General features: G+C 69.4%; 111 protein-coding genes and 1 tRNA gene (2 of these 112 only partly in view). 42 read left to right on the plus strand and 70 right to left on the minus strand.

Going from position 1 to position 112,753, the window contains the following annotated elements:
* From MTES_RS19680 to MTES_RS00825, 3 genes are all read left to right on the plus strand, one after another.
* Positions 1–1,268, plus strand: the 3' portion of a protein-coding gene (locus MTES_RS19680; RefSeq protein WP_013583257.1) for a S8 family serine peptidase. 976 nt of this gene lie to the left of the window's left edge; only the last 1,268 of its 2,244 coding nucleotides appear in the window; its start codon lies off the left edge, out of view; the stop codon is at positions 1,266–1,268.
* A gap of 156 nt (positions 1,269–1,424) precedes the next feature.
* Positions 1,425–3,185, plus strand: a complete 1,761-nt coding sequence (locus MTES_RS00820) for a Na+/H+ antiporter (RefSeq protein WP_013583258.1) — start codon at positions 1,425–1,427, stop codon at positions 3,183–3,185.
* A gap of 171 nt (positions 3,186–3,356) precedes the next feature.
* Positions 3,357–3,968 (plus strand): alpha/beta hydrolase, encoded by a 612-nt coding sequence (locus MTES_RS00825; protein WP_013583259.1) that lies wholly within the window; start codon positions 3,357–3,359, stop codon positions 3,966–3,968.
* Between the two features lie 159 nt (positions 3,969–4,127).
* On the opposite strand, the gene MTES_RS00830 is transcribed toward MTES_RS00825, so the two are convergent.
* The 3 genes from MTES_RS00830 to MTES_RS18685 form a co-directional block, all read right to left on the minus strand.
* Positions 4,128–4,439 (minus strand): hypothetical protein, encoded by a 312-nt coding sequence (locus MTES_RS00830; protein WP_013583260.1) that lies wholly within the window; start codon positions 4,437–4,439, stop codon positions 4,128–4,130.
* Positions 4,440–4,450: 11 nt separating this feature from the next.
* Positions 4,451–5,188, minus strand: a complete 738-nt coding sequence (locus MTES_RS00835; RefSeq protein ID WP_013583261.1) for a hypothetical protein — start codon at positions 5,186–5,188, stop codon at positions 4,451–4,453.
* 653 nt (positions 5,189–5,841) lie between these two features.
* A complete protein-coding gene (locus MTES_RS18685) occupies positions 5,842–6,102 on the minus strand; it encodes a hypothetical protein (protein WP_013583262.1) in 261 nt (86 codons plus the stop codon).
* Between the two features lie 63 nt (positions 6,103–6,165).
* Between MTES_RS18685 and MTES_RS00840 the strand changes: the two genes are divergently transcribed.
* Complete coding sequence (locus MTES_RS00840) at positions 6,166–6,456, plus strand: hypothetical protein (RefSeq protein ID WP_197535499.1); 291 nt, start codon at positions 6,166–6,168, stop codon at positions 6,454–6,456.
* A gap of 22 nt (positions 6,457–6,478) precedes the next feature.
* Here the strand turns inward: MTES_RS00840 and MTES_RS00845 are convergent, their stop codons facing one another.
* Entirely contained in the window at positions 6,479–7,027 is a 549-nt protein-coding gene (locus MTES_RS00845) for a hypothetical protein (RefSeq protein ID WP_013583264.1), read from the minus strand.
* 116 nt (positions 7,028–7,143) lie between these two features.
* On the opposite strand from MTES_RS00845, the gene MTES_RS19945 reads away from it, so the two are divergent.
* The 3 genes from MTES_RS19945 (at position 7,144) to MTES_RS00855 (ending at position 9,031) form a co-directional block, all read left to right on the plus strand.
* Complete coding sequence (locus tag MTES_RS19945) at positions 7,144–7,266, plus strand: hypothetical protein (RefSeq protein WP_269453418.1); 123 nt, start codon at positions 7,144–7,146, stop codon at positions 7,264–7,266.
* A 141-nt stretch (positions 7,267–7,407) separates the two neighbouring features.
* Complete coding sequence (locus MTES_RS00850) at positions 7,408–7,797, plus strand: alpha/beta hydrolase (RefSeq protein WP_013583266.1); 390 nt, start codon at positions 7,408–7,410, stop codon at positions 7,795–7,797.
* Positions 7,798–8,065: 268 nt separating this feature from the next.
* A complete protein-coding gene (locus MTES_RS00855) occupies positions 8,066–9,031 on the plus strand; it encodes a polyketide synthase (protein WP_013583267.1) in 966 nt (321 codons plus the stop codon).
* A gap of 133 nt (positions 9,032–9,164) precedes the next feature.
* Here MTES_RS00855 and MTES_RS00860 read toward each other — a convergent pair whose 3' ends face one another.
* The 5 genes from MTES_RS00860 to MTES_RS00880 form a co-directional block, all read right to left on the minus strand.
* Positions 9,165–10,142: a branched-chain amino acid ABC transporter permease gene (locus MTES_RS00860; protein ID WP_013583268.1), complete on the minus strand. Its 978-nt coding sequence runs from the start codon at positions 10,140–10,142 to the stop codon at positions 9,165–9,167.
* Positions 10,139–10,993, minus strand: coding sequence for a branched-chain amino acid ABC transporter permease (locus tag MTES_RS00865; protein ID WP_013583269.1), 855 nt, complete (start codon positions 10,991–10,993; stop codon positions 10,139–10,141). Before MTES_RS00865 ends, MTES_RS00860 begins: the two co-directional genes overlap by 4 nt.
* A gap of 88 nt (positions 10,994–11,081) precedes the next feature.
* The gene (locus MTES_RS00870) at positions 11,082–11,759 is read right to left on the minus strand and encodes an ABC transporter ATP-binding protein (RefSeq protein WP_013583270.1); all 678 of its coding nucleotides are present in this window, start codon (positions 11,757–11,759) and stop codon (positions 11,082–11,084) included.
* Entirely contained in the window at positions 11,756–12,553 is a 798-nt protein-coding gene (locus tag MTES_RS00875) for an ABC transporter ATP-binding protein (protein WP_013583271.1), read from the minus strand. The genes MTES_RS00870 and MTES_RS00875 overlap by 4 nt, the downstream gene beginning before the upstream one ends.
* Positions 12,550–13,746 carry an ABC transporter substrate-binding protein gene (locus MTES_RS00880; RefSeq protein ID WP_013583272.1) on the minus strand — a complete coding sequence of 399 codons (1,197 nt, stop codon included), beginning with the start codon at positions 13,744–13,746 and terminating at the stop codon, positions 12,550–12,552. The genes MTES_RS00875 and MTES_RS00880 overlap by 4 nt, the downstream gene beginning before the upstream one ends.
* Before the next feature lie 157 nt (positions 13,747–13,903).
* Between MTES_RS00880 and MTES_RS00885 the strand changes: the two genes are divergently transcribed.
* The 5 genes from MTES_RS00885 (at position 13,904) to MTES_RS00905 (ending at position 20,512) form a co-directional block, all read left to right on the plus strand.
* Positions 13,904–16,138, plus strand: coding sequence for an ATP-binding protein (locus tag MTES_RS00885; protein WP_013583273.1), 2,235 nt, complete (start codon positions 13,904–13,906; stop codon positions 16,136–16,138).
* Between the two features lie 276 nt (positions 16,139–16,414).
* A complete protein-coding gene (locus tag MTES_RS18270; RefSeq protein ID WP_013583274.1) occupies positions 16,415–17,131 on the plus strand; it encodes an alpha/beta hydrolase in 717 nt (238 codons plus the stop codon).
* Positions 17,128–18,594 carry an aldehyde dehydrogenase family protein gene (locus tag MTES_RS19770; protein ID WP_013583275.1) on the plus strand — a complete coding sequence of 489 codons (1,467 nt, stop codon included), beginning with the start codon at positions 17,128–17,130 and terminating at the stop codon, positions 18,592–18,594. The genes MTES_RS18270 and MTES_RS19770 overlap by 4 nt, the downstream gene beginning before the upstream one ends.
* Entirely contained in the window at positions 18,591–19,715 is a 1,125-nt protein-coding gene (locus tag MTES_RS00900; protein ID WP_013583276.1) for an NAD(P)-dependent alcohol dehydrogenase, read from the plus strand. The genes MTES_RS19770 and MTES_RS00900 overlap by 4 nt, the downstream gene beginning before the upstream one ends.
* A gap of 77 nt (positions 19,716–19,792) precedes the next feature.
* A complete protein-coding gene (locus MTES_RS00905) occupies positions 19,793–20,512 on the plus strand; it encodes a potassium channel family protein (protein ID WP_043360836.1) in 720 nt (239 codons plus the stop codon).
* Between the two features lie 123 nt (positions 20,513–20,635).
* On the opposite strand, the gene MTES_RS00910 is transcribed toward MTES_RS00905, so the two are convergent.
* Entirely contained in the window at positions 20,636–21,379 is a 744-nt protein-coding gene (locus MTES_RS00910) for a hypothetical protein (protein WP_148272778.1), read from the minus strand.
* A 199-nt stretch (positions 21,380–21,578) separates the two neighbouring features.
* Here MTES_RS00910 and MTES_RS00915 point away from each other — a divergent pair, with 199 nt between their 5' ends.
* The 5 genes from MTES_RS00915 to MTES_RS00935 are packed head-to-tail and all read left to right on the plus strand — an operon-like array spanning position 21,579 to position 26,241.
* Entirely contained in the window at positions 21,579–22,508 is a 930-nt protein-coding gene (locus tag MTES_RS00915) for an ABC transporter substrate-binding protein (RefSeq protein ID WP_013583279.1), read from the plus strand.
* Positions 22,505–23,551 carry a FecCD family ABC transporter permease gene (locus MTES_RS00920; protein WP_013583280.1) on the plus strand — a complete coding sequence of 349 codons (1,047 nt, stop codon included), beginning with the start codon at positions 22,505–22,507 and terminating at the stop codon, positions 23,549–23,551. The genes MTES_RS00915 and MTES_RS00920 overlap by 4 nt, the downstream gene beginning before the upstream one ends.
* A complete protein-coding gene (locus MTES_RS00925; protein WP_013583281.1) occupies positions 23,548–24,582 on the plus strand; it encodes a FecCD family ABC transporter permease in 1,035 nt (344 codons plus the stop codon). Before MTES_RS00920 ends, MTES_RS00925 begins: the two co-directional genes overlap by 4 nt.
* On the plus strand, positions 24,575–25,408 hold the full coding sequence (locus MTES_RS00930; protein ID WP_013583282.1) for an ABC transporter ATP-binding protein: 834 nt from the start codon (positions 24,575–24,577) through the stop codon (positions 25,406–25,408). Before MTES_RS00925 ends, MTES_RS00930 begins: the two co-directional genes overlap by 8 nt.
* Positions 25,409–25,419: 11 nt before the next feature.
* Entirely contained in the window at positions 25,420–26,241 is an 822-nt protein-coding gene (locus MTES_RS00935) for a siderophore-interacting protein (RefSeq protein WP_043360840.1), read from the plus strand.
* Positions 26,242–26,473: 232 nt separating this feature from the next.
* Here MTES_RS00935 and MTES_RS00940 read toward each other — a convergent pair whose 3' ends face one another.
* The 7 genes from MTES_RS00940 to poxB all read right to left on the minus strand — a co-directional run bounded on the left by MTES_RS00940 (position 26,474) and on the right by poxB (position 34,544).
* Positions 26,474–26,968, minus strand: a complete 495-nt coding sequence (locus MTES_RS00940) for a hypothetical protein (protein ID WP_043360843.1) — start codon at positions 26,966–26,968, stop codon at positions 26,474–26,476.
* A 197-nt stretch (positions 26,969–27,165) separates the two neighbouring features.
* The gene (locus tag MTES_RS00945) at positions 27,166–28,980 is read right to left on the minus strand and encodes an amidase family protein (RefSeq protein WP_148272779.1); all 1,815 of its coding nucleotides are present in this window, start codon (positions 28,978–28,980) and stop codon (positions 27,166–27,168) included.
* A gap of 47 nt (positions 28,981–29,027) precedes the next feature.
* Positions 29,028–30,161 carry a cohesin domain-containing protein gene (locus MTES_RS00950; protein ID WP_013583286.1) on the minus strand — a complete coding sequence of 378 codons (1,134 nt, stop codon included), beginning with the start codon at positions 30,159–30,161 and terminating at the stop codon, positions 29,028–29,030.
* Between the two features lie 308 nt (positions 30,162–30,469).
* Positions 30,470–31,057 (minus strand): hypothetical protein, encoded by a 588-nt coding sequence (locus tag MTES_RS00955; protein WP_013583287.1) that lies wholly within the window; start codon positions 31,055–31,057, stop codon positions 30,470–30,472.
* 12 nt (positions 31,058–31,069) lie between these two features.
* The gene (locus tag MTES_RS18690; RefSeq protein WP_158309735.1) at positions 31,070–31,600 is read right to left on the minus strand and encodes a matrixin family metalloprotease; all 531 of its coding nucleotides are present in this window, start codon (positions 31,598–31,600) and stop codon (positions 31,070–31,072) included.
* A gap of 387 nt (positions 31,601–31,987) precedes the next feature.
* A complete protein-coding gene (locus MTES_RS00965; protein WP_013583289.1) occupies positions 31,988–32,641 on the minus strand; it encodes a hypothetical protein in 654 nt (217 codons plus the stop codon).
* 178 nt (positions 32,642–32,819) lie between these two features.
* A complete protein-coding gene (poxB, locus tag MTES_RS00970; RefSeq protein ID WP_013583290.1) occupies positions 32,820–34,544 on the minus strand; it encodes a ubiquinone-dependent pyruvate dehydrogenase in 1,725 nt (574 codons plus the stop codon).
* Positions 34,545–34,647: 103 nt separating this feature from the next.
* Between poxB and MTES_RS00975 the strand changes: the two genes are divergently transcribed.
* Entirely contained in the window at positions 34,648–35,547 is a 900-nt protein-coding gene (locus tag MTES_RS00975; RefSeq protein ID WP_013583291.1) for a hypothetical protein, read from the plus strand.
* On the opposite strand, the gene MTES_RS00980 is transcribed toward MTES_RS00975, so the two are convergent.
* Entirely contained in the window at positions 35,544–36,320 is a 777-nt protein-coding gene (locus tag MTES_RS00980) for a helix-turn-helix transcriptional regulator (protein ID WP_043360850.1), read from the minus strand. The genes MTES_RS00975 and MTES_RS00980 overlap by 4 nt on opposite strands.
* A gap of 49 nt (positions 36,321–36,369) precedes the next feature.
* On the opposite strand from MTES_RS00980, the gene MTES_RS00985 reads away from it, so the two are divergent.
* Positions 36,370–36,804 (plus strand): DUF2000 family protein, encoded by a 435-nt coding sequence (locus MTES_RS00985; protein ID WP_013583293.1) that lies wholly within the window; start codon positions 36,370–36,372, stop codon positions 36,802–36,804.
* 35 nt (positions 36,805–36,839) lie between these two features.
* Here MTES_RS00985 and MTES_RS00990 read toward each other — a convergent pair whose 3' ends face one another.
* Together MTES_RS00990 and MTES_RS18695 are read right to left on the minus strand one after the other, a co-directional pair.
* Positions 36,840–37,505 carry a response regulator transcription factor gene (locus MTES_RS00990; protein WP_013583294.1) on the minus strand — a complete coding sequence of 222 codons (666 nt, stop codon included), beginning with the start codon at positions 37,503–37,505 and terminating at the stop codon, positions 36,840–36,842.
* Positions 37,502–38,800 (minus strand): sensor histidine kinase, encoded by a 1,299-nt coding sequence (locus tag MTES_RS18695; protein ID WP_013583295.1) that lies wholly within the window; start codon positions 38,798–38,800, stop codon positions 37,502–37,504. Before MTES_RS18695 ends, MTES_RS00990 begins: the two co-directional genes overlap by 4 nt.
* A gap of 132 nt (positions 38,801–38,932) precedes the next feature.
* On the opposite strand from MTES_RS18695, the gene MTES_RS19155 reads away from it, so the two are divergent.
* Both MTES_RS19155 and MTES_RS01005 read left to right on the plus strand, forming a co-directional pair.
* Entirely contained in the window at positions 38,933–39,640 is a 708-nt protein-coding gene (locus MTES_RS19155; RefSeq protein WP_013583296.1) for an ABC transporter ATP-binding protein, read from the plus strand.
* A complete protein-coding gene (locus MTES_RS01005; protein WP_013583297.1) occupies positions 39,637–40,935 on the plus strand; it encodes an ABC transporter permease in 1,299 nt (432 codons plus the stop codon). Before MTES_RS19155 ends, MTES_RS01005 begins: the two co-directional genes overlap by 4 nt.
* A 70-nt stretch (positions 40,936–41,005) precedes the next feature.
* On the opposite strand, the gene MTES_RS01010 is transcribed toward MTES_RS01005, so the two are convergent.
* Genes MTES_RS01010 through MTES_RS01020 form a run of 3 tightly spaced genes read right to left on the minus strand, consistent with a single transcriptional unit; the run spans position 41,006 to position 43,069 of the window.
* Complete coding sequence (locus MTES_RS01010; protein ID WP_013583298.1) at positions 41,006–41,359, minus strand: YnfA family protein; 354 nt, start codon at positions 41,357–41,359, stop codon at positions 41,006–41,008.
* 7 nt (positions 41,360–41,366) lie between these two features.
* A complete protein-coding gene (locus MTES_RS01015; protein ID WP_148272782.1) occupies positions 41,367–42,059 on the minus strand; it encodes a Pr6Pr family membrane protein in 693 nt (230 codons plus the stop codon).
* A 32-nt stretch (positions 42,060–42,091) separates the two neighbouring features.
* Positions 42,092–43,069 carry a hypothetical protein gene (locus tag MTES_RS01020; protein ID WP_013583300.1) on the minus strand — a complete coding sequence of 326 codons (978 nt, stop codon included), beginning with the start codon at positions 43,067–43,069 and terminating at the stop codon, positions 42,092–42,094.
* Positions 43,070–43,268: 199 nt separating this feature from the next.
* Here MTES_RS01020 and MTES_RS01025 point away from each other — a divergent pair, with 199 nt between their 5' ends.
* On the plus strand, positions 43,269–44,294 hold the full coding sequence (locus tag MTES_RS01025; RefSeq protein ID WP_013583301.1) for a zinc-binding metallopeptidase family protein: 1,026 nt from the start codon (positions 43,269–43,271) through the stop codon (positions 44,292–44,294).
* A gap of 31 nt (positions 44,295–44,325) precedes the next feature.
* Here the strand turns inward: MTES_RS01025 and MTES_RS01030 are convergent, their stop codons facing one another.
* The 4 genes from MTES_RS01030 to MTES_RS01045 all read right to left on the minus strand — a co-directional run bounded on the left by MTES_RS01030 (position 44,326) and on the right by MTES_RS01045 (position 47,408).
* Positions 44,326–44,982, minus strand: coding sequence for a response regulator transcription factor (locus tag MTES_RS01030; protein ID WP_013583302.1), 657 nt, complete (start codon positions 44,980–44,982; stop codon positions 44,326–44,328).
* Positions 44,979–46,130 (minus strand): sensor histidine kinase, encoded by a 1,152-nt coding sequence (locus MTES_RS01035; RefSeq protein WP_013583303.1) that lies wholly within the window; start codon positions 46,128–46,130, stop codon positions 44,979–44,981. Before MTES_RS01035 ends, MTES_RS01030 begins: the two co-directional genes overlap by 4 nt.
* Positions 46,131–46,137: 7 nt before the next feature.
* Positions 46,138–46,668: a hypothetical protein gene (locus MTES_RS01040; protein WP_013583304.1), complete on the minus strand. Its 531-nt coding sequence runs from the start codon at positions 46,666–46,668 to the stop codon at positions 46,138–46,140.
* Positions 46,669–46,739: 71 nt separating this feature from the next.
* Positions 46,740–47,408 (minus strand): FadR/GntR family transcriptional regulator, encoded by a 669-nt coding sequence (locus tag MTES_RS01045; RefSeq protein ID WP_013583305.1) that lies wholly within the window; start codon positions 47,406–47,408, stop codon positions 46,740–46,742.
* A gap of 163 nt (positions 47,409–47,571) precedes the next feature.
* Here MTES_RS01045 and MTES_RS01050 point away from each other — a divergent pair, with 163 nt between their 5' ends.
* Positions 47,572–49,293, plus strand: coding sequence for a 2-isopropylmalate synthase (locus MTES_RS01050; RefSeq protein WP_013583306.1), 1,722 nt, complete (start codon positions 47,572–47,574; stop codon positions 49,291–49,293).
* Positions 49,290–49,640, plus strand: coding sequence for a hypothetical protein (locus tag MTES_RS01055; protein WP_158309736.1), 351 nt, complete (start codon positions 49,290–49,292; stop codon positions 49,638–49,640). The genes MTES_RS01050 and MTES_RS01055 overlap by 4 nt, the downstream gene beginning before the upstream one ends.
* A gap of 28 nt (positions 49,641–49,668) precedes the next feature.
* On the opposite strand, the gene MTES_RS01060 is transcribed toward MTES_RS01055, so the two are convergent.
* Together MTES_RS01060 and MTES_RS18275 are read right to left on the minus strand one after the other, a co-directional pair.
* Positions 49,669–50,508 (minus strand): NAD-dependent epimerase/dehydratase family protein, encoded by an 840-nt coding sequence (locus MTES_RS01060; protein WP_013583308.1) that lies wholly within the window; start codon positions 50,506–50,508, stop codon positions 49,669–49,671.
* A 64-nt stretch (positions 50,509–50,572) separates the two neighbouring features.
* On the minus strand, positions 50,573–51,178 hold the full coding sequence (locus MTES_RS18275; RefSeq protein WP_013583309.1) for a TetR/AcrR family transcriptional regulator: 606 nt from the start codon (positions 51,176–51,178) through the stop codon (positions 50,573–50,575).
* A 98-nt stretch (positions 51,179–51,276) separates the two neighbouring features.
* Here MTES_RS18275 and pdhA point away from each other — a divergent pair, with 98 nt between their 5' ends.
* From pdhA to MTES_RS01085, 4 genes are all read left to right on the plus strand, one after another.
* Entirely contained in the window at positions 51,277–52,374 is a 1,098-nt protein-coding gene (gene pdhA, locus MTES_RS01070) for a pyruvate dehydrogenase (acetyl-transferring) E1 component subunit alpha (protein ID WP_013583310.1), read from the plus strand.
* The gene (locus MTES_RS01075; protein WP_013583311.1) at positions 52,371–53,363 is read left to right on the plus strand and encodes an alpha-ketoacid dehydrogenase subunit beta; all 993 of its coding nucleotides are present in this window, start codon (positions 52,371–52,373) and stop codon (positions 53,361–53,363) included. The genes pdhA and MTES_RS01075 overlap by 4 nt, the downstream gene beginning before the upstream one ends.
* Before the next feature lie 21 nt (positions 53,364–53,384).
* On the plus strand, positions 53,385–54,575 hold the full coding sequence (locus MTES_RS01080; protein WP_013583312.1) for a dihydrolipoamide acetyltransferase family protein: 1,191 nt from the start codon (positions 53,385–53,387) through the stop codon (positions 54,573–54,575).
* Positions 54,576–54,676: 101 nt separating this feature from the next.
* Positions 54,677–57,397 (plus strand): hypothetical protein, encoded by a 2,721-nt coding sequence (locus tag MTES_RS01085; RefSeq protein ID WP_148272783.1) that lies wholly within the window; start codon positions 54,677–54,679, stop codon positions 57,395–57,397.
* A 17-nt stretch (positions 57,398–57,414) separates the two neighbouring features.
* Here the strand turns inward: MTES_RS01085 and MTES_RS01090 are convergent, their stop codons facing one another.
* Positions 57,415–57,882 carry a MarR family winged helix-turn-helix transcriptional regulator gene (locus tag MTES_RS01090; RefSeq protein WP_080575334.1) on the minus strand — a complete coding sequence of 156 codons (468 nt, stop codon included), beginning with the start codon at positions 57,880–57,882 and terminating at the stop codon, positions 57,415–57,417.
* Positions 57,883–58,086: 204 nt separating this feature from the next.
* Here MTES_RS01090 and MTES_RS01095 point away from each other — a divergent pair, with 204 nt between their 5' ends.
* Together MTES_RS01095 and MTES_RS18280 are read left to right on the plus strand one after the other, a co-directional pair.
* Positions 58,087–58,701, plus strand: coding sequence for a hypothetical protein (locus MTES_RS01095; protein WP_013583315.1), 615 nt, complete (start codon positions 58,087–58,089; stop codon positions 58,699–58,701).
* An 88-nt stretch (positions 58,702–58,789) separates the two neighbouring features.
* Positions 58,790–59,755, plus strand: a complete 966-nt coding sequence (locus MTES_RS18280; protein WP_013583316.1) for a signal peptidase I — start codon at positions 58,790–58,792, stop codon at positions 59,753–59,755.
* A 27-nt stretch (positions 59,756–59,782) separates the two neighbouring features.
* On the opposite strand, the gene MTES_RS19020 is transcribed toward MTES_RS18280, so the two are convergent.
* The 3 genes from MTES_RS19020 to MTES_RS01110 all read right to left on the minus strand — a co-directional run bounded on the left by MTES_RS19020 (position 59,783) and on the right by MTES_RS01110 (position 63,448).
* Positions 59,783–60,844 (minus strand): hypothetical protein, encoded by a 1,062-nt coding sequence (locus MTES_RS19020; protein WP_013583317.1) that lies wholly within the window; start codon positions 60,842–60,844, stop codon positions 59,783–59,785.
* Between the two features lie 418 nt (positions 60,845–61,262).
* Positions 61,263–62,102, minus strand: coding sequence for a TIGR02391 family protein (locus MTES_RS18705; protein WP_013583318.1), 840 nt, complete (start codon positions 62,100–62,102; stop codon positions 61,263–61,265).
* A 344-nt stretch (positions 62,103–62,446) separates the two neighbouring features.
* Positions 62,447–63,448: a hypothetical protein gene (locus MTES_RS01110; protein WP_013583319.1), complete on the minus strand. Its 1,002-nt coding sequence runs from the start codon at positions 63,446–63,448 to the stop codon at positions 62,447–62,449.
* Between the two features lie 305 nt (positions 63,449–63,753).
* Here MTES_RS01110 and MTES_RS19435 point away from each other — a divergent pair, with 305 nt between their 5' ends.
* Positions 63,754–64,203 carry a tyrosine-type recombinase/integrase gene (locus MTES_RS19435; protein ID WP_013583320.1) on the plus strand — a complete coding sequence of 150 codons (450 nt, stop codon included), beginning with the start codon at positions 63,754–63,756 and terminating at the stop codon, positions 64,201–64,203.
* 228 nt (positions 64,204–64,431) lie between these two features.
* Here MTES_RS19435 and MTES_RS19160 read toward each other — a convergent pair whose 3' ends face one another.
* The 3 genes from MTES_RS19160 to MTES_RS01135 form a co-directional block, all read right to left on the minus strand.
* Positions 64,432–65,040, minus strand: a complete 609-nt coding sequence (locus tag MTES_RS19160) for a hypothetical protein (RefSeq protein WP_148272784.1) — start codon at positions 65,038–65,040, stop codon at positions 64,432–64,434.
* Between the two features lie 65 nt (positions 65,041–65,105).
* Entirely contained in the window at positions 65,106–66,248 is a 1,143-nt protein-coding gene (locus MTES_RS01125; protein ID WP_148272785.1) for a radical SAM protein, read from the minus strand.
* 265 nt (positions 66,249–66,513) lie between these two features.
* Complete coding sequence (locus MTES_RS01135; protein ID WP_013583324.1) at positions 66,514–67,854, minus strand: HEPN domain-containing protein; 1,341 nt, start codon at positions 67,852–67,854, stop codon at positions 66,514–66,516.
* 694 nt (positions 67,855–68,548) lie between these two features.
* On the opposite strand from MTES_RS01135, the gene MTES_RS18710 reads away from it, so the two are divergent.
* On the plus strand, positions 68,549–70,078 hold the full coding sequence (locus MTES_RS18710; protein WP_158309737.1) for a sigma factor-like helix-turn-helix DNA-binding protein: 1,530 nt from the start codon (positions 68,549–68,551) through the stop codon (positions 70,076–70,078).
* Positions 70,079–70,349: 271 nt separating this feature from the next.
* Here MTES_RS18710 and MTES_RS01155 read toward each other — a convergent pair whose 3' ends face one another.
* On the minus strand, positions 70,350–70,634 hold the full coding sequence (locus tag MTES_RS01155) for a DUF3892 domain-containing protein (RefSeq protein ID WP_013583327.1): 285 nt from the start codon (positions 70,632–70,634) through the stop codon (positions 70,350–70,352).
* Between the two features lie 343 nt (positions 70,635–70,977).
* Here MTES_RS01155 and MTES_RS18285 point away from each other — a divergent pair, with 343 nt between their 5' ends.
* From MTES_RS18285 to MTES_RS18715, 7 genes are all read left to right on the plus strand, one after another.
* The gene (locus MTES_RS18285) at positions 70,978–72,012 is read left to right on the plus strand and encodes a type IV toxin-antitoxin system AbiEi family antitoxin domain-containing protein (protein ID WP_013583328.1); all 1,035 of its coding nucleotides are present in this window, start codon (positions 70,978–70,980) and stop codon (positions 72,010–72,012) included.
* Complete coding sequence (locus tag MTES_RS01165; RefSeq protein WP_013583329.1) at positions 72,009–72,923, plus strand: nucleotidyl transferase AbiEii/AbiGii toxin family protein; 915 nt, start codon at positions 72,009–72,011, stop codon at positions 72,921–72,923. The genes MTES_RS18285 and MTES_RS01165 overlap by 4 nt, the downstream gene beginning before the upstream one ends.
* 213 nt (positions 72,924–73,136) lie before the next feature.
* Positions 73,137–73,895, plus strand: a complete 759-nt coding sequence (locus MTES_RS01170; RefSeq protein WP_013583330.1) for a hypothetical protein — start codon at positions 73,137–73,139, stop codon at positions 73,893–73,895.
* An 18-nt stretch (positions 73,896–73,913) separates the two neighbouring features.
* Positions 73,914–74,303: a hypothetical protein gene (locus tag MTES_RS19165; RefSeq protein ID WP_013583331.1), complete on the plus strand. Its 390-nt coding sequence runs from the start codon at positions 73,914–73,916 to the stop codon at positions 74,301–74,303.
* A gap of 1 nt (position 74,304) precedes the next feature.
* Positions 74,305–75,087, plus strand: a complete 783-nt coding sequence (locus MTES_RS01180; protein WP_013583332.1) for a hypothetical protein — start codon at positions 74,305–74,307, stop codon at positions 75,085–75,087.
* A gap of 198 nt (positions 75,088–75,285) precedes the next feature.
* On the plus strand, positions 75,286–75,441 hold the full coding sequence (locus MTES_RS19440) for a hypothetical protein (protein ID WP_013583333.1): 156 nt from the start codon (positions 75,286–75,288) through the stop codon (positions 75,439–75,441).
* A 487-nt stretch (positions 75,442–75,928) separates the two neighbouring features.
* Complete coding sequence (locus MTES_RS18715) at positions 75,929–76,528, plus strand: hypothetical protein (RefSeq protein ID WP_013583334.1); 600 nt, start codon at positions 75,929–75,931, stop codon at positions 76,526–76,528.
* On the opposite strand, the gene MTES_RS01185 is transcribed toward MTES_RS18715, so the two are convergent.
* The 8 genes from MTES_RS01185 to MTES_RS01220 all read right to left on the minus strand — a co-directional run bounded on the left by MTES_RS01185 (position 76,453) and on the right by MTES_RS01220 (position 84,135).
* A complete protein-coding gene (locus MTES_RS01185; RefSeq protein ID WP_013583335.1) occupies positions 76,453–78,600 on the minus strand; it encodes an ATP-binding protein in 2,148 nt (715 codons plus the stop codon). The two genes, MTES_RS18715 and MTES_RS01185, sit on opposite strands and share 76 nt — an antisense overlap.
* A 42-nt stretch (positions 78,601–78,642) precedes the next feature.
* Entirely contained in the window at positions 78,643–79,725 is a 1,083-nt protein-coding gene (locus MTES_RS01190; RefSeq protein WP_013583336.1) for a DNA cytosine methyltransferase, read from the minus strand.
* 95 nt (positions 79,726–79,820) lie between these two features.
* Complete coding sequence (locus tag MTES_RS01195; RefSeq protein WP_013583337.1) at positions 79,821–80,264, minus strand: very short patch repair endonuclease; 444 nt, start codon at positions 80,262–80,264, stop codon at positions 79,821–79,823.
* Positions 80,265–80,273: 9 nt separating this feature from the next.
* Positions 80,274–80,843 carry a hypothetical protein gene (locus tag MTES_RS01200; protein WP_013583338.1) on the minus strand — a complete coding sequence of 190 codons (570 nt, stop codon included), beginning with the start codon at positions 80,841–80,843 and terminating at the stop codon, positions 80,274–80,276.
* Between the two features lie 13 nt (positions 80,844–80,856).
* Positions 80,857–81,897, minus strand: coding sequence for an abortive infection family protein (locus MTES_RS18290; protein WP_013583339.1), 1,041 nt, complete (start codon positions 81,895–81,897; stop codon positions 80,857–80,859).
* Between the two features lie 47 nt (positions 81,898–81,944).
* Positions 81,945–82,265, minus strand: coding sequence for a sulfate permease (locus tag MTES_RS01210; RefSeq protein WP_331437361.1), 321 nt, complete (start codon positions 82,263–82,265; stop codon positions 81,945–81,947).
* Between the two features lie 211 nt (positions 82,266–82,476).
* Complete coding sequence (locus MTES_RS19170; RefSeq protein WP_013583341.1) at positions 82,477–83,085, minus strand: hypothetical protein; 609 nt, start codon at positions 83,083–83,085, stop codon at positions 82,477–82,479.
* 30 nt (positions 83,086–83,115) lie between these two features.
* Positions 83,116–84,135 (minus strand): helicase C-terminal domain-containing protein, encoded by a 1,020-nt coding sequence (locus MTES_RS01220; protein WP_013583342.1) that lies wholly within the window; start codon positions 84,133–84,135, stop codon positions 83,116–83,118.
* A gap of 729 nt (positions 84,136–84,864) precedes the next feature.
* On the opposite strand from MTES_RS01220, the gene MTES_RS19780 reads away from it, so the two are divergent.
* The gene (locus MTES_RS19780) at positions 84,865–85,176 is read left to right on the plus strand and encodes a tyrosine-type recombinase/integrase (RefSeq protein ID WP_013583343.1); all 312 of its coding nucleotides are present in this window, start codon (positions 84,865–84,867) and stop codon (positions 85,174–85,176) included.
* Positions 85,177–85,450: 274 nt separating this feature from the next.
* Here the strand turns inward: MTES_RS19780 and MTES_RS01230 are convergent.
* Positions 85,451–85,524 (minus strand) — tRNA-Pro (locus MTES_RS01230).
* Positions 85,525–85,657: 133 nt separating this feature from the next.
* Here MTES_RS01230 and MTES_RS01235 point away from each other — a divergent pair.
* Entirely contained in the window at positions 85,658–86,236 is a 579-nt protein-coding gene (locus tag MTES_RS01235; RefSeq protein ID WP_013583344.1) for a GNAT family N-acetyltransferase, read from the plus strand.
* Positions 86,237–86,278: 42 nt separating this feature from the next.
* Positions 86,279–86,662 (plus strand): RNA-binding S4 domain-containing protein, encoded by a 384-nt coding sequence (locus tag MTES_RS01240; protein WP_013583345.1) that lies wholly within the window; start codon positions 86,279–86,281, stop codon positions 86,660–86,662.
* Between the two features lie 242 nt (positions 86,663–86,904).
* On the opposite strand, the gene MTES_RS01245 is transcribed toward MTES_RS01240, so the two are convergent.
* The 24 genes from MTES_RS01245 to MTES_RS01360 form a co-directional block, all read right to left on the minus strand.
* The gene (locus tag MTES_RS01245) at positions 86,905–87,807 is read right to left on the minus strand and encodes an NUDIX hydrolase (protein WP_013583346.1); all 903 of its coding nucleotides are present in this window, start codon (positions 87,805–87,807) and stop codon (positions 86,905–86,907) included.
* 364 nt (positions 87,808–88,171) lie between these two features.
* Entirely contained in the window at positions 88,172–88,615 is a 444-nt protein-coding gene (locus MTES_RS01250) for a DUF805 domain-containing protein (RefSeq protein ID WP_013583347.1), read from the minus strand.
* A 175-nt stretch (positions 88,616–88,790) separates the two neighbouring features.
* Positions 88,791–90,314, minus strand: a complete 1,524-nt coding sequence (gene der / locus MTES_RS01255) for a ribosome biogenesis GTPase Der (RefSeq protein ID WP_013583348.1) — start codon at positions 90,312–90,314, stop codon at positions 88,791–88,793.
* The gene (gene cmk / locus MTES_RS01260; protein ID WP_013583349.1) at positions 90,304–91,077 is read right to left on the minus strand and encodes a (d)CMP kinase; all 774 of its coding nucleotides are present in this window, start codon (positions 91,075–91,077) and stop codon (positions 90,304–90,306) included. The genes der and cmk overlap by 11 nt, the downstream gene beginning before the upstream one ends.
* Positions 91,070–92,203: a prephenate dehydrogenase gene (locus tag MTES_RS01265; RefSeq protein ID WP_013583350.1), complete on the minus strand. Its 1,134-nt coding sequence runs from the start codon at positions 92,201–92,203 to the stop codon at positions 91,070–91,072. Before MTES_RS01265 ends, cmk begins: the two co-directional genes overlap by 8 nt.
* 52 nt (positions 92,204–92,255) lie before the next feature.
* A complete protein-coding gene (locus MTES_RS01270) occupies positions 92,256–93,032 on the minus strand; it encodes a pseudouridine synthase (protein WP_043360878.1) in 777 nt (258 codons plus the stop codon).
* Positions 93,029–93,634: an SMC-Scp complex subunit ScpB gene (scpB, locus tag MTES_RS01275; protein ID WP_013583352.1), complete on the minus strand. Its 606-nt coding sequence runs from the start codon at positions 93,632–93,634 to the stop codon at positions 93,029–93,031. Before scpB ends, MTES_RS01270 begins: the two co-directional genes overlap by 4 nt.
* Positions 93,624–94,661 carry a segregation and condensation protein A gene (locus tag MTES_RS01280; protein WP_013583353.1) on the minus strand — a complete coding sequence of 346 codons (1,038 nt, stop codon included), beginning with the start codon at positions 94,659–94,661 and terminating at the stop codon, positions 93,624–93,626. The genes scpB and MTES_RS01280 overlap by 11 nt, the downstream gene beginning before the upstream one ends.
* A complete protein-coding gene (locus MTES_RS01285) occupies positions 94,645–95,547 on the minus strand; it encodes a ParA family protein (protein ID WP_013583354.1) in 903 nt (300 codons plus the stop codon). Before MTES_RS01285 ends, MTES_RS01280 begins: the two co-directional genes overlap by 17 nt.
* Before the next feature lie 155 nt (positions 95,548–95,702).
* Positions 95,703–96,482 carry a DUF4184 family protein gene (locus MTES_RS01290; protein ID WP_013583355.1) on the minus strand — a complete coding sequence of 260 codons (780 nt, stop codon included), beginning with the start codon at positions 96,480–96,482 and terminating at the stop codon, positions 95,703–95,705.
* Position 96,483: 1 nt separating this feature from the next.
* Positions 96,484–97,797, minus strand: coding sequence for a tyrosine--tRNA ligase (tyrS, locus tag MTES_RS01295; RefSeq protein WP_013583356.1), 1,314 nt, complete (start codon positions 97,795–97,797; stop codon positions 96,484–96,486).
* A 94-nt stretch (positions 97,798–97,891) separates the two neighbouring features.
* Positions 97,892–98,797 carry a hypothetical protein gene (locus tag MTES_RS19785; RefSeq protein ID WP_043360879.1) on the minus strand — a complete coding sequence of 302 codons (906 nt, stop codon included), beginning with the start codon at positions 98,795–98,797 and terminating at the stop codon, positions 97,892–97,894.
* Positions 98,794–99,441 carry a SatD family protein gene (locus tag MTES_RS01305; RefSeq protein WP_013583358.1) on the minus strand — a complete coding sequence of 216 codons (648 nt, stop codon included), beginning with the start codon at positions 99,439–99,441 and terminating at the stop codon, positions 98,794–98,796. The genes MTES_RS19785 and MTES_RS01305 overlap by 4 nt, the downstream gene beginning before the upstream one ends.
* A 50-nt stretch (positions 99,442–99,491) precedes the next feature.
* A complete protein-coding gene (argH, locus tag MTES_RS01310) occupies positions 99,492–100,922 on the minus strand; it encodes an argininosuccinate lyase (RefSeq protein ID WP_043360881.1) in 1,431 nt (476 codons plus the stop codon).
* 277 nt (positions 100,923–101,199) lie between these two features.
* Positions 101,200–102,321 carry a heparan-alpha-glucosaminide N-acetyltransferase domain-containing protein gene (locus MTES_RS01315; RefSeq protein ID WP_013583360.1) on the minus strand — a complete coding sequence of 374 codons (1,122 nt, stop codon included), beginning with the start codon at positions 102,319–102,321 and terminating at the stop codon, positions 101,200–101,202.
* Positions 102,300–103,223, minus strand: coding sequence for an ornithine carbamoyltransferase (gene argF, locus MTES_RS01320; RefSeq protein ID WP_013583361.1), 924 nt, complete (start codon positions 103,221–103,223; stop codon positions 102,300–102,302). The genes MTES_RS01315 and argF overlap by 22 nt, the downstream gene beginning before the upstream one ends.
* Positions 103,220–104,440, minus strand: coding sequence for an acetylornithine transaminase (locus MTES_RS01325; protein WP_013583362.1), 1,221 nt, complete (start codon positions 104,438–104,440; stop codon positions 103,220–103,222). Before MTES_RS01325 ends, argF begins: the two co-directional genes overlap by 4 nt.
* Complete coding sequence (gene argB, locus MTES_RS01330; RefSeq protein WP_013583363.1) at positions 104,437–105,339, minus strand: acetylglutamate kinase; 903 nt, start codon at positions 105,337–105,339, stop codon at positions 104,437–104,439. Before argB ends, MTES_RS01325 begins: the two co-directional genes overlap by 4 nt.
* Positions 105,336–106,493 carry a bifunctional glutamate N-acetyltransferase/amino-acid acetyltransferase ArgJ gene (argJ, locus tag MTES_RS01335; protein ID WP_013583364.1) on the minus strand — a complete coding sequence of 386 codons (1,158 nt, stop codon included), beginning with the start codon at positions 106,491–106,493 and terminating at the stop codon, positions 105,336–105,338. The genes argB and argJ overlap by 4 nt, the downstream gene beginning before the upstream one ends.
* On the minus strand, positions 106,490–107,539 hold the full coding sequence (gene argC, locus MTES_RS01340) for an N-acetyl-gamma-glutamyl-phosphate reductase (protein ID WP_013583365.1): 1,050 nt from the start codon (positions 107,537–107,539) through the stop codon (positions 106,490–106,492). Before argC ends, argJ begins: the two co-directional genes overlap by 4 nt.
* Before the next feature lie 519 nt (positions 107,540–108,058).
* The gene (gene pheT / locus MTES_RS01345) at positions 108,059–110,569 is read right to left on the minus strand and encodes a phenylalanine--tRNA ligase subunit beta (RefSeq protein ID WP_013583367.1); all 2,511 of its coding nucleotides are present in this window, start codon (positions 110,567–110,569) and stop codon (positions 108,059–108,061) included.
* Complete coding sequence (gene pheS, locus MTES_RS01350; protein WP_013583368.1) at positions 110,569–111,609, minus strand: phenylalanine--tRNA ligase subunit alpha; 1,041 nt, start codon at positions 111,607–111,609, stop codon at positions 110,569–110,571. The genes pheT and pheS overlap by 1 nt, the downstream gene beginning before the upstream one ends.
* Positions 111,610–111,658: 49 nt before the next feature.
* The gene (locus MTES_RS01355) at positions 111,659–112,558 is read right to left on the minus strand and encodes an amino acid ABC transporter permease (RefSeq protein WP_013583369.1); all 900 of its coding nucleotides are present in this window, start codon (positions 112,556–112,558) and stop codon (positions 111,659–111,661) included.
* Positions 112,555–112,753 carry the end of an amino acid ABC transporter permease gene (locus MTES_RS01360; RefSeq protein WP_013583370.1) on the minus strand. 458 nt of this gene lie beyond the right edge of the window, so 199 of the gene's 657 nt are visible here — the last part of the coding sequence; its start codon lies beyond the right edge, outside the window — the gene reads right to left on this strand; the stop codon is at positions 112,555–112,557. The genes MTES_RS01355 and MTES_RS01360 overlap by 4 nt, the downstream gene beginning before the upstream one ends.

Raw genomic sequence — 112,753 nt, forward strand, 5'->3', positions numbered from 1 at the left:
TCGTCGGCGAGGGCGTCACGTACCTCAGCGCCGTCTTCAACTACGGTGCGATCGGGCGCAGCGGCCCGGCGGCGGGGCAGCAGACCGGCGCGTGGGAGTCGGACTCCTTCACGGGGATGCCGTGCCCGAAGGCCGTGATGGACACCCTGCCGCCGCAGACGACCGGGGTCGACTGCATGGACTTCGCCCCCGACGGCGACGCCAACGCGTTGCTCGAGGCGACGATCGTCGCCGGTCCGACCTTCCCGCTGTACACGCAGTGGTCGAACCCGGAGAACGGCATCGAGACGGGTGTCTTCGCCGTCGTGTTCGACGCGGAGGGGAACCACGTCAGCACGTTCGGTCTCGTCGATGAGAACACCGCGTTCTCGATGACGACCGTCTCGACCGGTGCCGCCAAGGGCGCGACCGTCACGGCCGACTACCGCATCGCGCTCGTACGCACGGTCGCCGGCGCCCCCGACATGCGCACGAAGCTCGTGTTCGCGCTCGACAGCGGGGGCGTGCTCGGTCTGCAGTACGGAAGCTGGCCCGCCGGAGTGACGGTGGGACCCGCCGCGTACGGTCACGCCGCCGACCCGTCCGCGATCGCCGTCGGCGCCTCGTCGGTGCTGACGCCCGAGAACCTCGAGCCGTACTCGAGCCCCGGACCGGCCACGTACCTGTTCGAGCCGGTGCGCACCGACGCCGTTCCCGCCGCGCGCTTGCCCGAGCCGCAGGTGATCTCCAAGCCCGACGTCGTCGCGGTGGACGCCGTGCGGACGTCGTTCTTCGTCCCGGACGGAAACCCCCCGGGGATCTTCCGGTTCAGTGGGACGTCGTCGGCCGCACCGAACGCCGCCGGCGTTGCGGCCCTGGCGGTGCAGCACGCCGGTAAGGGCACCTCGCCCGCGGTCATTCGCGCCGCACTGGTGGGCAGCGGTCGTCCGATCGATGGTCCGACCGGTTACACCGGTGTCGTCGATGAGAACCTCATCGGCAGCGGCCTCATCGACGCGGAGGCGACGCTGGCGGCTCTGCCCACCCCGACTCCGACGCCGACCCCGACGCCCACGCCGACCCCCGAGCCCACCCCGACCCCGACGCCCGACCCGACGGGCTCACCGGAGCCGACATCGAGCGCCTCCCCCGGGCCGAATGCCACGGGGCAGCTGCCGCGGACCGGGAGCGACGGCACGTCGGCGCTGACGCTCGCGCTTCTCGGCGGAGGGGTTCTCGCGGCCGGGTTCCTCGTCGTGCTTCGACGTCGCACACGCGCCACACGCTGACCCCGGGGCGGGCGGAGCCTTCGGGCCCGTCCGCCCCTCCTCTCCTGCACGAGCTGTACCCACGCGGCGCTCTCCACTGCTCGAAGAAAAGGTGACGGGAATGTCTGCACCCCTCCCTACGCTGTGTGCTGTGGGGCACGGAGGAAGGCGGTAGGCATGGAGGGACTCGAAGTCACGGTCCTGCTCGGACTGGCGATGCTGGTGGGCACCGTCCTCGCGCCGCGCTTGCGCGTCGCGACGCCGCTGGTGCTGCTCGTCATCGGCCTCGCCTTGGGGTTCATCCCGGAGCTTCGGGCGATCGAGCTTCCGCCCGAGACGGTGCTGCTGCTGTTCCTCCCGGTCATGCTTTTCCGCGAGGCGTGGACCACCTCGATGCGCTCCGTCCGCCGCTCACTGCGCTACATCGTGCCGATGAGCACGCTCTTGGTCGTGGCATCCGCCTTCGCCGTCGCCGGAGTCGCCACCTGGATGGGCGTGCCGTGGGAGGCCGCGCTCGTCATCGGAGCCGCGGTCGCCCCGCCCGACGCGACGGCGGTCGCCGCTTTAGGCCGGCTGCTCCCCGCCAAGACGTTCATGAAGCTCAAGGCCGAGAGCCTCACGAACGACGGAACGGCCCTCGTCCTGTACGCGATCGCGGTGTCCCTGCTGCTCGGCGGGCAGGTCACCCCCTGGTCGATCACCGGCATGGTGCTGCTGTCGTACCTCGGCGGCGCGGCCGCCGGCATCGCGGTCGCCGCGTTGGCGTACTTCGCCCTGCGCCGCATGCAGTCGACCCTCACCATCAACCTGACGATGCTGCTCGTGCCGTTCGTGTCGTTCCTGCTCGCCGAGGTGATCCATGCCTCCGGTGTGCTCGCGGTCGTCTTCGCGGGCCTCATCGTGGCCTGGGTGTCGCCTCGGATCACCACCGCGATGTCTCGTCGAGCCGCGGATGCCACCTGGCCCTTCGGCGTCTACCTGCTCAACGGTGCGCTGTTCGTGCTGATCGGCCTCGAGGTCCAGCTCGTGCTGCACGAGATCTCTCCGTCGGAGATCGGGATGCTGTCGCTGATCACCGTGGCGGCCTGGATCGCGCTCTTCCTCGTGCGCTACCTCTTCCAGTGGCTGTTCAGCCCGTTCTCCCGACCCCCGGCCGGGTCGACGCGGTCGCTCCGACACCGTTCTCGTCTGGTGAGCACGGTCGCGGGATTCCGCGGAGCGGTCTCTCTCGCGATCGCCCTGTCGGTGCCGATCACGACCGACAGCGGGGCGCCGGTCGCCGGACGCGACTCCGTGGTGTTCGTCACCGCGGGAGTCATCGTGCTGACACTCCTCGTGCAGGGGCCGCTGCTGCCCGTCGTCATCCGCTGGGCCAAGCTCCCGAACGACGACGCCGCGATCGAGGAGTACGAGCTCGCCGAGCGCGCCATCTCGGGTGCCGCTCTGGCTGCCCTCGACGACCTCGCCGTCGAGCACGGGATCAGCGACCGCGTGCGCGATCGCGCGCGCCGCGAGGGATACGAGCGTCTCGAACTCGCCAACGCGCGCGCCGTCGCGCGTCAGCGGGCGATCGAGGAGCGCGACCTCGCCGAACTCGATGCGTCGCTGGATTCGTCGCTCGACGACGAGAGCGACGGGTCCGCGTCGTCGACGATGGGCCCCGTGCCTCCGGCCGGCATCGATGACGAGGGACGGCAGAGCTCCGGCGGGCTCGAGATGATCGCGGTGAGCGACGACATCGACGTGACGCAGCGCTCCCCCCTCGTCCGGCACAAGGAAGCGACGCGGCTGCGCTTGGCGATCCTCGACCGCAAGAGAGAGGTCCTACTGCGCCTGCGCCGAGAGGGCACGATCGACGACCTCGTGGCGCGGAAGATCCTCGCGAACCTCGACCTCGAAGAGATCCGCACGCGCGGCATCGAGAAGGCGAGCGACTGAGCGCGAGACGGTGACAGGGGCACCTGCCGGGACCCCCTCAGACCCGTCGCGGAACCCGCCACCCGTCGGCCCGCGCCCGCGGTTCTTCCGCCGCCTGGCGGACGACGGCGCGGAGCTTCGCGCGCACAATCGAGGAGGACGCGACGACACGTCCCCGACGAAGGAGTCACCATGGCCGCCAGCGGCATCCCGAACCGTCCTCCCTTCGACCCCGAACTCGAGACGATGCTCGGCGTGATCAACGAGCTGGCGCCCCCGACCCTGACCGCCGAGATGCTGCCCCTCATGCGGATGGGCAGCCTTCCCGGGATGCCGACGCGCGACGAGATCCTCGAAACCGCCGACCTGCAATCCCGCGACGTGACGATCCTCGGCTACGAGGGAGCCGAGATCGTCGTCTCGATCGTCGAGGCGAAGGGGCGCACGGGGCGCGGCCCGGGGATCTTCCACACCCACGGCGGAGGTATGGTCTTCGGCGATCGCTTCATGGCCGTCGAGGGTTTCGGCGAGTGGCTCCATCGCTACAACGCCGTGCTCGTGACCGTCGAGTATCGGCTGGCGCCCGAGTTCCCCGACCCCTATCCGGTCGAGGACTGCTACGCGGGGCTCGTGTTGACGGCCGAGCACGCGGACGAGCTCGGCATCGAGCACGAGCGGCTCCTGATCGCCGGGGGCAGCGCCGGCGGCGGTCTCGCGGCGGGCGTCGCCCTGCTCGCGCGCGACCGGCGAGGACCGCACCTCCTCGGCCAGATGCGCCGGGATACTTCGAGCCTCGCTGACTGAGAGAGGGCGACGTCAGCCTGTGCTCCAGGGGCGGGAGAGGTCGAGGCCGATCGCGCCGGCTTCGAGGACGCGGCCGTGTCGGCGGTCTTCCCCTTCGCCCCAGGCGACGGTGCGCTCGCATCCGACGACGATCACCGCGTCGCCCTCGCCTCGCCGAGCTCAGTCAGCAGGGGTCACCGGTGTCCACCCAGGATGCTCTCCTGCCATCAAGATCTCGACGCGGTATGCGGACCCGATCTCGTCTGCAAGTCGCTGGGCGAGGAGTAGGCCGACCCGATAGTGCTCCGCTATCTCCTTCGGGTTTCCAGCCCGACCCTGACCTACGAGGTTCCAGTAGCGGAACTCTTCAACGAGGCCTGCTGATACCGGCATCATCGAAGCGTCGTCAAAGATCGGCGGGGGAAACCACACGGGAAGGTGGTCGCCGAACTCGTCGGCGACCACCTTTACGACCTGTGGCTCTTCGTGCATGAACGCGAACGTTAGCAGGAGGGGGTGCTACTTGGAATCGATGTGATGACCCGGTTCGTATCCGTGGAGAAGATTACCGATGGGTTGAAGGTGTACTCGTAGTTGCCTTGGAGGTCGTACATCAGGATGGGTGCGCTTACGCATCTGGTGTTGTTCGACCCCCGGGGAATGTCAATGAGGGGCGAACTGATGTTCGAGTCGTTCGCGAAGCTCATCAGGTCATCCCAACCTGCTCCGGTCGGATCTCCCGACGTGAGCTGCTTGATACGGTCTCGCCACTGAGACTCGTGACCTGCCGAGATGTGGTGCCATCCATGTCCCGTGTCGTTAGCCGTGCTGTGGTACCCGCACTGCAACTCGACGATCTTGGGATCAGACCCGCCCCAGTAGGTGTAGCTGGCGAGCGGGTAGTCCTCGTCGTGATTGACGAAGCACGCCGTCCAGGCGATCGGATCGTTGATCAGGAACGGAGTAACGGTGCCGTCGTCTGGTGCACTCGCGGGTTCCGGGATCAGGGGCTTGTCCTCTGATCCGAAAACAGTTCCATCGGAGACCGCGAACCACGTAGCACCGGGATGCTCGGACATCTGCTCAGCGGAGAGCGGAGGCGGAACGTCGTTCACTTCCTGGGGGGATGCCAGGGCAGCGGTCGGTACCGTCGCGGCGCCGATCGCGGAGGCGACTGCAAGAGCAGCGATTCCGCTAATCGTCCGCTTCTGCGTCTTGAAATGTTTGATCGTCTGCTGCATGTCTTACTCCTGCTCGGACGGGGGGCCCGCTGGTTGGGAGGACAACGTTATTTCCGGCTATCAGTGCCGTCGATGGGGTCAGTTCTCTTGCCTGGATGGTGCCGACGTGGGATCATCCGACCCGGCAGTAACCGCCGTGGGGTCGATATCCAGCACGGCGAAGACCCTCAGGAGAGTGTCGAGCGTGGGGTTCGCGAGGTCCCCTCCCCGCGAAAATCCTCGCTCGAGTGTGCAATACGTGATAACGGAGATCCCTGCTTCTCGGGCCACGCGCTCCTGTGACCAGGCCCTATCAGCTCGTGCGGCGTAGAGGGTGCTCCCAATCGCTACCAGCGCCCTGCGCCGCTGTTCATCGAATTGGGAATCCATAGTCATCAAAATCGCCGTGCGCCGCTGTTACGCGAATCGCGGTTAGCCAGCCAGGACGGTGAGGCCGTTTGCGTCCGCCCACGAACCACTCTGACAAAAAACCGTACATGACCCATTTGTCGTGATCACCCCCTCCCGGTCGCCGCGATCAGCCTTGCGCGGGTGCCACATCGCGACCCCGTCGGCGGATGTCGTGAGCTGATCGAGGGGAATGCGCGGACGACCTCGACGTCAGCGACCAGGCGAGGGCGGGTCGAGGTCTCGACCCGGCCGATCCCCCTGACTTAGCCGTACGAGCGATGCACGTGCCAGGCATCCCCGACACGGTAGACGTCGAATACGAAGCTCGCCCCCGCCGTGTCGGTGGCTTGGAGTCGCCAGCCCGCCGCCGGCTCATGGGGTTCAAGAGGTGCCGACCAGCCCGGCCCCTCGAGGTGCGTAGGGGTATCGGTGACGCGCCACCGCCGGCCCGCGTAGACGAGTCGCGTCGGAGTTCCGTCGACGAGCCACAGGGTGGCCGTGGGGTCGGTTGCCGTTGGCGCCATGGCAATGCGAGGGAGGCTGCGTTGGGCAGCAACCGGAGATACGCGCGCCACTACGACAGGCTGATGGACCAGCGCATCCTGGCGCAGACGGCCGCGACGGCGGGCCCGCTGCAGACGTTGTCGCCAGCGGAGCTCGAGCTGGACTCGGAGCCGGTGACGATCGACCCTCAGCCCAAGCCTGTGCGGGCGTGGGTGCGATTCGGGGCCACTCCCCTGCGCGTTGACGCCGAGGCGTGTAGGTGGACGTCGCGGGCGGTCGGGATTCGCTTCACCGTGGGGCAGGAGCAGCTGCAGGCGTGGGTCTGGAACTCGGCCGTCAGTGAGCGGTCGCCCTCGACGTCGACGACAGCCTGAGCCGGAACCACACCCGCAGCGCTCAGTCACCGAGGTCGGCGACTCTCTCGAAGCTGGGCGGCCACCCTGGGACTGGAAGGTGGTCCGCGACACCGGCGATCCGCCATTCGTCCGACGCGCGCTGGAGGAGGATGCTCACGCTGTCGACCACCTGGCCCGGTTGCCACATCGCGACGCCGTCGGCGGATGCCGTGAGCTGATCGAGAGGGATGACGTGGACGAGCTCGATGTCTGGGGCGATCGGGCGGGGGCGGGTCGAGGTCCCTATCGGCCGCTCCCCCAGCACTCCGAGAACGACCCCACGCACCTGCCGTTCGACCTCGCGGACGAGGTAGGGCCACAGTTCGTGCTCGGCGTGCTCTTGCGAGAGAGCACGGGCGAGGTCGTCGGGCTTGGGTTTACCCGGCCACATTCCGACGATGCCGCGATGCCCGGTGATCCACGCTTGCGCGTTGGCCAGGCGGAACGCGTCGGTCGTCAGCTGCCACGCGGCGGCGAAGTCACCGGCACGGAGGAGAGCGACCCACTCGCTCGCCGCGGCCCCCGGCTCGGGCCCTGAAAGATCCCCCATGTCACGCTCCGGGCCTATCCACTCACGCGCCGACCACCAGGAGTGGAACCCACGCCGCATCGATGGAAACCGCGCGCGCTGTTCACTCGCGCGCCGCGGCCGCACACGTGGTGGACATGAAGAGCAACGATCGCCCCCGCCCCTTCCTGGACACCGTTCGCGAGGCCGCGGTGGTGCTGGGCATGCTGAACGCCGCCGCGAAGCTGGTCGAGATCGTGAGTGGGATCTTCGGGCAGTGATATCTCGCGCGAATGCAACGACCCCCGAGAGGTGGGCCGAGGGATCGCCGTGTCGATGGGAGGAGGCGGCGGCAGGGTCGCGCGTCGAGTGCGGTGTCCGGTTCAGGAGCCGATCGGGCGGCCGGTGCGGAACTTGCCCTCATGTACCCGATGCTCGACGACCGCGACGCGACCGTGTCGACGCACCAGATCGAGGGCGTGGGCGTGTGGGATCGCGACAGCAACCTGCTGGGGTGGAACGCGCTCCTCGGTGCGCGACGCGGCACCGACGACGTGTCGATCTACGCCGCTCCCGCGCGCGCGACCGATCTGTCGGGCCTTCCTCCCGCGTTCATCGACTGCGGCAGCGCCGAGGTCTTCCGCGACGAGGACGTCGCCTATGCCTCGGCGATCTGGGCCGCCGGAGGACAGGCCGAGCTGCACGTGTGGCCCGGAGGTTTCCATGCGTTCGAGGGGTTCGCCCCGCAGGCGGCCCTCTCGCACGACGCCGTCGAGGCGCGGGACCGGTGGATCCGTCGGCTGCTCGGCTGAGCGGCGCCCCGGTTCGCTCCGCCGGGGGTGGTGCACGCCCGCGCCGGAGATCTGCCGCAGGCCCGCGCCGGGCATGCGCGACACACGCGCCGCGAGTCCACCGCACGCTCGCGCCGGGCATGAGCGACACGTGCGCCGCGGGTCCGCCGCACGCCCGCGCCGGGCATCCGCGACACGTGCGCCGCGGGTCCGCCGCCCGCCCGCGCCCGGGAAACACCCCGCCCTATGCTGTGTGCGACACGGCCGCGCGGGACGAAGGGGTGACGCCATGCAGGAACTCGCGGGACGCCTGAAAGTCCTCGACCCCGCCGCGAGCGAGTCGGTGAAGATCATCGAGTACTTCGACTCCCTGATCGCCGGCGGCGCGGGGGTCGAGGCGGTGGTGCGGGCGGCGGCGATCCTCGGCGGTACGACCGCGGGTGCCCGCGTGCGCGGTCGCCTCGTCGGTATCGACGCCGACGGGGCGCGTACCACGCCGACCCCGCCCCCGTCCCTCCCCGACACGGACGCCCCGAGCGTCTGGCTCCAGCGCGACACCGGAGCGGCCCTCAACGACGCCATGATCGTCGACCGCGCGCAGGTCGCCCTCGCGATCATCACCGCGCGCGCCGACCCGACCACCAGTGCGGTCGAGCGCGTCATCGATGCCGGCGTCTCGCGCGTCGACCGCGAGGCGGCCGCGCATCGCCTCCGCCTCGACGGGGAGGTCCGGGTGGTCGCCGCGCCGCCGCACTCGCGGCACGTGACGACGGCATCCACCGTCCTCGCCACCGCCGACGGCGCCGTCTGGATCGGGCTCGGCGAGGTCGTCCCACCCGACGGACCGGCCGGCACGAGCCTCGCGCGCGACCTCGACGACCTCCCCCGTGCCTGCGCCGATGCCCGCCTCGCCCTGCGGCTGGCCGACGAGCGGCACCGCGTGGTCGACGCGGGCGAGCTCGGCGTTCTCATCGAGCTGGCTCGCGCCGTCGATCCGTCGGGTCCGCGGCATCCGGATCTCGAAGTGCTCGACGCTCTCGACGCGCGGACGCTCGAAGCGCTCGACGTCGTCGTGGACTCCGAGAGCATCCGCGCGGCGGCGACGCGCCTCTCGCTGCACCACAGCAGCTTGCAGTCACGCCACGAGACCTGGACCCGACAGCTCGGCTACGACCCGCTCACCCCGCGCGGTCGCGCCCGGTTCCTCGCGGCACGGATGCTGCAGCGGCTGGGGTCAGGCACGCGCGAGTCCTGAACGAGAGGCTCAGCGCGCCACCTCCTGCACCACCCGCCGCCGTCGCCGCCCGAGCCATAGCCGCCGCCCCCAGCCGGAGCCGCCGCCGGAGCCGGAGCCGCCGCCCGAGCCCGAGCCGGAGCCTCGCCCCCGGTCAGCCCCGCGTTACCGCCATCGCGGGCGCGGCGCGCCGTTTCCCCCGGAGCCCCGCGAGCGTCGGCACGATCCCCCGCGGCACGAATAGCAGGAAGACCACCAGCACGATCCCGTATCCCGCGTACTGCAGGATCGGCCCCGCGGCCGCCGGCATGCCGGGCGTCGCGCTCAACGCGCTCAGCACCTGCAGCCAGAGGCTCAACGCGAGGGTTCCCACGACCCCGCCCCACACCGACCCGAGCCCGCCGACCACGGCCATCACGACGTAGCCGAACGAGGCGAACGGCGGGTACGTGTCCTGGCTCACGTACGGGGTGAAGAACGCCCCCAGCGCTCCCGCGAAGCCCGCGAATCCACCCGCCACCGCGAACACCGTGAGCTTGCTGCGCAGGATCGGCACCCCGCTCGACGCCGCCGCCGACTCGCTCCCGGCGAGAGCGCGGATCCCCCGACCGAACCGCGACCGCACGAGGTTGTGGCACACCACGAGCGCCGCCGCGAGCGCGGCCAGCGCGACGTACGAGTACACGCGCTGATCGGGCACGACGAACCCGGCAACCGAGAGCGGAGGGATGCCGAAGATCCCGACGCCCGCGCCGAACAGCGGGGCGGTGGCCATGACCGTCTGGATGATCAGCAGCACCGCGAGCGAGCCGAACGCGAGGTAGTGCCCGCGCAGCCGCAGGAGCGGCCAGCCCACGAGCGCGGCCACCAGCGCCCCGAGGACGGGAGCGACGATGAGCGCGAGGAGCGGAGGGATGCCGAGGGTCACGGTCCCGACCGCGACGGTGAGTCCGCCCACCGCGACGAAGGCCCCCTGGCCGAGCGACGCCTGACCGGCGTAGCCCATGAAGAGCGACAGTCCGGTGACGACGAGCGCGGTGAGCGCGGTCTGCACGAAGAACGTCTGGTCGGTCAGCAGCAGCGGAGCGATGGCGGCGACGACCGCCGCCACCGCGATGACGATGCGGGTCATTTCGCCTCCTCGGCGGTGAAGGAACGCGATCGGGCGATCATGATGGCGAGCATCATGATGAGCGCGATCTGGGTCTGGTACGAGCCGTTCGCGTAGCCCGCGACGAGCTGACCGGTCACCCCCAGGACGAGGGCGCCGACGAACGTCATCCACGGACTCCGCAGGCCCCCGAACACCGCGGCGGCGAGCGCGCTGAGCACGAACGGCAGGTCGGAGGTCACCGACACCGCGGTCGTCGGCGCGATCAGCACTCCGGCGAGACCGCCGAGCACGCCGGCGATCGTGAACGAGAGCAGGCCCATCGCCCGGGTGTCGATTCCGACGAGTCGGGCAGCCCGGGGATTGGATGCCGCGGCGGTGAGCGCGCGCCCGATGTCGGTGCGCGTGAACAGCAGGCTCATGGCGCCGAGCGTCGCCACGGCGACCGCGAGGGTCACGAGGCGCTGGGTCTCGATCTCGGCGCCGAACAGCTGGACCGTGCCACCGATCCCGGCGGGAGACACGGGGTTCTGCCCCCAGACCGCGATGATCGCGGCCGCGGCGACCAGCGACATCCCCAGCGTGATCAGCAGGGAGGTCATCGGGTGCGTGCCGGGCTTGCCGATCGCGACGGCCCCCACGACCAACCCGATGAGACCGACGACGACCACGGCCGCGAGCTCGGAGAGTCCGGGCGGGAGCCCCAACTGCCGGAACGTCTGCGAGAGGAAGGCGCCGAAGACGACGAACGAGCCCTGCGCGAAGTTCAGCACGTGGGTCACGCGGTAGACGACGACGATGCCGCTGCCCACGAGGGCGAACGACCCCGCGAGGGCGAGACCGCTGAGCAGATAGGTGGCGAGATCGCTCACGAGAGGGAGTCCTGACGGGTGGACGGGGAAGAGAGCGACGGGGAGGCGACGCGGTCGCCGCCTCGGCCCCCGGTGGTCAGCGGGTGATTCACGAGGGGTTCTCCTGTTCGTCGAAACCGCCGAGATAGGCGGCGCGCACCTCGGGGGCGGCGGCGAGTTCTGCGGTCGGCCCCTCGGCGACGATGCGACCGGCATCCAGCACGTACGCCCGAGAGCACAGGCCGAACGCGAGCCCCACCTCCTGCTCGATGAGCAGCACGGCGGTACCGCGATCGGCGTTGAGGGCGGCGAGGTGGCGCACGAGGTCGGCGGCGATGAGCGGGGCGAGTCCGAGCGACAGCTCGTCGACGACGAGGAGATCGGGCTCCGCCATCAGTGCCCGGCCCACCGCGACCATCTGCTGCTGACCGCCGGAGAGCGTGTCGGCGCGTTGGCGGCGCAGGCGCTGAAGATCGGGCAGCAGCTCGTACACGGCATCCGTCCGCCGAGACCGTCGTCGCCACGCACCGAGGCGCAGGTTGTCGTCGACGCTCAGGTCTCCGAACATCTGGCGTCCCTCGGGCACCTGGGCGACGGTTTCCTCCACACGGACGGTTCCGGATGCCGGACGCACGAGGCCGCTGACGGCGTTGACGAGCGAGGTCTTGCCGGCACCGTTCGGTCCGACCAGCGCGACGAGCTCACCCGCGTCGACCCGTAGCGAAACCCCGTCGAGCGCCGTCGCCGAGCCGTAGCGCACGACGAGGTCGTTCACCTCGAGCATCATGCGGCGGCCTCGCTTCCGAGGTAGGCGGCGATCACGGCGGGATCGCGCCGGATCTCGTCCGGTGTCCCCTCCGCGATGAGCCGGCCGAGATCGAGCACGGCGATGCGGTCGGCGAGGGCCGTGACCATCGCCACATCGTGCTCGATGAGCAGGATCGTCGTGCCGTCGTCGTGCAGCTCGCGGATGAGACCGCGGAGGTCGTCGCGCTCGTCGGTGCGCAGACCCGAGGCCGGCTCGTCCAGGAGCAGGACCCGGGGACGCGCCGTGAGAGCTCGCGCGACCTGCAGCCGACGCTGCTGACCGAGCGGGAGCTGCTCGGCGCCCCGACCGGCCCACTCGGCGAGCCCCACGCGGGCGAGGGCCTCCTCGGCATCCGCGATGATCTCCCTCTCCTCCCGGCGGTGGCGGGGAGAGCGCACCGCCGCGTCGAGAGCCCCCGACCGGGTGCGCGCGTGCGCCCCGACGGCGACGTTCTCGAGCACGGTCATGCCCGGGAACAGGCGCGCGCCCTGGAAGACGATCGCGATCCCGCGCTGCGCGCGACGGTGCGGCGGCAGCCGATCGATGCGCTGTCCGTCGAGGCGGATGACGCCCTCCTGCGCGCGGACGTGTCCGCTGATCAGGCCGAAGAGGGTGGACTTGCCCGCCCCGTTCGGCCCGATGACCCCGCGGAGCTCGCCCGGGGCGATCCGGAACGAGATGTCGCGGTTGGCGTAGACCCCGCCGAACCGGCGCGAGAGTCCCGCGAGCTCGAGCCCGGCGGAAGGGCTTTCGGCGGGTTCGATCGTGTTCACTGCGGAAGCTCGGTCGCGAACTGCTTCGTCGCGGCGTCGGTCGGAACCCACTTGCCACCCTTCGCCTCGAAGATCGCGAGCGAGGTCGCGTCGAGGCCCATGTGGTCGGTCGGGCTGTAGGAGTAGTGACCGTTCGAGGTCAGCAGGTCGGTCTTCTCGAGCGCGTCGCGGATCTTCTGCCGGTCCGTCGAGTCGGCCGCGTCGATCGCCGCGGCGAGGAGCTCGATGCCCGATGCCCCGCCGAACGCGAACTCGGGCGGGTAGGCCCCGTTGTTGGCATCCATCCACGGCTTCGCGACCGCCATGACCTTGGTCTTGTACGCGCCGCCGGGCAGCGCGTCGCCCCCGAGGGCGATGGTCGCGGCCGCCTTGACGCCCTCCGCCGCGTCTCCCGCGGGCTGGAGGTACAGGTCGGACGCCTCGGCGCCGGTGAAGTAGGTCGCGATGCCCTTGCCGGCGATCTGCTTCGTGATGATGACGGGTGCGGGTCCCGCGCCCCAGACGACGAACGCGTCGGGCTTGGCAGACACGACCTTCGTGATCAGCGGCGTGAAGTCGGTCGCGGTCTGGTCGTACGACTCGTCGAGCACGACGTCGATGCCGGCTTCCTTCGCGTATTCCGCGGTCGCCTTGTCGCCGTTGGTGCCGTAGAGGTCGCCGCCGGTGTAGCCGATCGCGAGGGTCTTCACACCCTGGCTGACCCAGTAGTCGACCAGCGCCCGCGCGTACACCGCCGGGATCGGCGGCGAGGTGAAAGCGTACGGATTGCTGCCGTCGGCGAACGCGTCGACCGGGCCGAGGGCGATCGTGGGGATTCTCGCGGACTGCGCGGTGCTGCCCACGGCGGTCGCTGCCGAGACGAAGCTGCTCGCGAGCATCGCCGAGTACGAGGGATCGGATGCCAACTGGTTGAACTGCTTCACCGACTCGGTCACGTCGGCCTTGTCGTCGACGACGGTCAGCTCGACCTGACGGCCGTCGATGCCGCCCGCGGAATTGATGTCGGCGACGACGCGCTCCGCCGCCTCCTTGTCGCCCTGGCCCAAAGCGGAGAGGAAGCCGGTGAGCGGCACCACCATGCCGATCTTCACCGGCCCGGACCCGTTGCCCGAAGCGGTGGACCCTCCTCCCGAACAGGCGGTGAGGGCGAGGACGAGGGCTGCTGTGGCGACCACGGGGACGGTTCTGCGCATGGACTTCTCCTGGTTCGTCGTTGAACGTCAGGCGCCATTGTTCGGGGGACGACGACGGTCCCGTCTATCCGTGAAATCACGTAATCCGCGGGGAAAGCATTCCGGTGAATCGAACGTCGACGGATAATGAGAACTCCCGGACGCAAGGAAGCTCCCCGTGATCAGAGAGCCCCGCAGCGAGTTCGTCGGTCGTCGGCGCGAGCTGGACGCACTCGCGGACGCGCTCGAGCGCACCCGCCTCATCACGCTCACCGGCGTGGGCGGAGTGGGCAAGACTCGCCTCGCGATGCGGCTCGCCAATGCCCACGCGCGGCGGACCTCGACGACCGTGTACTTCGTCGGGCTCGACGCGGTGAGCGACCCGCGGCGCGTCGTCGCCGCGATCGCCCAGTCGCTCCCCTTCGGCGATCTGTCGGCCCGCGACCCGCTCGAGTTCGTCGTCGACGTCCTGAGCGACGAGACCGCGCTGCTCGTCCTCGACAATTGCGAGCACGTCATCGACGCTGCGGCGTCCGTGGTCGACGAGCTGCTCGACGCCCTCCCGAACGTGACCATCGTGGCCACCAGCCGCCGGCGTCTCGACGTCGACGGAGAGCAGGTCTTCCCCGTCCCCCCTCTCGGGACCGAGGCCGCGGGCGGTGAGCCCGCCGAAGCGGTCGAGCTCTTGCTCGCACGCGCCCGCGCCGCGGATGCGGGCTTCACCCTCGCCCCCGCCGAGGTCGCCGTCGCGGAGCAGCTCTGCCTCGCGCTCGACGGCCTGCCCCTGGCCATCGAACTCGCCGCCGGCCGCCTGCGCACCCTCTCGGTGTCCGATCTCGCCCGCCGCCTCTCGCAGCGTTTCACCCTGCTGCGGGCCGGCTCGCGAGCCCCGGTCTCGCGGCAGCGGACCCTGCGCGCGGTCGTCGACTGGAGCTACGAGTTGTGCACCCCGCCCGAGCGAGCTTTGTGGGCGGCGCTCAGCGTGTTCGCCGGTCCGTTCGACCTTCCCGCGGCGGCCGCCGTCGCCGGCGGGGACGAGGCCGTGACCGTCGAGACCCTCGAGCAGCTGATCGACCAGTCGCTCGTCGAGGCCGACCGCGACTCCGGACGTTTTCACCTGCTCGAGACGATCCGCGGCTATGGGCGCGACCGCGCCGAGGAGTCTGGGGAACAGCACGACCTGGTGCGCCGTCACCTCGAGTACTACCGCGGCCTTGCGCGCCTCGCGCGCACCCACTGGTACGGCCCCGCCCAGAGACGGATCCTCGCCGGCCAACGTGCCGACCGTGCCGAATTGGATGCCGCCCTGCGCACGGCCGCGGCGACCGACACCGACGTCGCCCTCGAGCTGTTCGCCGACCTCCGCTACCACTGGGCGGTGGGCGGGTTCCTGTCGGAGGGACGCCGGTGGACGCGTCGGCTCCTTCGTCTGCCCGCTGCGTCCGCGGCATCCCGGACACCCGCGCTGCTCGTCGCGGCGTGGATCTGCGTCCTGCAGGGTGCCCTCGACGAGGCCCGGGGGCACCTCGACGAAGCGCGGGCGCTCCTGCCCTCGCTGCCGCCGGCCGACCAGGAGCGGGGCGAAGTGGAACTGCGCCGCTGGAGCGGGACGCGCGCGCTCTTCGCGGGCGAAAGCGACCTCGCCCGCGAGGAACTGAGCCGATCGATCCGGCTCGCCCGCTCCCTCGGTCGCCCCGAGGAGGCCCTGCTCGCGCAGTTCCAGCTCACGGTGGCCCTCGTGCAGAGCGAGCTGCCCGACACCCTCGAGCCCGCGCGGGACGCGCAGCATCTCGCCATCGAGATCGGCGAGCGGTGGATCCGGTCGCTCTCGCTCTGGGCCATCGGGCTCGCGCTCTACGCCGCCGGCGAGCTCGATGACGCCGAGCGCCACGCGCGCGACGCCCTCGCGATGGAGGAAGGGATCGACGACCCGGTCGGCGACTGCCTCGTGCTCGAGCTGCTCAGCTGGATCGACGCGGCGCGCTCCCCCACCGAGCGCACCGCGGTCCTGCTCGGCGCCGCGCGCAGCTGGTGGCGGCGCATCGACTCCGGTATCGCCGTGCACGGACCGCAGATGCTCGCGCAGCACGATCGCTGCGTCGCGGTCGTCCGCCAGCGCCTCGGCGAGGAGGCGTTCCAACGCCTCTCGGCCGTCGGTGAGCGTCTCTCCCCCGCCGAGGCCGCCGCGTTCGCGGGCGCTCCCGGCCGCCCCGCCGCGGGACTCAGCGCCCGCGAGAGCGAGGTGGCCGCCGGGGTGCACGAGGGACTCAGCAATCGCGAGATCGCCGAACGGCTCGTGCTCTCGGTGCGAACGGTCGACACCCACGTGCAGCGGATCCTCGCCAAGCTCGGCTTCACCTCACGGGCGCAGATCGCGGCCTGGTACCGGTCGACGCTGGTGAGCGTGCCGTAGAGCGCCCGGAGGCTTCGACACGCTCAGCCACCTCCACCGCGCCCCAGGTCCCTGAGCCCGTCGAAGGGACCGCAGGCTTCCACACGCTCAGCCACCCCCACCGCACCCCAGGTCCCTGAGCCCGTCGAAGGGACCGGAGGCTTCGACACGCTCAGCCACCTCACGCGAAGGGACCGGAGTTCCGCGTTCGGTAGTCCTACGGATACCGCCCCGCCGGAGCGCGACCGACACTGGCGAAGACGACGCCGAGGTCGTCCCCGTTCGAGGAGCCCACGCATGACCCCTTCCCCTCCCCGCATCCTTCTGGTCCACGGCGCTTGGTCGGGCCCGTGGGTGTTCGACCGCCTCGCCGCCCAGCTGGGGGAACGTGGCTTCGCCGTCGACACCGTGGCCCTGCCCAGCATCGACAGCACGGCGGACCTTTACGCCGACGCCGCCGCGATCACCGCCGCGCTCGACGCGGCCGAGGGGCCGCTGAACCTCGTCGCCCACTCCTACGGTGGAGCCCCGACCACGCAGGCCGGCGACCACCCCGCGGTCGAGCGGATCGTCTACGTCGCGGCCTTCGCCCTGGACGAGGGCGAGACCCTCCAGCAGGCGGTGGGCGGTGGCATCCCGGACTTCTGGGGAATCTCGGACGGGATGGTCTCGCTCGGGAAGTCCCGCGAGGAGCGGGTCGCGATGATCGCGGCCGACCTCCCCCCGGGCGTGCCCGTCGCGCTCGCGGAGCAGCTCGCCGACACGTTCCGCCCCCAGTCGCTCACGGCGTTCACCTCACCGGTCACGAAGGTCGCGTGGCGCACGAAGCCGACGACGTACGTCCTCACCGAGCGCGACGAGCTAGTACCGCCGCCCCTTCAGGAGCACTTCGTCGCGCGCTCGGGAGCCGACGTCGTCCGCGTCGACACGGGCCACACCCCCTTCGAAGACGACCCCGTGTGGTTCGCCGGCGTCCTCGCCGACATCATCACCCCGGCGGAGGTGGCGCGATGAGCCTCACGGTCACGACCGCCCCCGGCCGCCTGTTCATCGACGGACGGTGGGCGGATGCCACGGACGGCGGCCGCATGGACGTCATCGCCCCGTCCACCGGCGAGAAGATCACCGACGTCGCCCGCGGCACGACCGCCGACGTCGACGCCGCCGTCGCCGCCGCGCGCCGCGCGTTCGACGAGGGACCCTGGCCGCGGATGTCGAGCCGCGAGCGTGCCCGCATCCTGCAGCGCGCGTACGCCCTCATGCGGGAGCGCAGCGAAGAGCTCGCGGCCGCCGAGAGCCTCGACGTCGGCAAGCCCATCACCTTCGCCCGCGTCGTCGACGTCAACAACGCCGCCGAGCTCTACGAGTACTACGCTGCCCTCGGCCACCGCCTCGACGGCGACGTGCGCGAGATCGCCGCCGACGCCCACGCGTACGTCCGGAACGAACCGCTCGGGGTGGTCGCTGCGATCACGCCGTTCAACTTCCCGCTGATCCTGTCGAGCACGAAGATCGCCCCCGCCCTCGTCGCGGGCAACACCGTGGTGCACAAGCCGGCGAGCGACACCCCGTTGAGCGCCCTGCTCATGGCGGAACTGCTGCGCGACGCCGGCGTCCCCGACGGCGTGTTCAACGTCGTCACCGGCCCGGGGTCGACGCTCGGCGACCACCTCGTCTCGCACCCCGACGTCGACAAGGTCGCGTTCACGGGCTCGACCGAGATCGGCGCGCACGCGGCAGCCCTCGCCGGTCGGACGCTCAAGCCCTTCACCGCGGAGCTCGGCGGCAACGCGGCGAACATCCTCTTCGCCGACGCCGACCTCGACCGCGCGATCCACACCGTCATCTCGGCGTTCGTGTTCAACGCGGGGCAGTTCTGCATGGCGGGACCGCGTCTGCTGGTGGAGCGTCCGATCTACGGGGTGGTGCTCGGCATCCTGAAGGATGCCGTGCCGCACGTGCCGTTCGGCGACATCGACGACCCGGCCACCGTGATCGGACCGGTCGCCAGTCGCACCCAGCTCGACAAGGTCACCGCGATGGTCGACCGGGCGCGCGCCGCGGGCGCGCGGGTCGTGACGGGCGGGCACGCCGTCGAGCGCGACGGCGGGTTCTACTACGCCCCCACTGTCCTCGCCGACCTCGATCCCGACGCCGAGGTCGTCGTGGACGAGGTGTTCGGCCCGGTCCTCACCGTGCAGCCCTTCGACACCGAGGACGAGGCCATCGCCCTCGCGAACGGCACGAAGTACGGTCTCGCCAGCGGCATCCAGACCGCCGATCTCGCCCGGGCGCATCGCATCGCCGGGCGTCTGCGGGCCGGCATCACCTGGGTGAACGGATGGGCGATCCTCGATCCGGCCGTACCGTTCGGCGGGGTGAAGGCCTCCGGCTGGGGGCGCGAGGGCGGGCCGGAAGCCCTGCAGTCGTACCAGAAGGCCCACTCGATCGTGTTCGACCTCGGCGGTGCGCAGTGACCGCGGGACGAGCGGCGATCGTCGAGGAGGGCCGGGACGGCGCAGCCCTCGGGACCCGAACGATCTCGGTCGCCGACGTCGACTACGCCGAACCCGGCCACGGCGAGGTGCTCGTGCGCCTGACGGCGACCGGCCTCTGCCACACCGATCTCGGGGTGCTGGCCGGCGGCATCCCGTTCCCCACCCCGGGGATCATCGGGCACGAGGGGGCCGGGCGCGTCGAGAGCGTCGGGCCGGGTGTGCGCGGGGTGAGCCCCGGGGATGCCGTGCTCCTGAGCTTCACCTCGTGCGGGGCGTGCGCAGCCTGCGCCGGCGCGCATCCCGCGTACTGCGAGACGTGGCTGCCGCGGAATCTCCTCGGCGGTATCCGCGAGGCGGACTCGGGCGGAATCGCCCGCGACGGGGAGCCGGTCGCGGCGCACTTCTTCGGGCAGTCCTCGTTCGGGACGTACGCGATCGCCGACGAGCGCTCCCTCGTGCGCGTCGCCGACGACGCCGACCTCGCCGTGCTCGCCCCGCTCGGCTGCGGGGTGCTGACGGGATTCGGCTCGATGTGGAACGTGCTCGACCCCGGTCCCTCCGACGTGGTCGCGGTGTACGGCACCGGAGCGGTCGGGCTCTCGGCCGTCATGGCCGCAGCGACCCGGGCGCCCGCGCGCCTCATCGCGATCGACCGGGTGGCCTCGCGTCTCGACCTCGCTCGAGAGCTCGGGGCGACGGACACGATCGACGCCGCGCACGAGGACGTCGCCGCGCGTCTGGCCGAGCTGACCGACGGACGCGGGGTCACGCTGAGCTTCGACACGACGGGTCACCCGGGCGTCGCACGCTCGGCCCTCGACGCCGCCGCCGCGCGCGGAACGGTGCTCGTGTGCGGCGCGCCCCCGCCCGGAACCGAGATCCCGGTCGACATCCAGGGCATCCTCACCGGGAAGATCCTCCGGGGAGTGACGATGGGCGACGCGGATCCGCGCGAGCTGATCCCGCGCCTGGTCGCCCTGCACGCCGAGGGACGCCTGCCGCTGGAGAAGCTCGAGCGGCAGTACGCCCTCGACGACATCGCCCAGGCCATCGACGACATGCACCACGGGCGGACGGTCAAGCCGGTCATCGTGTACTGAGCACCGGATGCCGTGCGCCCGGCGATTCGGCCGCTCGCCCTCGCGCGCGGCATCCGCGTTCCGGCCATAATCGCTGCATGTACGGAGAACGACTCGCTCGTTGGGAGAGGACGGTGGAGTGGCCGCTGGTCATCGCGGCGCTCCTCTTCCTCGCCGCGTACGCGGCCCAGATCCTCGCCACGCCGGAGGGCGTCGTCGAGACCGTGGCCGAGGTGGTGCTGAAAGCGACGTGGGCGCTCTTCCTGCTCGACTACGTCGTGCGCCTGGCGATCGCCGAACACCGGTGGAGGTGGTTCTGGCGGCACCTGCTCGACCTCGCGATCGTCGCCCTCCCGGTGTTCCGCCCCCTCCGGCTCATGCGGTTCTTCACGATCATCGCGCTCATCCAGCGCAATACCGGAACGATGCTGCGCGGACGCGTGGCGCTGTTCACCATCGGAGCGACAGCCCTGACGGTGTTCGTCGCCGCGCTGGCCGTGTACGACGCCGAACAGCGCAGCGGCGGACCCATCTCGACCTTCGGCGACGCCGTGTGGTGGGCGTTCGAGACCATCACGACCGTGGGCTACGGCGACTACTACCCCGTCACGGTGACCGGACGCATCGTCGCGGTGGGCCTCATGGTGGGCGGGATCGCGCTGATCGGCGTGGTCACGGCGACCCTCGCCTCGTGGATCGTGCAGCGCGTCTCGGTCGAAGCCGAGGAGGCGTCGGCCGCCACCGAGACGCAGGTCGAGGCGCTGCGCGGAGAGATCGCCGAGCTGAAGCAGATGCTGCGGGAGGCGCCGCGGGCGTAGCGCCCCGGGCGTAGCGCCCGCGGGTAGCGCTCCGGGCGTAGCGCCCGCGAGTGGCGTCCCGGCCCGTAGCGTCCCGGGCGCAGCGTCCCGGGCCCTAGCGTCCCGGGCCGTAGCGCCCCGCGTTTAGTCGAGCGGGCGCAGGGCGTCCGCCGCGCGATCCAGCGCGGCCTGACCGCCCCGCGCGAGGATCGCCCGCTCCTCGGGATGGTCGCGGAAGAAGCGGACGATCGCGGCGACCTGATTCGGATCGGAGCCGAGGTACCGCATCGACGCGGTGACAGGGACGTACCCGTCCTTCATCGTCAACGTGAGCGCTGCCGGCGGTCCGTCGACGCCGACCTCGCCCACCTCGTCCCACGACCACGCGAGGTCGCCGCGCGCACGGATCCCCCGGATGCCGTCGACCGTGAGCCGCAGTCCCGCGGGAACGCGCAGCCTCCAGATCATCACCGCCAGACAGATCGCCGAGAACACCGGGAGAAGGAGCGGAGAGCGGCGCGGACTGAGGGCCTCGCCCGCGTCCCCGATGACGACGACGGCGACCGCCGGCAGGGCCAGCAGCAGGAGGATCGCGACGAGGAACGCGGTCGGCCATACCGGGGGCCGGAAGCGCAGGCCCGGACCGCGCGTGTCGATGCGGACGACCCCGGTCTCGAGCAGTCGGCGCAGGCACCCGACGTAAGCGGCGATCGCGACGAGGAGCAGCGAGAACGCACCGAACAAGAGACGGATGCCGAGATCATCGGCGACCGCGACGATCAGGACGAGGCCCGCGGCGATCGCGATCGTCACCCCTTGCACCACGGAAAGACGCCGCGCGTCCCCCGCGAGCGGAATATGGGCGCGGCCGTCGGAAAGTCTTCTCATCAGGATCTTCTTCATCGCAACCTGCTCCCTCCCTCCGCCGAACCGTATCGCATTCCGCTCGGGGAATGCGGGCCCTGACCACCGACGCGGATTCGCCCCCGGGGCGCTCGATGTCGTTTCGCGGCCGAGGGTGCTTGCTAAGGTAACCCTTGCCTAAGCTTCAGCTCCCGGCATCCCCCATCCGAAAGGACATCTCGCCATGCCCTCACACCGTTCCTCCCGGCGCCTCGCCCTCCTCGCCGCGGCCACCGGTCTCGCGCTCGCCCTTTCCGGCTGCGCCGGTGGAGCCGACGCGTCTCTCGCCGAGAGCTCGGCGTCGACCCACGAGGTGACGCATGCCCGCGGGACGACCGCCGTCTCGACCGCGCCGCAGCGCGTCGTCACCCTCGAGCCGCTCGAACTCGACACCGCGGTGTCGGTCGGCATCACCCCGGTGGGCGCGGCCGTGGCGAACATGGTGAACGGCGTGCCGAGCTACCTCGGCGTCGAGGGCGTCACCCCCGTCGGCACGGTGAGCGAGCCCGACCTCGAGGCGATCGCCGCGCTCAAGCCCGACCTCATCCTCGGCACCGAATCGCGCCACTCCGCTCTGTACGACCAGCTCAGCGCGATCGCCCCGACGGTGTTCATCGCCACGCAGGCCGACCCGTGGCGCGACAACGCCGCGCTCATCGGCGACGCCCTCGGCCGCGAGGACGACGTGAAGAAGGCCGTGGATGCCGTGGACCAGCGCTGCGACGAGATCAAGGCCGCGCACGACCTCGCCGGGAAGACCGCCGAGATGATCCGCCCGCGCGACGAGACGACGCTGAGCCTGTACGGCCCGGTCTCGTTCGCCGGCAGCCTGCTCGAGTGCGTCGGCTACACGATCCCCGACCACGCCTGGGAAGACGGCCTGCAGGCCGACATCTCGCCCGAGAACATCGCGAGCGCGACGGCGGACGCCGTGTTCGTCACCACCGCCGACGTGAACGACCCCTCCACCGTTCCCGCGGCGATCTCGCAGAACGCCGCCGCGTTCCCGGTCGTGACCCTCGTCGACACGAGCACGTGGGTCGCCGGTGTCGGACCGAAGGGCGCACAGTCGGTGCTGGACGACATCGAGACCTTCCTCGCATCGGGGAAATGACCTCGGTCGTCCCCCCGCGGGTGTCGGACACGGCACCCGGATCCCCACGGATCGGTCGGACCGCCATCGGCACTCTCGTGCTGGTGGCGGTCCTCGCCGTGTCCGTCGCCCTCTCGCTCATGATCGGCGCGAACCCCCTCCCCTGGCACGCGGTGTGGGCGTCGCTCACCGGGGCGGGCACACCCGACACCGACTTCGTGGTCCTGGGGCTCCGCGTCCCCCGCACGATCGCGGGGGTCGTCGCCGGAGCCGCACTCGGGGTCGCCGGGGCCCTCATGCAGGCGTTCTCGCGCAACCCGCTCGCCGACCCCGGCATCCTCGGCGTCAACGCCGGGGCCGCGTTCGCCGTCGCCCTCACGGTGGCGCTGTTCGGCATCCAGAGCTCTCTCCTGCTCATCTGGCCGGCGTTCCTCGGGGCGCTGGTCGTGACCGTCGCCGTCGCCCTGGTCGGTTCGTCGGGCCGGGGACCGGCCGATCCGATCCGCCTCACGCTCGCGGGCGTCGCCGTCGGCGCGGTGCTCTCGGGCATCACCTCGGGCATGATGCTGAGCAACCCCGACGCCTTCGACCTCATGCGCGGATGGAACGCCGGATCGCTGCTGGGACGCGGGCTCGACATCGTCCTCCCGGTCGTGCCGTTCATCGCGGCGGGCCTCGCGGTGGCGTTCGTGCTCGGGCGCCCCCTCAACGCCCTCGCGCTCGGCGACGACCTCGCCCGCGCGCAGGGCATTCCCGTCGGCGCAGTACGGGTGGCATCCATCGCCGCGATCACCGTCCTCGCGGCAGCGGCGACCGCCCTCGTCGGGCCCCTGTCGTTCGTCGGTCTCATGGTGCCGCACGTCGTGCGGTGGATCGTCGGACCCGATCAGCGCCGCATCCTCCCCCTCAGCGCCCTCGCCGCGCCCATCGTCGTGCTGCTGGCCGACGTGCTCGGTCGCGTGATCATCGCCCCCGCCGAGGTGCCCGCGGGGATCGTGACCGCGTTCGTCGGCGCGCCCGTCCTCATCGCGCTCGCGCGGCGGCGGAGAGCGAGCACCCTGTGACGGCCGTCGACGTGGGATACCGCCGGGTGCACCTCGGCGCGCTGCCGGTGCGGCTGCGGAGCATCGTCGTCGGGGCGGCGGTGCTCGCAGCCGTCGTCGTGCTCGCGGTGCTCTCGCTCGGCTGGGGCACGTATCCGGTGGCTCCGGATGCCGTCGTCCGCGCCCTCCTCGGAGCGGGCGACGCCCTCGACACCACCGTGGTCGTCGGCTGGCGTCTCCCCCGCGTGCTCGCCGCCGTCACCCTGGGCGCGCTGCTGGCGATCGCCGGGGCCCTGTTCCAGACGGTGACGCGCAACCCGCTCGCGAGTCCCGACATCCTGGGGCTGTCGAACGGCGCCTTCACCGGCATGCTGCTGACGCTCGTGCTCGTCTCGGCGTCGTGGCCGGCGCGGGCGGTGGGAGCGCTGATCGGATGCCTCGTGGCATCCGTCGTCATCTGGTTCCTGTCGTATCGCGGGGGCGTCCAGGGCTTCCGGCTCATCGTCGTGGGCATCGGCGTCTCGGCGATGCTCGCCTCGCTCAACACGTGGATGCTGCTGCAGGTCGAGCTCGAGACCGCGATGTTCGCGTCGGCTTGGGGGCACGGGACGCTCAACGGCGTGACCGGCGAGGCCCTCGGCGGGGTACTGCTGTGCGCCGCGCCCTTCGCCCTCGGCGCCTTCGCGCTGGTGCGGGCGCTGCGCCAACTGGAGCTCGGTGACGACATGGCCGCCGCCTCGGGCGTGCGCCCGCACCTCGTGCGCACGCTCGCGCTCCTCGCCGGTGTCGTGCTGGTGGCCGCGGCCACCGCGATCGCCGGTCCCATCGCGTTCGTCGCCCTCGCCGCCCCGCAGATCGCGCGGCGGCTCGCCCGCACGCCGTCACTCTCGCTCGCGCTGTCGGCGCTCGTCGGGGCCCTGCTGCTCCTGGGCTCGGACGCCGTCGCGCAGCACCTGCTGCCGGTGACCCTCCCCGTCGGCGTCGTCACCGTCTCGGTGGGCGGCGCCTATCTCATCGTCATGATCGTTACGGAGATCCGCCGCCGTGTCTGACCCCTCCCGCCTCGAAGCCCGCTCCGTCTCGCTCGCGTACGACGGCACCACGGTCGTCCCCGAGCTGAGCGTCGCCGTACCGCCCGGTTCGTTCACCGTGATCATCGGTCCCAACGCCTGCGGCAAATCGACGCTCCTGCGCGGACTGTCGCGCTTGCTCGCACCGGCCGCCGGGAGCGTGGTGCTCGACGGCCGTGACATCTCGAGCTACCCCGCGAAAGAGGTGGCGCGCCGCCTCGGACTCCTTCCGCAGACAGCCCTCGCCCCCGACGGCATCACCGTCGCCGACCTCGTCGGCCGCGGCCGCTACCCGCACCAGTCGCTCCTGCGCCAGTGGTCGAGCGCCGACGAGATCGCGGTGAAGGAGGCTCTGGATGCCACGGGCACCGCCGACCTCTCCACTCGCCCGGTCGATGCCCTGTCGGGTGGGCAACGTCAGCGCGTCTGGGTCGCGATGGTGCTCGCTCAGCAGACCGACCTGCTGCTCCTCGACGAACCGACGACCTACCTCGACGTCGCGCACCAGGTCGAGCTGATGGAGCTGTTCGCCGAGCTCAACGCGCGCGGGCGCACGGTCGTCGCGGTGTTGCACGACCTCAACCACGCCGCCCGGTACGCGAGCCACATCATCGCGATGCGCGACGGCCGCATCGTCGCCGAGGGCGCCCCGCGCGAGGTCATCACGACCGAGCGCGTCGAGGAGGTCTACGGCCTCCCCAACGTCGTGATCGACGATCCGGTGACGGGCGGGCCGCTGGTCGTGCCGCTGCGGGGTGGGGCGTTCGCGGCTCGGGCCGCCGAGGCGGCGGCGGAGCTCGACGCGTGAGCGGGGAGCGGATGCCAGGAGCCGGGACCCGTCCGTGGGAGTACAGCGCCTTCCCGGTCACCGTCGCCCGGCGCGAGATGATCTCGCCGAGCTTCCTGCGTCTCACCTTCGCCGGTGACGCGCTGCAGCACTTCGCACCGTGGGGCGTCGACCAGCGGATCAAGCTCGTGCTGCCTCTGCCGGACGGCGGGCTCGCCGACTTCGGTCTGCTCGCCGATCCGACGCCGCACCCCTCCGCCTGGTACACCCGGTGGAAGGCGCTGCCGCCGGACGAACGCAACGTGCTCCGCACCTACACGCCCGCCGCGATCCGCCCCGAGGCCGGCGAGATCGACGTCGACATCTACCTGCACTCCCCCGACGGTCCGGCCTCTCGGTGGGCGCGCGGAGCGCGCGTGGGCGAGACGCTCGTGATCACGGGCCCCGACATCCGGAACGGGTGGACGGGGTACGGCATCCATTGGCAACCGCCCGAGGAGTACACCTCGTTCCTCCTCGTCGCGGATGAGACGGCGATCCCCGCCGTCCGGAACATCGCCCTCTCCCTGCCGCCCACCGCGCGCGGTATCGCGATCGTCGAGATCGGTGACCACGCCGACGACGTCACCGTCGCAGGCCTCAGCCCGCAGGTCGACGTGCGGGTCGTCGGGCGCGGCAAGACCGAGGACGCCGTGCGCGCCTGGGCCACGCCCGACGTCGACGTCGCCTGGCTCGCCGGGGAATCGGGTGTCGTCACGACCTCCCGACGCGTGCTCGTCCGCGAGGTCGGCGTGCCCCGCGAGCGCGTCGCGTTCCTCGGGTACTGGCGCGAGGGCGGGGCGCTGGTCGACTGACGCCGTACCGCTCGGGGCGGCGGGGCGTCGGGGCGGGCGGGGCTCGGGGCGGGGGCCGCGAGGCGCAAGGCGCGGGGCGCGTGGCGCGTGCGAAACTCCTGAGTTTCCGAGTCCTCGAACCGACGAACGGCCCCTCGCGGCCACCGCGAGCCGGATTCTCAGGAGTTTCGCGCGGCGGGTCGCCCTCCGAGCACCGCCTTCGCGCCGGCAGAACGCCGGTAGACGTCCCGCGTCACCGCGAAGCCCGGGCGACCAGCCCGACCACCCCGCGAACCACGCCGATCAGGACGACGAGGCCCGCCACCGCCGCGAGCACACCCACCGCCACGCCGGGCACACGTGCGCCAGTGAACAGCGCGGCGACCAGCGTCACCGCTGCCATCAGCGACAGGGCGACCCGCGACCCGGTGCTCGGGTACTCCGTGCTCGGTGCGCTGACGACCATCACGACCGTCGCGAGACTCGCCACGAGGCCACCGATCCAACAGCCGACGCGCAGCGGCCAGGCGAGCACCGCGGGGACCCGGGCAAGGGATTCGACGCCCTCGAAGGCGTCCTCGCGGCCGAGGGTGAGGATCATCGTCGCGAGAAGGAGAAGCTCGGCCGCCAGTAGCAGAACGTACGCGCCCCACGCCGCGCTCGGAGGACCGGACAGCACTCCCACGGGAATTGCGACGGCCGCCCCCACCGCGGCGAAGAGGGACGCCACGCTCCACGTCGTCGTCATTTCTCTCCCGCCGGGTCCTTCCCGCTCGGTCGCGCACGTGACGACGCCAGCATAAACGCGGAGAACGGGACGGTTCGCGTCATCAGGATGACACCCGCCAGCTCCGCAACCTCCCGGGCGTGGGCTGAGGAGCCCCGGCATCCTGAATCGATCGCGCGCCAGCGCGACGGATCCCGCGCCGACGGTCGGGGCTCGCCTCAGGGCGCGGGCGGCAGATCGGGGAAGAGCGGCGGCTCCTGGCGGTGATGCGTCCGCTGCTCGAACGCGTAGGCGAGACCGAAGAGCTTTTCCTCGGCGTAGGGTCCGGCGAGGAACTCCAGCCCTTCGGGGAACCCGGCGTACGCGGGCGCCTCCGGCGGGAGCGGAGCGAGCCCCATCGGGACCGTGATCGCGGGATATCCGGTGAAAGCGCTGATGATGTTGTTGCTTCCCGCGGTTCCGACGGTCCCCGAGGTGCTCGGGTAGACGATCGCATCGAGGTCGTTCTCCGCCATCAGCTGGTCGACGCGATCCCGCATCGATCGCTGCAAGACGAGGAAGTCGGCGGTGAACTTCTCGCGCTCGGCGGCCGTGGTCGATGCCCACTCCCGGACCGTCTCTCCCGGGAAACTCGAGAGGGGGGTGCCGGCCTTCTCCGCGTCGATGATCTTCTGCGCCAGATCGAGGAAGGTGTACCCCGGCTTGTAGAACGTGTCCAGGTACATGTCCATGTCGTGCGCGAAGGACCGACTCCCGTGCACGCCGTCCAGACCGATGCCGTACTCGCCGATGTCGACGACCGTGGCCCCGGCGGTCTCGAGGTCGGCGCGCGCCTCGGTGACGAGGGCGAGCGACCCCGGCTGCTTCTCATCCCACCCGAAGCCCGACAGATACCCGACGCGTGCGCCCCGGAGAGCCTCCGGATCGAGCGCTTGCGCATAGGACACGGGCTTGTGTGCGTCCGCGGGGGCCGTCATCGGATCGGCGGGGTCGGTTCCCGCGAGCGCATCCAGGGCGAGAGCCGCGTCCGAGACGTTTCGGGTCATCGGGCCGATGGTGTCGCGGTACTCGTCGAGCGGGATGACGCCCTCGCGACTCACGAGCCCGGTGGTCGGACGCAGGCCGACGAGCCCGTTGGTAGACGCAGGGACGCGGATCGAGCCGCCGGTATCGGTGCCGAGACCGACGACCCCGAGGTTCGCGGAGATGGATGCGCCGGTACCGCCGCTCGAACCGCCCGGGGGCAGAGCGAGACCGAAGGGGTTCCTCGTCGAGCCGTAGGCGCTGTCCGACACCGTGGTGTGCTGCGCGAACTCCGACAGGTTGGCCTTCGCGATCACGATGGCCCCCATCGCTTTCAGTCGCTCGATGGCGTCGGCATCCGTCGACGTGACATTGTCGGCCAGGCAGCCGCAGCCCGCGGTGGTGGCCAGGCCCGCCAGGTTGATGTTGTCTTTCGCGATGATCGGGATGCCGTGCAGGATGCTGCGCGGCCCGGTCGCCGCCCGCTCCGCGTCGAGGGCCGCCGCTTCGGCCATGGCCGTCGGATTGGTCGCGATGATGGACGCGAGCGCCGCGTCCGGCTCGAACGGATCGAGGCCCGTCGTGCGGTCGTAGGCGGCGATGCGACGCAGGTACTGCGCCGTCAGCTCCTGGGAGGTGAGCACCCCGGCCGTCATCGCCTTCTGGATCGCGACGACGTCGGTCTCCTGCAGGTCGAAGGGGTCGTCGTCGTAGACGAACCGCTTCGAGAGCGCGGCGACGTCGGCGACCGTGATGACACCGTCCTGATCCGCGTCGGCGGGCGCGACGGCATCCCACCCGGGGTCGCCGACCTTCCGCCCGACGGCGCTCATGAGGACGGACAGGTCGTCGCGATCGACCTTCGCGTCGCCGGTGAGTTCGCCCCGCTGATACGCCGGGGCGAGGTAGCTGACCGAGTCGGTGTCGGCGTGCGCCGGCACCACCGTCCCGAACACCAGCGCGGCCGCGGTGAGTGCGGTCACCACGGTCCCGATCGTCGTCCTTCTCACGGGTGTTCCTTTCACCGCGGCCGTGGCGGGGGCGGAGCGGGGAGCGTTCATGCCCGGCCTCCGTGATCGCCCGCGGCACGGCGGGACCGACGTCTCATCAGCACGATCGCGGCGCCCCCGAGCACGACGACGACCGCGGCGAGCCCCCACACGAGGGCTGCGGTCGAGTCCGCGGACGTCGGCGCCGCGTCGGCGGCGGCATCCTGCGTGTCGCCGTCGGCTCCGGCGGAGGGGGTGGCCGAGGCTCGGGGAGCGGATGTCGCTCCGTCCGCCGCGCGGATCGTGATCGGGAGCGACGCCACCGCGAGCCCCCGCGCCAGGACGACGATCTCGTGCTCCCCGGTCGGCGCGGCGGCGGGGATCGTCGCCTCCAGGAGGAACGACCCCGCCTCGTCCGTCGTCGCCTCGCCCAAGAGGAGCGGGTCGGAGTGCAGTTCGACCCGGTGGGCGGCATCCGGGGTCAGTCCGCGGACCGTCAGGGTGATCGTCTCGCCGACCCGCGGGGTGAGCGACGAAGCCGTGATCCTCGGCGGCGTCGCGGTCGGGGCCGCGGACGACTGCGGAGCCGAACCGCGGAAAGTCGTGTCCCCGCCGCGCGGCACACCCGAGCCGTATCCCGTCACCGAGACGGTGGGCGGCACGGCCTGCTCGCCCGGCGCGGACGGCTCGGGCGTCGACGGCGAGGAGGCGACCGTGTACGTCAGGCCGATCGACGGCGCGAGGGTCGTGCCGACCAGGGCGGAGTCGACGAGCGTGACCTGGTCGATACGAAGGAGCGCCTCGCCCGGCCCCTTCGCGACGAAGCCCAGCGACCCCAGGGAAAGATCACCGGTTCGGCCGCTCGAGGTCCCCAGACGCGTGACGGTGAAGTCGATCGCCCCCTCGACGCCCGAGACGCTGAACATGCCCGGGAAGTCCGAGGTCACCGCGCCGGGGTCGAGAGCGACCCGGTCGGCGTCGTAGGCGATGCGCACCGTCGCGGCGTAGAGGTCGGTCGCCCCGGTCACGCCGAGGTCGAGTGCGAGGGTGTCTCCCGTCGCGCCTTCCTCGGCGGACAGCGTCGCCCTCAGCGTCGGGGAGGACTCGGCGGCCATCGCGGCGGGTGTCGCGGAGCCGAGGAACGTGATCGCCCCGATCATTGACAGCAGGGGAACGAGCCAGCGGCTTCGGAGTCGCGGCATGCGATGGGCCTCACGGTCGGCGGGGAAAGCGCGTCGGTTTCGCCGACTTCGCCCACGATACTGTGAATCCGAGGCGCCAAGCGTGACGGGCGATCTTGGCGCGGCTCAACGATCGGCGGACGTAAATCTGGTTTGCCGTCATCTCGACCGTCTGCGCGATTCCGCGCCGCCGACCACGAGTTATCCGACACGGTCCTTCACAACGTGTGCGCCGGACGCCGGGATCTTGGAGCTAGCTCGACCGGTCGTGTCCCCGCCAAGCGAACCTGGCGGGGACACGAAGCGACCTGCGGACAGGCGGAGGCGGCCTACGGAGCGAGGTCCTTGATGGTCAGCGTCTCAGGCAGCGTGTCGCCCTCGTCGTAGGGGCCGTGGGTGAATGCCAGATCGCTACCGCGGGAGGCGACATCGTCGGGAGCCTCGAAGACGCCCGCCGAGCCACCCGTGACGTAGTACTGTGACGCAGCCTCACCTTCCAGCATGGATGGGGTGAGGAACAGGAGATACTTTTCTCCGGTTTTCAGGATGGGCGCGGGGGTCTCCATCTCGGCGGTGCCCATCTGCCTTACGACGATCTGATTCCCAGGCTTCGCCGCCGTGGCCGTCACTCCCTCGGGAAGCTCGCGGGCGAGCCCTGTCGGTGCGAACGTGCTGATGAGCGAGACAGTGGACAGCGTGTAGGGGATGTCCCTGTCGCTTGACGCCGCGAGGACTTCCTGGCCCGTCACTTCGACCGCCGCCACCAGGGAACTGTCGGCCGATATCCCTTGCACGGAGTCGTACAGTTCCGAGCGTGAGCCATCCATGTGGACGCTGCCCGTGGTACTGCATCCCACCAGGCCAACCGCGGCGGCAGCGATGATCGCGGCAGAGATTGCCGATCTGCGAATACTCATCTCAGACTCCTCTCAGTACAACGAATTGATGCCGTTGATGTCGTCCGACTGCGGCCATCCGAAGCCGGTGCACGCGGCGCACGAGTACATGACCGCGTTCGATCCCGAATGGTTCAGCCCCAGAGCATGACCGAGTTCATGAAGCCAGACGGTCTTCTTGATCGCATAGCTCTTGCTGTCCATGTAGTGCGGGTTGAGCGTGGCGTTGGCGTACGTCGTCCTGTTGCCGTTGCAGCCCCAAGTCGTCCACCCGTCGTAACCGTTGGCGCCCTTGTTGTCGGTGTACCCGACCAGCAGACCGTTGCTGGGAGACATTCCGTTGATGTCGGTGTTGGCTGCCCAGCTGTACCCCGCTGATGTGCCGGTGTTGTAGTAGTCGCCCGACGGTGCCTGGTTGAGCCACGTGACGTTGTTTCCGTACGGCCCCCAGGAGCAGCCTGTCAGTGTGTACGCCGATGCTGCGGCGCCGGGAACGACGATCGCTGCCGCAGCGAAAAGTAGCCCGAGCGACGACGCTATGACCTTTTCTCTTAAAGTTGACATCATTGCAACCCCCTTGTTGCGAATACGCGTTGTCGGACCGAGAACGCCTGATCAGGAAGTTACTCCGAGTCGCTACGGGCATAGGTCACCCATATGGGGGCATAGAGTTGCGTTTTCATTACGCCCCGTCGCAAGCGATCGCCTGGACGTTGCCTAAACCATCCTGTTCACGCAGCGGCGGCTCGATGCGACCCGGTGGGATCGGAACCATCGCTGGGGCGGCCAGACTTGCGCCGCCCGCGACACGAGGCTTGCACAGGAGCCGGTCGACCTCACCGCGCAGCTGACCCACACGAGGCCTGGAGGGCGCGGGCGCCGAACGGCGGACACCGGCCTTCTCTACGAGCAACTCGTTGAGATGGCGATCTCCTCGCCGACTCGCCGCTCTCAGCGCATCAGATCCAGCACCGACAGCCCGGCGCCGACCGCCCACCCCTCGGTGAGGGCCGCGAGCTCGGGCACGTCCTGCAGGGCGACTCCGCCGCCGGCGATGACCTCGACGGTGCCGTCGCGGACGACCTGCACGCTCGTGATGTTCACCTGCGCGGCCGGGTCGTATTGCCCGCCCGCGGTGAGCCCCCACGCGTCATCGGCCGCGAGTCGCGGGTCGTCGATCGTCCAGCCGAGGTCGTCGTAGTCCTTCTCGACGTAACTCGGGTCGCGCATGATCCCGAGGCTGATCCCGCCGTAGTTGTTGATGTCGAACGACTGCTGCGCCGTCTGCGGTGTCATCCAGGTGCACGCCAACTCGTGCCCGCTCGAGCCGTCCCTTTCCCCGTTCTCGGATTCGGGGAGCACGACGAGCTCGGCCACCTCCGGCCCCAGGGCGGCCTTCACCTCGTCGCAGGTGGGGTAGCTTCCGGATGCCGGAACGGTCGTGGCATCCGTCCCGTCCGGCGCCTCGGTCGCGGTGCCGGAGTCGACGACCTGCGGGGCGGGCTCGTCGGGGGCGTCATTGCCGGGATCGATGCCGGTGCAGCCCACGAGGGCGGTTGCGGCGAGGATGAGGACGGACAGGGCAGCCGGGCGTCGGGGGATCACGGGACGGCCTCCATTCGGGGGGAAATGTCGACCGCGACATTCTGGCAGAACCGGGCGAGACACGCAGGCGAGCACCCACGCGCCTCGACGAGAACAGGGCACGGTCCCGAAACAGGCCGATGCGCGCTGTATCGACCTGTTCTCGTGCGCTCGCCTGTCCTCGCGACGTGCGCGCCGCTCAGAACAACTGCCGGAAGTTCGTCGCGGCCAGGTCGATCAGCTCGTCCCCGCGCCCCGAGAGCACCGTGCGGATCGCGTACAGCGTGAAGCCCTTGGCCTGCTCGAGCGTGACGGACGGCGGCATGGACAGCTCCTGCCGCGCGGTCTTCACCGAGACGAGCGCAGGCCCCTCGTGCGCGAGTGCTGCGGACAGCGCGCCCTCGAGGTCGTCCGCATCGTCCACGCGGAAGCCCTTCAGCCCGATCGCCTCGGCGACCGCGGCGAAGTCGGGGTTCTTCAGGTCGGTGCCGAAGGTGACGAAGCCCGCGGCCTTCATCTCGAGCTCGACGAAGTTGAGCGAGGAGTTGTCGAAGACGACGACTTTCACCGGCAGCTCGTTCTGCACGATCGTGATGAGCTCTCCGAGGAGCATCGCGAGACCGCCGTCACCGGCGAGGGCGATGACCTGCCGGTCGGGGAACGCCGACTGCGCGCCGATCGCGTGCGAGACGGCGTTGGCCATCGTGCCGTGCGAGAACGACCCGATGAGACGACGTCCGCGCGTCATCGTGAGGTAGCGCGCGGCCCACACCACGGGCGAGCCGACGTCGGGGATGAAGACGGCGTCGTCCTCGGCGAGGCGATCGAGCGTCCGCGCGACGAACTGCGGGTGCAGCGGCTTTCCGCGACCCGTCGGCACGGCGAGGTCGTCGAGCTTCGCCCGCGTTCTGCGGTAGTGCTCGCGCGCCTCGTCGGCGTGCCGCGAGGACTTCCCCTCGGTCAGCAGAGGCAGCAGCGCCTCGACCGTGTCGTGGACGGTGCCGACCAGCCCGATGTCGACCGGATGCCGCCGGCCCAGCTGCGCACCCCGGATGTCGACCTGGATGTGCGTGGCCTGCTGCGGGTAGAACTGCGGGTACGGGAAGTCGGTGCCGAGCATCAGCACCACGTCGGCGTCTTCCATCGCGCGGTAGCCGGAGGAGAAACCGAGGAGTCCGGTCATCCCGACGTCGTAGGGGTTCTCCCATTCGATGTGCTCCTTGCCGCGCAGCGCGTGCACGACAGGCGCCTGCAGACGCTCGGCGAGCGCGACGACCTCGTCGTGCGCTCCCGCGACGCCCGCACCCGCGAGGATCGTGACCTTCTGGGCGGCGTTGAGCACGTCGGCGGTGCGCCGAAGCTCCTCTTCGGAGGGAAGGATGCGAGGGGTCGCGCGCTCGATCGCGACGACGCGCTCGTTTTTCGCCTTGGCGAGCAGCACGTCTCCGGGGATGACGAGCACCGCGACGCCGCGCTTCTCGATCGCCTCGCGCATCGCGATCTCGAGCAGGCGCGGCATCTGCACCGGGTCGGCGACGTACTCGACGTAGACGGAGCACTCGCGGAACAGCTCCTGCGGGTGCGTCTCCTGGAAGTAGTTCGTGCCGATCTCGGCCGTCGGGATGTGCGCGGCGATCGCCAGGACGGGAACCCGAGAGCGGTTGGCGTCGTAGAGACCGTTGATGAGGTGGAGGTTCCCCGGCCCGCAGCTCCCCGCGCACACCGTGAGGTTTCCCGTCAGCTCGGCTTCGGCGGCGGCCGCGAAGGCCGCTCCCTCCTCGTGCCGCACGTGCTGCCATCGGATCACGCCGTCGCGGCGGATGGCATCCGTGAAACCGTTAAGCGAATCGCCCGGAAGGCCGTAGACCCGTTCGATGTTCTGGCGGCGGAGGGAGGCGACGATGTTCTCAGCGACGGTGGTCACGGGGGGTCCTTTCCACGAACGTGCGGTACCCCTCACGCTACGCCCGTCCGCGAGAAGGGAGACGGGCCCACCGAGGGCCACGGATCGGTGCTGAGATGGACCCATGAGCGTCGCGCTGGTCCCGTACCCGCTGCCGCCCGGCTGGAACCTCCGCCCGGCGCGGCCGCGGTCGCGGCTCACCACCGGGGTGCTCGTCGTGAGCTGCATCGTCCTCGCGGCCGCGCTGTGGGGCGCCGTCGTCGCCGGACAGACCATCCTCGCGATGGTCGTCGCGCTGGTGCTCCTCGGGTTCATCGCCGTGGTCGCGGTCGGGGGCGAGCGCGCGGGCGGAGAGCGCGCGCTGCCCGAGTTCGTCAACGCCCTCGCTCTCACGCGCGCCGAGACGCGGCCCGTCGATTCGTGGGTGTCGTTCTTCCGACAGCGCGCCCCCACGCTGTGGTCGTGCCTGTGGCTGCTCGGGGGAGGGTCCGCGACGACGGCGGCTTGCGGCATCCTGATCGTCCGCTGCGTCGTCGAGGGCGGCCAGGCGCTGCTCGGGCTCGTCTTCCTCGTGCCGCTGACGCTGGCCGCGGCGATCGTCGCTCTCGCCGGCGCGAACTCGCTCGCGGTGCGCGGGCGTGCGCGGTGGTTCGCGCGGCGTCCGCGCGGCCTGGTGGTGGGCCGCTCCGGCGTCACGCTGTACTCGTTCGATCGCGGCGACTATGACCGCTCGTGGTCGTGGGACGTGATCGTCGACGTCGTACCGAGCGGGCTCGTCGACGCACGGCGGGGGAACACGGTGCCCGAGCTGAAGCTCCACGTCGTGGGCACCGACGGGGCGGCGGAGGAACACCATGTCCCCGTCGACTCCCTCGCGTCGCACGCGTGGCTCGTCTACGCGGTGCTCCGGTTCTGGAGAGAGCACCCGGAGCTGCGCGACGAGCTCGACACCAGCACGGCGCAAGAGCGCATGGAGTCCTGGATGACGGGGCTGTCGAAGGCCGCCGACGCGCAAGGCGCTTAGGCCGCGCGGATCGCGCCCGGCGTCACACCCCACACGCGGCGGAAGTGTCGCGCGAGGTGCGCCTGGTCGTGGAAGCCGGTGCGCGCCGCGACGTCGGCCGGACGGCATCCCTCCCCCAACAGACGCCGCGCGGCGTCGACCCGACGGCCCACGAGGTAGCGGTGCGGCGCGATCCCGTACGCACTCGAGAACACGCGGACGAGGTGATCGGGGTGCGCACCGAGGAGGGCGGCGGCCTCGGCGATCGTGAACGACTCGGTGTAGCGGTCGTCGAGCATCGCGCGGAGGCGCCGCGCGAGAGGTGCATCGCGGCGGGCGGGTGCGGTCGAACCCGCGTGCACGAGCACGGCGTCGCGGACGGTCAGCAGCCAGTGCTCCGCGGCCATCTCGTCGCCGGGGTGGGCGAGCGCCGCGTGCACACGGTGCGCCGCTGTCTGCGCCGGGGCGTTCGTGAGCGTCGGTCGATCCGCGATCCGCGCCGCGATGCCCGGGTCGAGCCAGTCACCGCGAAGGTAGAGCACACGCTTGCGGTAGCCCGAGCCGTCGACCGCCGGTCGCCCGTCGTGCGCGATCCCGGGCGGCAGAAGCGTCACCGCGGTCGGCGTCGCCTGGTGCTCGGCGCGGTCGAGGGCGTAGGTCACGGCCCCGCGGTCGACGAGCATCACGGCCCAGTCGTCGTGCGTGTGCGGCGGATAGCTGTGGGCGAAGCTCGCGTGATAGACCTCGCGCAGCATCGGGACGGCGGGATGCCACGCCCGCACCCGATCATCCATGCAAGAAACGTACAAGACACGCCGGACACCGGGGGCCGAGGCTGGAGCCATGACCGACGCCTCTCCCGCTCCCCTGTTCGACACGAAGGTGGTTGTGGTCCTCGGCGACGACCTCGCGCCGTGGCAGGAGCTCAACGTCACCGCCTTCCTCATGACCGGGATCGCCACCAGCGCCCCCGACCTCGTCGGCGAGCCCTACCGCGACGGCGACGGCACGACCTATCTCCCCATGCTCCGCCAGCCCGTCATGGTGATGACGGCGGATGCCGAGACCCTGGCCCGCGCCCGGGCGAAGGCCGCTGCGCGCGACGATGTCGCCCTCGCCCTCTACACGCGGGAGCTGTTCACCACCTCGCACGACGCCGCGAACCGCGCCGCCGTCGCCGCGGTGGCCGCCGCGGACCTCGACCTCGTGGGCGTCGCCCTGCGCGGGCCGCGCAACGCGGTGGACCGGATCACGAAGGGGGCGCGGTTCCACGTGTGAGGCGAGGTCTCGCCCGGCCCCGTCGCGCGCACCCGTCACCGCCCCGGCGCGAGCAACCCGCTCTCGTAGGCCGCGATGACGAGCTGCGCGCGGTCGTGCGCGCCGAGCTTGAGCATCGTGTTCTTCACGTGCGTCTTCGCGGTGTGCGGGGAGATGTAGAGGTGCGCGGCGATCTCGTCGTTCGAACGTCCGCGCGCGACGTGCAGCAGCACCTCGCGCTCGCGGTCGGTGAGAGCGTCCAGCGACACGGGGCTCGGCACGTCCGCCGCGCCCGTGGTCCGCACGTACTTCTCGATCAGCGCGCGGGTCGCCGCGGGTGAGAGCAGCGCGCCGCCCTCGTGCACCGACAGCACGGCCCGCACGATGTCCTCGGGCTCGGCGCCCTTGCCGATGAAGCCGCTCGCGCCGGCGCGGAGGGCGGCGACGACGTAGTCGTCCTCCTCGAAGGTGGTGAGGATCAGCACCCGGGTCTCGGTCAGCGCCGGGTCGTCGCAGACGAGCGCGGTCAGCTCGATGCCGTCCCGGCGCGGCATCCGGATGTCCGACACCACGACGTCGGGGCGGAGCCTCCGCGCGAGGTCGACTCCGGCCTCGCCGTCGGCCGCCTCCCCCACGACCGAGATCCCCTCGGCGGCATCCAGGAGGTCGCGCACCGCCGTCCGGATGAGCGCCTGATCGTCGACGACGATGACGGTCGTCACGATGCCCGCTCCGGCGAGGGTACGGACGACGGCGCGGTCGGGGCCGGCGGGGCCGCGGGCATGGCCGGGATCTCGCCGTGCGCGGGCGTGCGCGCGGGCGGGGCCGTGCGCGCGGTCAGCGGAAGCCGCGCCGCGAGACGGTACCCGCCGGGGGCGAGCCCCGCCTCGAGGGTTCCCCGCACCGCGTCGACGCGCTCGCGCAGTCCCACCAGACCGAAGCCCGAGGGCGGCAGGTCCTCGGCGGACGCCTCGGGCACCCGCTCGATCGGATTGGTCACGACCACCTCCAGGTCTTCTCCGTCGCGGCGCAGCAGCACGTGCGCGCGCCGGGTGGTGCCGTGCTTGAGCGCGTTCGTGAGCCCCTCCTGCACGACGCGGTAGGCCACGATGTCGACGCCGAGCGGGATGCCGGCGGCCTCGGCATCCGTCCCGATCTCGTCGCGCACCACGACGTCCCAGCCGGCGACGCGCACCGACTCGACGATCTCGGGCACCCGCGCGAGCCCCGGCTGGATGCGGACCGGAGCGTCATCGGGCGCGCGCAGCACGCTCATCATCGTGCCGATCTCGCCGAGCACGTCGCGCGAGGCGGTGCGGATGGTCGCGAGGGCGTCGCGCGCCCGGTCGGGACGGGCTTCGAGCATCGAGGTCGCGACCCCGGCGTTCAAGCTGATCACCGAGATGCGGTGGGCGACGGCGTCGTGCAGGTCGCGCGCGATGCGCAGGCGCTCCTCGGTGACGCGTCGGCTCGCCTCGGACTCGCGCGTCTCCTCGGCGCGGCGTGCCCGCTCCACCACGGCTTCGACGTACGCGCGACGCGAGCGTGCCGCATCGCCCAGCGCCCCCGCGAGAGCGAGAGAGAGCGCGACCTGGAGGACGCGGGTGTCCATGCCCGTCACGAGAGAGACGATCACGCCCGTCGTCAGGATCACGAGCACGGCGGCGGTCGTCGCGATGATCGAGGAGCGACGCGGGGTACGGTGCGCGACGCCGTACGTCGCGACGACCATGGCCACCGCCCCACCCGGGGAGAGCGTCCCGAGCGTCAGCGCCATCGCCCAGGCGGCGACGCAGACGGCAAGCACCGTCCGCGGTAGGCGTCGCCGCAGGGGCAGGGCGAGCGCGGGCAGCAGCACGAGGACGAACGCGAGCGGGCTCGAGGGCCGCATCTCGGCGAAGGGAATCGGCGCGAACGCGGGCCCGGCGACGAGCACCACGACGAAGACGTCGATCAGCCACGGGCGGCCGGCCCACGGCCAGCGCGGCACCGCATCGCTCGTCTCGTCGGGCCTCACCCCTCCAGTCTCGCGCGTCCGACCGCCCCCGGCCATCGCCCGCCGGGGGCATCCGCGAATCCCCCACCCGGGGTAGACGGGTGCCCCGCCCGCGGGACGCGCGGCGCCCCGCCGTCGAGCGAGGGTGAGGGCATGGCATCCGACCCTCCTCCCCCGCTCCTCTCCGTCACCGATCTGCACAAGTCGTACGGACGCGGCTCCGCGCGCTTCGACGCCCTCCGCGGCGTCGACCTCGACATCCATCGCGGCGAGAGCATCGCGATCATCGGCAAGAGCGGATCGGGCAAGTCGACGCTCATGCACCTGCTCGCCCTCATGGACGCCCCGACGCAGGGCACCGTTCGCCTGGACGGAGTGGATGCCACGACCCTGCGCGGCCGTCGCCTCAACCGCACGCGCAACCAGACATTCGGGTTCGTGTTCCAGCAGTTCTTCCTCACGCCCAGCGCGTCGGTGTTCGACAACGTCGTGCTGCCGCTGAAGATCGCGGGCGTGGGCCGCGCCGAGCGCGCCCGGCGCGGGAAGGCGGCGCTCGCCGAGCTCGACATGGCCGACAAGGCGCGCAACAAGGCCACCGCGCTCTCGGGTGGACAGAAGCAGCGCGCGGTGATCGCACGGGCCCTGGTGAACGATCCGCAGGTGATCTTCGCCGACGAACCCACGGGCAACCTCGACACGGCCACCGGCGCCGTCGTCGAGGACATCCTCTTCCGCCTGAACCGCGAGCACGGCATCACCCTCATCGTCGTCACCCACGACGAAGACCTCGCCGCGCGCTGCGATCGGCGCGTGCAGATCCGCGACGGCCTGATCGTCGCCGACGAACGGAGCGCCGCATGAGAACCGTCGACCTCGTCTCCACCGCCGTCGCGAACACCTTCCGCTCGAAGACCCGCACGATCCTCACCGTGCTCGCGATCTTCGTCGGAGCCTTCACCCTCACGATCACGAACGGCCTCGGCACCGGCATCAACGCGTTCATCGACAGCACCGTGTCGTCGATGGGCGCGTCGGACGTGCTGACGGTGACGAAGACCACCGCCGCCACCTCGACCGGGCCGCAGAAGTACGATCCGGATGCCGTGGCCTCCGCGCAGCAGACCGGGGGCCGCCCCGGGGGCGCGGGGGAAGTGACCGCGCTCACCGACCAGGACATCGCCGACATCTCCGCGATCGCGGGGGTGGAGAAGGTCGTTCCCGTGACCTCGGTGTCGATCGACTACGTCGAGGCCGCGGGCGGAGACCCGTACGTGGCCCAGGTGGGCAGCCTCGTCGCCGGGCAGACCCCCCAGATCGCCGACGGGGCGGCGCCCGACGACGGCTCCGACGCGCTGCAGGTGGCGCTCCCCTCGGCGCTGGTGACCCCGCTCGGCTTCGCCGACGCGGCGGACGCCGTGGGCGCGACCGTGACGATCGCGGTGACCGACCCGGTTCGCACGCAGCACCTCGTCGAGGCGACGGTCAGCGGAGTGACGGAGGACGCCTTCGGCGGAACGACCTCGCTCACGACGAACTCCGCGCTCGAGAAGACCCTGTTCACGCTGCAGAACACCGGAGTGCCCGCCGATCAGCTCGACCGGTACGCGTCGGCGAGCGCGACGGTGTCGTCGTCGGCCACGCCCGCGGAGATCGACCAGGTGAAGGCGGCGCTGACCGACGCGGGATACACGGGGACGACGGTCGAGGATCAGCTCGGTACGTTCGAGTCGGTGATCAACGGCATCGTGCTGGTGCTGAACGCGTTCGCGATCATCGCGCTGCTGGCGGCGAGCTTCGGCATCGTGAACACCCTGCTCATGTCCGTGCAGGAGCGCACCCGCGAGATCGGCCTGATGAAGGCGATGGGCATGGGAAGCGGGCGTGTCTTCTCGCTGTTCAGCCTCGAGGCGATCTTCATCGGATTCCTCGGCAGCGCTCTCGGTGCGGTCATCGCGATCGGTGTCGGCACGGCGGTGAGCGCCCAGCTCGCGGCGAGCCTGTTCAGCGACCTGCCCGGACTCCAGCTGATCGCGTTCGACCCGGTGTCGATCCTGGTGACGACCCTCGCGGTGATGGGGATCGCGTTCCTCGCGGGGACGCTCCCGGCGGCACGGGCGGCGCGGGCCGACCCGGTGGAGTCGCTCCGCTACGAGTGAGGGCCGGGCGGGCGGTGGACTTCGGGGTCTGCCGTCCCGCCCGTCACGGGCCGTCGGGTCATGGCATCCCTCACGAGATCTCCCCCGCCGTCGTCTGCCCCGGAGCGAACATGATGATCGCCGCACCCACGAGCGCGATCGCCGAGCCGACATAGTCCCAGGTCGTGGGGCGGAACCCGTCGACGACGATCCCCCACGCGAGCGACCCGGCGATGAACACTCCCCCATAGGCGGCGAGCACCCGCCCGAAGTTCGCCTCCGGCTGCAGGGCCGCGAAGAACCCGTACGCCCCGAGCGCGACGATGCCGAGCAGCGCGAACCACCACCCGCGGTTCTCGCGCACGGCCTGCCAGATGAGCCACGCCCCGCCGATCTCGGCCAGGGCGGCGACGATGAAGAGGACGACGATCCGGGCGGTGGTCATTCCGCCATTATCCGGGTGAGCGCAGCCGGAACGGCTTCGCCCGGTCGCCGAGGATGTACCCGCCGCCGATGACCACCAGCAGCACGAAGACGAACGCGATCGAGCCCACCACCTCGGTCATCGGCACCTCGGTGACGTCGAGGAACGGGTAGGGGTAGTCGCTCGGCTTCGGGGTGAACCCGGTGAACTGGGGGTGGAAGTACGCCCCGCGCACCATCGTGTACACGAGCCACAGCACCGGCCACGCCAGGAAGGCGTAGTCGCGCCACACGAATCGCTGCTTCGGCTCGATGACGAGGAATCCGACCAGCGACAGGAACGGCGAGGCGTGGTGGAACATCTGGTTGTACACCGACGCGAGTCCCGTGAGGTGGATGGACCGCGCGAGGAAGAGGACGTAGACGATCCCCGTCACCGTGATCCCGACGAGCGCCGCGAGGCGCAGAATCCGCCACCACGCGCCGGTCAGCTCCGCGGGACGCCACGCGATCAGGGCCGAGGAGACCAGCACGAGCACGTTCGACTGGATCGTGAAGAAGCTGAACGTGTTCGCGAGGCTGCGGCCCTCCGACGCGGTGAGGATGCACTGCCCGATGAGGGCCGCCAGCAACGCCGCCGCGAGGAGCCCGTAGTACCCCCGCACCACGCTCCGGCGACGGGCGCTCAGCCTCGGCCACCGCTCGTCTGCCGTCGTCGCCATCGGCCCAGCATAGAAGCGACCCGCGCGCGGCGTCACGCCCGCTCGAACGCCCGTTCGCCCGCCCGCGCGCGCCGCCCCGCGACCGCCCTGAGCCCCGCCGCCTCGAGCGCGTGCTGCAACCGCCGCGGAAGCTCGGGGACCGTCGCCGCGGCCCCCTTCGGCCGACGCGCCATGCCCACCAGCAGCACGAGCCCCGGCCCCTCGACCGGGCGCACGACGACCCGCGTGGGCGGGTTGCGCGACGACACGAACAGGGTCCGGATGCCATCGGTCCCGGCATCCATCAGCGTGTCGCCGCCGATGGTCCGCACACGCACGCGCTCGGCGCTGAGGCACAGATCCACCGCGGTCGTGCGCGCCCGCGCGAGAGCGCGGACGACGAGGTACACCGGAAAACCGACCGTCCAACCGAGCACGAGAAGCATGGCCATCGGCCCGAGCCGCTGGGCGAGGTCGGTGAAGACCACGACGAAGGTCCCCATCGCGCCGGCCGCCAGCACGCCGAGCACCGCGCCGATCGCGAGATACGACGAGCGTCGGAGCGGCACCACGGGGAGCCGGAGCGTCCACTCACTGCCGGACCGTTCCCACGCGGGCTCGACGAGCTCGGCGGCGCGCCGCTCGGAGCCCGCCTGCACCGCACCGGTCACCCGACCGATCAGCGAGAGCCAGATCCAGCCCGAGAACGTGAGCGCGGCGAACGAGAGGGCCGAGCGCACCGTCGGCGGCACGGGCCACTCCCCCGGTTGAGCGACGGCGAACAACGCCAGTCCCGCGACGGCCGCCAGCGTGACGTGCGCCGCCACCGAGACGCCACGGGGCCGCAGCAGAGCGAGGCCGTGCAGCACCGTCTGGGCGAAAGCCCATCCGGCGACGAGTGAGAGCAGGAAGCCCCAGAACTCCTGCGCGACGCCGAACAGCAGCAGCGCGCCCGCGAAGCTCACGATCGCCCAGGGCAACGGATGCCACAGCACCCGTCGCGCGAGGGGTCCGGCCGGGGTGCGGGTCACGGGGGGTCCTCTCGATGGGCGACCTCACGATTCTAGGAAGCCGCGCGCCGCGCGCTCGCACGAGAACAGGGCGGGCACCCAGAACAGGGCAATCCGCCGCTCTGTGGCCTGTTCTCGTTCCATCCCCTGCACTCGTGACGTACCCACCCGCGCGCGCAACCCACCCCGCGTGAGGGCGCCGCTCTGTCAGGCTCGACCGATGAAGTCCTTCCGCTGCCGCGTGTGCAGGAACGCGCTCACGTTCGAGAACTCGGTCTGCGTCTCGTGCCACACCCCTCTCGGCTTCTCGCGCGACGAGGCCGAGATCGTCCCGGTCGACGAGAACGGCCGGTACGTCGACGCGGAGGAACGAACCTGGCACGTCTGCCGCAACCTGAACCTGTCCGGTTGCACGTGGCTCGCGCCGGTGGAAGGAGGGCAGTGCTCCGCCTGCGACCTGACGCGCGTGCGCCCGAACGACGCCGACGCGAAGGGCCTCTCGCAGTACCCCGTCGCCGAACGCGCGAAGCGCTGGCTACTCGTCGACCTCGACCGTCTCGGGTTTCCCGTCGTGGGCAAGGCCGAAGACCCCGAGCGCGGCCTGTGCTTCGACCTGCTGTCGAGCGTCGCCGAGGATGTCACGATCGGCCACGCCGACGGGGTGATCACGATCGACCTCGCCGAGAGCGACGACGCCTACCGCGTCCGGGTACAGGAGCAACTGGGCGAGCCGTACCGCACGATGCTCGGACACTTCCGCCACGAGAGCGGGCACTATTTCGAGTGGATCCTCGTCGAAGGAACCGACCGCCTCGCCGAGGCACGCGCGCTCTTCGGCGACGAGACCGCCGACTACCAGGCCGAGATCGACCGCCACTACTCCGAGGGGCCGCCCGCCGACTGGCCGGAGCGCTTCATCTCGACGTACGCGACCATGCATCCCTACGAGGACTTCGCCGAGACCTGGGCGCACTACCTTCACATCACCGACACCGTTGAGACGGCCACCGTCTACGGCCTCTCGCGCGTCGACGACGCGCCGGCATCCGCCCGCTTCCGTGAGTTCGTGACCGAGGTCTGGATGCCGCTGGCGAACGCGCTCAACATGGTCAACCGGTCGATGGGCAAGGACGACCTCTACCCCTTCCTCCTCCCGGATCCGGTGCTCGACAAGCTCGACTTCGTGGCGTCCCTCCGGGAGAGCGGGAGCGGCGAACCACTCCGCGGCGACGGCGAGACCCCGTAACGAGGTCGTCTCCTCGAAGCTCGGCCGGGCGTCAGCGCCGAGCCAGCGCCACCGCCGCGCGACGGTCCCGCACGCCGAGTTTGGCGAACAGGGCGATCACGTGCGTCTTCACGGTCGACACCTCGACGAACAGGCGCTCCGCGATCTCGGCGTTCGTGCACCCCTCGACCAGCAGGGCGAGCACGTCGATCTCGCGCCGGGTGAGCCGGGGGAAGCGTGCGGCGAGCCCCTCCCCCGGAGACGTCGTGGGCCGCGGACGGGTCAGGGAGTCCACGATGGTCGCGCCCACCTCGGCGCTGAAGATCGCCTGCCCGCGGGCGACCGACCGCACCGCCGCCGCCAGCTCAGCGCGACCGGCATCCTTCGTCAGATATCCCTTCGCGCCCGCAGTGAGCGCGGCGACGATGGACTCGTCGTCGGCGAACGTCGTCAGCACGAGCACCGCCGCGCTCGGAACATCGACGACGAGCCGGGCGGTGGCCGCGACGCCGTCCAGGCGTGGCATCCGAAGATCCATGAGGACGACGTCCGGATGCCGTTGCACGGCCAGCGCGACGGCTTCTTCGCCGTCCGCGGCGGTGCCGACGACCTCCACGTCGGGCAGGAGCGCGAGAACCGTGGCCAGTCCCTCCCGAACGATCGCCTGATCGTCCGCGACGAGCACGCGGATCGGTGGCTCTTCCCTCACGCGAGCACCTCCTCGACCGTGACGACGAAGGATCCTGCCTGGGGCCCGGCCGTGACCGTACCGCCGAGTGCGAGCGCGTTCACACGCTCCCGCATGCCGCGGAGGCCGAAGCCCTCCGTGGCGCTCGGCGCGGATTGCCGCGACGGCGGCAACGGGTTCTCGATGCTGAGGCGCACGGCGCGCGGTCGCCACGCGAGACGCGCGGTGACCGCGCACCCCGGGGCGTGTCGTCGGACATTGCTCAGCGCTTCCTGAAGGGCGCGGTGCAGGGCGTCCGCCTGGGCCCGGTCGAGGGGCGCGGGGACGCCCGAACGCTCCCAGGCGATCTCGCCCCCGAGCGCGCGGTGCATCTCGACCAGCTCGTCGAGGCGACGGTCGAGATCGACCGATGCGACCGGGTCGCGGTGAGCGGCTTCGGCTCCCGGCTCCCGCGGTTGGCGGAGGGCGGTGACGGCGCGACGCGCCTCGCCGAGACCGGATGCCGCGAGCTCACGCGCCGAGGTCACCCGACGGTGGGCGGACGACGCGTCTCCCGCCTCGAGGAGCGCCTCGGCGGCATCCAACTGCACGACCAGCCCACCGAGCGTGTGCGCGAGGACGTCGTGGAGATCGCGCGCGAGCTCGTTGCGCCCGGCCTCCTCGCGAAGGGCACGCTCTCGTTCTGCGAGGAGCGCTTCGCGCCGCCGGGCCTGCGCGCCCTGTCGACGGCTGAAACCGGCGAGTGCTCCGACCAGCACCGCAGCGACCATCCCGGCGAAAGCCGGCACCGACGTCGGCCACAGGACGGCGCCCACCGCGACCAGTGCCACACCCCCACCCGCCGTCACCGCCGCGGCGACGACCGACACCGTTTGATCGGCGACGAGCACCATGGCACACACGGTCGCGGGAATCAGCGAATTGGCGCCGGTCGATGTCCCCGCGAGGGCACCCGCGCCGACGGCGCACAGCGCGGCGACGCGCGCGGCCCGCGCCGCGACCGGCTGCGGCACGAAGACGAGAGCGGTGCGCACGACCCACGCCGCGAGAGCGAGGAGCGCCAGCGCCAGGGCCCACGGCGGGCGCGATGCGCTGAACAGACCCCAGGTGCACAGCGCCGCACCGAAGACGGTCAGTGCCGCTCCGAGGGCGGTGGGGCGGGGAGTCACGGCACCATCATCGCGCGGTGATGCGCGGAGGGCGCGCACCGCCGACGGGAAGGTCTCCGAGACGGGCACCGAGGATGAGGTTGCGAGCGGCGCGGTTCGCGGCGAAGACGAGCAGGATGACTCCGGCGCCAGTGACCGCGTGGGCGCCCATCGCCGTCGCGGCGACATCGAGACCGACGCGGACGAGGAGGAGCGCCGCCCAGAGGGCGAGCCCCCACCCCCCGGTGCGGGATTCGACGACCGCCCCCTCGCCGCCGCGGCCGGTGACGCGTTGCTCCAGCGGGCGGAAGTGCGCGAGCGCACCCATCCACGCGCCGACGCCGAGGGCGAGGACGAGTTCGATCACGAGGACAGCGACGTCGAGGCCGCTGATCGAGAGGTCTCCCCGCGCCAGGTTGACGACGCCAAGGGCCGCGAGGATGAGCGGCGTGCGCCACAGTTTCGCCGGGGAAACCGGACGCCACGTGGTCTGTCGGTACCCGAGCCAGCCGACGAGCAGGACGATGAGGACGATGTCCGCGAGCGTTTCGAGGTTCATACGTCGAGACTCGTCTCCGCGCGCTCGCTCGGCCTCCTCCGCCGGGGTGGAGAAAGGGTGGAGATCGCGCGTCAGGCGAACCCCGCCCTCAACGCGTCCAGGTGCGCCCGGGTCGCCGCGGCGGCGACATCGGCCCGGCGCTCGGCGATCGCGGCGACGACGTCCGCGTGGGCATCCTGGTCGGCGGCCTCGTCCGCGGCGGGTCGGAGGCGGAGCATGTCGACCATCGCGCGGCGCACGCGCGGGACGAAGCCGTCGAACATCTCGGCGAGCACCTCGTTGTGCGCGGCGACGACGATCGCGCGGTGCAGCACCATGTCGGCATCCACGTGCTCTTCGATGCTCTGACCCGGGGCCGTGCGTTCCGCGAGCGCGCGCTTCATTGCGCGCAGGTCGGCCGGGGTGCGCCGCGCGGCGGCGAGCGCGGCGGCCTCGACTTCGATCGCGGCACGGGCTTCGAGCACGGTGACGATATGGGCGCGGCGGAGCACTCGGTCCCAGTCCTCGGGGGCATCGAGCGCTGTCACGTAGACGCCCGATCCCTGCCGCGCGTCCAGCACGCCCCGACCGGCCAGCTGGCGGATCGCCTCGCGGACGGTCGAGCGTCCCACCCCCAGCTGCGGCGCGAGCGTCGTCTCCCCGGGGAGCTTGGCGCCCAGCGCCCACTCCCCCGCACGGATGCGCTCGAGCAGCACGTCGGCCGCCTGATCGGCGAGGGGTACGCGTCTGAGGTCCGGCATCCTGACTCCTCAACTTGTCTGAGGACTTATGCTACCGTCTCCCCGTGTCCTCCCGCGGATTCCTCCTTCTTCGTCGCCACGACGGGGCCTGATCAGACCGGCTCCCCGTCGTGGAGCCGAACACTGCGCCGGTCCCCTCGCGACACCCTGCGGAACCGAGAACATGACCACCTGGAACCGGCAGCGCCCCTCGCGCATGCCCTCGCACCGCTACACCGACGTCTACTCGCGGGTCGACATCCCGCTGGCCGACACCGAACGGCGGTGGCCGACACGCCGCATCACCGAAGCCCCGCTCTGGGTCCCCGTCGACCTGCGCGACGGCAACCAAGCCCTCTCCGAGCCCATGGACCCCGACCGCAAGCGCCTGTTCTTCGATCTCATGGTCCGGATGGGTTACACCGAGATCGAGGTCGGCTACCCCTCCGCCTCGCAGACCGACTTCGACTTCGTCCGGCTCATCGCCGAGCGCGACATCGCCCCCGACGACGTCACGATCGTCGTCTTCACCCCGGCCCGCCGCGACCTCATCGAACGCACCGTGGCCTCGATCGACGGCATCCGGAACGACGTCGTCATCCACCTCTACACGGCGACGGCTCCCACCTGGCGCGACACGGTGCTCGGCAAGGACCGCGACGAGCTGCGCGAGCTCATCCTCGCCGGGGGCCGCGACGTCCGGGAGCTCGCGGGGCACCTCCCGAACGTGCGGTTCGAGTTCTCGCCCGAGGTGTTCACCCTGACCGAGCCCGACTACGTCCTCGAGGTCTGCGACGCGATGACGGAGCTGTGGGATGCCACCCCCGAGCGTCCCGTCATCCTGAATCTGCCCGCGACGGTCGAGGTCGCCACCCCGAACGTGTACGCCGACCAGATCGAGTACATGCACACCCACCTCGCCCGCCGCGACGCGGTGATCCTGTCGGTGCACCCTCACAACGACCGCGGCACGGGCGTCGCGTGCGCGGAGCTGGCCGTGCTCGCCGGCGCGCAGCGAGTGGAAGGCTGCCTCTTCGGCAACGGGGAACGCACCGGCAATGTCGACCTCGTGACCCTCGCCCTGAACCTGCACGCGCAGGGCGTCGACCCGATGATCGATTTCTCCGACATCGACGCGATCCGCCGGACCGTGGAGCACTGCAACCGTCTCGAGGTCCCCGCGCGGCATCCCTATGTCGGAGATCTCGTGCACACGGCCTTCAGCGGCACGCACCAGGATGCCATCCGCAAGGGCTTCGCCGAGCACCGCGCCCGCGCTCTCGCCGAGGGGCGCGACGAGCGGGACATCGCCTGGCGGGTGCCCTACCTGCCCATCGATCCGGCCGACATCGGCCGCACCTACGACGCCGTGATCCGCGTGAACTCCCAGTCGGGGAAGGGCGGCATCGCCTACCTGCTCGAGACGGAGTACGGCCTGGAGCTGCCCCGCCGCCTGCAGATCGACCTGTCGCACCAGGTGCAGCGGCACACCGACCGCACGGGCGACGAGGCCACGGCCGACGACATCTGGGCGATCTTCACCGGGGCGTACCTGTCCGTCCCCGAGGGCGCCGTACGGGTGTCGTCGCTGCACGTCGGCACGGGAGCGGACGTGACGGTCGAGGTCGACGGCACCGCGTACCACGGCGTCTCCGAGACGGGCCCGGTCGGCGCTCTCGTCGGCGCGCTGGCCCTCGGCGGTATCGAACTCGAGATCCTGTCGCTGCACCAGAGCTCGCTGCGGGCGGGAGCGGATGCCGAGGCCCTCACCCTCCTCGAGTACCGCGGCCCCGCCGGCCCCGCGTGGGCGGCCGGGCGCGACGGATCCGTCCTCTCGGCCACGGTGGACGCGGTGGTGCGCGCGGCGAACGCGGTGGCGGCGGCGCGAGAGGTGGTCGGATCGTGATGACCGTCGTCCACCTCTTCCACGACGACCCCGACTCGCTCCTGATCGGCAGCAGGCTCCCCCGCCGGATGGCCGAGGCAGCGAGCCCCGACGATCCGCCCCTCGAGGTCTTCGTGTTCGGTGCCGCGCAGCGGCGTCTCGGGCGAGACGACACTGACCTCGACCGACGCTTCAACGCGCAGGTCGACGATCTGCTCGCCGCCGGGATCCCCGTCGGCGCGTGCCTCACGCTCGCGCGGGCCGACGGCCTCGAAGACGCCCTGACAACCCGCGGGCTGACGCTGACCGTGGCACGCGACGCCTTCCTCCGTTATGCGAGGGAGGGGGCCACGGTCATCGGCTTCTGACCGCTCCCGCGGGGCGGCGGGAGGAGCGTCATCGCCCGAAGCCGTCCCGCCAGGTCGGATACCGCAGGTCGAGTCCCCACGCCCGAGCGCGCGCGTTGCTCACGGGGCGACCGATGTCACCGCTCTCGCGGGCCTCGGGGGCGGGCGCTCCGACGGCGCGCGCGAACACCGGGGCCCACTCGATACCGGTGGCCGGCTCGTCGTCGACGATGTTCCAGGTTCCGGCAGGCCCATCGAGAGCGAGCAGCGCCGCACGCGCCGCGTCGCAGACATGGATGAAGGACGCCACCGTCTCGGTCGCGGGGAGCACCCCATCGCGCGCGGCTTGCCCGAAACGCCCCGCGGGAGAAAACCACGTCCCATCTCCGTACAGCTGACCGAACCGCAGCACGACGCTCCGGGGGATCTGCCGCACGGTCTCTTCGAGCGTCTGGATGGCCTGGATCGTCGTGCGGCGGGGCTCGGCGGCATCGATATCCAGCGGGGTGTCCTCCGTGGCGATGTCGGGATGCGACGGATAGACCCACGAGATGCTCTCCGCGACGACGGAATCCACCCCCGCGGCGCGCGCCGCGTCGACGAGGTTGCGCGTGCCGATGGTCCGGAGGCGGGCGTTGCTCGCCGAGTCGCCGCCGGCGAGGTCGGTGAGCAGGTCGACGATCGCGTCGGGGCGAGCTTCCCCCACCGCTCGCGTGAGCATCGCCGCATCGAACGCGTCGGCGACGACCGGCGTAGCGCCGAGCGCGCGGATCGCATCGGCTCCCCGATCGGTCCTCGTCATTCCGACGACGTCATGGCCGACGGCTGACGCCTCCGCGAGGAAGGCCCTCCCGAGCACACCGGATGCGCCCGCAACGAAGATCCTCACCGTGCGTCCTGCCTTTCTCCGCGCCCGCGAACCGCGCGCACGTCGAGCGCCGTGATCACCGCGATCATGTCGAGGGCTCCCGCGTCGCCCTCACGTGCGTCGCGAGGTGCAGGCTCGCCAGAGCGGCGCGGGCGTGTGCGATCGACTCCACCTCGTCGGGCGCGGCTTGCAGCCCGAGGAGGCGTCGTCGGTGCGCTTCGCCGAGCAGGAGCGCGAAGAGGGCTTCGGCCCGCGCCTCGTCCCGTCCCGGCAGCCGCTCGGCGAGAGCGGTGATGTAACGGCGCGGTCCCCGGGCGTAGAAACGCTCGGCGAGGTCGGGCCGACGGCGCGACTCCGCGATGACAAGCCGGTGCAGCCCGACCGCGTCGTCGGCGTGCAGGGTCCGGACGATGGTCGATGCCCGTTCCTCCAGCCCGTCTTCCGGCGAGAGGTCGAGCAGGGCCGTCTCCCCCAGGCGTTCGACGGCGGCGAGGAACACCTCGGTGCGGTCGCCGATGTACGAGTAGATCGTGCGCTTGGTGACGCGGGCGGCGGCGGCGATGGCATCCAGGGTCACCGCTTCGAAGCCCAGGTCGAGGAACAAGCGAACGGCTGCGTCGAGGATGTCGTCGCGACGCTGCGCGCGCTCGCCCTCCGTGGGGCGGCCACGCTTTCGAGCAGTGTCCGGCATCAGCGGTCCTCCTTGCGTCGAGTCTCCTCCATCATAGAATGACACGCATTCCGTATCATTCTTGCGACAGGCGATCCCTGCGCGACGAGGAGACCCCCATGCCCACACCCCGCCCTCCCCGCTCCACCGCCCGGCGCGCCACGAAGCGACCGACCGCCGTCGAGTTGCGCGCCCTCTACCGCGAGATGCTGCTGATCCGACGATTCGAAGAACGCGCCGCGCGCGCCTACTCCGAGGCGAAGATCGGCGGCTACTGCCATCTCAACCTCGGCGAGGAAGCGACGGTGGTGGGGCTCATGGCGGCCCTCGAGCCCGGCGATTACCTCTACGCCAATTACCGCGAACACGGCTACGCCCTGGCGCGCGGCATCTCCCCCGAACGAGCGATGGCCGAGCTCTACGGCCGCACGGACGGGGTCTCGAAGGGGTGGGGCGGCTCGATGCACATGTTCGACCTCGACGCGCGCTTCATGGGCGGGTACGGGATCGTCGGCGGCCAGGTGCCGCTCGCCACCGGCACCGCCCTCGCGATCCACTACCGGGGAGAAGACGATGTCGTCATGTGCCTCATGGGCGACGGCACCACCAACATCGGCGCGTTCCACGAGTCGCTCAACATCGCCGCCCTCTGGAACCTGCCGATCGTGTACGTCGTCAACAACAACGGCCTCGGGATGGGCACGACCGTCGAGCAGTCCTCCGCCGAACCGGAGCTTCACCGCCGCGCCTCGTCCTACCGGATGCCGTCCGCCCGCGTCGACGGCTTCGACCCGGGCGCCGTGCGCGAGGCCGCTCGCATCGCCCGCGACAGCGCGCGAGCGGGAACGCCGTACCTGCTCGAGACCATGACCGGGCGCATGAAGGGTCACTCCGTCGTCGACCCGGCGCGCTACCGCACGGCGGAGGAGGCCGCCGCCGCCAAGGCCGCCGACCCCGTCGCGGCCTTCGCCGCGCGTCTGCGCGCGGACGACGTGCTGAGCGCCGACGACCTCGACGCCCTCGACCGCGAGGTCACCGCCGAAGTGACGGCGGCCGCGGCGTTCGCCGACGCCAGCCCTCACCCGGACGTCTCCACGCTCTTCGACTACACCTACGCCACCCCCGTCCCCAACGACGCGAGACGACTCCCCGGCGAGGCGCTGTTCCCCGCCGCCCCGAGACCGGCCCGGTCCCTGCCTGAGGAGGTGTCCGCGTGAGCGTCATCAGCTACCGGCAGGCCCTGCACGACGCACTCCGCTCCGAGATGCAGCGCGACGCCGATGTGTTCCTCCTCGGCGAGGAGATCGGCCTGTTCGAGGGGTCCTACAAGATCACCGCCGGACTCCTCGCCGAGTTCGGGCCGACGCGCGTCCGCGACACGCCCATCGCCGAGGAGGGCTTCACCGGAGCCGCGATCGGCGCCGCCATGGTCGGGCTGCGTCCGGTCGTCGAGATCATGACCATCAACTTCTCCCTCCTCGCCCTCGATCAGATCGTCAACCACGCCGCCAAGATCTACGGCATGTTCGGCGGGCAGGCCCGCGTGCCCCTCGTCATCCGGACACCCGGCGGCGGCGGGCAACAACTCGGCGCGACCCACTCGCAGAACATCGAGCTGTACTACGCGTTCGTCCCCGGCATGAAGGTGGTCGCCCCCGCGACCCCCGCCGACGCCAAGGCCCTCATGCTCGCCGCGATTCGCGACGACGACCCCGTGCTCGTGCTCGAGAACCTCGCGCTCTACAACACCACGGGCGAGGTTCCCGACGACATCGCTCCGGCCGAGATCGGTCGCGCTGCGGTCACGCGCCAGGGCACCGACATCACCGTCGTCGCATACTCGCGCATGGCTGTCGTCGCCCTCGAGGCCGCCGATCGCCTCGCGGCGGAGGGGATCGACGTCGAAGTGGTCGATCTCCGCAGTCTCCGACCTCTCGACCGCGACACGATCATCGCCTCGGTGAAGAAGACGACCTGCGCCGTGACGCTCGAGGACGACTGGCTCACGTACGGCATCGGCGCGGAGATCGCCGCCACCATCAGCGACGGGGCGTTCGACTGGCTCGATGCCCCGGTCCGCCGGGTCGCGATGGCCGAGGTCCCCATGCCCTACGCCAAGACCCTCGAGACGGCCGCCCTGCCGTCCGTGGACGACGCCGTGACGGCGATCCGCGAGACCCTCGACGCCGTCGCCCGGCGCCGCTGAACCCCCGAAGCGAGACGAACCATGATCGACATCCTCATGCCGCGCCTGTCCGACACCATGACGGAAGGCGCGATCGCCGTCTGGCGGAAGAAGCCCGGCGATCCCGTCGCCCCCGGGGACGTGCTCCTCGAGATCGAGACCGACAAAGCCCTCATGGAGCAGGAGGCCTACGACGCCGGCACCCTCGTCGAGATCCTCGTCCCCGAGGGAGAGAACGTCGCGATCGGCACCCCCATCGCACGGCTGGACGACGGGAAGGAGCCCGCTCCGCTCGCGTCGTCCGAGCGCGCGGACCTCCCGGCGCCCGCAGCGCCACGGGCTCCGGAACCGGATGCCACGCCGCCCGCGCCCCCGCACGGTCGGGCCACCCCGCTGGTCCGGCGTCTCGCCAAGGAACAGGGCATCGATCTGTCGTCGCTCACGGGATCCGGTCCGGGCGGACGCATCGTGCGCGCCGATCTCGACGCCGCGGCCGAGGCACCGGCATCCCCCGTTCCGTCCGGCGAGGGTGCGGAGTCGCCCGCCGACATCACGCGCATCCCCTTCGACGGCATCCGCCGGGCGATCGCGACACGTCTCAGCGACAGCGCCGCGACGATCCCGGTGTTCCACGCCACCGCCGCGGCCGACGTCACCGATCTGCTCGCACTGCGCACCCAGCTCAATGCGGTGGGAGACACGCGGATCTCGGTCAACGATCTCGTCGTGAAAGCCGTCGCGCTCGCCCTCCGCGACCACCCCGGGATCAACGCCGCGTACTCGCCCGACGACGGCGGGCAGACCGTCATCCACCACGGCATCCACGTCGGTGTCGCCGTCGCCGCCCCCTCGGGCCTCGTGGTGCCCGTCGTCCGCGACGCCGACCGCTCGAGCATCTCCACGATCGCGCGACGGACCCGCGAGCTCGCCGACCGCGCCGCCGCACGCACCCTCACCGTCGACGAGATGAACGGCGGCACCTTCACCGTCAGCAATCTCGGCATGTTCGGCGTCGAGCACTTCACCGCCATCATCAACCCGCCGCAGGGCGCGATCCTCGCCGTGGGTGGCATCACCGACGAGCTCGCCCTCGTCGACGAGGGCGTGGTCGCGCGTCGCCGCCTGCGCGTCACGCTCACCTGCGACCATCGCATCATCGACGGCGCCGCGGCGGGGCGGTTCCTCGCCGGGCTGACGGCGGTGCTGGAGGCGCCGTTGCGGGTGCTCACGTGAAGCCGCCGAGCCCCCGGACGCGGCGGGAATCTGCTGTCGGCTTCCGTGCCGCGAGCGGAGACCCGCCGAGAGGCGGTCGGAGCCCCGCATAGCATCGACATATGGGGGACAAAGGTCGACGCCGGAACATCTTGTACCGCACGAGATGGATGGTGCCCGCGGTCGCGGTCGCCCTCGCCGCGCTGTCCGCCGGGCTGGGCCAGGTGGCGCAGGCGCACATCCTCGCTCAGCCGGACAAGCCGATCACGTTCGTCGTCGACGGGGATCTGCCGTTCGGCATCACCCAGGAGACCATGGATGCCGCGGCCCGGGGCCGCGCCCTGAGCTACGAGCCGTTCACGGTGCTGGTCGTCGAGCGCGACCTCACCTGGGACGAGTACGAGAACGGCGAACTCCCCCGTGGTGCGGACGTCATGGTCTCCGTGGGGATCGACCCCGAGGATCCCGACCTCGTCCTCCCCGACGCCTCGCGCGCCTCGGTGGCGAAACGTCTCAAGGGAGACGGCTGGAACCCGAACTACTCGGCGGCCGTCGACATCCGGGAGGCCTTCCTCAACAACGTGACGCAGGGCCAGGGGCCGGGCGCCGTCGTCGGGGCGGCGCTGACCGCGGCGTCGCGGGCGTTCGACGGAGGCCCCCGGTCGCCCGTGCTCTGGGTCTCCCTCGCGGCGCTGCCGCTGCTCGTCGGGCTCTTCATGATGGTGCTGTGGGCGCGCTACCTCGCGCGAGAGCGGAACCGCCGGAGGACGTTCTCCCGGGCGCGACTCGAGCTCGCCCGCGTCGTGCTCGAGCTCGACCTCCTCGAGGCGCACGTCGACATCGCCGGTGCCGAGCTCGATCGCGGGGCGCGGGGCCGCGCGCGCGATGCAGCGAAGGACGTCAAGGGGAAACTGCAGAAGGACTGGGCGGCGATCCGCAAGGAGAGCCTGAAACTCGCCCACGAGGAGCAGGTGCTCGCGCGCGAGCTCCTCGACCCGTCGACCCGCGTACACGAGCGGGGCGCCCCCGAGAAGCCGCTGGATCTCGCGACGTTCGCGAAGCGCACCGCTGCCCTCCGGCGTCGCGCGGACGCGCTCGTCGCCGCCTCGTCGCTGCGGGTGGGGCATGCCGCGGGCGGGACGATCCTCGGCCGGATCGCTCTGACGTCGACCCTCGCCGTGGACGACGTGCTCGCCCGCCCCGATCTCCTCTCGCCCGCAGAGACGGAGACGCTCAGCCGGCAACGGGGCGATCTTCTCGCCCTCGTCCGCGAGGCGGACACCACCTTCGGCGCCGACAACGGACCCGAGGTCGTCGTCCGCCACGTGGACCTGATGACGAGGTGGCGGGAAGCCGAACGCCGGTTGGCGGTCACACTGACGCGGATCGAGCACCGCCTCGAGAAGAAGCTCCCCCGCGGGACGACGTCGCACATCGCCGCCGGGGCATTGGATCGGCGTCTCCAAGATCGGGCGCGCATCGCCACGGGAGGCGCCGCCGAATCGCTGGACGAGCTCCGCTCGTCGCTCGATCTCACGCCGCGCAAAGGTCTTCCCCCGGCCCCCCACGCCGAACGGATCCTCCTCATCGCCGACGCGCTCGTCGCCGCGAAACGCGGCGCCACTCCCCCGCGACGGGCGGGTTCCGGCATCCCCGTCGACAGGCTCGCACCGGACTTCATCCCTCTCGCCGTCGCCGGAATCCCCCTGGTGGCGGCCCTGATCGCCGGCTTCCTGGCAACGTCCGCCATGGAACGCGGCGACGCCACGTACGGACGCGAGCTGACCGGCGACGTCCCCCTCGCCAGCCTCGAGATCGTGGGCGACCCCGCCCTCCTCCCGGCCTTCACCAACGCCGAGGATGCCGAGCGCGACGGCCCCAACATCGACACGCTGACGCTGGACTTCGTGCGGGATGCCATGGAGCGCACCGCGCAGCGCAGCGACGACGACGCCCTTCTTCCGGAGCGGATCGACCTGGTCGTCCCTCTTCTCGCGATCGACGACTACGTCACGGTCCGCCCGAATCCCGAGGTCGAAGACGGCGTGAAGCTCGATTACTTCGAGGTGCTGGGGGCCTACGCCCGCATCAAGGCGGAGGTCGAGGCCGAGGTGCCGGGGACGCTCGACCCGGCGACCGGTGACGTGCGAGCCGGACACGCGATCCTTCCTCTCTGGATACAGAAGGACGGCTCGTACGGGGTCGGTCTCGCCCTGACGGGAACGCTCAGCACCGGGACGGAGAGCCGGCTCGGAGCATACGACTTCCTCGCGACGGAGCCCCGCTTCACGAACGAACCCGGCGAGGACTGGGCCAATCCAGCGGGCTGGGTCGTGGCATCCGAGATGATCAAGCTCGGCCGACAGCTGGAGTACAACGACCTGCGCGTCAGCTCCCTGTCCCCCGCGGCGCTGTTCTGGGTCGTCGCCCTCGCGACGTGGACCGGCGTCCAGACCCTCGCGATGATCGTGTGGTCGCTCGCCCAGCTGCTCCTGCGCGGCGCCGGATCCCGCCGAACGCGCGCTCAGCTGCGGGAGCTGCGCGACAAGCTCAACGCGCTCGCGATGGGGCTCGACCTGTCGAGACTGGATGCCGTCGCCGTCCTGGGAACCGCCGACGGCCACCGCGGCCAGGCGGCCGAGGCCGACCAGCAGCTCTCCGAGACCGTGCTGTTCACCGCATGGCGCGAGGTTCAGGCGCTCGAGGCTCTGCCCCGGCGCGAGCAGCGCGGCCCGGAGTGGCGCCAGCGCGTCGAGCGGATGGGCACTGTCATCGACGCGCTCGCCGTCCGCGAGGCCGGGGTCGCCGAGCGGGCGTTGGTGCTGGTCCGGTCGTACAGCTGAGTCGACGGCCCTGCTGTTCAGAACGAGGCCGCGTCGCGGAGCCCCTCCTCGATCTGGTTCGTCGCGGTGACGATCGCGTCCTGGTCGGGGTGACCGAACAACCCCGACAGCGCCCGGCCGTACAGGCTGCGGAGCTGCTCGACCACCTGGACCCCGCGGAGTTCGAGGTGCAGCAGGGTGCTTCGGCGGTCCTGCGGATTCGGCGCGCGATGGATGAACTGCCGAGACTCCAGCCGTTCGATCACCGCACTGACGAGGCTGCTGCCGACCTGGAGAAAGGTGGCGAGTTCTTTCGGTGTCCGCGGAGATTCATCCACGCCGAGGAACTTCAGTGCGCGCAGGTCGATGGGGTTGAGTTCGTGCTCCACCGCCAGACGCTGGAGGAGGTGCGCGTTCTGCACCTGCATCCGGTACCACGCCGAGACGAGTGCTTCCGAAGCCGCCGAGGGGAGTGATTCCCTCGCGGGATTGTGCTCATACCCCATCGAAAAAGAATAGTCCACACTATCCCTCACTTTTTGAGTTACTAGTTTGACTTACTTATAGTTCCGCTAGGCACCTTCAGAACGGTGCCGAGAGAGCATGTCCCGTCGACCTCGTCGATGGCGTTTGAAGAACCACCCCGTCTGCACCACGCATGCATCACGCACTTCATACCCACTCGCCCTCCCCGTGAAGGACTCATCCTCATGCGCAAAGCACCCGCCACCCCCTCGCGCCGTCTCGGCAAGATCGCGACCATCGCGGTGATCCCCCTCTCCCTGATCGCCGCGGGAGCGCTGGTCTCCACCGCGTCGTACTCGGCCTTCTCCGCGACGACCTCGAATCCCTCGAACAACTGGTCGGCGGGCTCGGTCGGGCTCTCGAACAGCTCCCCCAACAGCGCGGCGTTCGACGCGACGAACCTGAAGCCGGGATCGACAGGCACGACGTGCGTCGCCGTCACCTCCACCGGCACCCTGCCGTCCGCGGTCAAGCTCTACGCCACGGATGCCTCGCAGAGCCAGGGCATCGGTGACTGGCTCAACCTCACGGTCACCCAGGGCACGGGCGGTGGCAACGGCAGCTGCAACGGCTTCTCGCCGATCGCCTCCGGCGCGTCGGTCTATGACAACACCCTGACCGCATTCGTGAACGACGCCACGGACTACCGCAGCGGAGTGGGCAGCTGGGCACCCGCGGGCGGGGACTCCCCCGAGACGCGCACCTTCCAGATCACCTACTCGGTGTCGTCGAACGCCCCCTCCTCCATCATGGGCGCGACCGCCAACGTCAACTTCACCTGGGAAGCCCAAAATCAGTGAGCTGAGGAGTCGCTCCACCGACGGCGCGGGCGGGTCATCCTCGACGGATCCCGCCCGCCCGCTGCGGGCCTGGCTGCGCTTCGGCACGGTGATCACCGCACGAGCCGCCCTCGCCGTCGTCTTCGGCATGACGTTCTGGGCGGTCGCACCGTTGGTCATCGGATGGCAGACGACCACGGTGATGACCGGCTCAATGGAACCCGCCATCCAGCCGGGCGACCTCGTCGTCAGCCGGCCCATCGATCCTGCCGAGCTGCGTCCCGGTCAGGTGATCCTCGTCACCGACCCGGACCACCCCGGGCGACTCCGCCTCCACCGCCTCCACGCCGTCGACGGCGACGAGCTCATCACCAAAGGAGACGCCAACCCCGAGGCCGACTCCTCGCCGGTGCTCCGGTCTGATGTCCTGGGCGTCGGAGCCCTCCGGGTCCCCTGGATCGGCATCCCCATCCAACAAGCTCGCGACGGCGACGCCGTGGGTCTCACCTCGACGGTTCTCGGTCTCGTCGCCATCATCGGCATCGCACTCGCGCCCGCCATCGCAAGCGGCGCGGGCGATCCGCCGGAACCAGACCCCGAGCTGCCCGAGAGAACACCTTCGCGGGATGCCGAAACAAGGCGCGTCAGATCTCGCACGGCCGCGTTCGTCGTCGCCGTCACGGTCGCCGCCGTCGTGGCGGCCTCGCCGGCTCACGCGGCGGCCTTCTCCGCCCGCACGCAGACCTCCGGATCCCTGCAAGCGGCGACGCCGGTGGCGCCGTCGGACCTCACGTGCGCGAACAACTTCGACGGCTCGGTGACCATCGGGTGGGCCTACGACGCCGAGAGGCCTTACAACTTCGAGATCCTCGTCGACGGCCGCGGCTCCATCGCCACCCTCGGACCCGACGCCCGCTCCATCCAGCTCCGGGCGAACACCCCGTTCTCGTTCGGCCGAACCTCGGTGGTCCGCGTGCGCACCAACCTCACCCAGACGTGGGGCGCGACGAGCTCGGACTCCCGCAGCGTCACGACCGTGACGATTCTGTGGGTCGGGGTGGCGCGGTGCGCATGAGCCTCGGGCTCCCGCTGCTTGTTCTTGTCACACGCCGCGGAATTCTGCCCGTAAATCAGCGAACGCTTGGCGGTACCCGTCTCGCCCGTGGACGTATGCCAGGCACACGACGCTTTGCAGGGCGGAGATGAGGGAGTCTCGTCCCGTGGAGTACTGCAGGGCGCGGATCGCCCACTCCTCCGGCGAGTCGCGGCTCGCGCCGTCGGGAGGCGCCGGAACGCTCGTGCGCCGCACCCGCGACCACTCGAGGACGTCCCAGCCGTACCGGAGCTCGTCAAACGGCGGAGGCGCCGATTCGCCTCTGCGCAAAGCATCCACCGCCGGTTCGAGGAGAGACTCCCCACTCAGCCCGGAAGCCTCCAGGCACCGCAGCGCCGCCCACGCCGCAATCTGACGCTGAGTGATCTCGTCGGCGTCGGCGATCGCGAACTCAAGATCCACATCGAGCTCGGTCAGCACGTCCAATGGCGAGCCCGCGTCGACGAGTTCCATCAGACGATCGTTCGGGACACGGTCCCCCCACCGCGCGCGGGCTCGGTCCCTGCGTTCGGCTGCGTCGAGGATCTCCTGCTCGTCCATCTCCTCGGGCACGATGGTTCGCCGCGCGCGATGCCAGGCCTCGGCTCGCTCACTGGTCTGAACCAGGATGCGACCCGGCGCCGGAGGAGCCGGCCAGAACTGCAGCAGATAGGAGTCAGTGCCGTCGTCGCTGACCATCGCCTCGTCGAATCCGGAGGCGCAGTAGCGAACCCGATAGTCCCCGCGAGGAAGGTCGAACGGGAATTCCTCACCCATGAGACCGGTGAGGAACGCCTCGTCGGACTCCGACTGGAAGGAGACCTCGACGACCTCTTCCCACGCCGGGTCCACCGCCGGCGCGGACTCGTGCAACTCGATACGGAACGGCACGTATCCCGTGTGCGTTCCCGTGATGAGTTCGAGCATGCCCGGGACGCCCGCGCCACACAGACCGTTGGTCTCGTCGGCCCACGGCGCGCTGAGATCGTAGCCGTCGGCTTCCTCGTCGGTCGTGATGGTCGCCATCGAAGAGGACACGTCGACGCGGGGGTGATCGAGGAGGATTCGCACTCACGGATGCTATCGGGGCAAGCGCGAGCGCTCGGGGTGCCACCTCGACGCGTGCAGGGCGCGTCGCGTGGAACGACGAAGGGCCGGAATCTCGTGAGATTCCGACCCTGATCTGTCCAGATGACACGATATGAACCTGTGAACCCTTGACCCCCAGTTTGCCGTATCAGACTCGTCCGGCGTTCGTGGGCCCGGCCACGGCACGGGGGAGAGCCGTCATGCCAGACGTTGCATACATCAGGTTCCGGCGCTTAGGAGCTGGGGGCGGATTGATGCCGACATCGACTACGTCCAGGTGCGCGACGAGCACGAGCTTCTCAAGTGATCAGCCTGCCTGACGGCCACGTTGGATCAGACGAACGGTGCACATGGCAGACCCTGCCACGAACGTCGGCCGCCCGCCGCCCTGGAGGCCGGTTCAGCGAATCGGCTGACGTGACGCTGTGTCTAGTCTGCGGTGCACGTAAGAGAAGAGGCTAAACGCGTCATAGAAGTCCGGCAGGAGTTCAGTGTTGTCGACGCGATTGGAGTGGGCTCGGGGGTTTCGATAGTGCCCGTGAATCCCGAGGAGCAAATTCTTAAACCCCCGATGTTCGCTGATGTCGGAATCGTTCTCGTATCGGTTCATGTAGAGCAAGGGTTCGTCCTGACGGGTCCCGAAGACCCCGTTGTACAGGGCATCACCATCACCAGCGAGGCCAGTGATCTGACGAACTCGAGTCGGGATGCTCTTCGAGGCTTCGGAGATTGCGTGAAAGAGCGAGCGAGTCACAAACTCCTCTGCACAGTAACGGAAGAGTTCGTCGTGGGTTCCGCGACGACGAAGCTCCGCGTGGAGTGTTCCTGCTAGCTCTGCCGCTTCAGATAGCGTGCTGGCTCTTGTACCGCGAGCGAGTTGACCTCGGTCATTGATCCTGTATCCGTAGTGGACGAGAAACTCGGAAAGCTGGTCACTCAACTGTGCGAATCGATTGGGGTCGCGCATATATCTGGCTGGGGACATGGCCATGTTAATGAACACGACGACGGAGTTACCGAGGCCCTGCTTGTACTGCTTGTTGTTGAGCGTGATGTACAGGCTTTCGCGCTTGTTTCGTCCCGCTTCACGTTGCAAGATCCCCGCCATCGGCAACAAGGCGTCAATCTCCGAGTTACTCAGGCCAGGGTACTCGGTTTGGGCGAGAATGTCTGCAACACCTTTGATGAAGTCCATGGGGAACGGTTCGACCCGCTTGGGGCCGGAGAGTGATGTAGCCATGTGTCCAAGTATCCTCTTCTGCGAGGCAGACACTGGGTACTGTCATTGCCTCGCTGCTCGGACGCGGGCGATCCCGCGGAGGCGACGTGCGAACTGGAACGCACCAAGTGAGGCAAACTATCCCAAACTCCGATAGGGCGCTTCCCAATCCATCTCGCCGAGTTCATCGGTGTCGATGGTTAGCACAGAGCGAAATGAGGTGCATTGTGGCTTCATTACTGAAGGAGGGGAAAATAGCCGGTCTACGCCCGCGCCAGGGAATGAAGCATCAGTTTTTGGCCGAGTGACTGTGCGAGGACATCCGGACGAAGGCGGCGCAGGAAGTTTCTCGGCGAGTGCCCGTACTACCGCCCAGTGCGGACGAGAACTACGCCGCGATCGGTAACCATAACGCCGAGGGCATCATCGAACGTCACGCAGTTACGCGCCAGGCCTCTGTACTCCTGTGGCGTACATCGGTCTACGCGAAGTGGCTTCAGCCGTGATGGCACTTGTGCAAATACCGCAAGTAGCGCGGTGCTAATGGAAGCGATGTTTACGATACTACGCGGGCCGACGACCGGCGCGACCCCGGTGATGAGTGCTTGGGCAATTGATGCAACAACATTGCCTTCCTCGTCCTCACGGTGGAGACCGGCAAGCAACGGTAGTTTGTGCTGGTAGGGGGCCAGGATTTCGTGGATCTGTTGGTAGCTGGCATCCATGTACATGATCTGCCAGAGTTCACTATCTGACTCGAGCAGCGACTTCTTTAGGTCGTCAAGACCGGCGGGGTTCAGCGTGTACGACGGCAGAGCAGCGAGCCGGGCCTCAATTTCACTTGTGTGCCGGTTCTCCACTTGGAATTCATCGATCCCGTCCGCCGTGAGCCAAGAGTCTGTCTCGTCGGCAGCAAGAAACGAGTAGACCGTTTCGCCCGCGTGATACACCTCGTACACGGCACACACCAGCCTGCGCACACGGAGAGTCGCAGGGAGCTCGTTTAGAAGGGCCGGCGTGACCACGGCGAGCGTGTCGAGGCTGCTGCCGAGAACGTCCAACGCACTCAGTAGTTGGTCGTACTCATGATTGGGACTTGCGTCGTGCTTGTCGTTGTTCGCCGCTTGCCGTATAACGTCTAACGATGCTGCGCCTTGCCAACCGGCCGCCTGAATCAACTGCGTAATCGCAAAGAGATGTTTCCCAGTCCAGCTCAAATCTGCCGCCTTGAGCGACCGCTCCCACAATGCGGCCACATCGCGCGCAACGGAGCCGATATCCTCCTGCTCGTAGCCATTGCGGCCGAACGCTTTCATCCGTCGCGCCGCATTCAACGTTCCTGTCTCGAGTGAGTCGATAATGCGCATTCACCAATCCTCCCATTGCGGTCTGTGCCGTCCTAGCGGCAGGTCTGTCGCGTCTTTCATGCTGGCTGAGCTGGTTCAAACGTAGCGCTCGATGTCGGATCTCACCTCCAGATTGATTTAGCGAACGCAACCAGACGAGCCCCCGAAATGGAATACTTCTCTTCTTCATTCAGGTCTTCACGAGGGAGTGTTCACCGCGGGAGGCGAGCCGCATTGCGTGTTCGCGACCGATAGCTCCCTCCACGTCGGCAACTACTTGGGGCCACGTCTTCTTTCTCGACAAATTTGAGGGGACTGATGCACGGTTGAGTGCCGATGCGTTGTCACGCAGCCAGTGCGGCTGGCGTGTTCATGATGACCTCGAACTCGACGGGCGTCAATCAGCCGCGGCGGAGCTGGCGTCGGTTGTCGGTCAGCTCGAGTACGTCACGCGGGTGTTCGAGACGCTGCGCGGCACCGCGAACACCGGCATCGCGGTGGCGAACGTCGAAAGGATCGAGCGCGGCGAGCAGCCGCTGCTGCCCGAAATGACGCTGCACGGCCTGCGACACATGCACGCGTCGCTACTGCTCGCGAGCGGCGCCGACATCGCGCTCGCGTCGAAGCGGCTCGGACGTTCGTCAATCTCGATCACGAGTGACCTCTGCACGCACCTCATCGGCGACGCTGCACGGCGGGCCGCCGAGGGCTCTTCGGCTCGTTCCGCGAGCGAGTGCACAACCCGTGCACAACGAGCCTGCCCGGGGCGGGCCTGAAAAAAGCCCCGGAACCTCGCATTTCTGCGTGATCCCGGGGCTTCTCCAGTCGGGATGACAGGATTTGAACCTGCGACCCCTTGACCCCCAGGCGTCCAGACGGGGTCGACGAGGCGAGATTCTGCGTGATTCCGGGCGTCAGATCATGCAGAGCGCCGCGCGAGATGCATAGTTTGCATGATTCTGGTCCCCTTCTGGTCCCCGCGCGAAAGCTGATCAACTCAGTGACTATGCTCGTCCGAGCCGAAGGACGCTTGCGAAGTCTCGTTCCCAGATGTAGACGTCTCCCACTTGGTCCTCGAACTCAAGCTGAATCGCGAACACTTGTAGAGCGTTGGAGCCTCTCTCGCTCAGCGTGAACATTTCCAGACCGTCGGCAATGCCCATGGATGGCTTCATGGCGAAGCCAGGAGAGATCTCATGCAGGTCGAAATCCACGCCCGGCCTCAGGCCGAGCATCGCCAGATTGTCTCGCGCCTCAGGCACGGGCCACCACAACCAACCCTCGACTGCCGCTGGCACAATGCCGTACCGGACGCTACGAACCCGAGCAACACCTGCACCAACATTCTGCAGGATGAGGGTCCATGCTCTCCGACGTCGCACACGGATCCAGCCCTTGCTGTGCCCCGAGATGTACGGCCTCGAAACTCGCGCGTACTGCGTGCGAGCAAGTAGCAGCGTGGTCATCGCCGCGACAAGTGTCGCCGCTGGCGCCACTCCCAGGATCGTTGGCGCGAACGGGAGGCTAGATACAGTGGCCGCGTCGAGGTTGGAACGAACGATCTCCCAGACAAGCACCAACGATGCAATGCTCAAAAGGAGAAGAGGGATCACGTAGAAGCTAGCGCTCCGTCCAATGCGCCGTTGAACCGCGCGGTCGGCTGGAGGCTGAGGACTTCTCAAGCACCCGTCCTCGTCAAATCGCGAACTCGCTCGTAGAGAGGCATCAAAGCAGAGCAGTAGACGGACGGATTATCCAAACCGTGATCTGTCGAGTATCTGTGAGCGATATGCCCTCCACCGCAGAGGCTGAGGTTGTCGCATCCCGCACACCTGGAGTGAAGAAATGATCCCTTGTCCATCATCGCCCGCATCCCCGGCAACTCGGCAATCTCGGAAATCTCCCTCTGTCCAGCGACCCGGTTCGTTGAGTTGACCTCGTACGAAGCGGTTCGTAGCACGTCATGCAGTACGTACCTTCCGTCCGTCTCGACGATCAGCGTTCCCGCGGAACGTAGCCCCAGGCTATCTGAGCCCCAGACGCCACCAAGCGCGAGCTTGAAGACCGTTTGAAACCATCGAATTTGAAACGTACGTGGAGTGGAAACGTAGAGGTCAAAGAGTTCGAGGAGCCAGGGGCCATAGGTCGCAGCAAGTTCAGCTTCATCCGCAGAATCCCAGTTCTCATCGGGGAGCAAGACATCGACGAACGGAAAGCCAAGCGACTCGATCCGCTCAAGTGCAGCCTTCGGCTCGACGGACGGATCAATAACGAAAAGGCCACCCTGCGGTTCGCTGTTTGCTGAAGCGTCGCGAATCGCAGAGATCCCCAATCTTACCCGCGCCATCGATCCCCGACCCATCTTGTCTACGCGATGGGAGTCGTGCGAGGCATCTGAGAGGTCAGCGCTCACACCAAACCCGACCTGGGCATCAAGTAGGGCGCTCAGCGTCTCTTTCCTCAAGATGGTTGCGTTTGTCTGTATGGACAGATTCGCGGTCACACCCACGGATGTCAGCTCGGAATCGATGAGTTTAAGGAGCTCCCGGTAGGCGGATGCGGGAAACAACATCGGCTCGCCGCCGTGGAAGACAATAGACACGCTTCCCAACCCGACCTCGTCCGCGTACTGGGCTATGTCCTGCAACACGGCCCGGGCGGTCTCCACGCTCATGAACACAGGCAAGTCGCGCCAACTCTGATCGGGGCCGGTGTACATATAGCAATATGTGCACGCCAAATTGCACCTGCTGGCGACCTTGAAGATGTAGGTCGTGATCGCGGTCCGAGCCTCATGCCCAGACGCCGCAGGATTACTCACTAGTCGCGGGCATGACTCCGCTGCGTGTCCACGACGACCACTGCGTCTGGATTGTCATCCCGCTCTCCGCAGCACTTGCCTCGGCGACGGCCCGCGACGCGGCTTCCTCTAGATCTGACTTCAACTTGTCGGACATCTGAACCCCCCCAGTGCGCTCTTGCACGATGAAACTATGTTCGCGCGTCCGCGACGACAGTGCAAGGACGATGGCCGATGGGAGCAGGGGCCCCATGAAGGCGTCGGGCGCGATACGGGCCGCGGTGCTCTACGACGTTCTTTTCTCATAGGGGATCGCTTGGCGATCCTCAGCCAGCCGTCGAGTTAGTTCCGTTTGGTCCGCACCAAGCTCCAGCGCGACCCATGCGCGGACGACCAGAACGGCTTGGCGCCAGACATTCAAGATGTCGACGATGTCGGGGGCGGCGCGATTGGCGTGCTTGACGCCGTTGTATACGCGCACGGTGTCGTCCGCCCACGTCGGACCGTCGAACGGCAGACACTCACCGACGTTGTCAAGGATTCGATTGAGCCGCTCGTTGAGGGGTTGCTGGCCGGCCTTTCTCTCTGTCATGCCGTCTCGTACGGCGAGGAGATACCCGAGCGCTTCAAGTCCAGGGCCGGTGTGGGCCAATCTCGTGAATGGTGTCGCGCCGGGAAGGTCGATACTGCTGATGACCGGGTCGAGGGCACGCGCGAAGTCGTCGCGTAGGGCCAGCCACGACGCGACGCCCGACTCGCCAAGTTCGGAGTATGGGATGAGATGCTGCCTGTAGGTGCGAGGTGGCTTCTTTCGTTCGTCATTCGGCACAACCACCTCGCGCCATTGAATCCCGTGGGTCCGGCCGTCCAAGGTTCGCATGGGATCGTCGTTGCGGGTCGCTCTGACAGGAACGCAGGACTCCTCCCACCAGCGCGAGAGGACAAGGAGATCTCGCACACCCTTGTGCACTTGCAGGTGGGCGTCCCACTGCTGAGCAGAGGCGCTCTCGGTGGTGCAGCGCACGAGGTCGTTCAGCACCACGCGGTCCTCGCCCTGTTCGATCTTGATTCCACGGCCCGGTCTGAACTGCAGTGTGAGACCGTGCACGGTTCCCACCGTGATCATGGGATTCTCGACCGAGTCGATCGATACTTGCACTCGGCTCTCGCGCAGGTCGATGTCCTGAGTTCGCGCCCACGATGAGATGCCGAGCCACTCACGCAGGCCTGAGATCTCGGACTGAAGGCCGTGCGGTTCGTCGAAGGCAACGATCTCTTCAACGCCCATGATCGCCGCACGAGCCCACAGGCGACCTGTGCCAGGGCCCCATATGTTCGCGTGGAAGCCTCGCGGGTAGCATCCGACGAGCAGCACGGAGCCGTGCGAGTCGTGGAAGAGGACGCGCTTCGGCGCGTCTTTCGGTTCTGGCGGCTGTGCGGGCGGGAGTTCCAGACCCGTCTTCCCGACGAACCACCGAGCGTATGGAGATTCCCGCGTTGACCAGCCCACCTCGATGCTGATGCCTTCGTCGGAGCGTTCCAGGGCGACTCTCGTCGTCGGCGTATCTGGGTCGTTATCGAAGAAATCACCCGTCCGCCGGGTACCAGTGAGGAGTTCGTTCGGCATCAACTATCCCTTCAATGGAGCCGGCCGATGCCGGAGTCTCACGGTAACGCTCCCCCGGTGCTTCCAGCCCGAGTCTTGCGGATCTCGGACACAGACGCGCCTTCGGCCTCTCCGCATGAGTAGCGGCCACGGTAGCCGCGATGGGTGTCTCTTTGATGAAGCCCACTAGCGCCTCACGGGGAACGTACTCGCGAGTTCCGATGCTCGTCCACTTGATGTCACCCTTGTCAGCCAGACGCACGGGATGAGACGAGAACGTTGATTTTCCGCGGTCTCTGAGCTGAGCCGAGGCAGATTTCACGCCCTGGAACGCATCAAATCCATGGTTCTGGTCCCCTTTTCGTCCCCCTTGCGGAGTCATTCCACGAACACCTCTCGGAGCGGCTTGACACCGTAGCGGTACTCAAGCCCCAAGCGAACGTCGCATTTTCCGTCGTTCGCAAGGTCCGAAGTGAGCGGTCAAGCGTGTGGAGCGGCGCTCGACGCGCGGCTGACGACCTCCTCCGCGACACTGCAAGGCTGGCCAGTGCTTCCCGCTCCGGTCTGCTCGCTCACAAGTCGGCGAAGACCTGCCCGGGCGTCACAGCCGATCGAAGCAGGCGTGCGAATGAACCGAGATGACTACCGGTCAGACCGCACAGATGCTCCCGCGAGTGTCAGCGGGAATGTCGGTCCCCCGCGGGACACTTTGCCTATGGATCTCTCACCAGAGAAGCCGGCCGTCGAGCGAAGCGCCGTCGTGCTTCTATCGCGACTCGGCGAGCGCTGGAGCCAAGCTGAGTACGCACAGTTGGCTGAGGAGCTGCGCTTGGGCCTGACCGTTTCCGAGATCGCCGAGGCCCATGGCAGACCGGCGGGTGCTATCTCCGCTGCATGCAACCGCCTGCTTCCAGCGGAGGAGCAGCCACGAAGTCGCCGACACGCCCCCGCCGCGCTGACTCGCTACCTCGCCGAACATCCCGATGAGCGTCTCGTGATTCAACGCACGGCATCCGGTAGGTCTCGTCGAGGCTCTGACGATGCAATCCTGCTCGTGCGACCGTCAGCCGGTCTTCTGCCCGTTACTGAGGCTCTACTTGAACCTGGAGATGCCGCTGCTCTTCTCTCCGAAGCCCTCGCGGGCCTTGAGGGGAAGCCACGCGAGCAGAAGATTCTTCGGATGCGCGTCGGCTTCGAAGGAGCACCCCGCACGCTCGCGGAGATAGCGAGAGAGTTCGACCTCAGTCGTGAACGCATCCGCCAGATCGAGTCCAGAGCGCGGAACATTCTAGTGCATCAGGCGCGTACACCTGGCAGCCCAGGGTCAGTGCTCGCCTCGCTCCTGCATCTGCCCAGCGCGGACTTGGTCGATGAGGCATTCGCTGGACGCATCGCCACAATAGCCATGTCTGAGTTCGAAGCTCCGTCCCGCGTGACGATCCCGCTCCTGCTGTCTGCTGCTGGGGTCACGTCGCCGATTGCCCGTCAGCTCGCCGTTCTCGCCCGCGCTACGGAAGACCGTTTTCAGGAGCTCGAGAGGGAACGCCGCCGAGTAGAAGCCGCTGAGCGACGCCTCGCTGCTGTGGTCCAACGAGCTGATTCGGCGGTCGCCCGTTGGAATGAGCACGCGTCCTGGCCAGTCACCCTGAACCCTCCGCCCGTGCGTGGGACGCTCCGCGCGTTGCGGCTCGGCGGATCCGGTGAGGCCGCGGGCAGCTTCCATTTCGACAAGCTACGCCGCGAGGTGTTCTACGAATCGTCCCTTGAACTCACCGCGCTCAGTTTCCTGGAGAACAGCACCGACATCGCCTGGTACCAGGAGCAGCCGCTCGCCATTCCGTACACGTGGAGAGGGCGTCCGCACGTCTACTATCCCGACGTCCTCGCCGCGACTCGCACAGGTCAGTGCTTGATCATCGAGGTCAAACCGCTGGTGAACATGCCGATCGCTCTGAACCTCGCTAAAGCCGCCGCCGCGCGGGTCTACGCGCACCGGCACGGCTGGGGGTGGGTGACCGTCGACGGCGCGCTCACTTCGCGCGACCTTGACACATACGTCATCCCCACCCACAAGGTTCGCGCCATCAACGCTCGTCTTGAAACTCACGGCCATCTCGATTGGGGCGACATCCTCGAGTTGCGGGTGAAGCACCAGGTCCGTTCGCGGGACATTGCTGCGTTTGTCGCCCAGACCGGCGCCCGACTCACGCTCGAGTCGTACTACCGCATCACCGGGTCGCGATGACTGCAGAGCGACCCGCCGACCGTGCGGACAGCCATCCCGCCACGCTTTGGTTGCGCAGCCACATCGCCCTCAATGCGCTCCAGCGCCGGCCTGGCAGTGACCAGGCAGCCGAAGCGACAGGCGCCGCGAGCGGAGCCCACCTCAAGGTGACCCGCGGTTTGCTGACAGCAGCGCAATTTGCGCGACGCGTTCTGCGGAGTTCGCTGGCTGCTACTCACCTGCGCGGTCGCTCGCGCTGCCTTCGGAAGCATCCCCGCCCATGCATGCGGCTTCAGCGGGCGCCGGGCAATGAAAGGAGATTGTCGGAGAGCACGCCGTCCGCGCGTGTGCGCAGGTAAGGCGCGCCGCCGGGATTCTCGACGACTTCCACCCATGCGGACTTCACGGGTCCACCCACCCATGCCTGGTTGGGGTTACGCCGCACCCAGTCAACCATCGACGCTTTGTCTGCCCAGTTGCTCGAACCGTTCTCCAGGTCCTTCCACTGGTAATGACTGATCGCTTCGTGGCCGCTGCCGGATGCCGCCATCCTGACGTCAATGATCTGCACGCTCATACCGACAGTCCCTCCTCATGCCTACGATCGAGAATCACCAGCATCTTCCCCATCGAGACTACGTGTCGAAGCACGTACGCGGTCAAGTCTCGTGTTGCGGCCCCAGCGTTCGTGAATCTTCTGCCACGTGCGAGGCTTGCGGCGACCTCTACATGAGGTCCTCGCGGATATGGTCCGGCGAGGCGTGCCGTCATTCTCCCCGTGAGACCGCGCCCCGCGCGAACACGGCGCGATGCTGACCGGACACAGTGTCGGACTCGGCCGCCTGTTCATTCACCACCATGCAGCCCGTCGGGAAGAAATAATACTTCATTAGTATCCATTGGGTGATACAATCGCAGTCATGGGAGTGGCAAGCGTCGCGGCGAGGGTGTCGGAACTGGCGGCCCGGCAGTGGGGCCTGCTCACTACCTCTCAGGCCGAAGCCGAAGGCATCACTCGACTGCAGCTCGCTCGCCTCGCGGATGCAGGCGTGATCGAACGCCTGGACCGTGGAATCTACGCAGCGTCGGCGGCGGTCGATGAGCGCACGCCGCTTCGCGCCGCGTGGCTGTCGCTCGAGCCTTCAAAGCTGGCCGAGGAGCGACTTGCTGACCCCGCGTCATCCGGCGTGCTGTCGCATACGTCTGCAGCTACCCTCCACCGTGTGGGTGACCTCCTCGACGATGTGCCAGAGATCACGATGCCGGACAGGAAGCAGAGTCGTCGGGGCATTCGCCTTCACCGCAGTGCCCTAGAGGCTGGCGATGTGACGATCGTCGAAGGCCTGCCGGCGACGACCCCCGCGCGCACGGTCGCGGACCTTCTTCGTGACGGGCATGATCCCTCCCATGTTGCGGAGATCGCAGGCGACGCGCTCCGACGGGATCTCGCCTCACGGCAAGACATGGCGGCGGCACTGGATCCCCTTGCGCGCAGGAACGGACAACCGCACGGTGCCGCGCTGCTGGAGCACCTGCTTGACCTGGTCGGGCTAAGCAGCGCGGCACTTGTCACGCAACTCACAGCGAGCGACCTAGGAAAAGCGCTTGTCAATGCAGGGCACCTGGCGGCGATCCGAAGCATCATCGAGGCCGTCTCGAAGATCGATGTCCCAGAGAACCTTCTGGGATCGAAGGACTCCGAGGCGATGGCGGCGTTCACGAAGAACGTCGTACTCCCCCATCTCCCCGCCGGCGTGCTTCCCAAGATCGACATGTCCGCGATCGTCAAGGCCGTGAGCCCGTCCATCCCCATCGACACCACCGCGTTCCGAGAAGCTCTGCGTGCAGGCATTCCTACGTGGCTGCCCGAAGTCATCCGAACCCTGCCTGCTGATTCGTGGCCCCCGTCCGCGCTGACGACTATATCTGCCACGCGAGAAGGGGCATCAGAGTGACAGACGAGATCCCCTACAAAGACGGCACCGCTCTCTGGGCCGCAGTGAAGACGCGAGCGAAGACCGAGGCGGCGGTCTCTGGGCTGCCAGCTGGCGCGCTGCTCAGGCGGTTCGTCGTGGACCGGTTCCTGGCGCGGGTGTTCGCTCTTCCCGGGAACAAGTGGGTTCTGAAGGGCGGCAACGCTGTCCTCACGCGCGTGCACGATGCGCGTACGACGAAAGACATCGATCTGCTCGCCGAGCTCGCTGACCTCGATGCGGCCGTAGAACGGCTCCGTGAAGCGATCCAGATCGATCTCGGCGATCACTTCCGTTTCGCAATCACCGATACCCGCGCGGCGTCGGGAGGCACTATGCAACCCGATGTCGATGGATACAAGGTATCAATCGACGCGTACTGCGGGGTCACGCCCCGCCACCGCTTCAGCGTCGACATCGTCACGGGTTCTCTGATGACCACCGAGCCCGATACTCAGACTCGGCCCGGTCTGGTGCCCGCTATCCCGGCAACGAGCGTGCGCCTCTACCCGGTGGTCGATCACATCGCCGACAAGCTTTGCGCAACGCAGAGCACCTACGGCACGGCCGGCGACCAGCCGTCGAGCCGCGTCCGCGACCTCGTCGACCTCGTCGTCTTCGCGCGCACGCAACGCATCGACGGAACCGAGCTCGCCGATGCCATTGCCGCCGAGTGTGCACACCGGGGCCTTCCCGGCGTGCCGGTCTTCTCACCGCCTGAAGCGTGGCGACGCCTTTACCCGACGCAGGCCAGGGCCGTGCCCGCATGCGGCGACGTTCTCACCTTCGACGGCGCCGTCGACCTCACCCGCGCACTTCTCGACCCCGCGCTCGACAGAACCGCCACCGGTCGGCAGTGGTCACCAGACGCCCTTACATGGGCACGCGCCTGAGGACCTTCGCCTGGCCAGCGAGCTTCACTTGTACGACGATTTCCCACTCTTCTTCCCTGCGATGCACCGAGAGCCCGCTCAGTGACGCTCGGCGACATGCATGATCAAGACGGCGCTCATCCCCTTTACCGCCTTTCAGCATGGTCATTTCCGCACCGCGGTGTCGGCGGTGGAGGCGATACTTTGACGGTGAGCAAACGGCGAGCAGATCTCATGGCGCAGATCGAACGTGACCTTCTCGATGAGAAGCCGCTCGACACTCTGCTCCGCAAGCTCATCCTGCTCGGCGGGAACGCGGGCTCACCCGAACTCCGCGACTGGGCGTCGCTGGAGCTGCGCGGCTACGAGCGGGACGCTGAGCTGCCCCCGTACAGGACTGTGCCCGCTCCGCTGCAGATCGACGGCGCCGTCCGCGACGGGATCGTGCGCCACGAGACCATCGGCGCGATGGACATTCCCGACTTCGCTCGCGATGAGATCAGCGAGCAAGTCCCATTGCGGATGGGCGTGAGCGAGATCCACAGCATGGTGGACCAGCACCGGAACGACAGAATGGTCCAGCTTCAACCACCGGGTGCTGCTGACCTCGTGACCTACATGAACGGCACCCGGCAGATGAACGGCCACATCACTGCGCTCTACTGGAGCGTCAGCACCATCGCCCTCGCCGGTGTGCTGGACCAGATTCGCACTCGGTTGGCGGAGCTCATCGCCGAACTGCGCTCCGCGACCCCACCGGGCCAGAACCTCCCCACCCGGACGCAGGCAGCCAACGCCGTGAGCCTCGTGATCAACGGACGCGGGAACCGAGTGAGCATCGCACAGGCCGCGGACGGCAGCACGATCGCTGCCGCCCCGGAAGAAGCCAAGCCGCGCTTCTGGACGGTGGCGAAGATCGTCGGCGCAGCAGTTGTTGGGCTCGCCACGATCGCGGGAACGGTCATCGCGGCACTCCAGCTGCCGACCTGGTGAAGTAACCGAAAGGAAGCCATGACCACGCACGCACCACGAACAGTAACTTCAGTACTGTCCGAGGTAGGAATAGATAGCGTCAGCGTCACATGGGGGCTCGGGGAGCCAGTTCACGCCAATGATGTCGAGTTCTTCGGCTACGGCGTCTACTACTACGATCCGACCGGTAACGGCGGAAAGCGGCTCGGCGTCCGATTCGGCGACGCGACCACGGCGTGGGTGTTCGACAACGCCAGCGCCACCCAGGCAAACTACGCAGCCTCCGCCGTCACGGCCACGAACGAAGCCGTCACAGCCCACTTCCACGACGCAAGTCTGGGCCTCGAGGCGGTAGGCACGATCGAGGCATACGCACACGTCAACGGTCACGACACGCAGGTCGACCTGCCTGTCACGCTTCTCCGTTGACATGAGCGATCTCCAACCGGCCGTCGGCGAAGGAACATTCGGCGAGCATCTCGTCGAGAACCTCTTCGCAACATGGATCGATCGTGACCTCAAGCAGCGCGCGTCCGGGCTCACCCGCGCACATGTCTACCGCGCTGTCGTTGAACTCCCGCCCTCGGGTGAAGCAGGGATCGTCCGGATCAACGACGAGGTGTCGCTGCAGGCACGGGCAGTCGCATCGGCACCCATCAAGAAAGGAGAGCCGGTCACTGCCGAGAACATCAGCAGCCTTGAAGCCTTCTGGCCCGTCGACGTCGACCCGAACAGCGGGTGGCTCGCATACATCGTCGTCGGAGAGTCCGCGCACGTTGCCTTCGACCTGCGCTACAACAAACAGCGAAACGCCGAACTCCTCAGTCTCGCCGACGACTACCTCGACACAGTCGAAGCGGTCCAGGATTTCGCACTCCGACCAGCCATCGACAACCTCCTCTCCGCAGCCGAACTCACCGTGCAGGCCCAGATGCTCGCGCAAACACAAACGACGAAGCTCCACAACGTTCGCGACCGGTGGCTACGAGAGAACGAACGGCTGGGCAACGCGCCAGAAGGTTTCCTCGCCACGCTCCAGCGGCTTCGGCGAGAACGCGCGGCCGCGAGATACGGCGACGGTGTCCTCCGCGTGACCGCTGACGAGATGCCAGCTTTGATCGCAGCCGTCCGCTCGATGGTCCAGCACGCAGCCGATCAGATTGGACTGGTCGCGGCCGACTCCACCCGGGACGAGGATGGCGCCGAGGGCTGAGACCACGACGTCTTCGAGGAAGGCATGAGCGGCGAATACACCGCCAAGTTCATCGGCCGGCTCAACAACGGGCCGTCGGGCCGCGGCCGCGAGGCGCAGCGGGGCTAACATCATCACGCACTCGGCCCGACCGACGTTACGAACCGTACGCTGCTTGTCACAAGCCCCGGCTGAACCGTCTGCGGGCAGACTTGATCCGTGGATCTCACCCTCAACGACACGCAACTCGCCGTACTGAGATGGGTCGCCGCGGGCGCCGACCTTGAGAACCCTCCGACACCGACGTTCAAGACATCCGCGGTCGCCCTGCGCAGCCGCGGACTGATCGAACTAGACAAGCGCAAAGGCCGGTAGAACGCCCAGCTCGCGGACAAAGGGAGCTTTTACCTCGAGCACGGACATCACCCGGACACGCAGAATCGAGCGGAGCGGACCACTCCACCCAAACCGAGCAAGCCCTCGAAGGCATCACCACCGAAGTCACCCCCGGCTATCGACGAGCCTGCAGAACCGGCAGCGCCTCCGGCGTCTGACGCCCCGAAGAACGACACAGCGACCGGCATCCCGATCCCGTCCCAGATCCGGCACCCGCACGCCGCCATCCGTGAGCTGGTCGATCACAAGTCGCGTGTCGCGGTCCCCGCGGACACCCTACGCCGCTCCCACCTCATCCTGCACGCGCTCGTTCAGGAGGCGCTGAGGCGTGGCTGGATAGTCACGCCGGTGCTGTCCAGCATGCGAGCCGACCCTTGGACGGGCACTCGCACACGGGTCTGGCCGAGCGAGAACCTGTTCAGCATCGACGCCGGAAGCGTACGGGTCGCTGGTCATCGAGGACACCGTGGCCACGCGCATTGAGGACAAGCTGGAGCGCGCCTTTGCCCGTATCCAGTCCATGACAGATGCGGCGATCGCACGGGCCGAAGCCCAACGGCAGCACGCGATCGCGGAAGCGGAACGGAGGCGACGTGCGGAAGCGCTACGGCCGCGCGCCGTGCACTACGGCAATTGGGTGGCTGCCCTCGACGAACTCCACGCCGCCTTCACCAAGCACCGAGAAGTGAGCGCACTCATCGAGTCGCTTCGCGGCCTCGCGCCCGACACAGAGGACGCGGAGCGGCGCACGCAGTTCGATCGCTACGTGCAATGGGCGGCGCAGCACCTGAAGGAGTCCGACCCGTTCCTCGCCTTCACGCTTCCGGACGGCGACACCCCCGACCTATCATTCCCGCAGTGGCAGCGATGGCGGGCACAGAACCAGCACCCGTTCACGATCGGGCGCTTCGGATGGGTCCCCTGGGTCGCGTCTCTCGCTCCCCGTTCCAAATCCCTGATGCGGAGTGGAGGCGGGTCGATCCACCAACGTCAGTCGGACAAGGCGTCAAGGACCTCTGCGACGCGGGTGAGGTTCTTGTTCTTTTCGATGTACTCAGAGTACTGAGCCCGAGCTTTGTGGATGAGTTCCTGGTATCGGAAGACACGCCCGTTGAGCTCCGCGACACGCTCTCGGCTGTAGTCGTCCGGGTTCTTCGACGGGGGCGACTTCTTGGCGCCGGGCTTCTGCCCCACAACGAAGATCACCTCGTACGGCTCATCTGAGCGTCCGGTCTCTTCGAGAATCTGGGTCAACGCTCGTATGTAGGTCAGTCCCTGGTCGTAGAGGACGTCAATGTCCGGCTTCACGCCGGGACGTTTGAGCTCGATGATGACGTGTCGATTCTGGACGTTGCAGTAGCGCAGGTCAATGCGCTTCAGCGCGTCTTCCTCGGGTCGCTCGGCACCGAAGGTCTCCGCAAGCTCGAAGACGCGCTCCTCCATGGAGACGTCTTGCGAGATACGGTCCCAGGCAGGATCGAGAAGCCAAAGGTTGGCGTGCAGCTTCTCTTGGAGCACTTTCTCCAGGACGTTCTCCGCCACGTCGTCCTTGAAGCTCTGGATGGTCTCGATCCGCGCTCTGATGAGATCGAGGTACATCGCGGATTCGTAGCTATCCAGCGTTGCGAGGACAGTCAGGATGTCGTCGGTCTGCATCGTCGAGAGCTGGTTCAGCCTTTCGACGTCCTCTCTGAGCCCGATCCGCTCGAACGCGATGATTCCCGACTGAAACAGTCGACGTCGGTCTTTCGCCGCGTCTGTGCTCTCCGGGATCGACAAAGATTCGATGGTCCCCATGAGTTTCGTGGCCGGGTCTTGCTGGTACTTCGGCAACGACTCGATCCAGTCCTTGATGGGCTTGTTGTTGGCGAGGACCTCCTTCGCCTTCCTCTTCGGTCGCCACTCCGACCATTGGTCCGAAGCTCTCAAGAGTGCAGCGCGAAGGAAGTCTCGAAGGGCGACGACCCGTGGGTCATCTTCCATGAGGCGTTGACGGTCGCTGGTCGCGATATCGTCCTGGTCGTCGGTGTCCAGGAAGTCTGCCCGGATCTGCCCGGTCGTGTAGCTGACGAAGAGTCGGCTGAAGTCGAGGCGCTCAAGGATACTTTCCTGGATCGGACGTCCTCGTGAGAGCACCATGATGTTCTTGAGCGATCCCGCCTCATCATCTTCGACGAGCTGATCGGGTCGCGCGGTAGTCCCGAACCAGCCGGACACGAGCCAAGTGCTGTCGCCAGGGACGGACGCGGGCAGCACCGTTCGAACAGCATCGGCAGCGAGGCTCTCAGCCGGGATCCGCTCAGCGCCGAACTCCCAGAGGTATTCGAGCTTCTTCAACTCGATTCGGTCGTCGAAGGAGATCGGCGCGCCGTTCAAGGTGACGTAGAAGAGGCCCGCGAGCGCATTCGATGCAGTCGTATCGGCGGGGTCAGCTTCAATCATCCGACGAAGATCACTGATCTGCGACTTGACGGCGTCGAGCGGGGTCTCGCCGTCAGCGGCCTTGGGTGCGACGAGCGTAAGGACGTCGAATCGCCGTGCCACTCGTTTCCGAAGCGCATTAAGTGCGACGTCAATCCGGCGGCGACGGAGATTGGTGAGCCGGATGATCGTGCCGTGCGCCCCAAGCGCGGGCAGGACGTCGATCGGTTCAGGATGATAGGCCTTATCATCCTCGATGCGCTTCTTGAGCTCGTCGACCTCGATGCGAAAGGCGTTGCGTTCTCCATTTCGCGCTGAGTGGACCTCGACGGTGTCGGCGATCGAGAAGACAGACAGCTTCCCGATGCCCTTCCGGCCCATGAACGGCCGCTTGTAGCCGTCACTGAGGCCACCTTCCGTGGTGCGCTTCGAGTAGCCGACCGTGAGGAACTTCCGCTTCAGCTCCTCCCGCGTCATCCCTCGACCGTCGTCGCTGATCTCGACGAACGCGTCATCGCCACCCGCATTCCAGTTAATCTCAACGAGATTGGCGTCGGCATCCCACGCGTTCGCGACCAGCTCGGATACCACTGCCGCTGCATTGCTGTAGAGGTTGATGCCGAGCGCCTCCAGCACCGACATGCTGATCTTCATCTCATAGGTCTCGTCCGGAGCACCTTCTTCCGCGCTCGATACCTCGACTGCGTTGTCGCTCATCTGGCCCCCATGTTCGTGAGTAACGAAGAAACGAATCAGCTTCTACTGGTGCGCTCGAGACGCCTCATCAGTTGCTTGCTGAGCTTCGAGCATCTTCAGGAAAGTCTCGCCAACCGCTCGACCGAACGCCGGCGGAACAGCGTTTCCGATGAGACGCCCCACCGCCTGCATCGAAGGCTTCTCCTTGCCCTTCACAAAGCGGTAGCTCCTTGGGAAGCCTTGAAGCATGGCCGCTTCGCGAAGGGTGAGGCTCCGGTCCTGTTCTGGATGGCCAAAGCGTCCGGTCCCGAAGTTGAAGGATTGGGTGGTGATGGTCGGCGAAGGCGCGTCCCAGGTCATGCGTCCATAGAACGCCTGGAAGCTCGCGCCGCTGGACCTGGTGTGGCAGGGAGCGAGAAGCTCCACAGGCCAGTCTCGCCACGTCCCGCCAGGTGCGGAGGCCTTCATGCGTCGCAGGTTCAATGGCGTCAGTCGGCGGGCCGTGTGGAGCAAGTCCTTCGGGTCAGACTCACCGTGCTCAAGCTTCGGAAGTCTCGATATGGTCTGCTTGACCGTCTTGAACTTGCTCTTGTCCTTGTTCCCCTTCGGCAAGGAGACGTTGCCTTTGCGCGATGCCATGAGGACAAGGCGGCGACGCTCCTGCGGGAGGCCGAACTCCGGGCCGTAGAGAGTGCCGAAGTCGACCTCATAGTCAAGCTCTTCAAGCTTTGCGACGAAGTTCTCGAACACAGGCATCTTGCCGAGACGAGTGACGTTCTCCATCGTCACGAACTCAGGGAGCGACTCTTCCACTAGTCGCGCGAAGTGCGATAGAAGATCCCAGTTCTCTTCATCTCGGGTATCGGCTCCGCGACGATGACTTGAGAACGGTTGGCAGGGTGCGCACCCGGCCAGGAGACGAAGCTTGCCCTCTGGCCACAAGGCCTGAAGGTCAACGCCTTTGACGTCGCCAACGTCCTTCAGGATGAACTGGGCCTTCAAGTTCTGTTCATACGGATACTGACAGGCAGGGTCGAGGTCTATCCCCGCGACGACGTCGATCCCAGCCTGTTTGAGGCCGAGCGACAAGCCTCCGGCACCGCAGAACAGGTCGATGGCAGCGATCGTAGGCGACGGAGAACTCACGGATCATACGCTATCTGCTCGACGGCACGACGTCGACGGCGACACGTCCCTGTTGGGCGTGTCGGGCGGGGCGTGCTCGCTAGCCTAAACGAGCATCAGGGAGCAGCCCGGTCGTTGGGCTGGATGCGACTTGCGTTCACAGCTTGGATGATCTGGTCAGCGGCATGAGACGGCGTCTCGTGCTCCCAGAACCGCAGGACGAGCCAGCCGCGTGCCTCAAGGTGAGTTGTCGTCTCCACGTCGCGAACCCGATTCCGTTCGATCTTCGCGCTCCAGTAGTCGAGATTCGTGGCGGGCATGCTGAAGTGCTGCGGGCAGCCGTGCCAGTAGCAGCCGTCAATGAACACGGCGATCCGCACACGAGTGAACAGCATGTCTGCGGTGCGGCGAAGGTCCTTCTCTGGGCGCGCGTTCACTCGATAGCGCAGGCCGGCTGCGTGCACGAGCCGTCGCACGGCAAGCTCGGCCTTTGTGTCGCGCCCTCGATTGCCTTGCATGGTCTTGCGCGCGGCGTCGCTGGATGCCCACGGCGTGTACATGGCTCGAGACTACGGCTCCCGCGTTGAAACGTCCGGTGATGCCTCGACACCCGCGATCTGGAGGAGGTACGTCAGGAGCGCGCCGGAGCCACTGACAATGTGGTCGCGGTCGAGGTCGACGCCGTCGAAGTCGGGATTGGTGTCGACGTTGACGCCGCCCCAGAAGCGATCGAGGGAGCGCATGATCTCTTGCAGCTCCGCGAGTCTGTCGACGCTGACGTCGGCATCGGGGTCGACGATGAATCGTGCGAGCTCGTGCGCGATCTCGTGGCGGTGGGATCGGATCGCTTCGAGCGCGTCGACCTGTTTCTGGGTGAGCGCGTCGATCTGGATCAGCCAGTTCACGGACGCGTCGAATACGTTTCGGCCGAGAGTCAGCACGCTCTGCTCGTAGTGCTCCGAGTAGATCAGCCCATCTTCGGAGGAACCTTGGAGGAAAAAGCCTTTGACCTCATCCACGATGGCGGTCTTGACGAGCTCGTATCCGGTGAGGAGGGCGCCGGCGCGAACGAGGGCGGCGACGACGTTGTCGGGTTGAATCTTGTCATGGAGCCTTTTGGCGTAGGCGTCATCAACCATGGTCGCCCCCTCTCTACCCGTGTAGCAGGATGCGTCGTCTGCCGATCCTAGGACCGAAGTCGACGGTGACGACGGTCCCGTGTCGGGTGGTGGCCAATTCCAGGATCTGTCCTTCCCCAAACGTCTCGTGTCGGAGTGTCCCTCCGACGTCTGCCACCGCGGGCCTTCGCACGCCCAGCTCCTGTGGCGATATGGACGGCGCGCCGGCTTGGGCCTCCCAGCTCTCGATGAGGTAGACGACCGTGGGCAGCACGACTCCGACAGCCATTCGAGCGAGGGAGGGATCGACGAGATCGGATCCGCTGCGACCGTGTCCAGTTCCCCTGGCGTTTCGCAGCTCCCCCGCGCCGTTCAGGATGCTGGCGACGCCGCCGAGCAGACGTTTCGCGGCTCGCTCGTCTGGACCAGCGCCGACCTGGCTCGGGTCCAGGCCGAGGTGAAGGAGCGTCTGCTTCACTAGGGCCGGTAAGTCGTGCTTCTCGTCGCTGTCGCCGGTGATCCCGAGGATGGTCTTGCAGGTGCTCTCGATCAGCTCCTTCGCCTGCCCGATCGCTGCCTCCGGGTCGGTGGCGTAGTCTCGCCGAATCCGTTCGACCTGTCGGCGCATCTCCGCGACATTGAGTCGCACGGCGGCGAACTCCGCCTCGGACAGCACGGTCCCATCCGGCAGGGTCGCCTCGACGTTGTCGTCTACGAACAGCCGGCTGTAGAGGTCCGGCTCGTTGAGGGCCAGCCAGGCGGGCAGGTCGATGAAGTCGGCGACCATCCCGAGTCTTGGGAAGCGAGTCTGGAGCTCCTGAGAAGGTGCTCGCGCGCCCCACGTCTCCTCCGCCCCGAGGAGCGTGGGGACCATGTCGTACACATGCCCGTCGTAGTCCTCGTCGTTGAACCGAAGTGATCGCAGCAGTCGTGGGTGTTTGTAGATCTGCTCCTTGGTGCCGGTCAGAAGCCCGATCTCGGTCCAGCGGCTGTCATCCATCTCGGCGATGAGGCACTTCCCGATCGCGAGCTCGACAAGGTTCGCCGGCGCGTCCTGTCGCCATTGGGATGCCATGTCCTCACTCTATGAATCTCCGCAGCTCCCGACACCCAGCTCGCCCTTCAACCCGTCAGCTCGCGCTGAGGAGTTGCGTCTCGCAATGGTGGCCTCCCGGATGCGACGCGGATCAGGAGGATCAGGCTCACCGGGCCCACGACGAGGAACTTCAACGCGTTCCAGCAGAAGAGCAGTACGAGCAGGTTGAGCCAGCCGAGGCCATTGCCCGCGATGAGGCCGACGCAGACGCTGGCCGCGAGCAGGTACGGGACGGCCAGGAACATCGCTGGGATGCCCCACTTCAGTCCGCGCCGGGTGCGGATCAGGTCGAGCAGGATGTTGGTGGGCATGTAGCGCCGCATGAGATAGCGGGTGTGGACGCTCATGACCCAAAGCATGCGAAGCATAGCCGTGGCCTCTCATCAGACGTGTCTCTCCGTCGAGGAGGCAGATCATGATGAGTGGCCCCGAAGGGACTGTCCCGAAGGACCTGCGCGATGTGGAACGCTGCCTCGCGCTCAGGGTACGCCGCACCGGAGACATCCGTAAGGGGCCCGCTCCCCCGGATGCGGTGCCCATGGGCCACGATCGCAGCGCTTAGGCCTTCTTGGCAAGTTCGAGGAGCTTGCGGATGGCGGTATGGCTGTGGCGTCCGATCATGTATCCGGCGAGGTCGCCGGGGTCCAGTTCGCCGATGTCGCGGAGCCGGCGGAGATCGCGGAGGGCGTCGCGTTTGCCGTAGTCGTCGTGCCAGCTGTTGTTTCCGATCCGGTCGATGCTCTCGTACAGGCTGATCGCTTCGGCGGACAGCGCGGGGGTGAGCTCATCCTTGGTGTCGAAGTGGACGGCGTGGTGGTGGCGCGCCCACCCGCTGAGGTCGTCGGAACCGAACTCGAGGATGAAAGCGTGCGCGGCGCGTCCGGGGTTCATTGCGGCGAGGTCGTCGAGGGACGGCCAGAAATGGACTTCCACCGCGGGGCCGGAAGTCGCCGCGGCTGAGGACTTACGCGTCCGGTAAGGACGTTTCCCCCAGTCGTCCGGAAGCTGATCCTTGGTGCTCGCGATCCCTATGACCGGTCGTCGGATCTGCGCGGCGAGTTCAGTTGCTAGTTCCACCGTCTCGTCGGCGCGGGCGGAGTGCGGCTGATCGGAAACCCAGGGGACGTAGATGAATCGAGGGAAGGTGGCGCCGCCGGGATCGGTCATGATGCCGAGAGTACGCGCAGCCTCCGACCTTCAGAGCCTGGGCTGGGCGCGGGAGGGGGCCGGTCGGATGGGCGGATCTGCTGGCACGCGCACCGGATCGGCAAGCTTCTGTGCGCGGCCGAGTGCAGCGGAGGCCCGGCCCGCGTCAATTCTCTGCGTGTCACTCTGGGCGGGTGAGCCCAGGGGCAGCTGCCCGGTGATGGCGTATCGGTCGCGGTAGGCGGCGACGGTGAGCAGGCATCGTCTCCACGCCTTGCGTGTCTGGGGGTGCTCGGGCGGGCGGCTGAGATGTGCGGTCCAGCTCTGCCCGTCCGCGAGTGCGGCGTCGAGGAGCGCGTGCGCGCGTGACTCGATGAGGGCTTGCCGCTCGGTGAGCGCGTCTGCCATTTCACGATCGATGACGCCGGTTGCTTCGGGGATCAGGCCGGCGATCAGGCGAGGGGTGTTGCGGGTGCGGCCTGCCCCGGAGGGTCGAGAGGTGGCTCGCGCGACCCGGTGGTGGAGGACCGCGGCGATGTCGTCGGCGTCGCCGAATGCTCGCGCCCGGACGAGTGCTGGCAGCAGGGACTGGACGTTGTGGTTGTCAGCTTCGGCTCGCCTGAGTTCGGCGGTTAGCGGTCCGAACGCGGGCGAGGCGATCGCGTCGTCTGCTTCTTCGGGAGTGAGTCCGGAGGCCTGGATGAGGCGTTCCCAGCGGTCGCGCTGGGCTGCGGCGGCGAGCGTCTCGTACTCTGCCGCTAGCTGAGCGACGCCCGTCCAGTTACCCTGCTCGGCGATGATCGTCTCGTGCGCGGAGAGCTGCGCGCCGGTGTGCTGGAGGATCTCAGCGATGATGCTGCGTCCGGTGGCGCTGCTGGGAATGTCGTCGTGGGCGGCGTCGGGGCGGTCTGTGGCGATGTAGGCGTGGTTGGCGTGGGAGCCGCGGGTCATGGCGACGTAGAAGTTCTCCCGGATCGTCGATGTGCCGGCCAGGACGTGTGATGCGTCTACCGTGACGCCCTGGGCCCGGTGCGAGGTGACGGCGTAGCCGAGCTCGAGATGTTCCGCCACGTACCCGGATGGGACAACGACACAGCCGCCTTTGCTCCACCGGCGTTGCCACTGCGGTGAGTACCGTCTCCGGTACCGGATTGTCGTCACCTGCGGGCTGGTTCACGTCCGCCGTGGCAACCCGGCCGCTCGACTCGCGTCGTGAATCGTTTCCCCGTTGGTGTCGGGCGCCGCCGCGCAGGCAGCCGGAAGGCGCTCGCCGGGCGACCTGCCAGGCGGCCCCCATGCGCGCCCGGCTTCTGGCGGTGCTCATCGCCGCGATCACCCTCGCGCGTCCACGGAGACTGCGGCTGTGGATCGTTCGCGTGAGACCTGCTTGTGCGCCCCGGCGGCCTCGGCAGTCGTGGGCGACAGGACGCCGAACGCACGGAAAGTACCATTCACGGTTCCGTATCTGACAGCTGGAGCACCCCAGGCGAACGACTGGTCGGGCGCGAACGGTCAAATGACGCGAGGAGTACTGCACGCGCCGTGGGGGCTATGAATCCTCGTGCTTCTGCGAACCACGGCGTTTGACACTTGCTCAGCTCGCATACCCGACAAACAGAAGGACTCTTCGTGCGCCCACCAATCTCGCGCCGCCCCGATGGAGCGCCCCCGCGTAAACGATCGACAGTAGCCGTGCTTCTCGCCGTCGGACTCGTCGCCGCATCGCTGACAACGAGGACATCGCCCGCGTTGACCCGTTCGACGACCGGACCACTGCGGATCTCCGCGGCCCCGTCTCGGATGACCACCAGCTTCACGTTCAGCGTTCACACGGCAGCTGTCAATTGCAACGTTTCCGCACCGCTCTACAACTTCAGCCTGGTGCAGTCAGGGCTCCGCCATACCGGCGCCACATGGATGGCCGACGCCGGCGTCCCGCTGCACGTGCTCCAGGAGATCCTCGGACACGCGTCGATGGAGACCACCCGCGGCTACCTCCACCCCGACGACCGCCACCTCGCCTCCGCCGCCGAACAAGCCAGCGCGTTTCTCTCCCCCGCCGGGCAGCGACACCGTGCCCAGAGCAGCACGCCCCCAACTCGTAGTGTCTGAGTGACCGGGTGGTCGTCGCAGAAGCCTTGGTCCCCTTTTGGTCCCCTTATCCACAGATCGACGCGGTCAGGTCGTCCGAGAGAGCTATGGCCGAACTCCCCACGTCGAAGGGAGCGGCGCATTGCGGCGAGGAGAGAAGCCGGGAGGCTCATCGAATCCGGCTCGAGAAAAATCTTCTCACCAGGCATTTCAGCGCCGTCTGCCCCAGCCGGACCGCGGCCTGCATGTGGCAACGACAAAGGGCCCGCCATCAGGCGGACCCTTTCTCATTCCGTCGGGATGACAGGATTTGAACCTGCGACCCCTTGACCCCCAGTCAAGTGCGCTACCAAGCTGCGCCACATCCCGTCGCCCGCGAGCGGGCAACTCCCCTATATTAGCCGCTCCTCGACCGCGCCGCGAACCGGCCGCACCCCGGGCGTGTGCGGGAGCTCCTCGGCAATCCCTTGCCGGTGTCGGACCCCCTCACTACCCTCGCCGCATGAGCATCGAGATCCTCCCCGCGACCGGTGACCGCTTCGACGATGCCGAGGTCGCGCTCGACAGCGGCGACGGTCCGGAGTGCCAATGCCAGTGGTGGCTCCTCCCCAACGGCCCGTGGAAAGAGGCATCCATCGACGAACGCACCGAGCTCTTCCGCACTGAACTCGACGGCGCCCGGCCGCCGGGACTCATCGCCTACATCGACGGCGAGCCCGCCGGCTGGGTGCGCGTCGGACCCCGCACCACCCAACCGCGCCTCGCCCGCACGCGCGACGTCACCGCCTCGACCACGGAGCCGCTCGATGCCGACGACGTGTGGGCCGTCTCGTGCTTCGTCGTCCGCAAAGAGCACCGCGGCAAGGGCCTGACGGCTCGACTCCTGGATGCCGCCGTCTCCACCGCCCGCGACGGCGGCGCGCGCGTGGTCGAGGGGTACCCTCTCGATCCGACCGCCGCGAAGCGATCGTCGAACCAGCTCTTCCGCGGCACCGTGTCGGTGTTCGAGGCCGCGGGCTTCGACATCGTCGACCGCCCCAAGCCCGACCGCGCCCTGGTCTCGCTCACGCTCCGCGACTGAGCGCCCGTCCTACGATGGAGGTTCGCCGACGAAAGACCTGACATGACGGATGCCACGACCACCGCGCGCGTCGACGCCTGGCTGTGGGCGGTCCGGGTCTACAAGACGCGGTCGGCCGCGACCACCGCGTGCCGCGCGGGGCATGTCCGCGTCAACGGTGAACGTGCGAAGGCTGCGCAGCCCGTGCGGCCGGGAGACGAACTGCGCGTGCGGATCCAGGGGTTCGACCGCATCCTCGTCGTGAGGAAGACGATCGCGAAGCGCGTCGGGGCAGCTCTCGTCGCCGAGGCGCTCGACGACCGCACTCCCCCGCCTCCACCGCGCGAGAGCATGCCATTCGTCCCGGTCCGCGACCGCGGTGCGGGTCGCCCGACGAAGCGCGACCGCCGCGACATCGAGAAGCTCCGCGGCCGCGACCTCGATTGACGCCGTCACCCCACCAGGGTTGTGCACCGGCCGGCGTAGCGCGCCGGCGCCCGTGACGCGTTCCGCCGTGTGACGAGCGGAGGGCAAGGGATGCGCGGAGGACGAACCGCGCGTCAGGATCCTCCGCCGGTCCCCCGTCCTCCGCTGATCACGGCCCCACGCCCGCGCCCTCGCTCAGACCGTCCCTCGCGGACTACGGTCCGATGGCGGCCAGCCGAAGGGCGAATGACACACCGGGCCTCTCAGCTCAGCTGCTCCAGCAACCACCGCGTTCCGCGCACCGACGCGCCCAGCGCCTCGACGCGCGCGGCGAGGCCACGGTCGCTCGTCACCACGATCACCGGGTCGAACGAGCCCACGAGCTCCGATGCCACCCTGACGATCTCGTCGTCTCCCGAACCGCTCGCGCGGTGCACCGAGACGCCGTCATGCGCGACCTCCGTCGCGCGCGCCTCACCCTCCAGCACGGCCGCGACAAGCGGGAACCAGCGCGTGGCGGAAAGGCCGAGGGCCTCGGCATCCATCCCCGACGACGTCAGCGCGGACAGGCGGGTGAGCAGTCGTCCGGCTGCCCCGGCGCGGTCTTTCCACCAGCCGTCGGGCACCGAGCCCACCACGTTCGCGACGTCGACCACGACCGCGGGGCGCGCGGAAAGCGCCGCGCGCAGAGCGGGCCACGACGCCGCGAAGCCCGGGTGAAGCGGGCGGGTGTCGACCTCGTCGACGGGCACCCACTCGAGCGCCACGCTCTCGGGGTCGCTGATCACCGGCTCGAACGGCGAGGTGACATCGGCCACGAGGGTCGTGTAGGTCCAGATGCCGAGATCGAGCACGCTCTCGAAGCGCGCCTGCACCGCGTCTTCGGGCACCCCCGCCTCTTCGCCTGACTCGCGCAGGGCACCGTCGCGCGCCGACTCGTTCTCGTGACGTGCTCCGCCGGGGAGCGCCCAGGTGTCGCCGAAGTGGCTCCACGACACCCTGTGCTGCAGCAGCACGCCCCGCTCAGCGTCGAGGGCCAGCAGTCCGGCGGCGCCGAAACGCCCCCAGTACTTCTCCCCCGTCGGCGCGACGACCCACGCGTCCCCGGGATCGCGGGGACCGTGCGGGCGCCGCGGTTCGCCCGGGGCGGGAGGCTCGATCGTCATCCCTTCCACCCTGGCACACCTCGGCGATCCCGGGTCAGCCCGTCGACTCTTGGCGCCGCAATCCCGCGCGAGGCCACCCCGAACCGTCCCGCGGATCCGGATGCCGACACACCGCGCACATGGCATCCGGAACGGCGCGTCCCCCACCGGCCCCGCCCGACGGCTCGCCAGCCACCGCCATCCCGAAACAGCCCCTCGCCCACCGACTCCGCCCGACGGCCCTGCCAACCCTCACCGACGCCCGACCGCCCTGCCAACCCCACCGACGCCCGACGACCCGCCCCACGACTGCCCCGACGAGGCGTCCACAAACGCCACGTGCCCCGACCCCACAGACGGGGCCGGGGCACGCGAAAGAGAAACGTCAGCGGTCGAAGCGCGCGCCCTCGGGCTTCGAGTCCAGCAGCGTGAAGACGAGGAGGATGATCGGTCCGACGAACGGGACGAAGTAGATGAACGCCCAGAAGCCGCTGCGGTTGGTGTCGTGCAGGCGGCGAACGAGAACCGCGATGTGCGGGATGATCGTCGCGAGGCCCCAGATCACCGAGAGCACGACGAAGATCACACCGATTCCACCGGCGAGCTGAATCTCGCCGTACGGGCCCGTGGAGACCCCGCCCGTCACGAGCGCGAGCACGTTGAGCACGAGGACGACGAGGCCGTTCGCGAGGATCCACCACCAGTACTCGCTGCGGCTCGCGCGGCCGGTGAAGGTCGCGTACTTCTTGAAGATGCGGCGCACGGCCGCGCCGAACGGTGCTCCGTAGTACGGCTGATCGAGCGCGGGCTCGGCGTGCAGATTCGTCATGAAATCTCCCTGTCAGGGCGAGGTGCGACACCCCGCGGAGGCGGGCCACCTGCCCACCGCTGATGCAGCGTATCCATTCCTGGGAGGTTTCTGTGAGAAATCGTGTGATTGTTTCGCGAACAACGCCGAAACGCCCCGGCCACTATGACGGCGACCGGGGCGTTCACAACGTGGATCAGCGCTGACGCTTCTCGCGAATACGCATGTTCAGCACGATCGGCGTGCCCTCGAAACCGTAGATCTCGCGCAGGCGCCGCTGGATGAAGCGGCGGTAGCCGGGGTCGAGGAATCCGGTCGTGAACAGCACGAATGTCGGCGGACGCGTCGCCGCCTGCGTCCCGAACAGAATGCGGGGCTGCTTGCCGCCGCGCAGCGGGTGCGGGTGCTCGGCGACGAGCTCCGACAGGAACGCGTTGAACTTGCCGGTGGGGATGCGGGTGTCCCACGACTCGAGCGCCGTCTCCAGCGCCGGCACGAGCTTGTCGAGGTGACGACCGGTGCGGGCCGAGATGTTGACGCGCGGAGCCCACGCGACGTGCGCGAGGTCCTGCTCGATCTCGCGCTCGAGGTAACGGCGACGGTCCTGGTTCTCCATGTCGTCGTCGTTCAGGCGGTCCCACTTGTTGAACGCCAACACGAGGGCACGACCCGACTCGAGCACGAGGTCGATGATGTTGAGGTCCTGCACGCTGATCGGCTGCGAGACGTCGAGCACGACGACGGCGACCTCGGACTTCTCGAGCGCCGTCGACGTGCGCAGCGAGGCGTAGAAGTCGGCACCCTGCGACAGGTGCACGCGGCGACGGATGCCGGCCGTGTCGACGAGCGTCCAGAGCTTGCCGCCGAGCTCGACGACCTCGTCGACGGGGTCGCGCGTCGTGCCCGCGAGCTCGTTGACGACGACGCGCTCCTCGCCCGCGGCCTTGTTCAGCAGCGACGACTTGCCGACGTTCGGGCGACCGAGGATCGCGACGCGGCGCGGTCCGCCGATCTCGTACTTGGCGACCGCCGAGACCTCGGGCAGCACCTTCATGAGCTCGTCGAGCAGGTCGGCGACGCCGCGGCCGTGAATGGCCGACACGGGGTGCGGCTCGCCGAGGCCGAGGTTCCACAGGGCCGTGGCCTCGGGCTCCTGGCGGGCGTCGTCGACCTTGTTGGCGATGAGGAAGACGGGCTTCTTGCTCTTGCGCAGCAGCTTCACGACGTGCTCGTCGGTCGAGGTCGCCCCCACCGTGGCATCCACGACGAACAGCACGACGTCGGCGAGGTCGATCGCGACCTCGGCCTGCGCCGCCACCGAACGGTCGATGCCCTTCGCGTCGGGCTCCCACCCGCCGGTGTCGACCAGCGAGAACCGGCGGTCGAGCCACTCGGCCTTGTACGTGACGCGGTCGCGCGTGACACCCGGGGTGTCCTCGACGACGGCCTCGCGACGGCCGAGGATGCGGTTCACCAGCGCCGACTTGCCGACGTTCGGGCGGCCGACGATCGCGACCACCGGCAGCGCCGGCAGGAACTCGATCGCCCCCTCGCCCGAGGCCAGCCCCGCGAGCAGCGCGGCGTCGTCCTCATCGAGGTCGAAGTCCTCGAGGCCCGCGCGCAGCGCTTCGGCTCGCTGTTCGGCGAGGACCTCGTCCAGCTCGGCCATCTTCTCGGCGAGCTGGTCGGGCCCGCCCTCGTACTCGTCTTCAACGCCCATCGCGGGCTCCCATCGTGGAGTCGACGACGCTCAGCACGGCATCGACGGTCTGTTCGAAATCAAGGGGGGTCGAATCGACGACCTCGACGCCGGGTGCGGCGGTGAGGAAGTCGACGACCGTGGAATCAGCGGCATCGCGCTTGTGCAGGGCGGCGGCGACCGCGGCGGCATCCTGCGAGGTGAGCTCGGCACTGCGCCGCGCGGCGCGCACCTCGGGAGCCGCGGTCAGCAGGATGCGTACCGGCGCGTCCGGGAAGACGACGGTCGTGATGTCACGCCCCTCGACCACGACGCCCGGCAGAGCAGCGGATGCCACGAGCCGACGGAACAGCTCGTTCACCGCGTGCCGCACGGGGGCGACCCGGGCGACCCCGCTCACCGCGTCGGTCACGCGGGGCTCGCGGATCGCGTCGGTGACGTCGACGGAGCCGACGCGCACCCAGCGGTCGGTCGTGTCGAGCGAGATGGCGTAGTCGAAGTCGCCGAAGATCTCGAGCACGGCGGTGGCGTCGGAGGTGTCGATCCCGTGCTCGAGCGCGTGCCACGCGAGGGCCCGGTACGCGGCGCCGGTGTCGAGGAAGCCGTAGCCGAGGCGCGTGGCCGCGGCCTTCGACACGCTCGACTTGCCGCTGCCGGCGGGACCGTCGATCGCGACGACGACGGGCGCGGATGCCGACCCCTCGGCGGGCGGCGCGAACCCGGGCGTCGCGAGACCGGTCGCGGCGAGGCCGGGCCGGAAGAGGGCGGGGGTGAATTCAGTCATGGGTGGTGCTCGCAATCCGCCAACCGCGCTGCTGGAGGCCGTCGACGGCACGGCGGACCGCGTCGGGCACGACGCTGATCTCGGCGAGGCCGAACGGCGCTCCGGGCGAGTGCTCGAGGCGTAGGTCTTCGACGTTGACGTCGAGGTCGCCGAGTTCGCCGAACAGGCGACCCAGCTGGCCGGAGGTGTCGTCGACCATGACGACGAAGCTGTCGAACCGGCGATTCTGGCCGTGCTTGCCCGGCAGGCGCTCGACGCCCTCGTTGCCGCGGCGGATCGTGTCGGCCACCGTACGGCGGGCACCGGGCACGTCGGGATCGCGCAGCGCGTCGGCGACGTCGGAGAGGTCGGCGGCGAGCCGGTCGAGCACGTCGACCACGGGCGCCGCGTTCGCGCCGAGGATCTGCACCCAGAGTTCGGGGGCGGATGCCGCGATGCGCGTCGTGTCGCGCACTCCCTGGCCCGCGAGGCGGAGCGAGCCGTCGGGGGCCTCGACGAAGCGGCCGGCGAGGAGGCTCGCGACCAGCTGCGGAACGTGCGACATGAGCGCGACGGACTCGTCGTGCTCCTCGGGGGTCATCTCGATGAGCGTCGCCCCGAGGTCGAGAGCGAGCCCCTCGACGAGGGACAGGTCGTGGGCCGAGGTCTCGGCATCCCGGCACACGACCCAGGGGCGGCCGATGAAGATGTCGGCGCGGGCCGAGATGGCTCCTCCGCGCTCGCGTCCGGCCATGGGGTGCGAGCCGATGTAGTGGGTCAGATCGACGCCGCGCTCGCGGAGCGTGCGCAGCGGCTCGAGCTTGACGCTCGCGACGTCGGTGACGACGGCATCCGGGAACGCCTCCAGCTCGCGCTGCACGACGTCGGCGATCACGTCGGGGGGCGTGGCGACGACGATGAGCGACGGCTTGTCGTCGGGCTGCTCGGCGCGGCCCGCGCCGTAGTCGATCGCGAGGCGCAACTGCGACGGAGACGCGTCGACGAGCACCACATCGACGCCGCGCGCGGTGAGCGCGTGGCCGATGCTGGCGCCGAGCAGGCCCGAGCCGACGACACGGACGGTGCCGCTCGTACGGGTCGCCAAAGGCCCGGCCGCGCGCGCGGACGTTCCGTTCGGTTCGCTCATCGGGTCTCCTGCCCTGGGCGGCGCCCCTCGCACCGCGAGACGCCCCGGAGGCTCACTCCGCGGGAGTGTCGCCGTCCCGACGGGACAGCGTGAGCAGGGCGCCGCGTTCTACTGTAGTCAACTCGCGCGCCTTGCCCACCGGGAGTGTTCCCAGGTGAAGCGGCCCGAACTGCCTGCGCACGAGCTCGATGACGGGGTGACCGACCTCGGCCATCAGGCGCCGGACGATGCGGTTCTTCCCCGAGTGCAGCGTCAGCTCGACGAGGCTCTCGCCGCGCGAGGAGTCGAGCAGGCGCGCCTTGTCGGCCGCGATCCGCCCGTCCTCGAGGTCGACGCCCTTGAGGAGGTGCTGGATCGTCTGCGGCAGGACCTGGCCCTCGACCTTCGCGATGTACACCTTCGTGACACCGAACGAGGGGTGGGCGAGCACGTGGGCCAGGTCGCCGTCGTTGGTGAGGACGAGCAGGCCCGAGGTGTCGGCATCCAGTCGTCCGACGTTGAAGAGGCGCTCGTCCCAGTCCTTCGTGTACTGACGCAGGTCCGGACGCCCGCGGTCGTCGCTCATCGAGCTGACGACCCCGGTGGGCTTGTTCAGGATGACGTAGCGCTTCGACGTGTCGAGCTGGATCGCCGTGCCGTCGACGTCGACGAGGTCGGTCTCGGGGTGGATCCGCGAGCCGAGCTCGGTCACGACGACGCCGTTCACACGCACGCGACCCGCGACGATCATCTCCTCCGAGACACGGCGCGAGGCCACTCCCGCGTTCGCGAGCACCTTCTGCAGGCGCACGCCCTCATCGTTCGCTGAGCCTGTCGAAGCGTCGCTCATTTCAGTACCTCTCCGTCGAATCCGTCGGCGCCGTCGTCGAGCAACGGCGAGATGTGCGGCAGCTCGTCGAGCGAGTTGATGCCGAGGTTGACCAGCAGTTGGTCGGTCGTTCCGTAGTGGATCGCGCCCGTATCGGGGTCGGTGAACACCTCGGTGATCAATCCCCGCGCGAGCAGGGTGCGCACGACCGAGTCCACATTCACCGCGCGGATGGATGCCACCTGCCCCCGCGTCACGGGCTGCTTGTACGCGATGACGGCCAGGGTCTCCAGCGCTGCCTGCGACAGCCGCGAGGGTGCCTGGGTGTTCACGAAGTCGCCGACGACGTCGTCGTACTCCTCGCGCACGTAGAGCCGCCACCCGCCGCCGACCTCGCGCAGTTCGAAGCCGCGGACCGGTCCCCCGGTCTCGCCGTCGTAGTCGGCGACGAGCGCCTCGACGGCCTGGCGGACGGCCGGCACGGGAGCCGCGACCGCGGCGGCGAGGCTCACGAGGCTCTGCGGTTCGTCCACGACGAGGAGGATCGCCTCGAGCCGGCGAGCGACGGATGCCGGATCGCTCGGCCGCGGAGCCGGGATCGGGGCCTGCGGGTCAGCGGTCATAATCGGCTCCCAGGGCGGCGAGGTTCTCTTCCGACCACCGCTCGGCGGTCCAGCGCAGGGTCAGCTCCCCGAGCGGTTCGAGCTGCTCGAACGACAGCGCCGCGTGGCGGTACAGCTCGAGGATCGACAGAAATCGCGCGACGATGACCCCCGTCTCGGTGACGCCGGCGACGAGATCGCGGAAGTTCAGTGTCCCGGCCGAACGCAGCAGCGTCACCACGATCGCGGCCTGCTCGCGGATGCTCACGAGCGGGGCGTGCAGGTGGTCGAGCCCGACGGTGGGGATCTGCTTCGGTGCCATCGCGACGACGGCGAGAGCGGCGAAGTCGTCGAGGCTCAGCGTCCACACCAGTTCCGGCACGGCGGCGCGGTACTTCTCGTCGAGCCGCACGTCGCGGGTGTGCCGGCGGTCCTCTCGCTGCAGGCACCGCGCGAACCACGCCGACACCTCCTTGAACGCCCGGTACTGCAGGAGCCGGGCGAACAGCAGGTCGCGCGCCTCGAGGAGCGCCACGGATTCGGCATCCACGAGTTCCCCCTGCGGCAGGAGACCTGCGATCTTCATGTCGAGCAGGGTCGCGGCGACGACGAGGAATTCGGATGCCTCGTCCAGATCGCTCTCGGGCCCGAGGTCGCGGAGATAGGCGATGAACTCGTCGGTCACGCGGCTGAGGGCGACCTCGGTGATGTCGAGCTCGGCGCGCGAGATGAGGGTGAGGAGGAGGTCGAAGGGGCCGTCGAAGACGGGGAGGGTGACGCGGAAGCCGGCGGCGTCGGTTCCGGTCCCTTCGACAGGCTCAGGGACCTGGGTCGCGGGCTCAGGGACCTCGACCCCGGGCTCGCGCGCTGCCTCAGCGAGGTGGCTGAGCTCGTCGAAGCCACCTGACGCATCGGCCGCGGTCCCTTCGACAGGCTCAGGGACCTCGCCCGCGAGCTCGCGTGCCTCCACCGCAAGGTGGCTGAGCTCGTCGAAGCCGCCGGGAGCCGGCGCGTCGGCGATGGGGGTGTCGTCAGGCGACGGCGCCACGCGCGACCAGCTCCCGCGCCAACCGCAGGTAGGCCTGGGCGGCGGTGTGCTCGGGCGCGAACTCCGTGATCGGCATGCCCGAGACCGAGGCATCCGGGAACTTCACCGTGCGGCCGATGACCGTCTCGAGGACGTCGTCACCGAACGCCTCGACGACACGCTCGAGCACCTCGCGCGAGTGCAGCGTGCGGGGGTCGTACATCGTGGCGAGGACGCCGTCGAGCTGGATCGCCGGGTTGAGGCGGTCGCGCACCTTGTCGATGGTCTCGACCAGCAGTGCGACGCCGCGCAGCGCGAAGAACTCGCATTCGAGCGGAATGAGCACGCCGTGCGCGGCGGTGAGCGCGTTCACGGTCAAAAGGCCCAGCGAGGGCTGGCAGTCGATGAGGATGACGTCGTAGTCGGCCGCGACCTTGCGGAGCACCCGGGCGAGGATCGTCTCGCGCGCGACCTCGTTGACGAGGTGCACCTCGGCGGCCGAGAGGTCGATGTTCGCGGGCAGGATGTCGAGACCCTCGACCCGCGTCGACACGATGACCTCGCGCGGGTCGCGCTTGGTGTCGAGCAGCAGGTCGTAGATGGTCGGCACGTCGTGCGTCTGGATGCCGAGACCCGCCGACAGCGCACCCTGCGGGTCGAAGTCGATCGCCAGCACGCGGCGGCCGTACCCGGCGAGCGAGGCGGCCAGGTTGATGGTGGTCGTCGTCTTACCGACGCCGCCCTTCTGGTTGCACAGCGCGATGATGCGCGCGGGTCCGTGGCTGTCGAGAGCCGGAGGGGTGGGGAACCCCTGGTAGGGGCGACCGGTGGGTCCGAGGATGACCTCGTCTGCGCCCGTCTTGTTGCCCTTCGTGCTCGCCGACACCGAGTCTCCCGCCTTCGTCATAACGTCGTCGAGTCTAACCGCCGCCCGCCCCGCCGCCCGCGTGACCCGCGGGCGGCGCCCCGGCGCGGAGGCTTCGACAGGCTCAGCCACCGCTCCCCGCTGCCCCCACCCCAGGTCCCTGAGCCCGTCGAAGGGACCGGAACCCCCGCGGGGCGTCAGGCGCGAACACGCCTCCGCACCTGCACCACCACCGCGAGCGCGAGCGTCGCCGCACCCCACGCCGCGGCGACCTTGACCAGCACGCCGTAGATCAGGTGGGTCGGGGTGTACTCCGCGCCGAACCCTCCCTCGACCGCGAGCGCCGCGAGGCTCGCCCCGACCAGTGCGACCGGAAGAGAAAGCCACCACGCGACGCGCACGGCATCCGGAAGCACCCGCCGCACCGGCACCGCCGCCCGCTTCGACAGCCACCAGAGACCGAAGATCGCGAGCCCGGCGAGCCCGAACAGGCCCGACCCGTACTGCAGCCACTTCACGCCCGCCAGCGGCCCCCACGGCTCCTCGAGCGCCGGGAACAGGGCGTCGCCCGCCCGACCCTCGTGGGTGAAGAAATCCCACGCCACGTGCGTGACCACTCCGAGCGCGAGCGACAGCAGCAGCCACAGGATGCCGACGACTCCCCCGCTCACCGTCTCGCGTGCCGCGGCGGGGGCACCGGCATCCCACCCCTCGGGCAGGCGTTCGGCGATGCGCCGCGGCAGCAGCTCCCGCGTGGCGGGACGCAGGACGCACCGCCACACGAGCAGCAGCACGAGGGCCATCACCACGGTCACCGGGAGCCATGCGAGGTCGTGCGTCATCGCGTACGGGGGCACGACCCCGCGCAGGAACAGGGGCAGATCGGGGGTCATCGCCCCGATCGCGATCGCGGCCGGAATCAGCGGCGTCCGCACGAAAGGCAGGGCGACGACCGCGTGGCTGACCGTGAACGGCATATCAGTGGAGGAAGAGTCCCGCGAGCGTCTTCTTCCCGCGTCGCAGCACCGAGACCCCGCCCGGGAGGGTGCCTTCGACGATCGCGTCGTCGCTGGTCACCTTCTCGCCGTCGAGGGTCACGCCGCCCTGCGCGATCGCGCGGCGCGCGTCGCTGAGGCTCCCGCTCAAGCCGGTGGCGGTCAGCGCATCGAGCACCGTGCTCCCGGCCGCAAGCGTCGCGTGCGGGAGCTCCTCGAGCGCAGTGCGGAGCACAGCGGCATCCAGGGCCTTCACGTCGCCCTGGCCGAACAGCGCTTCGGTCGCGGCGATGACGGCCTCGGTCGCCTCCGCGCCGTGCACCGTCGTGACGACCTCGCGGGCCAGGCGCTTCTGCGCGGCGCGGCGGAACGGCTCGGTCTCGACGAGCTTCGCGTACTCCTCGATCTCAGCGCGGGTGAGGAACGTGAACACCTTCAGGCGCTCGATCACGTCGCGATCGTCGGTGTTGAGCCAGAACTGGTACATCGCCCACGGGCTGCACATGTCGGCATCCAGCCAGATGGCGTTGCCCTCGCTCTTGCCGAACTTCGTGCCGTCGCTGTTGGTGATCAGCGGCGTGCCGATCGCGTGCACGGACGCCCCCTCGACCTTGCGGACCAGATCGGTGCCGCTGGTGAGGTTGCCCCACTGGTCGCTGCCGCCGGTCTGCAGGACGCACCCGTACTGGCGGTACAGCTCGAGGTAGTCGAGGCCCTGAAGGATCTGGTAGCTGAACTCGGTGTAGCTGATGCCCGCCTCGGAGTTCAGGCGCGCGCTGACGGCGTCTTTCTTCAGCATCGTGCCGACGCGGAAGTGCTTGCCGATCTCGCGGAGGAAGTCGATCGCGCTGAGCGGCGCGGTCCAGTCGAGGTTGTTCACCATGCGCGCGGCGCTGTCGCCCTCGAAGCTGAGGAAGCGCTCGACCTGGGCGCGCAGACGCGCCACCCATTCGGCGACCGTCTCGCGGGTGTTGAGCGTGCGCTCCGCCGTCGGACGCGGATCGCCGACGAGCCCTGTCGAGCCGCCCACGAGCCCGAGCGGGCGGTGTCCGGCGAGCTGCAGGCGGCGCATGGTGAGCAGCTGCACGAGGTTGCCCAGGTGCAGGCTCGGGGCGGTCGGGTCGAAGCCGCAGTAGAACACGATGGGGCCCGCGCCGAGGAGGTCGCGCAGCTCGGTCTCGTCGGTGGAGACGTGGATGAGTCCGCGATAGACCAGCTCGTCCCAGACGTTGTCGAAAGTCGGGTCGTTGGCGGGCTGGAGGGCGCTCACGGGCGCCGCGTCGATCGGTGCAGACACCCGTTCAGGCTACCAGCGGGGGTGTCGGACCCCGGATGCCGCGGCACAGCGCTCCGCGGCGATCACGGCCGCTCGTGCCCGCGGCGCGGGGCCGTCAGCCCGCGTGGACACCCCACCACACGAGGAAGGCGGCCGCGAGGGCCGTCACCCAGCTGACGAGGCTGCCGATGAGGAAGTACTCCGCGCGGTTGCCGCTCTTTCCGTCGGCCGAGATCTCGGGGAAGCGGACGATGCCCTTCGCGGCGAACACCGCGGCGATGAGCGTGTACGCACCCGCGAGGGTGAGCACGAAGACGAGGATGCGCTCGAGGGGGCCGATGAGACGGCCGCCCTTGAGCACGGGGGCGGGGGTCGGGGCCGACTCGTCCGGCGCGGGGTCGGAGGGCGCGGCGGGGTCGGCGTGCGCGGCGGCGCGCGCGGCGGGGTCGGCCGGCGCGGCGGCGCGGACCGCGGGGTCGGTCGGGGCCGCGACGGCGCGACGCTCGGCATCCGGGGCGACCGGCCCTGCGCTCTCTGCCGTGTCGACGTCGGCCTCCGCGGACGGCGCCGACTCCCCGGTCTCGCTCTCGCCCATCTCCGACCGCAGGGCGATGCGCACGACCGCGTTGCCCGACTCGAGCAGGAACACCAGGCAGCCGATCACGAGCAGGATGACATCGACCGACACCGCGTCCGTGGGGCGGTAGGCGGCCCACAGCTCGCCCAGGGGCCCCGGCCGCGGTCGCCCGCGGGCGATGACGACGCACGCGGCCGCTGTCAGGCCCAGCAGGGCGACGGGCCACAGCCCCGCGCGGGTGGGACCGCGTTCGGGCATGACCCACGTCCAGATGGCCGCGACGGCGACGGCGAGGAGGCCCGCGATGACGGCATCCAGTCCCGCCGACACGACGATGAGAGCGACGGCCGACACCGTGTAGGCGAGCCAGCGCCGCGTATGGACCATCTGGCGCAGCAGGTCGACCGCCCCGACGGCGAGCAGCAGGAGTCCCGCCGCGATCATGCGCGTGCTCCTGCGGTGAGCACCGAGAAGCCCTCGACGATCGCGGCGGAGCCTGCCGCGGCGAGGGTCTGCGAGACCGCCGACTGGGTGATGCCCTCGGCCTCGGCGAGCCGGCGCTGCGAGTGGCCGAGGCATCGGCCGTAGGTGAGCCGGCGCGCGCGCTCGCTCATGGCCGAGACCAGCTGATCGCGGCTGAGGGCGTAGGCGTTGGCGAGAGCGAGAGCGTCGGCCATGGAGGCATCCTCCCCCTCGCCGCGCTCGATCCACGTGCGCGCGAGCGGCGCGGCGCGCTGTTGCAGCCGCTCGACGTGTTCGATCGCCGCGCGCGCGGCCCACCAGGCGGGCCCCTCGGGGATGGTGCGGTCGTCGAGGGCGATGGGGCGCACCTCCCCGACCCCGAGGCCGAAGCGGCAGTCGACGTCGTCGGGCAGGGCGAGGCGGAACAGCAGGAGCCAGCTCAGCGCCTCGGTCAGCGTGGCGAACTCCCCCTGCAGTTCGTCGCCGACGACGGCCGCGAGGGGCTCCGCGGCGACGGAATGGTCGCGCTGCACCCGCTCCACGGTCTCGGAGATGCGCTGCTGCGCCGCGGCGCGGTCAGCGAGATGCCGGGAGGCGACGATGTCGGCGATGACAGCGATGGTCATGCCATAAGCATATCGCTTATCAATCGCTTTTGATAAGCAAAATTCTGATATCAGTCGAGGAGCGTCCGAGCCGCCGCCTGCGCGCGGGCGACGAGCTCCTCACGCTGCTCGTGCACGCGCTCGGGCGCCGTGCCGCCGACACCGGTGCGGCTCGACACCGACCCCTCGATCGTGAGCACCTCGCGCACGGCCGGCGTGAGAGACGGGGAGACGGATGCCAGGAGCGCGTCGTCGGCGTCTTCGAGACCGATCTCGCGCTCCTCGCACGCGCGCACCAGAGCGCCCGAGATCTCGTGCGCGTCACGGAAGGCCACGCCCTGGCGGACGAGCCACTCGGCCACGTCGGTGGCGAGCGAGAAACCCTGCGGCGCGAGCTCGGCCATCCGCTCGGTGTGGAAGCGCAGGGTCGCGATCATGCCCGAGAACGCCGGAAGCACGAGCTCGAGGGTGCGCACCGAGTCGAAGACGGGCTCCTTGTCTTCCTGCAGGTCGCGGTTGTACGCGAGCGGCAGCCCCTTGAGCGTGGCGAGCAGGCCCGAGAGGTTGCCGATCAGGCGCCCGGCCTTACCGCGCGCGAGCTCGGCGATGTCGGGGTTCTTCTTCTGCGGCATGATGCTCGAGCCCGTCGAGTAGGCGTCGTCGAGCGTGACGAAACCGAACTCGCGCGTGTTCCAGAGGATCACGTCTTCGGCGAGGCGCGACAGGTCGACGCCGATCATCGCGGTGATGAAGGCGAACTCGGCCACGACGTCGCGCGAGGCGGTGCCGTCGAGCGAGTTCTCGGCCGGACGCGCGAGGCCGAGGCGATCGGCCACGAGCTGCGGGTCGAGGCCCAGCGTGGCTCCGGCGAGCGCTCCCCCGCCGTACGGCGAGACCGAGGCGCGCACCGACCAGTCGCGCAGGCGTTCGATGCCGCGCGTGAAGGCCCAGCCGTAGGCCTGGAGGTGGTGGGCGAGGAGGACGGGCTGCGCGTGCTGCAGGTGCGTGCGGCCCGGCATGATCGCCCCGGCGTGGGCGTCGGCCTGCGCGACGAGGGCGTCGATCAGGCGCAGCACCTCGCGGGTCAGGGTGCGGGCGTGATCGAGCAGGTACAGACGAACAAGGGTCGCGATCTGGTCGTTGCGGCTGCGGCCGGCGCGGAGCTTGCCGCCGAGAGCGGGGCCGACCGTCTCGATGAGCACGCGCTCCAGCGCGCCGTGCACGTCCTCGTCGCCCGGGGCGGCGACGAGGGAGCCGTCCTTCACCCTCTCGGCGAGCTCGTCGAGACCGGCGTGCATGGCCGCGGCCTCCTCGGCGTCGAGGTAGCCGGCGGCCTCGAGAGCCGCGGCGTGCGCGTGCGAACCGGCGATGTCGTAGAGAGCCAGGTCCCAGTCGAAGTGCGTCGAACGGCTCAGCGCCGCCAGTTCGGGAGAGGGTCCACCCGAGAAGCGGGCGCCCCACAGGGCTCCCTCGTTCGTCGCCTGGCCGGTCTCGCTGCTCATACCCTCCAGCCTACCGAGGGCCGCCGACGCCGCCGTGACGCGGGTCGCGCTGCGGGAGGGGGCGCGCCGCCGCGCCGCCGCCGAATGCCCCGAGCCGGCCCACTGCGCGTGCCGCGCTCCGGAACAATCACCGATTCCCGCCCCCTCGGAGCCGAAAAACCGGCCGAACCCCCACATCCTCCGGAGTGTGGCGCGGCCCACGGCGCACGGCACGCCCCCACGGACACCCGGCAGCACGACACCCCGCATCGCCGCCCCGCCCGGCGAGCCCGCGCCGTCAGCGCACGGGCGAGGTCCCGGCATCCCGCCCGACGACGACACGCACGACCGCGTCGATCGCCGTCTCGAGCGGCCCACGGCCGACCGTCAGCACCCACACGGTGCATCCGACGACGAGACCGAGCGTGAGGGGCCCGAAGAGGTCGAGCGCGCGGATCCCCCACAGATCCGAGGTGTCGCCCAGCACCGCCAGCGCCACGACCGCCCAGACGAGCAGCTGCACGACGTACGCCGTGAGCGGCATCGAACCGACCGCGCGGAGCGGAACCGCGAGCCAGCGCAGCGGCGTGCGGCACAGCAGCAGGCACAGACCGATCACCGCGATCGCGAAGCCGCCCGAACCGATGACCTCTCCGAGCCCCGACGAGTGGGCCTCGGCGGTCAGGACGGCCGCGAGGTACGGGTTCCGGGTCGTCAGCGGCACCGTCGCGAGCGCGAGGCCGTAGCCCGCGAGCGCGAGGGCGGACCCGGCCAAGACGATCAGCGCCTGCTCGGGCAGCAGGCGCAGGTCGAGGCGCCCCAGCCCCATCCCGGCGAGCAGGAACGCGATCCACACGGTGAAGGGGTAGTGCCAGCCCAGCGCGGAGGCGAGTTCGTCACCCCCGCGACCCGACCAGATCGGCGCCGCGTCGAGAACGGGCTGGATCCACGGCATCACGAGAGCCAGTGCCCCGGCCGTGAGGAAGAGACTGCGCGGCCGCATTCCGAGGAACGGCAGCGACAGCGCGAAGAGCAGCGCGTAGGCGGGCAGGATCACGTAGACCGGCACCCCGGTGAGCACGAGCAGGATGCCGATGGCCCAGAGCAGCCCTCCGCGCAGAGCCAGTCGCGCGGAGGCGCGTGCGCGGCGAGATCCCTCGATCGGCCGGGTGCCGCCGGTGACGAGGGAGATCGACACGCCCGCGAGCACCGCGAACAGGATCGACGACCGCCCGTTCACCACGTCGAGCCACGAGGACGGGTCACGCGGGACGAAGTCCTCGATGTCGAGCAGGTGCGCGGCCAGCATGCCCAGGACCGCGAGGCCCCGGGCGAGGTCGACGCCGGCCAGCCGGCCCGGGCCGTCGAAACGGGCCCAGAGCCGACGGGGCCGGGAGGTCAGTTCTGGCGCAGAAGCCACACCAGCAGCGCCTTCTGGGCGTGGAGTCGGTTCTCGGCCTCGTCCCACACGACGCTCTGGGGGCCATCGATGACCTCGGCATCGACCTCGTACCCGCGGTCGGCGGGCAGGCAGTGGATGAAGATCGCGTCGTCGTCGGCCCGGGTCATGAGCTCGCTCGTGACCTTGAAGCCGCCCAGGTCGCGGATGCGCGCGAGCTTCTCCTCCTCTTTGCCCATCGAGACCCAGGTGTCGGTCACGATGACGTCGGCTCCGGATGCCGCGGCCTCGGGGTCGGCGCTGAGGGTGATCGACCCACCGGTCTCGGCGGCGATCCGCTCGGCATCCGCGATCACGTCGGCGCGCGGTGCGTAGTCCGCGGGGGCGGCGACGCGCACGTGCATCCCCGCGGTGACCCCGGCGAGCACGTAGGAGTGGGCCATGTTGCTCTGCCCGTCGCCGAAGAACGACAGGGTCAGACCCTTCAGCTCGCCCTTGTGCTCGCGGATCGTGAGGAGGTCGGCGAGGAGCTGGCACGGGTGGAAGTCGTCGCTGAGCGCGTTGACGACCGGCACGCGCGTTCCCCGCGCCATTTCCTCGAGGCCCGCCTGCGCGTAGGTGCGCCACACGATCGCGGCGACCTGGCGCTCGAGCACCCGTGCGGTGTCGGAGGGGGTCTCCTTGCCGCCCAGCTGGCTGTTCGCCGTCGAGATGATGAGCGGCGAGCCACCGAGGTCGGCGATACCGACCGCGAACGAAACGCGCGTGCGGGTCGATGACTTGTCGAAGATCACCGCGACGGTCTGCGGACCGGCGAGCGGCTTCTGCGCCCAGCGGTCCTTCTTCAGCTCGATCGCGAGGTCGAGGATCTCGGCCTGCTCGGCCGGGGACAGGTCGTCGTCACGCAGCAGGTGGCGGGTCACGCGGGGGCTCCTTCGAGGATCAGGGCATCGGAGACGGTGGCGAGGGCTGCGCCGAACAGGTCGAGGAACGCCGAGATCTCGGCATCCCCGATCGTGAGGGGCGGAGCGATGCGGATCGTGTCGTCGTTGGCGGCGTTGACGATCAGCCCGTGCTGCTGGGCGGCGGCGACCACGGCCTTCGCGACGGGGCTCGTGAGCCCGATCCCGAGCAGCAGGCCACGGCCCCGGACACCGGCGACGAGCGGCGAGCCGAGGGCCGCGATGCCGTCGCGCAGCTCGGTCTCGCGGCGGGCGGCGTTCTCGACGAGACCGGATGCCTCGATCTCCTGCAGCACCGCCCCCCCGACCGCGGTGCCCAGGGCGTTGCCGCCGAAGGTCGAGCCGTGGGTGCCGGGGAAGAACAGGTCGCTCGCGGCGCCGAAGGTGATGAGCGCCCCGATCGGGAAGCCCCCGCCGATGCCCTTGGCCACCGTGATGGCGTCGGGGACGATGCCGGCGTGCTGGAACCCGAACCACGCGCCGGTGCGACCCGCACCCGTCTGGATCTCGTCGATGATGAGCAGGGCGCCGTGGCGCGCGGTGATCTCCCGCGCGGCCTGGAGGTAGCCCTCGGGCAGCTCGACGACGCCGGCCTCGCCCTGGATGGGCTCGACGAGGAGCGCCGCGACCCGGTCGTCGACCGCGGCCTCGAGGGCCTCGATCGTGGCGTCGATGTGCTCGACGCCCGGGACCATCGGCAGGAAGTCGGCTTGGAGCGCGGGCTTGCCGGTCAGGGCAAGAGAGCCCATCGTGCGGCCGTGGAACCCGCCCTTGAGCGTCAGGATGCGCGTGCGGTCGGTGCCGCGGCCGTGCAGGCGGGCGAGCTTGAACGCCGCTTCGTTGGCCTCGGCGCCGGAGTTGCCGAAGTAGACCCGGCCCGACTCCCCCGTGCCCGCGAGGCGCTTGAGCCGCGCGGCGAGCGCGAGCTGCGGAGGGGTGGCGAAGTAGTTCGACACGTGCGCCAGCGTCGAGGCCTGCGCGGTGATCGCCTCGACGAAGGTCGGGTGGGCGTGGCCGAGCGCGTTCACGGCGATGCCGGCGAGGAAGTCGAGGTACTTCGTGCCGTCCGCGTCCCAGACGTACGCGCCCTCACCGCGGACGAACAGCGCCATGCGGTCGCCGAAGCTCCGGACGAGGTCGCGTCCGGCGTCTTCCTGCCATTTCGTGTCCGCGGTCATGCGACCACCTCCGTTCCGATTCCCTTGTTGGTGAAGAGTTCGACGAGTACCGAGTGCGGCACGCGTCCGTCGATGATGGCCGCGGTCGGCACGCCCCCGTCGACGGCGTCGAGGCACGCCTGCATCTTCGGGATCATGCCCGACTCGAGCGTCGGCACCATCGCACGCAGCTCCGTCGAGGTCAGGTGCGACACGAGCGAGTCGCGGTTGGGCCAATCGGCGTAGAGGCCGGGCACGTCGGTCAGGACGACGAGCTTCTTCGCGTTCAGGGCCACCGCGAGCGCCGCCGCCGCGGCATCCGCGTTGACGTTCAGCGAGTTCCCGGGGTGATCGAGGTCGGGCGCGATGCTCGAGACGATCGGCACGCGTCCGGCGGCGAGGTGGTCGAGCACGGGCTGCGGGTCGACGGTGACGACGTCGCCGACGCGGCCCAGGTCGTGCTCGACGCCGTCGACGACGACCCCGCGGCGGCGTCCGCCGAACAGGCCGGCATCCTCTCCGCTGAGTCCCGTGGCGAGCGGACCGTGGGCGTTGACCTTGGCCACGAGCTGCGGGTTGATCTGTCCGGTCAGCACCATGCGCACGACGCTGATGGCCTCGGTCGAGGTGACGCGGTAGCCGCCGCGGAACTCGCTGGGGATGTCGAGGCGGTCGAGCATCGACGAGATCTGCGGGCCGCCGCCGTGCACGACGACGGGTTTGACGCCCACGTAGCGGAGGTAGGCGATGTCGGCGGCGAAGGCGTCCTGCAGCTCGTCGCTGACCATGGCGTTCCCGCCGTACTTCACGACGACGACCTGGTCGCGGTACTTGCGCACCCAGGGCAGCGATTCGACGAGCGTGACCGCCCGCTCGCTGGCTTCGGCGGGATCGGTGTCTTGGAGGTCGACGTGGGTCATGAGGAGTAGGCGCTGTTCTCGTGGACGTAATCGTGCGTGAGGTCGTTGGTGCGGATCGTGGCCGTCGCGTCGCCGACCCGCAGATCGACGATGAGGTCGGTCGCGCGCGGGGTGAGGTCGACGTCCTCGCGGGGACGGTCGGGACCCCCGGCGGTGCACACGCGCACGCCGTTCATCCACACATCCACGTCGTACGGGTCGAAGGCGGCGTCGGTCGTGCCGATCGCGGCGAGCACGCGCCCCCAGTTCGGGTCGTTGCCGAAGATCGCGGCCTTGAAGAGGTTGTTGCGGGCGATCGAGCGCCCCACCTCGACGGCGTCCTCCTCGCTGGCGGCGTTCACGACCTCGATGGTGATGTCGTGGCTGGAACCCTCGGCATCCCCCTGCAGCTGAGCGGCGAGATCGTCGCACACCGCGGTCAGCGCCGCCGTGAACTCGTCGGCGGGAACCCGGATGCCACTGGCCCCACTCACCATCAGCGTGACCTGGTCGTTGGTCGACATGCAGCCGTCGGAATCGAGGCGGTCGAAGCTGACGCGCGTCGCGGCACGGAGGGCGGCGTCCGCCTCGGCCGAGTCGAGGACGACGTCGGTCGTGACGACGACGAGCATGGTCGCGAGGCCCGGAGCCAGCATGCCGGCGCCCTTCGCCATCGCACCGATCGACCAGCCGTCTCCGACGTGCACGGCGCGCTTGGGCTTCGAGTCGGTGGTCATGATCGCGAGCGACGCGTCCTCGCCGCCCTCGGACGACAGCGTCGCGATCCCCTGGTCGACTCCCGCGAGCACCTTCGCCCGGAAGACCTCGTCCCCCGTGCCGATGAGTCCCGTCGAGCACACGAGAACGTCACCGGCGCCGACGCCGAGCAGCTCGGCCGCGCGCTCGGCGGTCTGGTGCGTGGTCTGGAATCCGAACGAGCCGGTGAAGCAGTTCGCGCCGCCGGAGTTGAGCACGATCGCCTCGACGACCCCGTCCTTCACGACCTGCTCCGACCACAGGATCGGGTTCGCCTTGGCGCGGTTGGAGGTGAACACGGCGGCGCCCACCTTCAGGGGACCGCGGTTGACCACGACGGCGACGTCACGCGCGCCCGTCGACTTCAGGCCGACGGCGACTCCGGCCGCCTCGAATCCGGCGGGGGCGGTCACACTCACGGGGCGACTCCGTTCACGGGGAGGGCGGTGGTCTCGGCGAGGCCCAGCGCGATGTTCATGGACTGCACGGCGGCTCCGGCCGTGCCCTTGACGAGATTGTCGACCGCGGCGACGGCGACGACCCGGTTCGCCGCGCGATCGATCGCGAGACCGATCGAGGCGATGTTGGCGCCGAGCACGTCGGCGGTGCGCGGGAAGACGCCCTCGGGAAGCAGGTGGACGAAGGGCTCGTCGGCGTAGGCGTCCTCCCACGCGGCGCGGATCTCGGCATCCGTCGCCCCGTCGCGGATCGGTGCCGACGAGGTCGCGAGGATGCCTCGCGCCATGGGAACGAGGACGGGGGTGAACGAGATCCGGATGCCGTCGGCGGAGGCCCCGGCTGCGGCGAGCGCCTGCCGGATCTCGGGGATGTGGCGGTGCGTGCCGCCGACGGCATAGGGGTTGGCCGTGCCGAGGATCTCGCTCGCGAGGAGGTTGGTCTTCGCGGACTTGCCCGCGCCGCTCGGGCCGACGGCCAGCACCGAGACGATGTCGCCCGGGTCGATGACGCCCGCCGCGACACCGGGGGCCAGGGACAGCGACACGGTCGAGGCGTTGCACCCGGGCGCCGCGATGCGCGTCACCCCGCGGAGGTTCTCGCGCTGCTTGCCGCCCGCGACGGGCAGCTCCGGGACGCCGTACGCCCACGGCTCGGCGTGGGCGCCGCCGTAGAACGCGGCCCAGTCGTCCGACGAGGTGAGCCGGTGGTCGGCTCCGGCGTCGATCACGAGCGGGGTGTCGGCGAGCGCGTCGGTGTACTGCGCGGACTGACCGTGCGGCAGCGCGAGGAAGACGACGTCGTGACCCGCGAGGATCTCGGGGGTCGTCGCCTGCAGCTCGAGGTGCGCGAGCGAGCGCAGGTGAGGTTGGTGGGCGAGAAGCGGCTGACCCGCGCTGGAATGCGCGGTGACGGTGCGGATCTCGACATCGGGATGATCGGCGAGGAGGCGGAGGATCTCGCCGCCCGCATAGCCGGAAGCGCCGGAGACGGCGACCGAGAGGGTCATGTATCTACCTTAGGAGTCGGGGCGGGTGCTGAAATTCAGCGCGTACCGGGGCGGCGACACCCGCATGCCCGACAACCGGCGGACTACGAGGTCGCCGAGACTCGGCGTGCGACCCGACGTCGGCGCAGCGCAGCGGTGCTCACGGAGAGCTCCGAGCTGAACGCGGCGATCGACGACATCTGGCGAGGGTATCCGCCCGCGCGGGTCGGGGGCAAATCACCCTTCGCGGGCCCGTGAGACGGCCCGGCTGGGAAATCGGCCTGCAAATCCTGTCTTGTCCCCCATTTGGGGGACAAGAGGGGGGTATGCTTCAATCCTGCCCTCACCGCTGGTTGCTTCCGACTGCCCCCTTTACCCGCGGTGAGGGCAGTCCACGTCTTCGGGCGGATCCTCGCTTCCTGCCCCGCTCGCGCCGCTCGGCGCGCTCGTCTCGCGCGCGGGTCCGCGCGTACACGACGAGGGCGGGATGCCACGGCCTCCGCCGCGGACACCCCGCCCTCGTCGTGATCTCGACGTCGTTCAGTCGCGGATCGCCGCCCCGAAACGCCCGGCGGCCACCGCGACACCGGCGAGTTTGGCATCCGTCGCCTCCGCCGCCGTGAGCGTGCGGTCCTCGGCGCGGAAGCGCAGGGCGAACGTCAGGCTCTTCGTCCCCTCGGGGAGACCGGAGCCGCGGTAGTCGTCGACCAGGCGGGCCCCCTCGAGGAGCGGAGCGCCGCCCTCGAGGAGCGCCGCGCGCACCGCGCCGGCCGCGACCTCGAGCGGGACGACGAGCGACACGTCCTGCGTCGCCGCCGGGAAGCCGGAGAGGGATGCCGCAACGGGACGCGCCTGCGCGAGCTCGAGCATCGCGTCGAGGTCGAGCTCGGCCACGAGCACGCGGCCCGGCAGATCGGCGTCGGCCGAGACCGTGGGCAGCAGCTCACCGACGTAGCCGATGTCCTGTCCCCCGGCGAGCACCCGGGCGGTGCGTCCGGGGTGCAGGGCGGCGCGCTGCGCCTGCACGAGCTCGATGTCGAGTCCGGCCGCGGCGGTCAGCACGCGCACCGCGTCCACCGCGTCGGCCAGATCGGCCGCGATGGCCGCCTGCCCGGGCTGCTTGGGGACGGTGTGGCCCGTCAGCAGCACGGCGACGTGGCGACGCTGCGGCGGGATCGAGGCATCCAGAGCCGTCAGGGTGGCGGCATCCGGTCGCACCGCCAGCGGCGGAACCGACGAGGTGCCGTACTGTACGCCCGGCTTCGGCAGGAACACCGTGCCGACCTCGAACAGCGCAAGATCGACGATGCCGCGCGAGACGTTGCGGTGGGCGACCTGCAGCATCGCGGGGATGAGCGAGCGGCGCAGGAACGGGGCGAGGCCGTCGAGCGGGTTGGCGAGCTTGACGCTCGGCAGCGTGTCACCCGAGGGCGAGCCGTGCAGCGCGTTCTGCTCTTCGGTGGTGAAGGGGAATGACGGCGTCTCGACGAAACCGGCGGCGGCGAGCGCGTTGGCGACCCGACGGCGACCCTGCTGGGCGCCGGTCAGACCCCGACCCGACGGCGGGGTCGGCAGCACGGAGGGGATGCGGTCGTAGCCCTCGATGCGGGCCACCTCTTCGGCGAGCGTCCACTTGTCGGAGAGGTCGTGACGCCACGACGGCGCGATGACCGACCAGCCGCCGTCGCGTTCCTCGACCGTGCAGCCGATGAGACGCAGGGACGACACGATCTCGTCGTCGGTGTACTCGACGCCGATGAGGCCCGACACGAACCCCGCGGGCAGCGTGATCGCCTCGCGTCGGTATGTCGAGCCGAGCGAGCCCCCGAGCTCCGCGTCGAGGGTGCCCCCGGCGAGCTCGACCATGAGCGAGGCCACGCGCTCGGCCGCCACGTACGGGACGAGCGGGTCGACGCCGCGCTCGAACCGGCGCGACGCCTCGGACGGCAGCTTGTGCCGACGTGCGGTGCGGGCAATCGAGACCTGGTCGAAAGTCGCGGCTTCGATGAGCACGTTGCGGGTCGCGTCGCTCATCTCGGTCGGACCGCCGCCCATGACGCCGGCGAGACCGATCGGCCCCGACTCGTCGGTGATCAGCAGGTCTTCGGCGCTGAGGGTGCGCACCTGGCCGTCGAGGGTCTCGAGCTTCTCGCCCTCTTCCGCGCGACGCACCGTGATGCCGCCCTGCAGGCGGTCGAGGTCATAGCCGTGGATCGGCTGGCCGAGCTCGAGCATGACGTAGTTCGTGATGTCGATCAGCACCCCGAGCGAGCGGATGCCGGCGAGCGACAGGCGCGTGATCATCCACGGCGGCGTCGGACGCGAGGGATCCACGTCGCGCACGATGCGCGCCACGAACTCGCTGGCGCCCTGGCGGCCCCGGATGGGCGCCCGGTCGTCCACAGCGAGCGGGAAGCCCCGCGGAGTGCGCGCGACGGCGTCCTCGTGTCCCGTACCCGGGTCGCGGAACGCCGCTCCCGTGGCGTGGGAGTACTCGCGCGCGACGCCGCGCAGCGACAGCGCGTACCCGCGGTCGGGCGTGACGTTGATCTCGACGGCGATGTCATCCAGGCCCAGCAGGGCGATGGCATCCGTCCCCACCGGCGCATCGATCCCGAGGTCGACCAGACGCAGGATGCCGCTGTGCTCGCTACCGAGCCCCAGCTCCTTCGCCGAGGCGATCATGCCGTCGGACACGTGACCGTAGGTCTTGCGCGCGGCGATGGGGAACGGACCGGGCAGCACCGAGCCGGGCAGAGTCACCACGACCTTGTCGCCCTCGAAGAAGTTGCCGGCACCGCAGACGATGCCGCGCACTCCCCCGTGCTCGTCACCGACGTCGACCTGGCACCAGCGGATGGTCTTGCCGTTCGACTGCGGCTCGGGGGTGAACTCCGTGACCTGCCCCACGACGATGGGGCCCGACAGCTCGAAACGGTGCACGTCTTCTTCTTCGAAGCCGACGGACACGAGCGCCGCGAGGACGTCGTCAGGGGTGGCATCCGCGGGCACGTCGACGTACTCGCGCAACCAGGAGAGCGGGACGCGCATCAGACCACCATTCCGAACTGCTCGCTGAAGCGGACATCGCCCTCGGCCATGTCGCGCATGTCTTGCACGTCGCTGCGGAACATGAGCGTGCGCTCGATGCCCATGCCGAAGGCGAAGCCCGAGTACTCCTCGGGGTCGATGCCGGCCGCCCGCAGGACATTCGGGTTCACCATGCCGCAGCCGCCCCACTCGATCCAGCGCGCCCCGCCCTTGAACGTGGGATGCCACAGGTCGAGCTCGGCGCTCGGCTCGGTGAACGGGAAGAAGTTCGCGCGGAAGCGCGTCTTGGCCTCGGGTCCGAAGAGCACGCGCGCGGCGTGGTCGAGGGTGCCCTTGAGGTGCGCCATCGTGATGCCCTTGTCGATCACGAGACCCTCGAACTGCGTGAACACGGGGAGGTGCGTCGCGTCGAACTCGTCGGTGCGGTACACGCGGCCCGGGCAGAGGACGTAGATCGGCAGGTCGCGCTCGAGCATCGAGCGCACCTGCACGGGGCTCGTGTGCGTGCGCATGACGAGGTGACGGGCGACCGGATCGACGAAGAACGTGTCCTGCATCTGGCGCGCCGGGTGGTCGACGTCGAAGTTCAGCGCGTCGAAGTTGAACCACTCGTGCTCGAGCTCGGGGCCCTCGGCGATCTCCCATCCCATGCCGACGAAGATGTCGGACACCTGCTCCTGCAGGAGGGAGATGGGATGCCGCGCCCCGACGCGCGCGCGCTGCGGCAGGGCCGTGACGTCGATGCGCTCCGCCTCGAGCTGGGCGGCGGTCTCGGCCTCGGCCAGCTCAGTCTCGCGGGCGGCGAGCGCCTGGTTGACCTGCCCGCGGGCCTGGCCGACGAGCTTGCCGAACGCGGCCTTGTGGTCGGGGGCGACGTGGCGCATCTGGGCGTTCAGCCGCGCGAGGGCGGACTGCTCACCGGTGTGAGCTGCGCGGGCGGCTTTCAGGTCGGCCGTGGTCGCGGCCGCGGCGATGGCCGCGAGAGCGGCATCGACGGCGGAGGCGACGGCCTCGGGGGTGATCTCGGGAGCGTCGGACACGAGACCAGAGTCTACCGAGGGGCGGGGACACTCCCCCGCCCCTCGGCCGTCAGATCCCCGAGCCGCCGCGCTGCGCGACGATCAGCTCCGTGTCGGTTCCGCCCTGCTGGGGGGCCTGCACGGCGGCCGCCACCTGCGTGGCGCGCGGCGAGCGGCGTAGGCGCTTCTCCACGAGGTTCGCCACGAACGACAGGATCAGGCAGAGCGCGATGTAAATAATGCCGACCACGATCGTCGCAGGCACGATGGGCGAGCCGACGACCGGCTGTGCGCCGATGTACTTCGCGTAGAACAGCAGCTCGGGGTAGGTGATGACGAAGCCGAGTGCGGTGTCCTTCAGCGTCACGACGAGCTGGGCGATGATCACGGGCATCATGGCGCGCACCGCCTGCGGAAGCAGGACGAGGCGCATCACTCCGGCCTTGCGCAGCCCGATCGCGTAGCCGGCCTCCGCCTGTCCGCGGGGCAGCGATTCGACACCGGCGCGGATGACTTCGGCCAGCACCGAGCCGTTGTAGCAGACGAGCGCGATGACCACGGCCCAGTACGGCTCCATCCGGATGCCGATGACGGGGAAGCCGTAGTACAGCAGGAACATGAAGACCAGCACCGGGATCGCACGGAAGACCTCGATCACCGCGGTGAACGGCCACCGCACCCAGCGGTGGTCGGACAGACGACCGATGGCGAGCAGGAACCCGAGCGCCAGAGCGCCCACCGCCGCGGCGGCGAACGCGGCGAGGGTGGCCCCGGTCGCCTTGAGTATCTCGATCCACACGTTGGTGTAGGTGAACGCCGACCACTTCTGCGCCGTGAACTGGCCCGTGTCGGCGAGGCGCCAGACGAAGAAGCCGACGACCGCGAGCACGACGAGGATCGTCAGCACTCCCAGAATGCGGTTGCGGACGATGGCCTTGGGGCCGGGGACGTCGTACAGGACGCTGCTCATCGGGCGACCCTCCATCGGTTCTCGAGCGTTCGCTGCAGCCAGGAGAGCAGCAGGACGAGCGCGACGAAGACGACCATGATCCACAGGATGACGATGAACGCGTTCTCTCCGCGCTCACTGAGGTAGTTGCGCACCGAACCGATGTTCACGATCGAGAATCCCGCGGCGACAGTGGTGTTCTTCAGCAAGGCGATG

This window comes from Microbacterium testaceum StLB037 (assembly GCF_000202635.1).
Lineage (GTDB): Bacteria > Actinomycetota > Actinomycetes > Actinomycetales > Microbacteriaceae > Microbacterium > Microbacterium testaceum_F.

What these genes read in the sequence shown, in the direction of transcription:
- MTES_RS00820 (WP_013583258.1), top strand. Translation starts at nt 1,425, where the DNA reads ATGGAGGGACTCGAAGTCACGGTCCTGCTCGGACTGGCGATGCTGGTG.
- MTES_RS00825 (WP_013583259.1), top strand. Translation starts at nt 3,357, where the DNA reads ATGGCCGCCAGCGGCATCCCGAACCGTCCTCCCTTCGACCCCGAACTC.
- MTES_RS00830 (WP_013583260.1), bottom strand. Translation starts at nt 4,439, where the DNA reads ATGCACGAAGAGCCACAGGTCGTAAAGGTGGTCGCCGACGAGTTCGGC.
- MTES_RS00835 (WP_013583261.1), bottom strand. Translation starts at nt 5,188, where the DNA reads ATGCAGCAGACGATCAAACATTTCAAGACGCAGAAGCGGACGATTAGC.
- MTES_RS18685 (WP_013583262.1), bottom strand. Translation starts at nt 6,102, where the DNA reads ATGGCGCCAACGGCAACCGACCCCACGGCCACCCTGTGGCTCGTCGAC.
- MTES_RS00840 (WP_197535499.1), top strand. Translation starts at nt 6,166, where the DNA reads ATGGACCAGCGCATCCTGGCGCAGACGGCCGCGACGGCGGGCCCGCTG.
- MTES_RS00845 (WP_013583264.1), bottom strand. Translation starts at nt 7,027, where the DNA reads ATGGGGGATCTTTCAGGGCCCGAGCCGGGGGCCGCGGCGAGCGAGTGG.
- MTES_RS19945 (WP_269453418.1), top strand. Translation starts at nt 7,144, where the DNA reads ATGAAGAGCAACGATCGCCCCCGCCCCTTCCTGGACACCGTTCGCGAG.
- MTES_RS00850 (WP_013583266.1), top strand. Translation starts at nt 7,408, where the DNA reads ATGTACCCGATGCTCGACGACCGCGACGCGACCGTGTCGACGCACCAG.
- MTES_RS00855 (WP_013583267.1), top strand. Translation starts at nt 8,066, where the DNA reads ATGCAGGAACTCGCGGGACGCCTGAAAGTCCTCGACCCCGCCGCGAGC.
- MTES_RS00860 (WP_013583268.1), bottom strand. Translation starts at nt 10,142, where the DNA reads ATGACCCGCATCGTCATCGCGGTGGCGGCGGTCGTCGCCGCCATCGCT.
- MTES_RS00870 (WP_013583270.1), bottom strand. Translation starts at nt 11,759, where the DNA reads ATGATGCTCGAGGTGAACGACCTCGTCGTGCGCTACGGCTCGGCGACG.
- MTES_RS00880 (WP_013583272.1), bottom strand. Translation starts at nt 13,746, where the DNA reads ATGCGCAGAACCGTCCCCGTGGTCGCCACAGCAGCCCTCGTCCTCGCC.
- MTES_RS18270 (WP_013583274.1), top strand. Translation starts at nt 16,415, where the DNA reads ATGACCCCTTCCCCTCCCCGCATCCTTCTGGTCCACGGCGCTTGGTCG.
- MTES_RS19770 (WP_013583275.1), top strand. Translation starts at nt 17,128, where the DNA reads ATGAGCCTCACGGTCACGACCGCCCCCGGCCGCCTGTTCATCGACGGA.
- MTES_RS00905 (WP_043360836.1), top strand. Translation starts at nt 19,793, where the DNA reads ATGTACGGAGAACGACTCGCTCGTTGGGAGAGGACGGTGGAGTGGCCG.
- MTES_RS00910 (WP_148272778.1), bottom strand. Translation starts at nt 21,379, where the DNA reads ATGAGAAGACTTTCCGACGGCCGCGCCCATATTCCGCTCGCGGGGGAC.
- MTES_RS00915 (WP_013583279.1), top strand. Translation starts at nt 21,579, where the DNA reads ATGCCCTCACACCGTTCCTCCCGGCGCCTCGCCCTCCTCGCCGCGGCC.
- MTES_RS00920 (WP_013583280.1), top strand. Translation starts at nt 22,505, where the DNA reads ATGACCTCGGTCGTCCCCCCGCGGGTGTCGGACACGGCACCCGGATCC.
- MTES_RS00935 (WP_043360840.1), top strand. Translation starts at nt 25,420, where the DNA reads ATGCCAGGAGCCGGGACCCGTCCGTGGGAGTACAGCGCCTTCCCGGTC.
- MTES_RS00940 (WP_043360843.1), bottom strand. Translation starts at nt 26,968, where the DNA reads ATGACGACGACGTGGAGCGTGGCGTCCCTCTTCGCCGCGGTGGGGGCG.
- MTES_RS00950 (WP_013583286.1), bottom strand. Translation starts at nt 30,161, where the DNA reads ATGCCGCGACTCCGAAGCCGCTGGCTCGTTCCCCTGCTGTCAATGATC.
- MTES_RS00955 (WP_013583287.1), bottom strand. Translation starts at nt 31,057, where the DNA reads ATGAGTATTCGCAGATCGGCAATCTCTGCCGCGATCATCGCTGCCGCC.
- MTES_RS18690 (WP_158309735.1), bottom strand. Translation starts at nt 31,600, where the DNA reads ATGTCAACTTTAAGAGAAAAGGTCATAGCGTCGTCGCTCGGGCTACTT.
- MTES_RS00975 (WP_013583291.1), top strand. Translation starts at nt 34,648, where the DNA reads ATGAGCGTCGCGCTGGTCCCGTACCCGCTGCCGCCCGGCTGGAACCTC.
- MTES_RS00980 (WP_043360850.1), bottom strand. Translation starts at nt 36,320, where the DNA reads ATGGATGATCGGGTGCGGGCGTGGCATCCCGCCGTCCCGATGCTGCGC.
- MTES_RS00985 (WP_013583293.1), top strand. Translation starts at nt 36,370, where the DNA reads ATGACCGACGCCTCTCCCGCTCCCCTGTTCGACACGAAGGTGGTTGTG.
- MTES_RS19155 (WP_013583296.1), top strand. Translation starts at nt 38,933, where the DNA reads ATGGCATCCGACCCTCCTCCCCCGCTCCTCTCCGTCACCGATCTGCAC.
- MTES_RS01005 (WP_013583297.1), top strand. Translation starts at nt 39,637, where the DNA reads ATGAGAACCGTCGACCTCGTCTCCACCGCCGTCGCGAACACCTTCCGC.
- MTES_RS01010 (WP_013583298.1), bottom strand. Translation starts at nt 41,359, where the DNA reads ATGACCACCGCCCGGATCGTCGTCCTCTTCATCGTCGCCGCCCTGGCC.
- MTES_RS01015 (WP_148272782.1), bottom strand. Translation starts at nt 42,059, where the DNA reads ATGGCGACGACGGCAGACGAGCGGTGGCCGAGGCTGAGCGCCCGTCGC.
- MTES_RS01025 (WP_013583301.1), top strand. Translation starts at nt 43,269, where the DNA reads ATGAAGTCCTTCCGCTGCCGCGTGTGCAGGAACGCGCTCACGTTCGAG.
- MTES_RS01040 (WP_013583304.1), bottom strand. Translation starts at nt 46,668, where the DNA reads ATGAACCTCGAAACGCTCGCGGACATCGTCCTCATCGTCCTGCTCGTC.
- MTES_RS01045 (WP_013583305.1), bottom strand. Translation starts at nt 47,408, where the DNA reads ATGCCGGACCTCAGACGCGTACCCCTCGCCGATCAGGCGGCCGACGTG.
- MTES_RS01050 (WP_013583306.1), top strand. Translation starts at nt 47,572, where the DNA reads ATGACCACCTGGAACCGGCAGCGCCCCTCGCGCATGCCCTCGCACCGC.
- MTES_RS18275 (WP_013583309.1), bottom strand. Translation starts at nt 51,178, where the DNA reads ATGCCGGACACTGCTCGAAAGCGTGGCCGCCCCACGGAGGGCGAGCGC.
- pdhA (WP_013583310.1), top strand. Translation starts at nt 51,277, where the DNA reads ATGCCCACACCCCGCCCTCCCCGCTCCACCGCCCGGCGCGCCACGAAG.
- MTES_RS01080 (WP_013583312.1), top strand. Translation starts at nt 53,385, where the DNA reads ATGATCGACATCCTCATGCCGCGCCTGTCCGACACCATGACGGAAGGC.
- MTES_RS01085 (WP_148272783.1), top strand. Translation starts at nt 54,677, where the DNA reads ATGGGGGACAAAGGTCGACGCCGGAACATCTTGTACCGCACGAGATGG.
- MTES_RS01090 (WP_080575334.1), bottom strand. Translation starts at nt 57,882, where the DNA reads ATGGGGTATGAGCACAATCCCGCGAGGGAATCACTCCCCTCGGCGGCT.
- MTES_RS01095 (WP_013583315.1), top strand. Translation starts at nt 58,087, where the DNA reads ATGCGCAAAGCACCCGCCACCCCCTCGCGCCGTCTCGGCAAGATCGCG.
- MTES_RS18705 (WP_013583318.1), bottom strand. Translation starts at nt 62,102, where the DNA reads ATGGCTACATCACTCTCCGGCCCCAAGCGGGTCGAACCGTTCCCCATG.
- MTES_RS01110 (WP_013583319.1), bottom strand. Translation starts at nt 63,448, where the DNA reads ATGCGCATTATCGACTCACTCGAGACAGGAACGTTGAATGCGGCGCGA.
- MTES_RS01135 (WP_013583324.1), bottom strand. Translation starts at nt 67,854, where the DNA reads ATGCCGAACGAACTCCTCACTGGTACCCGGCGGACGGGTGATTTCTTC.
- MTES_RS18710 (WP_158309737.1), top strand. Translation starts at nt 68,549, where the DNA reads ATGGATCTCTCACCAGAGAAGCCGGCCGTCGAGCGAAGCGCCGTCGTG.
- MTES_RS01155 (WP_013583327.1), bottom strand. Translation starts at nt 70,634, where the DNA reads ATGAGCGTGCAGATCATTGACGTCAGGATGGCGGCATCCGGCAGCGGC.
- MTES_RS18285 (WP_013583328.1), top strand. Translation starts at nt 70,978, where the DNA reads ATGGGAGTGGCAAGCGTCGCGGCGAGGGTGTCGGAACTGGCGGCCCGG.
- MTES_RS01170 (WP_013583330.1), top strand. Translation starts at nt 73,137, where the DNA reads ATGGCGCAGATCGAACGTGACCTTCTCGATGAGAAGCCGCTCGACACT.
- MTES_RS19165 (WP_013583331.1), top strand. Translation starts at nt 73,914, where the DNA reads ATGACCACGCACGCACCACGAACAGTAACTTCAGTACTGTCCGAGGTA.
- MTES_RS01180 (WP_013583332.1), top strand. Translation starts at nt 74,305, where the DNA reads ATGAGCGATCTCCAACCGGCCGTCGGCGAAGGAACATTCGGCGAGCAT.
- MTES_RS01185 (WP_013583335.1), bottom strand. Translation starts at nt 78,600, where the DNA reads ATGAGCGACAACGCAGTCGAGGTATCGAGCGCGGAAGAAGGTGCTCCG.
- MTES_RS01195 (WP_013583337.1), bottom strand. Translation starts at nt 80,264, where the DNA reads ATGTACACGCCGTGGGCATCCAGCGACGCCGCGCGCAAGACCATGCAA.
- MTES_RS01200 (WP_013583338.1), bottom strand. Translation starts at nt 80,843, where the DNA reads ATGGTTGATGACGCCTACGCCAAAAGGCTCCATGACAAGATTCAACCC.
- MTES_RS18290 (WP_013583339.1), bottom strand. Translation starts at nt 81,897, where the DNA reads ATGGCATCCCAATGGCGACAGGACGCGCCGGCGAACCTTGTCGAGCTC.
- MTES_RS01210 (WP_331437361.1), bottom strand. Translation starts at nt 82,265, where the DNA reads ATGAGCGTCCACACCCGCTATCTCATGCGGCGCTACATGCCCACCAAC.
- MTES_RS19170 (WP_013583341.1), bottom strand. Translation starts at nt 83,085, where the DNA reads ATGACCGATCCCGGCGGCGCCACCTTCCCTCGATTCATCTACGTCCCC.
- MTES_RS19780 (WP_013583343.1), top strand. Translation starts at nt 84,865, where the DNA reads ATGACCACCAGCTTCACGTTCAGCGTTCACACGGCAGCTGTCAATTGC.
- MTES_RS01235 (WP_013583344.1), top strand. Translation starts at nt 85,658, where the DNA reads ATGAGCATCGAGATCCTCCCCGCGACCGGTGACCGCTTCGACGATGCC.
- MTES_RS01240 (WP_013583345.1), top strand. Translation starts at nt 86,279, where the DNA reads ATGACGGATGCCACGACCACCGCGCGCGTCGACGCCTGGCTGTGGGCG.
- MTES_RS01245 (WP_013583346.1), bottom strand. Translation starts at nt 87,807, where the DNA reads ATGACGATCGAGCCTCCCGCCCCGGGCGAACCGCGGCGCCCGCACGGT.
- MTES_RS01250 (WP_013583347.1), bottom strand. Translation starts at nt 88,615, where the DNA reads ATGACGAATCTGCACGCCGAGCCCGCGCTCGATCAGCCGTACTACGGA.
- der (WP_013583348.1), bottom strand. Translation starts at nt 90,314, where the DNA reads ATGGGCGTTGAAGACGAGTACGAGGGCGGGCCCGACCAGCTCGCCGAG.
- cmk (WP_013583349.1), bottom strand. Translation starts at nt 91,077, where the DNA reads ATGACTGAATTCACCCCCGCCCTCTTCCGGCCCGGCCTCGCCGCGACC.
- MTES_RS01265 (WP_013583350.1), bottom strand. Translation starts at nt 92,203, where the DNA reads ATGAGCGAACCGAACGGAACGTCCGCGCGCGCGGCCGGGCCTTTGGCG.
- MTES_RS01270 (WP_043360878.1), bottom strand. Translation starts at nt 93,032, where the DNA reads ATGAGCGACGCTTCGACAGGCTCAGCGAACGATGAGGGCGTGCGCCTG.
- scpB (WP_013583352.1), bottom strand. Translation starts at nt 93,634, where the DNA reads ATGACCGCTGACCCGCAGGCCCCGATCCCGGCTCCGCGGCCGAGCGAT.
- MTES_RS01285 (WP_013583354.1), bottom strand. Translation starts at nt 95,547, where the DNA reads ATGACGAAGGCGGGAGACTCGGTGTCGGCGAGCACGAAGGGCAACAAG.
- MTES_RS01290 (WP_013583355.1), bottom strand. Translation starts at nt 96,482, where the DNA reads ATGCCGTTCACGGTCAGCCACGCGGTCGTCGCCCTGCCTTTCGTGCGG.
- MTES_RS19785 (WP_043360879.1), bottom strand. Translation starts at nt 98,797, where the DNA reads ATGATCGCGGCGGGACTCCTGCTGCTCGCCGTCGGGGCGGTCGACCTG.
- MTES_RS01305 (WP_013583358.1), bottom strand. Translation starts at nt 99,441, where the DNA reads ATGACCATCGCTGTCATCGCCGACATCGTCGCCTCCCGGCATCTCGCT.
- argH (WP_043360881.1), bottom strand. Translation starts at nt 100,922, where the DNA reads ATGAGCAGCGAGACCGGCCAGGCGACGAACGAGGGAGCCCTGTGGGGC.
- MTES_RS01325 (WP_013583362.1), bottom strand. Translation starts at nt 104,440, where the DNA reads ATGACCGCGGACACGAAATGGCAGGAAGACGCCGGACGCGACCTCGTC.
- argB (WP_013583363.1), bottom strand. Translation starts at nt 105,339, where the DNA reads ATGACCCACGTCGACCTCCAAGACACCGATCCCGCCGAAGCCAGCGAG.
- argC (WP_013583365.1), bottom strand. Translation starts at nt 107,539, where the DNA reads ATGACCCTCTCGGTCGCCGTCTCCGGCGCTTCCGGCTATGCGGGCGGC.
- pheT (WP_013583367.1), bottom strand. Translation starts at nt 110,569, where the DNA reads ATGCGCGTCCCGCTCTCCTGGTTGCGCGAGTACGTCGACGTGCCCGCG.
- MTES_RS01355 (WP_013583369.1), bottom strand. Translation starts at nt 112,558, where the DNA reads ATGAGCAGCGTCCTGTACGACGTCCCCGGCCCCAAGGCCATCGTCCGC.